General features: G+C 71.0%; 120 protein-coding genes and 1 pseudogene (1 of these 121 running past the window's edge). 71 read left to right on the forward strand and 50 right to left on the reverse strand.

Translation table 11 applies throughout. The features are described 5' to 3' along the window. Positions 1-122: 122 nt before the first annotated feature. The gene (locus AB0A63_RS23080) at positions 123-359 is read right to left on the reverse strand and encodes an acyl-CoA carboxylase subunit epsilon (protein ID WP_360394872.1); all 237 of its coding nucleotides are present in this window, start codon (positions 357-359) and stop codon (positions 123-125) included. Beyond that, the gene (locus tag AB0A63_RS23085) at positions 356-2002 is read right to left on the reverse strand and encodes an acyl-CoA carboxylase subunit beta (RefSeq protein ID WP_360394875.1); all 1647 of its coding nucleotides are present in this window, start codon (positions 2000-2002) and stop codon (positions 356-358) included. Before AB0A63_RS23085 ends, AB0A63_RS23080 begins: the two co-directional genes overlap by 4 nt. Before the next feature lie 117 nt (positions 2003-2119). On the opposite strand from AB0A63_RS23085, the gene AB0A63_RS23090 reads away from it, so the two are divergent. The 3 genes from AB0A63_RS23090 to AB0A63_RS23100 are packed head-to-tail and all read left to right on the forward strand — an operon-like array spanning position 2120 to position 4392. Continuing rightward, positions 2120-2938, forward strand: a complete 819-nt coding sequence (locus tag AB0A63_RS23090; RefSeq protein WP_360394877.1) for a biotin--[acetyl-CoA-carboxylase] ligase — start codon at positions 2120-2122, stop codon at positions 2936-2938. A 13-nt stretch (positions 2939-2951) separates the two neighbouring features. After that, positions 2952-3476 (forward strand): PH domain-containing protein, encoded by a 525-nt coding sequence (locus AB0A63_RS23095; RefSeq protein WP_360394880.1) that lies wholly within the window; start codon positions 2952-2954, stop codon positions 3474-3476. Next, complete coding sequence (locus AB0A63_RS23100) at positions 3463-4392, forward strand: hydroxymethylglutaryl-CoA lyase (RefSeq protein ID WP_360394883.1); 930 nt, start codon at positions 3463-3465, stop codon at positions 4390-4392. The genes AB0A63_RS23095 and AB0A63_RS23100 overlap by 14 nt, the downstream gene beginning before the upstream one ends. A gap of 9 nt (positions 4393-4401) precedes the next feature. On the opposite strand, the gene AB0A63_RS23105 is transcribed toward AB0A63_RS23100, so the two are convergent. After that, positions 4402-4839 (reverse strand): MaoC family dehydratase, encoded by a 438-nt coding sequence (locus tag AB0A63_RS23105; RefSeq protein WP_360394885.1) that lies wholly within the window; start codon positions 4837-4839, stop codon positions 4402-4404. A 98-nt stretch (positions 4840-4937) separates the two neighbouring features. On the opposite strand from AB0A63_RS23105, the gene AB0A63_RS23110 reads away from it, so the two are divergent. Genes AB0A63_RS23110 through AB0A63_RS23125 form a run of 4 tightly spaced genes read left to right on the forward strand, consistent with a single transcriptional unit; the run spans position 4938 to position 8632 of the window. Next, entirely contained in the window at positions 4938-5420 is a 483-nt protein-coding gene (locus AB0A63_RS23110) for a YbaB/EbfC family nucleoid-associated protein (protein ID WP_360394887.1), read from the forward strand. Further along, on the forward strand, positions 5417-5731 hold the full coding sequence (locus tag AB0A63_RS23115; RefSeq protein WP_360394889.1) for a hypothetical protein: 315 nt from the start codon (positions 5417-5419) through the stop codon (positions 5729-5731). The genes AB0A63_RS23110 and AB0A63_RS23115 overlap by 4 nt, the downstream gene beginning before the upstream one ends. Position 5732: 1 nt before the next feature. After that, positions 5733-8384, forward strand: coding sequence for a TNT domain-containing protein (locus AB0A63_RS23120; protein WP_360394892.1), 2652 nt, complete (start codon positions 5733-5735; stop codon positions 8382-8384). Beyond that, positions 8381-8632 (forward strand): hypothetical protein, encoded by a 252-nt coding sequence (locus AB0A63_RS23125; RefSeq protein ID WP_360394894.1) that lies wholly within the window; start codon positions 8381-8383, stop codon positions 8630-8632. The genes AB0A63_RS23120 and AB0A63_RS23125 overlap by 4 nt, the downstream gene beginning before the upstream one ends. On the opposite strand, the gene hisN is transcribed toward AB0A63_RS23125, so the two are convergent. Further along, the gene (hisN, locus tag AB0A63_RS23130; protein WP_360394896.1) at positions 8613-9392 is read right to left on the reverse strand and encodes a histidinol-phosphatase; all 780 of its coding nucleotides are present in this window, start codon (positions 9390-9392) and stop codon (positions 8613-8615) included. The genes AB0A63_RS23125 and hisN overlap by 20 nt on opposite strands. 32 nt (positions 9393-9424) lie before the next feature. Between hisN and AB0A63_RS23135 the strand changes: the two genes are divergently transcribed. After that, positions 9425-10099, forward strand: a complete 675-nt coding sequence (locus AB0A63_RS23135; RefSeq protein WP_360394899.1) for a response regulator transcription factor — start codon at positions 9425-9427, stop codon at positions 10097-10099. After that, positions 10099-11373 (forward strand): ATP-binding protein, encoded by a 1275-nt coding sequence (locus tag AB0A63_RS23140; protein WP_360394902.1) that lies wholly within the window; start codon positions 10099-10101, stop codon positions 11371-11373. Before AB0A63_RS23135 ends, AB0A63_RS23140 begins: the two co-directional genes overlap by 1 nt. Before the next feature lies 1 nt (position 11374). On the opposite strand, the gene AB0A63_RS23145 is transcribed toward AB0A63_RS23140, so the two are convergent. The 3 genes from AB0A63_RS23145 to AB0A63_RS23155 all read right to left on the reverse strand — a co-directional run bounded on the left by AB0A63_RS23145 (position 11375) and on the right by AB0A63_RS23155 (position 14752). Further along, positions 11375-11908 (reverse strand): GtrA family protein, encoded by a 534-nt coding sequence (locus AB0A63_RS23145; RefSeq protein WP_360394904.1) that lies wholly within the window; start codon positions 11906-11908, stop codon positions 11375-11377. After that, a complete protein-coding gene (locus tag AB0A63_RS23150; RefSeq protein ID WP_360395657.1) occupies positions 11838-12437 on the reverse strand; it encodes a GtrA family protein in 600 nt (199 codons plus the stop codon). Before AB0A63_RS23150 ends, AB0A63_RS23145 begins: the two co-directional genes overlap by 71 nt. Before the next feature lie 89 nt (positions 12438-12526). Next, complete coding sequence (locus AB0A63_RS23155; RefSeq protein WP_360394906.1) at positions 12527-14752, reverse strand: sigma-70 family RNA polymerase sigma factor; 2226 nt, start codon at positions 14750-14752, stop codon at positions 12527-12529. A 139-nt stretch (positions 14753-14891) separates the two neighbouring features. On the opposite strand from AB0A63_RS23155, the gene AB0A63_RS23160 reads away from it, so the two are divergent. From AB0A63_RS23160 to AB0A63_RS23190, 7 genes are all read left to right on the forward strand, one after another. After that, positions 14892-15659 (forward strand): GGDEF domain-containing protein, encoded by a 768-nt coding sequence (locus AB0A63_RS23160; RefSeq protein ID WP_360394909.1) that lies wholly within the window; start codon positions 14892-14894, stop codon positions 15657-15659. 185 nt (positions 15660-15844) lie between these two features. Further along, positions 15845-16225 carry a GntR family transcriptional regulator gene (locus tag AB0A63_RS23165; protein ID WP_360394912.1) on the forward strand — a complete coding sequence of 127 codons (381 nt, stop codon included), beginning with the start codon at positions 15845-15847 and terminating at the stop codon, positions 16223-16225. Continuing rightward, positions 16222-17016 carry an ABC transporter ATP-binding protein gene (locus AB0A63_RS23170; RefSeq protein ID WP_360394914.1) on the forward strand — a complete coding sequence of 265 codons (795 nt, stop codon included), beginning with the start codon at positions 16222-16224 and terminating at the stop codon, positions 17014-17016. The genes AB0A63_RS23165 and AB0A63_RS23170 overlap by 4 nt, the downstream gene beginning before the upstream one ends. Next, positions 17013-17933 carry a hypothetical protein gene (locus AB0A63_RS23175; protein ID WP_360394917.1) on the forward strand — a complete coding sequence of 307 codons (921 nt, stop codon included), beginning with the start codon at positions 17013-17015 and terminating at the stop codon, positions 17931-17933. Before AB0A63_RS23170 ends, AB0A63_RS23175 begins: the two co-directional genes overlap by 4 nt. Positions 17934-18032: 99 nt before the next feature. Beyond that, positions 18033-19232, forward strand: a complete 1200-nt coding sequence (locus AB0A63_RS23180; protein ID WP_360394920.1) for a 5-(carboxyamino)imidazole ribonucleotide synthase — start codon at positions 18033-18035, stop codon at positions 19230-19232. Next, positions 19229-19723 carry a 5-(carboxyamino)imidazole ribonucleotide mutase gene (purE, locus tag AB0A63_RS23185; protein ID WP_360394923.1) on the forward strand — a complete coding sequence of 165 codons (495 nt, stop codon included), beginning with the start codon at positions 19229-19231 and terminating at the stop codon, positions 19721-19723. Before AB0A63_RS23180 ends, purE begins: the two co-directional genes overlap by 4 nt. 78 nt (positions 19724-19801) lie before the next feature. Beyond that, the gene (locus AB0A63_RS23190; protein WP_360394926.1) at positions 19802-20965 is read left to right on the forward strand and encodes an acyl-CoA dehydrogenase; all 1164 of its coding nucleotides are present in this window, start codon (positions 19802-19804) and stop codon (positions 20963-20965) included. A gap of 27 nt (positions 20966-20992) precedes the next feature. Here the strand turns inward: AB0A63_RS23190 and AB0A63_RS23195 are convergent, their stop codons facing one another. The 6 genes from AB0A63_RS23195 to AB0A63_RS23220 all read right to left on the reverse strand — a co-directional run bounded on the left by AB0A63_RS23195 (position 20993) and on the right by AB0A63_RS23220 (position 24770). Then, complete coding sequence (locus tag AB0A63_RS23195) at positions 20993-22036, reverse strand: hypothetical protein (protein ID WP_360394929.1); 1044 nt, start codon at positions 22034-22036, stop codon at positions 20993-20995. A gap of 80 nt (positions 22037-22116) precedes the next feature. Further along, complete coding sequence (locus AB0A63_RS23200) at positions 22117-22470, reverse strand: hypothetical protein (protein ID WP_360394931.1); 354 nt, start codon at positions 22468-22470, stop codon at positions 22117-22119. A gap of 69 nt (positions 22471-22539) precedes the next feature. After that, a complete protein-coding gene (locus AB0A63_RS23205; protein ID WP_360394933.1) occupies positions 22540-23079 on the reverse strand; it encodes a hypothetical protein in 540 nt (179 codons plus the stop codon). A 121-nt stretch (positions 23080-23200) separates the two neighbouring features. Further along, positions 23201-23947: a GntR family transcriptional regulator gene (locus AB0A63_RS23210; protein ID WP_360394936.1), complete on the reverse strand. Its 747-nt coding sequence runs from the start codon at positions 23945-23947 to the stop codon at positions 23201-23203. 23 nt (positions 23948-23970) lie between these two features. Next, the gene (locus tag AB0A63_RS23215; RefSeq protein WP_360394939.1) at positions 23971-24447 is read right to left on the reverse strand and encodes an SRPBCC family protein; all 477 of its coding nucleotides are present in this window, start codon (positions 24445-24447) and stop codon (positions 23971-23973) included. Further along, positions 24444-24770 carry a metalloregulator ArsR/SmtB family transcription factor gene (locus AB0A63_RS23220; protein WP_360394942.1) on the reverse strand — a complete coding sequence of 109 codons (327 nt, stop codon included), beginning with the start codon at positions 24768-24770 and terminating at the stop codon, positions 24444-24446. The genes AB0A63_RS23215 and AB0A63_RS23220 overlap by 4 nt, the downstream gene beginning before the upstream one ends. A 104-nt stretch (positions 24771-24874) precedes the next feature. Here AB0A63_RS23220 and AB0A63_RS23225 point away from each other — a divergent pair, with 104 nt between their 5' ends. Together AB0A63_RS23225 and AB0A63_RS23230 are read left to right on the forward strand one after the other, a co-directional pair. Continuing rightward, positions 24875-25612: an META domain-containing protein gene (locus tag AB0A63_RS23225; RefSeq protein ID WP_360394944.1), complete on the forward strand. Its 738-nt coding sequence runs from the start codon at positions 24875-24877 to the stop codon at positions 25610-25612. A 97-nt stretch (positions 25613-25709) separates the two neighbouring features. Continuing rightward, positions 25710-26126, forward strand: a complete 417-nt coding sequence (locus AB0A63_RS23230) for a DoxX family protein (protein WP_360394947.1) — start codon at positions 25710-25712, stop codon at positions 26124-26126. Here AB0A63_RS23230 and AB0A63_RS23235 read toward each other — a convergent pair. The 3 genes from AB0A63_RS23235 to AB0A63_RS23245 form a co-directional block, all read right to left on the reverse strand. Next, positions 26107-26802 carry a TIGR03089 family protein gene (locus AB0A63_RS23235; RefSeq protein WP_360394949.1) on the reverse strand — a complete coding sequence of 232 codons (696 nt, stop codon included), beginning with the start codon at positions 26800-26802 and terminating at the stop codon, positions 26107-26109. The genes AB0A63_RS23230 and AB0A63_RS23235 overlap by 20 nt on opposite strands. Positions 26803-26812: 10 nt before the next feature. Beyond that, the gene (locus AB0A63_RS23240; RefSeq protein WP_360394952.1) at positions 26813-28027 is read right to left on the reverse strand and encodes an LCP family protein; all 1215 of its coding nucleotides are present in this window, start codon (positions 28025-28027) and stop codon (positions 26813-26815) included. A gap of 73 nt (positions 28028-28100) precedes the next feature. After that, positions 28101-29648, reverse strand: coding sequence for an LCP family protein (locus tag AB0A63_RS23245; RefSeq protein ID WP_360394955.1), 1548 nt, complete (start codon positions 29646-29648; stop codon positions 28101-28103). Between the two features lie 128 nt (positions 29649-29776). Between AB0A63_RS23245 and rfbB the strand changes: the two genes are divergently transcribed. Beyond that, the gene (rfbB, locus tag AB0A63_RS23250; RefSeq protein ID WP_360394958.1) at positions 29777-30763 is read left to right on the forward strand and encodes a dTDP-glucose 4,6-dehydratase; all 987 of its coding nucleotides are present in this window, start codon (positions 29777-29779) and stop codon (positions 30761-30763) included. A gap of 6 nt (positions 30764-30769) precedes the next feature. Next, complete coding sequence (rfbD, locus tag AB0A63_RS23255) at positions 30770-31600, forward strand: dTDP-4-dehydrorhamnose reductase (protein ID WP_360394961.1); 831 nt, start codon at positions 30770-30772, stop codon at positions 31598-31600. Positions 31601-31870: 270 nt separating this feature from the next. On the opposite strand, the gene AB0A63_RS23260 is transcribed toward rfbD, so the two are convergent. The 5 genes from AB0A63_RS23260 to AB0A63_RS23280 are packed head-to-tail and all read right to left on the reverse strand — an operon-like array spanning position 31871 to position 37528. Then, a complete protein-coding gene (locus tag AB0A63_RS23260) occupies positions 31871-32956 on the reverse strand; it encodes a glycosyltransferase family 1 protein (protein WP_360394964.1) in 1086 nt (361 codons plus the stop codon). Continuing rightward, positions 32956-35442: a glycosyltransferase gene (locus AB0A63_RS23265; RefSeq protein WP_360394967.1), complete on the reverse strand. Its 2487-nt coding sequence runs from the start codon at positions 35440-35442 to the stop codon at positions 32956-32958. Before AB0A63_RS23265 ends, AB0A63_RS23260 begins: the two co-directional genes overlap by 1 nt. A 3-nt stretch (positions 35443-35445) precedes the next feature. Beyond that, entirely contained in the window at positions 35446-35997 is a 552-nt protein-coding gene (locus AB0A63_RS23270; protein ID WP_360394970.1) for a hypothetical protein, read from the reverse strand. Next, the gene (locus tag AB0A63_RS23275; protein WP_360394973.1) at positions 35994-36626 is read right to left on the reverse strand and encodes a hypothetical protein; all 633 of its coding nucleotides are present in this window, start codon (positions 36624-36626) and stop codon (positions 35994-35996) included. Before AB0A63_RS23275 ends, AB0A63_RS23270 begins: the two co-directional genes overlap by 4 nt. After that, positions 36626-37528, reverse strand: coding sequence for a glycosyltransferase family 2 protein (locus AB0A63_RS23280; protein WP_360394975.1), 903 nt, complete (start codon positions 37526-37528; stop codon positions 36626-36628). Before AB0A63_RS23280 ends, AB0A63_RS23275 begins: the two co-directional genes overlap by 1 nt. A gap of 20 nt (positions 37529-37548) precedes the next feature. Between AB0A63_RS23280 and AB0A63_RS23285 the strand changes: the two genes are divergently transcribed. The 3 genes from AB0A63_RS23285 to AB0A63_RS23295 all read left to right on the forward strand — a co-directional run bounded on the left by AB0A63_RS23285 (position 37549) and on the right by AB0A63_RS23295 (position 40622). Next, positions 37549-38523: a glycosyltransferase family 1 protein gene (locus AB0A63_RS23285; RefSeq protein ID WP_360394978.1), complete on the forward strand. Its 975-nt coding sequence runs from the start codon at positions 37549-37551 to the stop codon at positions 38521-38523. 79 nt (positions 38524-38602) lie between these two features. After that, positions 38603-39730: a glycosyltransferase family 1 protein gene (locus AB0A63_RS23290; RefSeq protein ID WP_360395659.1), complete on the forward strand. Its 1128-nt coding sequence runs from the start codon at positions 38603-38605 to the stop codon at positions 39728-39730. A gap of 46 nt (positions 39731-39776) precedes the next feature. Beyond that, on the forward strand, positions 39777-40622 hold the full coding sequence (locus AB0A63_RS23295) for a glycosyltransferase family 2 protein (protein WP_360394981.1): 846 nt from the start codon (positions 39777-39779) through the stop codon (positions 40620-40622). Positions 40623-40688: 66 nt separating this feature from the next. Here AB0A63_RS23295 and AB0A63_RS23300 read toward each other — a convergent pair whose 3' ends face one another. Beyond that, a complete protein-coding gene (locus tag AB0A63_RS23300; protein ID WP_360394983.1) occupies positions 40689-41099 on the reverse strand; it encodes a hypothetical protein in 411 nt (136 codons plus the stop codon). A 118-nt stretch (positions 41100-41217) separates the two neighbouring features. Here AB0A63_RS23300 and AB0A63_RS23305 point away from each other — a divergent pair, with 118 nt between their 5' ends. Beyond that, on the forward strand, positions 41218-42285 hold the full coding sequence (locus AB0A63_RS23305) for an NDP-sugar synthase (RefSeq protein WP_360394987.1): 1068 nt from the start codon (positions 41218-41220) through the stop codon (positions 42283-42285). After that, positions 42278-43159 carry a DNA-3-methyladenine glycosylase 2 family protein gene (locus AB0A63_RS23310; RefSeq protein ID WP_360394989.1) on the forward strand — a complete coding sequence of 294 codons (882 nt, stop codon included), beginning with the start codon at positions 42278-42280 and terminating at the stop codon, positions 43157-43159. Before AB0A63_RS23305 ends, AB0A63_RS23310 begins: the two co-directional genes overlap by 8 nt. Here AB0A63_RS23310 and AB0A63_RS23315 read toward each other — a convergent pair. Genes AB0A63_RS23315 through AB0A63_RS23330 form a run of 4 tightly spaced genes read right to left on the reverse strand, consistent with a single transcriptional unit; the run spans position 43156 to position 46722 of the window. Further along, positions 43156-43683, reverse strand: coding sequence for an NUDIX domain-containing protein (locus AB0A63_RS23315; protein ID WP_360394992.1), 528 nt, complete (start codon positions 43681-43683; stop codon positions 43156-43158). The two genes, AB0A63_RS23310 and AB0A63_RS23315, sit on opposite strands and share 4 nt — an antisense overlap. Beyond that, positions 43680-45002, reverse strand: coding sequence for a coenzyme F420-0:L-glutamate ligase (locus AB0A63_RS23320; protein WP_360394995.1), 1323 nt, complete (start codon positions 45000-45002; stop codon positions 43680-43682). The genes AB0A63_RS23315 and AB0A63_RS23320 overlap by 4 nt, the downstream gene beginning before the upstream one ends. Continuing rightward, complete coding sequence (gene cofD, locus AB0A63_RS23325) at positions 44995-45948, reverse strand: 2-phospho-L-lactate transferase (RefSeq protein ID WP_360394998.1); 954 nt, start codon at positions 45946-45948, stop codon at positions 44995-44997. The genes AB0A63_RS23320 and cofD overlap by 8 nt, the downstream gene beginning before the upstream one ends. Positions 45949-45987: 39 nt before the next feature. Further along, positions 45988-46722 (reverse strand): site-2 protease family protein, encoded by a 735-nt coding sequence (locus AB0A63_RS23330; protein WP_360395661.1) that lies wholly within the window; start codon positions 46720-46722, stop codon positions 45988-45990. Positions 46723-46982: 260 nt separating this feature from the next. Between AB0A63_RS23330 and AB0A63_RS23335 the strand changes: the two genes are divergently transcribed. Together AB0A63_RS23335 and AB0A63_RS23340 are read left to right on the forward strand one after the other, a co-directional pair. Next, positions 46983-47279 (forward strand): WhiB family transcriptional regulator, encoded by a 297-nt coding sequence (locus AB0A63_RS23335; RefSeq protein WP_045315329.1) that lies wholly within the window; start codon positions 46983-46985, stop codon positions 47277-47279. A 40-nt stretch (positions 47280-47319) separates the two neighbouring features. Continuing rightward, positions 47320-50472 carry a glycosyltransferase gene (locus tag AB0A63_RS23340; RefSeq protein ID WP_360395002.1) on the forward strand — a complete coding sequence of 1051 codons (3153 nt, stop codon included), beginning with the start codon at positions 47320-47322 and terminating at the stop codon, positions 50470-50472. 287 nt (positions 50473-50759) lie between these two features. Here AB0A63_RS23340 and AB0A63_RS23345 read toward each other — a convergent pair whose 3' ends face one another. Further along, positions 50760-51203, reverse strand: coding sequence for a metallopeptidase family protein (locus AB0A63_RS23345; RefSeq protein ID WP_360395004.1), 444 nt, complete (start codon positions 51201-51203; stop codon positions 50760-50762). 93 nt (positions 51204-51296) lie between these two features. Here AB0A63_RS23345 and AB0A63_RS23350 point away from each other — a divergent pair, with 93 nt between their 5' ends. From AB0A63_RS23350 to AB0A63_RS23385, 8 genes are all read left to right on the forward strand, one after another. Continuing rightward, positions 51297-51656 carry a DUF3499 domain-containing protein gene (locus AB0A63_RS23350; protein ID WP_197288925.1) on the forward strand — a complete coding sequence of 120 codons (360 nt, stop codon included), beginning with the start codon at positions 51297-51299 and terminating at the stop codon, positions 51654-51656. Positions 51657-51750: 94 nt separating this feature from the next. Continuing rightward, the gene (locus AB0A63_RS23355; protein ID WP_360395007.1) at positions 51751-53103 is read left to right on the forward strand and encodes a phosphomannomutase/phosphoglucomutase; all 1353 of its coding nucleotides are present in this window, start codon (positions 51751-51753) and stop codon (positions 53101-53103) included. A gap of 13 nt (positions 53104-53116) precedes the next feature. Further along, positions 53117-53317, forward strand: a complete 201-nt coding sequence (locus tag AB0A63_RS23360) for a Trm112 family protein (RefSeq protein ID WP_360395010.1) — start codon at positions 53117-53119, stop codon at positions 53315-53317. Positions 53318-53322: 5 nt separating this feature from the next. Then, positions 53323-54387, forward strand: coding sequence for a hypothetical protein (locus AB0A63_RS23365; RefSeq protein WP_360395013.1), 1065 nt, complete (start codon positions 53323-53325; stop codon positions 54385-54387). Positions 54388-54408: 21 nt separating this feature from the next. Further along, entirely contained in the window at positions 54409-55623 is a 1215-nt protein-coding gene (gene manA / locus AB0A63_RS23370; protein ID WP_360395014.1) for a mannose-6-phosphate isomerase, class I, read from the forward strand. A gap of 58 nt (positions 55624-55681) precedes the next feature. Beyond that, on the forward strand, positions 55682-56605 hold the full coding sequence (locus AB0A63_RS23375; RefSeq protein ID WP_360395017.1) for a cation diffusion facilitator family transporter: 924 nt from the start codon (positions 55682-55684) through the stop codon (positions 56603-56605). 369 nt (positions 56606-56974) lie between these two features. Continuing rightward, a complete protein-coding gene (locus AB0A63_RS23380) occupies positions 56975-58474 on the forward strand; it encodes an amino acid permease (RefSeq protein WP_360395020.1) in 1500 nt (499 codons plus the stop codon). A 10-nt stretch (positions 58475-58484) separates the two neighbouring features. Continuing rightward, positions 58485-58940: a MarR family transcriptional regulator gene (locus tag AB0A63_RS23385; RefSeq protein WP_360395023.1), complete on the forward strand. Its 456-nt coding sequence runs from the start codon at positions 58485-58487 to the stop codon at positions 58938-58940. 90 nt (positions 58941-59030) lie between these two features. Here AB0A63_RS23385 and AB0A63_RS23390 read toward each other — a convergent pair whose 3' ends face one another. Beyond that, positions 59031-59156: a hypothetical protein gene (locus AB0A63_RS23390; protein ID WP_360395025.1), complete on the reverse strand. Its 126-nt coding sequence runs from the start codon at positions 59154-59156 to the stop codon at positions 59031-59033. Between the two features lie 18 nt (positions 59157-59174). Between AB0A63_RS23390 and AB0A63_RS23395 the strand changes: the two genes are divergently transcribed. Continuing rightward, positions 59175-60410, forward strand: coding sequence for a glutamate mutase L (locus AB0A63_RS23395; protein WP_360395027.1), 1236 nt, complete (start codon positions 59175-59177; stop codon positions 60408-60410). Here the strand turns inward: AB0A63_RS23395 and AB0A63_RS23400 are convergent. Both AB0A63_RS23400 and AB0A63_RS23405 read right to left on the reverse strand, forming a co-directional pair. Next, the gene (locus AB0A63_RS23400) at positions 60403-60630 is read right to left on the reverse strand and encodes a helix-turn-helix transcriptional regulator (RefSeq protein ID WP_065916239.1); all 228 of its coding nucleotides are present in this window, start codon (positions 60628-60630) and stop codon (positions 60403-60405) included. The two genes, AB0A63_RS23395 and AB0A63_RS23400, sit on opposite strands and share 8 nt — an antisense overlap. Continuing rightward, a complete protein-coding gene (locus AB0A63_RS23405) occupies positions 60630-61109 on the reverse strand; it encodes a DUF2975 domain-containing protein (protein WP_360395030.1) in 480 nt (159 codons plus the stop codon). The genes AB0A63_RS23400 and AB0A63_RS23405 overlap by 1 nt, the downstream gene beginning before the upstream one ends. Positions 61110-61207: 98 nt before the next feature. Between AB0A63_RS23405 and AB0A63_RS23410 the strand changes: the two genes are divergently transcribed. Further along, entirely contained in the window at positions 61208-61786 is a 579-nt protein-coding gene (locus AB0A63_RS23410; RefSeq protein ID WP_360395033.1) for a TetR/AcrR family transcriptional regulator, read from the forward strand. Here the strand turns inward: AB0A63_RS23410 and AB0A63_RS23415 are convergent. Together AB0A63_RS23415 and AB0A63_RS23420 are read right to left on the reverse strand one after the other, a co-directional pair. Beyond that, on the reverse strand, positions 61779-62303 hold the full coding sequence (locus AB0A63_RS23415; RefSeq protein WP_360395035.1) for a GNAT family protein: 525 nt from the start codon (positions 62301-62303) through the stop codon (positions 61779-61781). The genes AB0A63_RS23410 and AB0A63_RS23415 overlap by 8 nt on opposite strands. Positions 62304-62313: 10 nt before the next feature. Next, positions 62314-64719 (reverse strand): hypothetical protein, encoded by a 2406-nt coding sequence (locus AB0A63_RS23420; RefSeq protein WP_360395038.1) that lies wholly within the window; start codon positions 64717-64719, stop codon positions 62314-62316. A gap of 98 nt (positions 64720-64817) precedes the next feature. On the opposite strand from AB0A63_RS23420, the pseudogene ahcY reads away from it, so the two are divergent. The 4 genes and pseudogenes from ahcY to AB0A63_RS23440 all read left to right on the forward strand — a co-directional run bounded on the left by ahcY (position 64818) and on the right by AB0A63_RS23440 (position 67887). Further along, positions 64818-66280 (forward strand): annotated as a pseudogene (gene ahcY, locus AB0A63_RS23425) (adenosylhomocysteinase). 51 nt (positions 66281-66331) lie between these two features. Then, positions 66332-66775 (forward strand): hypothetical protein, encoded by a 444-nt coding sequence (locus tag AB0A63_RS23430; protein ID WP_360395040.1) that lies wholly within the window; start codon positions 66332-66334, stop codon positions 66773-66775. Between the two features lie 9 nt (positions 66776-66784). After that, positions 66785-67471 carry a DddA-like double-stranded DNA deaminase toxin gene (locus AB0A63_RS23435; protein ID WP_360395043.1) on the forward strand — a complete coding sequence of 229 codons (687 nt, stop codon included), beginning with the start codon at positions 66785-66787 and terminating at the stop codon, positions 67469-67471. Then, positions 67468-67887 carry an Imm1 family immunity protein gene (locus tag AB0A63_RS23440; RefSeq protein WP_360395046.1) on the forward strand — a complete coding sequence of 140 codons (420 nt, stop codon included), beginning with the start codon at positions 67468-67470 and terminating at the stop codon, positions 67885-67887. The genes AB0A63_RS23435 and AB0A63_RS23440 overlap by 4 nt, the downstream gene beginning before the upstream one ends. Here AB0A63_RS23440 and AB0A63_RS23445 read toward each other — a convergent pair. Then, positions 67884-68066: a DUF397 domain-containing protein gene (locus AB0A63_RS23445; protein ID WP_360395048.1), complete on the reverse strand. Its 183-nt coding sequence runs from the start codon at positions 68064-68066 to the stop codon at positions 67884-67886. The genes AB0A63_RS23440 and AB0A63_RS23445 overlap by 4 nt on opposite strands. Next, positions 68041-69000, reverse strand: coding sequence for a helix-turn-helix transcriptional regulator (locus AB0A63_RS23450; RefSeq protein ID WP_360395050.1), 960 nt, complete (start codon positions 68998-69000; stop codon positions 68041-68043). Before AB0A63_RS23450 ends, AB0A63_RS23445 begins: the two co-directional genes overlap by 26 nt. On the opposite strand from AB0A63_RS23450, the gene AB0A63_RS23455 reads away from it, so the two are divergent. Beyond that, positions 68972-71059: a hypothetical protein gene (locus AB0A63_RS23455; RefSeq protein WP_360395053.1), complete on the forward strand. Its 2088-nt coding sequence runs from the start codon at positions 68972-68974 to the stop codon at positions 71057-71059. The genes AB0A63_RS23450 and AB0A63_RS23455 overlap by 29 nt on opposite strands. Before the next feature lie 60 nt (positions 71060-71119). On the opposite strand, the gene AB0A63_RS23460 is transcribed toward AB0A63_RS23455, so the two are convergent. Next, a complete protein-coding gene (locus AB0A63_RS23460) occupies positions 71120-72088 on the reverse strand; it encodes a hypothetical protein (RefSeq protein WP_360395055.1) in 969 nt (322 codons plus the stop codon). Positions 72089-72231: 143 nt separating this feature from the next. Between AB0A63_RS23460 and AB0A63_RS23465 the strand changes: the two genes are divergently transcribed. The 8 genes from AB0A63_RS23465 (at position 72232) to secA (ending at position 83813) form a co-directional block, all read left to right on the forward strand. After that, a complete protein-coding gene (locus tag AB0A63_RS23465) occupies positions 72232-72876 on the forward strand; it encodes a dTMP kinase (protein ID WP_360395058.1) in 645 nt (214 codons plus the stop codon). Between the two features lie 75 nt (positions 72877-72951). Then, a complete protein-coding gene (locus AB0A63_RS23470) occupies positions 72952-73782 on the forward strand; it encodes an SAM-dependent methyltransferase (RefSeq protein WP_360395061.1) in 831 nt (276 codons plus the stop codon). A 185-nt stretch (positions 73783-73967) separates the two neighbouring features. Next, positions 73968-74645, forward strand: coding sequence for an MtrAB system response regulator MtrA (mtrA, locus tag AB0A63_RS23475; RefSeq protein WP_030471262.1), 678 nt, complete (start codon positions 73968-73970; stop codon positions 74643-74645). Between the two features lie 10 nt (positions 74646-74655). Beyond that, positions 74656-76398, forward strand: a complete 1743-nt coding sequence (gene mtrB / locus AB0A63_RS23480; RefSeq protein WP_360395064.1) for an MtrAB system histidine kinase MtrB — start codon at positions 74656-74658, stop codon at positions 76396-76398. After that, positions 76395-78134: an LpqB family beta-propeller domain-containing protein gene (locus AB0A63_RS23485; RefSeq protein WP_360395067.1), complete on the forward strand. Its 1740-nt coding sequence runs from the start codon at positions 76395-76397 to the stop codon at positions 78132-78134. Before mtrB ends, AB0A63_RS23485 begins: the two co-directional genes overlap by 4 nt. Before the next feature lie 158 nt (positions 78135-78292). Continuing rightward, on the forward strand, positions 78293-78898 hold the full coding sequence (locus AB0A63_RS23490; protein ID WP_360395070.1) for a phosphoribosyltransferase: 606 nt from the start codon (positions 78293-78295) through the stop codon (positions 78896-78898). 975 nt (positions 78899-79873) lie between these two features. Then, entirely contained in the window at positions 79874-80554 is a 681-nt protein-coding gene (gene raiA, locus AB0A63_RS23495; RefSeq protein WP_360395073.1) for a ribosome-associated translation inhibitor RaiA, read from the forward strand. Positions 80555-80945: 391 nt separating this feature from the next. Then, entirely contained in the window at positions 80946-83813 is a 2868-nt protein-coding gene (secA, locus tag AB0A63_RS23500; RefSeq protein WP_360395076.1) for a preprotein translocase subunit SecA, read from the forward strand. Positions 83814-84034: 221 nt separating this feature from the next. On the opposite strand, the gene AB0A63_RS23505 is transcribed toward secA, so the two are convergent. Beyond that, positions 84035-84439, reverse strand: a complete 405-nt coding sequence (locus AB0A63_RS23505; RefSeq protein WP_360395079.1) for an Rv3235 family protein — start codon at positions 84437-84439, stop codon at positions 84035-84037. A 72-nt stretch (positions 84440-84511) separates the two neighbouring features. Between AB0A63_RS23505 and AB0A63_RS23510 the strand changes: the two genes are divergently transcribed. Both AB0A63_RS23510 and AB0A63_RS23515 read left to right on the forward strand, forming a co-directional pair. Next, positions 84512-84922, forward strand: coding sequence for an HAD-IA family hydrolase (locus AB0A63_RS23510; protein WP_360395081.1), 411 nt, complete (start codon positions 84512-84514; stop codon positions 84920-84922). An 87-nt stretch (positions 84923-85009) separates the two neighbouring features. Next, a complete protein-coding gene (locus AB0A63_RS23515) occupies positions 85010-85312 on the forward strand; it encodes a hypothetical protein (protein ID WP_360395084.1) in 303 nt (100 codons plus the stop codon). Between the two features lie 4 nt (positions 85313-85316). Here AB0A63_RS23515 and AB0A63_RS23520 read toward each other — a convergent pair whose 3' ends face one another. After that, complete coding sequence (locus AB0A63_RS23520; RefSeq protein WP_360395087.1) at positions 85317-86066, reverse strand: RNA methyltransferase; 750 nt, start codon at positions 86064-86066, stop codon at positions 85317-85319. A 118-nt stretch (positions 86067-86184) separates the two neighbouring features. Between AB0A63_RS23520 and AB0A63_RS23525 the strand changes: the two genes are divergently transcribed. The 4 genes from AB0A63_RS23525 to AB0A63_RS23540 all read left to right on the forward strand — a co-directional run bounded on the left by AB0A63_RS23525 (position 86185) and on the right by AB0A63_RS23540 (position 89320). Further along, on the forward strand, positions 86185-86850 hold the full coding sequence (locus AB0A63_RS23525) for a phosphotransferase (protein ID WP_360395089.1): 666 nt from the start codon (positions 86185-86187) through the stop codon (positions 86848-86850). Positions 86851-86860: 10 nt separating this feature from the next. Then, on the forward strand, positions 86861-88252 hold the full coding sequence (locus AB0A63_RS23530) for a wax ester/triacylglycerol synthase family O-acyltransferase (protein WP_360395091.1): 1392 nt from the start codon (positions 86861-86863) through the stop codon (positions 88250-88252). Further along, positions 88252-88743, forward strand: coding sequence for a hypothetical protein (locus AB0A63_RS23535; protein ID WP_360395094.1), 492 nt, complete (start codon positions 88252-88254; stop codon positions 88741-88743). The genes AB0A63_RS23530 and AB0A63_RS23535 overlap by 1 nt, the downstream gene beginning before the upstream one ends. 82 nt (positions 88744-88825) lie before the next feature. Further along, positions 88826-89320, forward strand: coding sequence for a pyridoxamine 5'-phosphate oxidase family protein (locus tag AB0A63_RS23540; protein ID WP_360395097.1), 495 nt, complete (start codon positions 88826-88828; stop codon positions 89318-89320). Between the two features lie 19 nt (positions 89321-89339). Here AB0A63_RS23540 and AB0A63_RS23545 read toward each other — a convergent pair whose 3' ends face one another. After that, positions 89340-89726 (reverse strand): VOC family protein, encoded by a 387-nt coding sequence (locus AB0A63_RS23545; RefSeq protein ID WP_360395099.1) that lies wholly within the window; start codon positions 89724-89726, stop codon positions 89340-89342. A 36-nt stretch (positions 89727-89762) separates the two neighbouring features. Between AB0A63_RS23545 and pruA the strand changes: the two genes are divergently transcribed. Beyond that, on the forward strand, positions 89763-91391 hold the full coding sequence (gene pruA / locus AB0A63_RS23550) for an L-glutamate gamma-semialdehyde dehydrogenase (protein WP_360395102.1): 1629 nt from the start codon (positions 89763-89765) through the stop codon (positions 91389-91391). Here pruA and AB0A63_RS23555 read toward each other — a convergent pair. From AB0A63_RS23555 to aroA, 4 genes are all read right to left on the reverse strand, one after another. Next, positions 91388-92119, reverse strand: a complete 732-nt coding sequence (locus AB0A63_RS23555; RefSeq protein ID WP_360395105.1) for an NAD-dependent epimerase/dehydratase family protein — start codon at positions 92117-92119, stop codon at positions 91388-91390. The two genes, pruA and AB0A63_RS23555, sit on opposite strands and share 4 nt — an antisense overlap. Positions 92120-92186: 67 nt before the next feature. Beyond that, positions 92187-92621: a hypothetical protein gene (locus AB0A63_RS23560; RefSeq protein ID WP_360395108.1), complete on the reverse strand. Its 435-nt coding sequence runs from the start codon at positions 92619-92621 to the stop codon at positions 92187-92189. Positions 92622-92656: 35 nt separating this feature from the next. Next, positions 92657-93655 carry a ribosome small subunit-dependent GTPase A gene (gene rsgA, locus AB0A63_RS23565; protein WP_360395111.1) on the reverse strand — a complete coding sequence of 333 codons (999 nt, stop codon included), beginning with the start codon at positions 93653-93655 and terminating at the stop codon, positions 92657-92659. Positions 93656-93657: 2 nt separating this feature from the next. Next, positions 93658-94926: a 3-phosphoshikimate 1-carboxyvinyltransferase gene (gene aroA / locus AB0A63_RS23570; RefSeq protein WP_360395114.1), complete on the reverse strand. Its 1269-nt coding sequence runs from the start codon at positions 94924-94926 to the stop codon at positions 93658-93660. 86 nt (positions 94927-95012) lie between these two features. Here aroA and AB0A63_RS23575 point away from each other — a divergent pair, with 86 nt between their 5' ends. From AB0A63_RS23575 to AB0A63_RS23590, 4 genes are all read left to right on the forward strand, one after another. Beyond that, complete coding sequence (locus tag AB0A63_RS23575; protein ID WP_360395117.1) at positions 95013-95741, forward strand: SOS response-associated peptidase; 729 nt, start codon at positions 95013-95015, stop codon at positions 95739-95741. Further along, entirely contained in the window at positions 95738-96349 is a 612-nt protein-coding gene (locus AB0A63_RS23580) for an alpha/beta family hydrolase (protein WP_360395120.1), read from the forward strand. The genes AB0A63_RS23575 and AB0A63_RS23580 overlap by 4 nt, the downstream gene beginning before the upstream one ends. A gap of 42 nt (positions 96350-96391) precedes the next feature. Further along, positions 96392-96937 (forward strand): DinB family protein, encoded by a 546-nt coding sequence (locus tag AB0A63_RS23585; RefSeq protein WP_360395123.1) that lies wholly within the window; start codon positions 96392-96394, stop codon positions 96935-96937. A gap of 66 nt (positions 96938-97003) precedes the next feature. Beyond that, positions 97004-97486: a hypothetical protein gene (locus tag AB0A63_RS23590; RefSeq protein ID WP_360395125.1), complete on the forward strand. Its 483-nt coding sequence runs from the start codon at positions 97004-97006 to the stop codon at positions 97484-97486. A 22-nt stretch (positions 97487-97508) separates the two neighbouring features. On the opposite strand, the gene ybaK is transcribed toward AB0A63_RS23590, so the two are convergent. Beyond that, positions 97509-97985, reverse strand: a complete 477-nt coding sequence (gene ybaK / locus AB0A63_RS23595; RefSeq protein ID WP_360395128.1) for a Cys-tRNA(Pro) deacylase — start codon at positions 97983-97985, stop codon at positions 97509-97511. Here ybaK and AB0A63_RS23600 point away from each other — a divergent pair. The 3 genes from AB0A63_RS23600 (at position 97984) to AB0A63_RS23610 (ending at position 100647) form a co-directional block, all read left to right on the forward strand. After that, a complete protein-coding gene (locus AB0A63_RS23600; RefSeq protein WP_360395130.1) occupies positions 97984-98709 on the forward strand; it encodes a sigma-70 family RNA polymerase sigma factor in 726 nt (241 codons plus the stop codon). The genes ybaK and AB0A63_RS23600 overlap by 2 nt on opposite strands. After that, positions 98706-98966, forward strand: a complete 261-nt coding sequence (gene rsrA, locus AB0A63_RS23605) for a mycothiol system anti-sigma-R factor (RefSeq protein WP_360395132.1) — start codon at positions 98706-98708, stop codon at positions 98964-98966. The genes AB0A63_RS23600 and rsrA overlap by 4 nt, the downstream gene beginning before the upstream one ends. A gap of 202 nt (positions 98967-99168) precedes the next feature. Continuing rightward, on the forward strand, positions 99169-100647 hold the full coding sequence (locus AB0A63_RS23610) for a histidine kinase N-terminal domain-containing protein (RefSeq protein ID WP_360395662.1): 1479 nt from the start codon (positions 99169-99171) through the stop codon (positions 100645-100647). A 141-nt stretch (positions 100648-100788) separates the two neighbouring features. Here AB0A63_RS23610 and AB0A63_RS23615 read toward each other — a convergent pair whose 3' ends face one another. Beyond that, positions 100789-101043, reverse strand: a complete 255-nt coding sequence (locus AB0A63_RS23615; protein WP_015104912.1) for a WhiB family transcriptional regulator — start codon at positions 101041-101043, stop codon at positions 100789-100791. Between the two features lie 252 nt (positions 101044-101295). Further along, a complete protein-coding gene (locus AB0A63_RS23620) occupies positions 101296-102234 on the reverse strand; it encodes a diacylglycerol kinase family protein (protein WP_360395135.1) in 939 nt (312 codons plus the stop codon). Between the two features lie 250 nt (positions 102235-102484). Here AB0A63_RS23620 and AB0A63_RS23625 point away from each other — a divergent pair, with 250 nt between their 5' ends. From AB0A63_RS23625 to AB0A63_RS23635, 3 genes are all read left to right on the forward strand, one after another. After that, on the forward strand, positions 102485-102901 hold the full coding sequence (locus tag AB0A63_RS23625; RefSeq protein ID WP_360395138.1) for a hypothetical protein: 417 nt from the start codon (positions 102485-102487) through the stop codon (positions 102899-102901). Between the two features lie 82 nt (positions 102902-102983). Next, complete coding sequence (locus AB0A63_RS23630) at positions 102984-103700, forward strand: trypsin-like serine protease (RefSeq protein ID WP_360395140.1); 717 nt, start codon at positions 102984-102986, stop codon at positions 103698-103700. 168 nt (positions 103701-103868) lie between these two features. Next, complete coding sequence (locus AB0A63_RS23635) at positions 103869-104687, forward strand: SAM-dependent methyltransferase (RefSeq protein ID WP_360395142.1); 819 nt, start codon at positions 103869-103871, stop codon at positions 104685-104687. Positions 104688-104800: 113 nt separating this feature from the next. Here the strand turns inward: AB0A63_RS23635 and AB0A63_RS23640 are convergent, their stop codons facing one another. The 3 genes from AB0A63_RS23640 to AB0A63_RS23650 all read right to left on the reverse strand — a co-directional run bounded on the left by AB0A63_RS23640 (position 104801) and on the right by AB0A63_RS23650 (position 106366). Next, positions 104801-105181, reverse strand: coding sequence for a DUF5684 domain-containing protein (locus AB0A63_RS23640; protein WP_360395144.1), 381 nt, complete (start codon positions 105179-105181; stop codon positions 104801-104803). 115 nt (positions 105182-105296) lie between these two features. After that, positions 105297-105770: a GNAT family N-acetyltransferase gene (locus AB0A63_RS23645; RefSeq protein ID WP_360395147.1), complete on the reverse strand. Its 474-nt coding sequence runs from the start codon at positions 105768-105770 to the stop codon at positions 105297-105299. After that, the gene (locus AB0A63_RS23650) at positions 105770-106366 is read right to left on the reverse strand and encodes a histidine phosphatase family protein (protein ID WP_360395150.1); all 597 of its coding nucleotides are present in this window, start codon (positions 106364-106366) and stop codon (positions 105770-105772) included. The genes AB0A63_RS23645 and AB0A63_RS23650 overlap by 1 nt, the downstream gene beginning before the upstream one ends. A gap of 68 nt (positions 106367-106434) precedes the next feature. On the opposite strand from AB0A63_RS23650, the gene AB0A63_RS23655 reads away from it, so the two are divergent. After that, a complete protein-coding gene (locus tag AB0A63_RS23655) occupies positions 106435-106596 on the forward strand; it encodes a hypothetical protein (RefSeq protein WP_360395152.1) in 162 nt (53 codons plus the stop codon). Positions 106597-106708: 112 nt separating this feature from the next. Here AB0A63_RS23655 and sodN read toward each other — a convergent pair whose 3' ends face one another. Next, positions 106709-107116 carry a superoxide dismutase, Ni gene (gene sodN, locus AB0A63_RS23660; RefSeq protein WP_065916284.1) on the reverse strand — a complete coding sequence of 136 codons (408 nt, stop codon included), beginning with the start codon at positions 107114-107116 and terminating at the stop codon, positions 106709-106711. A gap of 94 nt (positions 107117-107210) precedes the next feature. Between sodN and AB0A63_RS23665 the strand changes: the two genes are divergently transcribed. Next, entirely contained in the window at positions 107211-107492 is a 282-nt protein-coding gene (locus AB0A63_RS23665) for a S24 family peptidase (RefSeq protein ID WP_360395664.1), read from the forward strand. On the opposite strand, the gene rfbC is transcribed toward AB0A63_RS23665, so the two are convergent. Then, a complete protein-coding gene (gene rfbC, locus AB0A63_RS23670) occupies positions 107482-108081 on the reverse strand; it encodes a dTDP-4-dehydrorhamnose 3,5-epimerase (RefSeq protein ID WP_360395155.1) in 600 nt (199 codons plus the stop codon). The genes AB0A63_RS23665 and rfbC overlap by 11 nt on opposite strands. Before the next feature lie 386 nt (positions 108082-108467). Here rfbC and AB0A63_RS23675 point away from each other — a divergent pair, with 386 nt between their 5' ends. Then, complete coding sequence (locus AB0A63_RS23675; RefSeq protein WP_360395666.1) at positions 108468-109616, forward strand: malic enzyme-like NAD(P)-binding protein; 1149 nt, start codon at positions 108468-108470, stop codon at positions 109614-109616. A gap of 246 nt (positions 109617-109862) precedes the next feature. Next, positions 109863-111419, forward strand: partial view of an EAL domain-containing protein gene (locus tag AB0A63_RS23680; protein WP_360395158.1) — the 5' portion only. 1620 nt of this gene lie beyond the right edge of the window; the window shows 1557 of its 3177 coding nt (coding positions 1-1557); it begins with the start codon at positions 109863-109865; its stop codon lies beyond the right edge, outside the window.

A 111419-nucleotide genomic window follows, 5' to 3' on the forward strand; every position in this document is an offset into this window, starting at 1 on the left:
CGCACCGGTGGGGGGTGGGGGCGGGGGGCCTCGACTACCGGCCCCGCGGCGTACCCGGCTCCCCAGACGGCGTCTGCAAGACCCCCCGAGGGGCTGGGGGGTTGGTACTTGCAGACGCCGGATCAGCCGGGGAGACCCGAGGCGCGCCACGCCCCCGGCCCGTGCTGCAACGGCCTGCGCACCCGCCGGGCGGGGTTGGCCCACTCCGACCGCGGCGCCGGCGCGTCCTCGACCGGCCCACCCGCGGCCAGCCCGGCCACGACGACCGTCAGCGCCGCCAGCTCGTAGTCGTCCGGCGCGCCCTTGACGACCCGCAGCAACGGCCGTTCGGGAGCGGCCTGCTCGTCCGCGGCGCTCACAGCGGGATGTTCCCGTGCTTCTTGGGCGGCAACGTCTCCCGCTTGTCCCGCAGCATCGACAACGCCCGCGCCACGTACCCGCGCGTGTAGGACGGCGGGATCACCGAGTCGACGTACCCGCGCTCGGCGGCCACGTACGGGTTGCACAGCGCGTCCTCGTACTCCTGCTGCAACCGGCCGCGCAACGCGTCGACGTCCTCACCACCGGCTGCCGCAGCGGCCAGCTTCTTGCGGTGCACGATGTTCGCCGCGCCGGACGCACCCATGACGGCGATCTGCGCGGTGGGCCACGCGAGGTTGATGTCGGCGCCGAGGTGCTTGGAGCCCATGACGTCGTACGCGCCGCCGTAAGCCTTGCGGGTGATGACGGTGACGAGCGGGACGGTGGCCTCGGCGTAGGCGTAGATCAGCTTGGCGCCGCGGCGGATGATGCCGTTCCACTCCTGGTCGGTGCCGGGCAGGAAGCCGGGCACGTCCACGAACGTCAGCACCGGGATGTTGAACGCGTCGCAGGTGCGCACGAACCGCGCGGCCTTCTCGGAGGCGTCGATGTCGAGGCAGCCGGCGAACTGGGTGGGCTGGTTCGCGACGACGCCGACGGAGTGGCCGTCCACGCGGCCGAAGCCGACCAGGATGTTCGGCGCGAACAGCGGCTGGACCTCCAGGAAGTCGCCGTCGTCGAGCACGCGGTTGATGACCTCGTGCATGTCGTACGGCTGGTTCGCGGAGTCCGGGATGAGCGTGTCCAGCGCGCGGTCGTCGTCGGTGATCGAGTCGGAGATCGAGCCGGCGGCCAGGGTGGGCTCGAACGCGGGCGCGTCGGACAGGTTGTTCGACGGCAGGTACGAGAGGAGCTCCTTCACGTACGCGATGGCGTCCTCCTCGTCGCTGCCGAGGTAGTGCGCGTTGCCGGACCTGGTGTTGTGCGTGCGGCCGCCGCCCAGCTCCTCGAACGTCACGTCCTCGCCGGTGACCGTCTTGATGACGTCCGGGCCGGTGATGAACATGTGCGAGGTCTGGTCGACCATCACCACGAAGTCGGTCAGCGCGGGGGAGTAGACGTGCCCGCCCGCGTTCGAGCCCATGATCAGCGAGATCTGCGGGATCACGCCGGACGCGCGGACGTTGCGGGTGAAGATCTCGCCGTACAGGCCGAGCGAGACGACGCCCTCCTGGATGCGCGCGCCGCCGCCCTCGTTGATGCCGATGATCGGGCGGCCGGTCTTGATCGCCAGGTCCATGACCTTGACGATCTTCTCGCCGTAGACCTCGCCGAGCGAGCCGCCGAACACCGTGACGTCCTGGGAGAACACGCACACCGGACGGCCGTCGACGGTGCCGTAACCGGTCACCACGCCGTCGCCGTACGGGCGGTTGGTCTCCTGCCCGAAGTTCGTGGAGCGGTGCCGCGCCAGCTCGTCCAGCTCGACGAACGAGCCGGGGTCGAGCAGGAGGTCGATGCGCTCGCGGGCGGTCTTCTTGCCCTTCGCGTGCTGCTTCTCGACCGCGCGCGCCGAGCCGGCGTGGACCGCCTCGTCGTTGCGCCGGTAGAGGTCAACGAGCTTGCCCGCGGTGGTGTGGACGTCGGGAGCGCCTGAAGCGTCGCCGGGGACGCTTCCGATCGGCTCGGTCGCACTGCTCATGGGCTCGCAGCCTAACGAGACCATTGCTGAACTGCCCCGTGCAGTTGTCCAGGTCACGGCAACCTGTTGGTCGTGTTCGATCGCACGTACCCTCTTCCGTTCCAATAGCCTGGCGCGATGGACACCGCACTCGACGCCGAAGCGCTGCGCGCGCGGCTGGTCGCACCCCACGGTCCGTACGCCGCGCTCGACGTCGTGCAGACCACCGCCTCCACGAACGCGGACCTCACCGCCGCCGCCGTCGCGGGCGCGCGGGACCGCTCCGTGCTGATCGCGCTGGAGCAGAGCGCGGGGCAGGGCCGGCGCGGGCGCAGCTGGTCGTCGCCGGAGGGCGGGCTGTACGTCAGCGTGCTGTTCCGGCCGGCGGACGTGCCGGCGCAGCGGCTGCCGTGGCTGAACCTCATCGCCGGGCTGGCGCTCGTGCGGGTGGCCCACTCGACCGGGGTCGAGGCGGCGCTGAAGTGGCCCAACGACCTGCTGCTCGGCGCCAAGGGCGAGAAGGGCGCCGGAATCCTGTCCGAGATCACCGCGGGCGTGGAGCCGGCCGTCGTGGTCGGCATCGGCCTGAACGTCGCGGCCCTGCCGGACGACGTGCAGCCCGCGCCGGGTGGGCTCGCCCCGACGTCGCTGGCCGACGTGGGCGCGAGCGAGCTCGACCGCGGCGAGCTGGCCTTCCGGTTGCTCGTCGAGCTGGCGGGGCTGGAAGGCGTGTGGCGCAAGAACGGCGGCGACGCCGTGGAGTCCGGTGTGCTGGAGGAGTACCAGGAGCACTGCGCGACCGTCGGGCAACGCGTGCGCGTCGAGCTCGCCGGTGGCGTGCAGCTGGAGGGCACGGCCCAGCGGATCGAGCCCGACGGCACCCTCGTCGTGCGCGGCACCGACGGCGTCGACCACGGCGTGTCCGCTGGTGACGTGGTGCATTTGCGCCCTGCGTAGCTAGGGTTGTCCCATGGCCTACCCCGACGACCTGCTGAGTTCCGGCGAGCACGTCGTGATCCACCGGCGCCCGCACTGGAAGGTGCTGGTCCTCCCGGTGTTCTGGCTGCTGGTGGTGGTCGTGCTCGGCACGTACCTGGCCGGGCTCGTCGGTGACCTGTCGTGGGCGGGCATCGCCTGGACCGTGCTGGCGGTCGTCGCGCTGCTGCTGGTCGTCGGGCTGACGCTCGTGCCGCTGGCCCGCTGGCGGACGACCCACCTCGTGATCACCTCGGACCGGGTGATCTACCGCGAGGGCGTGGTCAAGCGCACCGGCCTGGACATCCCGCTGTCGCGGGTGAACAGCGTCCGGTTCGAGCAGAGCCTCGTCGACCGCGTGCTCGGCTGCGGCACCCTGGTCGTCGAGTCGGCGTCGGACGCGCCGATCCCGATCGACGACGTACCGTCCGTGGAGAAGGTGCACACCTTGCTGTACCGCGAGATGAACGACAACCCCGAAGACGACTTCGAGCAGAGGACCATCAATGGGCGCGCGTGAGGTCGGCCTGCCCGACGTGGTCGGCTCCGGTTCGCTGCCGTCGTCGGTGACGATCTGGGAGGTCGGCGCGCGGGACGGCCTGCAGAACGAGTCCGCGGTCGTGCCGGTCGAGGTGAAGATCGAGTTCCTCGACCGCCTGGCGACCGCCGGTCTGTCCGTCCTGGAAGCCACGTCCTTCGTGCACCCGAAGTGGGTGCCGCAGCTGGCCGACGCCGCCGAGCTGCTGGCCGGCCTCGACCGCAGGGCCGGGGTCACCTACCCGGTGCTGGTGCCGAACGAGCGCGGCCTCGACCGCGCACTGGAGGCCGGCGTCACGCACATCGCGATCTTCGCGTCGGCCACCGAGACGTTCGCCTCGCGCAACCTGAACCGGACGCTGGACTCGCAGTTCGAGATGTTCGAGCCGACGGTGACCCGTGCGCTGGCGGCGGGCCTGTCGGTGCGCGGGTACGTGTCGATGTGCTTCGGCGACCCGTGGGAGGGCGCGGTGCCCCGCTCCCAGGTCGTGGCCGTCGGCGAACGGCTGCTGGACCTGGGCTGCTCGCAGCTCTCGCTCGGCGACACGATCGGTGTCGCCACGCCGGGCCAGGTCGAGGCGCTGCTGGGCGAGTTCCGCGACGTCTCCCGGCTCGCCGTGCACTTCCACGACACCTACGGCCAGGCGCTGTCGAACACGCTGGCCGCGTTGCGGTGCGGCGTCACGACCGTGGACTCGTCGGCCGGTGGGCTCGGCGGGTGCCCGTACGCGGAGTCGGCGACCGGGAACCTCGCCACCGAGGACCTGGTGTGGATGCTCGACGGGCTGGGCGTGAAGACCGGCGTGGACCTCGACAAGCTGGTCGAGACGTCGGTGTGGATGGCGGAACGGCTCGGGCGGCCGAGCCCGTCGCGGGTCGTGCGGGCGCTGGCGGGGTAGCGGGTCCGGTCAGCCGCGGGTGCCGAACATCCCCGTCGACTCGAACCGGTAGACCAGCTCGCCGCCGCGCAGGGCCGACCCGCGCATCTCCACGAGCCCGAGTCCCGGCCGGCTCTTCGACAGCCGCGCGCCGAGGACCTCGACCTCGAACGCGAGCCGGTCGCCCGCGAACACCGGCGCGAGCCAGCGCAGCTCCCGCACCCCCGGCGAGCCCTGCCCGGTGGAGTTCGAGAGGACCTTGTCGACGTAGACGCGCATCCAGAGGGACGCTGTGTACCAGCCGGAAGCGGACAACCCACCGAAAATCGAGTCGCGGCCAGCCTCTTCGTCCAGGTGGAACGGCTGCGGGTCGAACTTCCGGGCGAAGTCGACCATCTCGTCCCGGTCGACGACCACCTCGCCGAGCGGGATGATTCGGCCTGCCGGCAGATCCTCGAAAGCGAACACGTCGTTGATCGTACGTAACTGAAGTCGCCGGGAACCGATCTAATGGCAACGGCGTCCAAGCAGCCCGAGCCCAGGGCTATGCGTGTGAGGGGGACTCGGTGGACGACCACCGTGCGCAGGTCGAGGAGCTGATGGCCGACTACCGGCGCAGCCGCGAGCAGCTGGCGTCCGTTCAGCGCGAGCTGGCGACCGTGGCCGGGCGGGCGAGCAGTCCGGACGGGACGGTCACGGCGACGGTGAGCGGCCGCGGCGAGCTCACGGCGCTGGAACTGTCCGAGGTGGCCTACCGGCGGCACCGGCCGGAGCAGCTCGCCGAGCTGGTCGTGCGCACCGTGGCCGCCGCTGCCGCGCAGGCCGCCGAGGGCACCTACCAGGCGTTGAGCGCCGTGCTGCCCGCCGCCACGGACCCCGCGGCGCTGGTCGCGGGCACCGCGGACCTCAAGCCGGACGAGTACGGGCTCGACGACAACCGGGCGGTCCTGGGTCAGCAGCCCGCGCGCCGGCGCGTGGACGACGACGAGGACAACGAGCAGCGCGAGAGCTGGCTCGACTCCGAACTCATCAACAGGAGGGCGCGATGACCGGGTACGACGCCGATCTGGGCCGGCTCGACGCCGGTGCCGGCGAGCTGCGCGGGTTCGCCGCGCAGGCCGGTGAGGTCACGGGTGCGCTCGAGAAGACGCTGTCGGCGCTCGGTGCCTGCTGGGGCGACGACGCGGCCGGGCGCAGCTTCGCCGACTCGCACGTGGGTCCCGCGAACTCCACGGCCGCGGCGCTGACCTCGGTCGCGACCACGTTCGGCGGCGTCGGCGACAAGTTCGCCAAGACCGCGGAGACGTACCGGCACGTCGAGGAGAGCAACGCGACCGCGATGAGAAGGTTGGACGGCTGACATGGGCATCGAGCTTCCCGCCGAACTCGCCGAGGTCGCCGCCAAGGCAGGCGTCTCGTGGCCCAAGGCGGACGAGGACAAGCTGCGCGCCAGTGCCACGGCCTGGCGCGAGGCCGGCGACAAGATCACCCGGCTGGGTGCCTCCGCCGACGGCGCCGCCGGCCGCGCGTTCGAGAGCCTGCACGGCGCGACCGGTGACGCCGCACGCGGTACGTGGACCAAGGTCGTGGCACCCGACGGCGACCTCCAGCGCGCCGCGAAGGGCTGCCACGCCGCCGCCGCGCGCCTCGACCACGCCGCCAAGCAGGTCGGTGCCGCCAAGGTCGAGATCGTCCGCGAGCTCGTGACGCTCGCGAAGAACAACGACGCCGCCAAGGCCGCCGCCGGCACCGGCAACCAGACCGCGCTGCTCGGCCTCGAGACGCTGATCCGCGGCGCCGCGGCCAACGTCGCGAACCTGACCAACACCCTGACCTCCGCCATCCGCCTGGACAACGGGGTCGACATGGGCCAGGCCGGCCAGCCGGTCAACACCGCGCCCGGCTCCCACGGCCCCGGCCTGAACCTCGGTGGTGCTCCCGGCGGTCTGCTCGGCGGCGTCCTCGCGCCCGTCGGCGAGGTCGTCACCGGTGTCACCGCCCCGGTCGCCGAGGTCGTGTCCGGCGTGACCGCGCCCGTGGCCCCCGTGGTCGGCGCGGTGACGGCACCGGTCGCACCCGTGCTCGGCGCGGTCACCGCCCCGGTCGCCCCGGTGGTCGGCGCCGTGACCGACGTCGCCGCACCCGTACTCGACGCCGCGGCCCCGGTCACCGCACCGGCCGCCGCCGTCGTGGCGCCCGTCCTCGACGCGGTCCCCGGTGGCCGCGAGGCCGCCGCACCGGTCCTCGACGCGGTCGACGGACCCGGTGACGGGCACGGCCGCGGTGAGGGTCGCGGTGAGGGCCACGGTCCCGCCCAGGGTGGGGGCCAGGGTCCTGCCGACGGTCCCGGCCGCGGTGGCGAAGGCCCCGGCCGCGGCCAGGGCCCGCAGGTCCTGCCGCAGGTGCTCGGCCCGGTCGCCGACGCCGTCGCCCCGGTCGCGCAGCACGCCGCCGACGCCATCCCGAGCGTCCACGGCAGCCTCGGCCCCGTCGCCGAGGGCACCACGCAGGCCGCGGGTGCCGCGGTCCTCGACCGCCCGTTCACGCCCGATCTGCACAACCAGCCCGCGGCCCCGCAGACCGGTGCCCCGAGCGCTCCGAACGCACCCGCCGGCCCGGCGATGAGCGGCCCGTCCGGCCCGTCCGGCCCGATCGGCGGACCCGCCGGTGGTGTCGGTGGCGCGGTGGGTGGTGCCGCCGGTGCCGTCGGCGCGGCTCCGGCCGCAGCGGCCCACGCGGGCGCCGCGGTCGCCGGTCAGCAGGGCCAGGCCGGTGCGACCGGTCAGGGCCAGCAGGGTCAGGGTCAGCAGGGTGCCAAGGTCGGCGCTCAGCCCGGTGCCCAGGCCGCGGCCCAGGGTGCGGCTCAGCCGGGTGCCCAGTCCGGCCCCGGCGCGCAGTCCGGTCCGGGTGCGCAGTCCGCAGCGGGCAAGGCGGGTGCGCCCGGCGCGGCAGGTGCCGCGGGTGCGGCGGGGCAGGCCTTCGGCAACCAGCCGGGCCAGCTCGGCACCCAGACCGGCCAGAGCGGTCCCGGCCAGATCTCCCAGTCCGGCCAATCCAGCCAGTCCGGCAGCCAGCCCGGTCAGGGCCAGCCCGGTGCCAAGGACGGCCTCACCAAGGACGGCCTCTCCAAGGACCCGGCGAAGGACGCCCTGCTCAAGGACGGCCTGCCCGACCCGGCCGACGACGCGCCCGGCGGTGCCGCGACCGGTGGCTCCACCGCACCGAACCCCGGCGACACCCTCGTCTCGGCCCCGGTGGCCCCCGGCGTGGACCTCGGCCAGCAGTCGAGCCCGATCGCCGACCGCCTGGAGAACCGCGACCAGTCGCAGGCACTGGCCGGTGCGCCCGGCATCGCCTACGACATCGCCCGCCACGCCTACACGGCGGCCGCGGTCGGCAGCTGGTTCATGGCGGTCTTCCTCAGCGCGGGCCAGCCCCCGCGACTGGCCCCGAAGCCCGCACGCCAGCTGCCCGCGCCGAAGCAGGAGGAGACCGAGCCGGTCGCCCGGTTCGCCCCGCAGGACCACCCGCGGGCGGACCTGGTCGACCCGTCCACCCCGCGGCCGTTCGAGCCGACCGGTGGGCTCGGCGCGGACCACCCGGTCGTGCAGGCCCTGCTGGAGGGCTACGACCCGTTGGCGGGCATGCACGAACGCGACTGGGACGCCCTCTTCCTCACCGAGGACGGCGAGCCGAGGTGGCCCGCCGAACGCGAGGGCGGCTACGAGGCCAGCCAGCCGGAGGTGCTCCAGGCGGGCGCGGAGCTCGACCGGTTCGGCACGCCGGAGGGCCGGGTCCTGAGCACCGCGGGCACGCCGTACGCGGAGCGGTCCCTGCCGCCGCACAGCGCCGGACAGGGCTACCGCCGCTACCGGGTCGTCCGCGACCTGCCCGTCCACCGCACGATCAGCGCACCCTGGTTCGGCCAGCCCGGCGGCGGCGCGCGGTACCGCACCACCCACCCGGTCGCCGACCTCGTCGCGCTCGGCTACCTCACGGAGATCACCGCATGAACGTCGAGACGCTGCCCGAGTGGCTGACCAGGATCGGTGTGCCGGACGACGTCGTCAGCATCGGCGAGGAGGCGGACCAGCGCTGGTGCGTCCTCACCGAGGACGGCTACGAGGTGTTCTGGCAGGAGCAGGGCAACCGGTACGACTGGGCCAGGTTCGACGACGAGAGCGTGGCGTGCCACTACCTCTTCGGCCGCCTCGCCTGGGCCCAGGTCGCACGCGGAACCCTCACGGCGCCAACAGCGTGAGAGCGGCCTCGTGCAGGTGGCCGTTCGACGTCAGCACGTTGCCGGCGTCGTAGCGCTCCTCACCCTCCAGTGAGGTGAAGCGGCCACCCGCCTCGGTCACCAGCACCTGGAACGGCGCGATGTCCCACGGGTTCGCGACCGCTTCCGGGGCCAGGTCGATCGCACCCTCGGCGACCAGGCAGTGCTGGTAGAAGTCGCCGAACGCGCGGCTCTCCCAGGTGGCGTCGACCAGCCGCAGGTACGACTCGCGGGTGCGGTACCGCACCCACGTCTTGAGGTCGGTCGTCGAGACGTAGGCGTCCTCCAGCTCTCGCACCCCGGACACGGAGATCGCCCGCTCACCGGCGGCGTCGGAGGCGAACGCGCCCCCGCCCGCGGCGGCCCACCAGCGGCGGCCCAGCGCGGGAGACGACACGACGCCCACGACCGGTACACCGTCGACGACCAGGGCGATCAGCGTTGCCCAGATCGGCACGCCGCGCAGGAAGTTCTTGGTGCCGTCGATCGGGTCGAGCACCCAGACCCGTGCGGCGTCCAGCGTGCCGCCGCGTTCCTCGCCCATGACGACGTCGTCGGGGCGTTCGGCGGTGAGCAGCGCGCGGACGGCGTCCTCGACGGCGATGTCGGCGTCGGTCACGGGGGTGCGGTCCGGTTTGCGCTCGACTGCGAGGTCGTGGGAGCGGAACCGGGTGGCGGTGATCGCGTCGGCGGCGTCGGCGAGGCGCAGGGCGAGTTCGAGATCAGCATCGTGGCGTGACACGCGGCGATCGTTCCACGAATAGTCTGATTGCCGTGAGCGTGGTGTTGCTGGCCGAGGACGACCCGGCCATCGCGGAACCGCTCTCCCGCGCGTTGACGCGGGAGGGCTATTCGGTGCAGGTCGTCGGGGACGGGCCGAGCGCCTTCGACGCCGCGATCACCGGGGGCATCGACCTCCTGGTGCTCGACCTGGGACTGCCCGGCATGGACGGGTTGGAGGTGTGCCGCAGACTCCGGCAGAACGGCAGGGGCATCCCGGTGCTGATGCTCACGGCCCGTGCCGACGAGGTCGACTTCGTGGTCGGCCTGGACGCGGGCGCGGACGACTACGTGGCCAAGCCGTTCCGCTTGGCGGAGCTGATGGCCCGCATCCGCGCCCTGCTGCGCCGCCGCGCGCCCGGCACGCTGGAGGTCAACGGCGTGCGGGTCGACCTGGCCGCGCGCAGGGTGACCGTCGACGGCGGGGAGGTCCAGCTGGCGAACAAGGAGTTCGAGCTGCTCAAGGTGCTGATCCAGCGCGCTGGTCAGGTCGTGAGCCGCGACGAGATCCTCTCCGAGGTCTGGAACGACCCGGACCTCAAGGGCAGCAAGACGCTCGACATGCACATGTCGTGGCTGCGGCGGAAGCTCGGCGACGGCACCCCGAACTCCGCGGAGAAGCGCATCGCGACCGTGCGCGGCCGCGGTTTCCGCTTCAACGCCGACTGATGCGCCGCCGCATCCTGCGGGCGATCCTGCTCGCCGTCGCCGTCACCGGGTTCGTGCTCGGCCTCCCGCTGGGTTACTCGGCGCTGACGCTCGTCGAGGACAGCGCCCGCGGTGACCTCACCGAACGCGCCCAGAGCATCGCGACCAAGCTCGACGACCAGATCGCCGGCCGGCAGGTCCTGGACGTCGAGGCCGTGAAGTTCGCCGTTCCCACCGGTGGCCGCCTCACCGTGGTGTCCGGGGGCGCGACGACCGTGACCGGTCCGTCGCCCGGCGCCGACCCGCTGACCGTCGAGCTGACGATCGCCCAGCAGGGCACCGTGCGGCTGGAGATCCCCTCCGGTCCCATGCACACCACGCAGTACCAGGTGGCGGGCCTGGTGCTGCTGCTGCTCGCGCTCTCCGTCGGCACCGGCACGGTCGTCGCGCTGGTGACGGCGCAGACGTTGTCGCGGCCCCTCATCTACGTCGCGACCCGCGCGTCCCGCCTCGGTGCCGGCGACTTCCGCGAGGACGGCCAGCGCTTCGGCATCCCCGAGCTCGACGCCGTCTCCGAGGCCCTCGACACCTCCGCCACCGCCCTCGCCCGCCTCGTCCAACGCGAACGTGAGCTCGTCGGTGACGTCTCCCACCAGCTCCGCAGCCGCCTGACGGCACTGCAGCTGCGCCTGGAGGCCCTTGCCGAGCACCCGGAACCCGACACGGCCGCCGAGGCCCGTGCCGCCCTCGAACAGGCCGAACGCCTGGCCGCCGTCCTCGACGAGCTCCTCGCAGCCGCCCGCGCCGCCCGTGCCGTGGATGCGGAACCGCTGGAGATGCGCCCCGCCCTGACCGCCATCGCCGAGGAATGGCGTGAACAGGTCAAGAGCCAGGGCCGTGCGTTGCGCGTCCGTGTGCCCGATGGCCTGCTCGCGCGCGCCACGCCCGCCCGTCTGCGCGAGGCCATCGGCGTGCTGCTCGACAACGCCCTGCGCCACGGCGAGGGTTCCGTCGTCGTCTCCGCGCGAGGGGAGGAGGGCACGGTCGTGGTCGAGGTGTCCGACGGCGGCGCCGGTGTGCCGGATGAGCTGGCCGCGCACATCTTCGAGCGTGGCGTGTCCGGCGGTGGCTCCACGGGCGTGGGCCTGGCGCTGGCCCGCGCGCTCGTCGACGCGGACGGCGGGCGGCTGGAGCTGTCGACGGCACGGCCCGCGACGTTCGCGGTGTTCCTGCCGGTCCCGAAGGCCAAGGACGTGGTCGGCATCCCCTGGAAGGCGCCGAACACGCCCCGGTAGCTCAGGAGTGGCCGAGCGCCTGCTCGTCGTCGAGGGGGCGCTGGTTGCGGGCGTTCTCCTCGGGGAACACCCACTTCTTGTACCCGTACCAGCGGAACGCCATCGCGACCAGCGTGCCGACGATCTGCGCGCTGAGGAAGTCCGCCAGCTCCTCCGTCACCCGCGTGACGTGCGGCTCCTGGAGGTCGAACAGGTAGCGCGATACCCACAGCGGCGCCGAGTTCAGCACGATGCCGATCCCGTTGACCAGGAAGAACAACGCGGCCTCGTGGTGCCGTTCACGGCCGCCTCGGGTGCGGAATGACCACTCGCGGTTCAGGACGTACGACACGATCGTGGCGACCAGGGTCGCGATGATCTTCGCCGTCACCGGGTGCGATGGGAGCACCAGGGTCTTGATGCCGAAGAACAGCACCGTGTCGATGATGAAGCAGGTGCCCCCGACCAGGGCGAACTTGACCAGTTCACGATGCTTCAGCGCGATCGACCGGATCGGTTCCGGAAACCGGGAGACCACTGTTTCGGATAGTGACACGAGACGAGTCTACGGAGATCGGGTGAACTCGCCGGTCAGGCCGGGCACCGGCGTCCGGGAACACCCACCGGCGCATGGCCCAGAACTTGAACCCGGTCGCGAGCAGCATGCCGATGATCGAGCCGGACACGAAGTCGGCGATCTCCTCGGTCAGGGCCGGCACGGCTGGCGCCTGCAGGCCGAACAGGTGCCGCGACAGCCACAGCGGCAGGATGTTGATCGCCACGCCCAGGCCGCTGACCAGGAAGAACAGCGCCGCCTCGTGGTGGCGCTCGCGGCCGCCGCGGGTGTGGAACGACCACTCGCGCGACAGCACGTACGAGGCGATGATCGCCACCAGCACGCCGATGACCTTGGCCGTGACGACCTTGTCGGTCAGGATCGTCAGCTTCAGCGCGTACCAGACGCCGTTGTCGATGAGGAACGTCGTGCCGCCGACGACGGCGAACCGGATCAGCTCACGGTGCTTGTTGATGAGGAACCGGAGAGGTTCGGGGAACCAGCTCAGGACCTTGCGAGCGATCGGCAGCACCGCGCCAGCTTACGGATCAAGGTAACGGCCATCGCCCCGGGGTGTTACTTTCCGCAACGTCCGGATTGGTCTGGAATGTCCGGAAATCAGTGTTCAGGCGTCCGGCACGGCCACGGCAGGAGGTCCGGGATCAGCGGCAGCCGCCACACCGGCGGCGGCTCGCACGGCTCCGACGTGGGTGGTGGCGTCGTGGGCGGAGTGGTCGTGGGCGGCACCGGCACCGTGGTCGACGGCGGTGTGGACGGCAGCGGCAGGGTCGGCACCGGGACCTGCGGCACCGTCGGGGTGGTCGGCTCGGCCGGTTCGACCGGCGTGGACGGCTTCGTCGGCTCGGTCGTCCGGCCCGGCTTCGTGGGTTCGGTCGGCTTCGCCGGCTCGGTCGTCGGCACGGGGGCCGGGGCCGGTGGCTCCACCGGGTCGACCGGCCAGTGGTTCGGCCGCCCCTTCACCGGCACGGTCACCGACTTCGTCGCGTTGCCCAGGGTGGCGGTCACGGTGATCGACCCGCCCCGGTGCGGCAGCCCGAACGCCCACGCGGACATCCGGAACTTCGCGCCCTGTTCGAGGTCCGCGACGCAGCGGAGGACGTTCCTGTCCGTGCGCGTGCAGTCGCGGTACGGCGTGAACACCACGACGTCGGACGACGCGGACAGCTCCAGCTTCAGCGTGCCCGGCCGCGGTCCGCGGTTGCGCACCTGGACGTCGACCCGCGGGTCCCAGAACACCTGGTGCCACGTCGAGGCGGTGAGCTCGATGTCGTCGTTGACCGGCGGCACCTCGACGCCGACGCTGACGTTCACGCTGATCGCCGTGCCCGCGCTGACGGCGCCGGTGATGACGCCGGTCACCGCCTCGGGCGTGGCGCGCAGCCGGAAGAGGAACGTCGCCTGCCCGCCGGGGGCGATGCCCTGCGGGGTCGTGCAGGTGATCACGCCGCTGCCGGCCGGGCAGTTCACGGTCTGGTCGGCGGCGCCGTCCGGTTGCAGCAGGCGCGCGGCGAACGACGAGGGCCCGCCGGTCGACAGCACGCCCGGTGGCAGCGTGAGCACCATGCTCGCGGGCGGTGCCGCGGTGCCGCCGGTGTTGCGGACGGTGATCGGCAGGTCCTTGGCCTCCTCGCCGGGCGTGAGCGTGAACCCGGTCGGGACGGTCGGGGTCAGCACGGCGGGCGGCGGCGGAGCGGGCTCCTCGGCCGGTGGCGCCTGCGGCGGCGGGGCGGGGACCGGCGCTTCGGGCGCCGGCTCCTGAGTCGGGACCGGTGCCGGCGGCGGAGGTGGCGGGACGGGCGTCGGCACCTGGACCGCGGGCGGGGGCGGAGGCTGGACGATCGTCTGCGCGGGCGGCGCTTCGGCCTGCACCCGCGCGGGCGCCTGCTCGCCGCCACCGGAGGCGAGCGCGATCGCGACGGCGGCCACCACCGCGACGGCGGAACCACCGACGGTGAGCAGCTGGCGGGGCAGCGCGGCACCGGCCGCGCCCGCGCCACCCGCAGCGGCACCGGCACCGACGGCGACCTTGGTCGCGCCCGCGACCGTGAGGTAGGTGGCGGCACCCGCGCCCAGCACCAGCGGGGCGACGAACCCGCGCAGCGCGCCGTTGACGTCGGCGAGCTCCGCGGCCAGCGAACGGCACCGGTAGCACTCGTCGAGGTGCGCCTCGACCTGCGTCGCCTCGCGCCTGGACAGACCGGCGCGGGTCCACGCGCCGAGCCGGTCGACGGTCGCCTTGCAGCGCTCGGCGTCGGTCTCGGCCAGGTGCATCTGCAGGTACTGCTGCTTGAGGCCCTCGCGGGCGCGGTAGGCGAGCGCGGACACGCCGTTGGCCGTCAACCCGAGCAGCGGGCCGACCTCGGCGGGCGACTGGCCCTCGATCTCGGTGTGCCAGAGCACTGTCTGCCAACGCTCGGGCAACGCGGCGAACGCGCGCGCTGCGAGCGACCGTTCCAGACCGGCGACCGCGGTGTCGCTGAACGCCACGGGCGGCGCGACGTCGGTCATGTCCTCGGTGAGGTCGACCTTCTTGTCGCGGCGGGTCTTGTCGTAGGCGGTGTGCCGCAGCGCGGTCAGCAGGTACGCGCGGAACGCCGAGTCGGGGCCGCGGCCGGCGCGCAGCGTGTCGAGCACCTTCGCGAAGGCCTCCGACACCAGGTCGTCCGCCTCGGCCTGCGAGCGGGCCAACTGGCGGGCGAGGTTGTAGGCCGCCGAGACGTGCCGTTCGTACAACTGGCCGTAGGCGTCGATGGTCCCTCCGCGCACGGACTCGATGAGTTCCGCGTCGCTCGGGCCCTGGACGTCTGCAGGAACGGTCGCCAAGATTCTTTCCCCTCCTCGCGCGCCCAGTGTGACCTACGGCCCGCGGAAGAGTCATCTCAATCCCCCGCGAGGGTTGCGTCACGAGCCGGGCACGGGCGCGTCTCCCACCTGGAATCCACGGAGAAGGGAGACGGACCGGGTGGGAGTCGCACAAGCGGAACGCCTGCTGAAGGCCAGATGGCGGACCGCCACGATGGCCGCGGGCTGGGCGTTCCCCGCAGACTGGCCGCTCGCCGAGGTCGACGAGGTGTGCGCGGCGGTGTCGGAGGGCACCGACCCCTCCGACGCGCTCGTGCGGCTCGGCCGGGCTCGTGCCGAGGCGGGTGCCGGTCTCGGCGAGACGCTGCTCGACCTGGCGGCGCTGCACGCCGTGCTGACCGACGAGTCGCACGTCGTGTCGCCGGACGTCGACGCGCTCCCGTCGCGGATGGTGCGCACGACGGCGCTGGGGTGGGCGGACGTGGTGACGAGGCAGGCGGGCGACTGCGCGGCCGAGGACCCGCTGACCGGGCTGGCCACCACCGCCTACCTGCGGACGCGGCTGGGCGAGGTGTACCGCGAGACGCCGGTCGTGCCGCTCGACTACGCGCTGGTGCTGCTGCGCCTCGACACGCACCGCGCCACGGGCTGGTCCCGCGTGGTCGCGATGACGCTGGCCTCCGACGCCCTGCGCACGGTCTTCGACGGCGGCGAGACCCTGGCGACCCTCGGCCCGAGCGTGGCCGCGGTGCTGGCCCGCCGCGACGAGACCCTCGCGCGCCGCGTTTCCAACCTGCGCGTCCTCAGCGCGGACCGGCTCGCCGACGACCCGCACGTCAGCCCGGCCGGTCCCGCGAAGGTGTGGACCGAACGCCTCCCCGACACCCACTCCCAGGCCTGCGCCCTCCTCACGTCGCTCGGACGCTGACCCCCCTGTCCCGCGCCCGCGCGCTCCCCGTTCCCCACCGTCACGCGGGGACCCCACGTTCCCTTCTGGGGAACGCGGGGCCCCCGCGTGCGCTCCTGGAGTACGAAAGCTCCCCGCGTGCACTTCACAACGGCGCGGGAAGTGTTCTATTGTCTTAGTTCAGTAGCACAATCTGGGGAGCGTGTGTGGTCGAGTTCCACGTCGACCGCGGCAGTGGCCTTCCGGCGTACCTGCAGCTGGGGCAGCAGGTCAGGGAGGCCATGAGGCTCGGCTGGTTGCAGCCGGGCGACCGGTTGCCGACGGTCCGCGACGTCGTCGCGCGCAGCGGGGTGAACGCGAACACCGTGCTGAAGGCCTACCGCGAGCTGGAGCTCGCCGGTCTCGTCGAGGCCCGCCAGGGCTCCGGCACCTTCGTCAAGGCGTCCCTGGGGTCCGCCGCCCCCGAGGACCTGGACCCGCTGCGGGTCACGCTCGCCGGCTGGGTCGCGGGGGCACGCGCCGCCGGGTTGGAGGACGAGGACATCTACGCGCTGCTGCGCGAGGTGCTGAGCAGGGGAGCGCAATGAGCGTGGTCGCGGCCGAAGTCTCGAAGTGGGCCATCCGTGGCGTCTCCTTCGAGCTGCCGCCGGGCAGCGTCACCGCCGTGGTCGGCGCCAACGGTTCCGGCAAGTCGACGCTGCTGAACGTGCTGGCCGGGCACCTGCCCCCGGAGTCGGGGCACACGGCGGTCGCGGGCCGCGTCGCGTACGTGCCGCAGCACAAGCCGATCTACCGCAACTTCAAGGTGGCGGACGTCCTGCAGTTCGGCCGGCGGATGAACGCGGTGTGGCACAACGACCTCGCCGACGCGTGGCTGACCAGGTTCAAGGTGCCGCGACGGCTGCAGATGGGCGACCTCTCCGGCGGCCAGCGCACCCACGTGACGCTGGCGCTGGCGTTGGGCGCGCGCCCGGACGTGCTGCTGCTGGACGAACCACTGTCCGAACTGGACCCGTTGGCGCGCCGCAGGGTCATGAGCGCGTTGCTGACCGAGGTTTCCGACAACGGCATGACGCTCGTCTTCTCGACGCACGTCGTCGCCGAGATCGGTGGCGTCGCCGACCGGTTGCTGCTGATGCACGACGGCCGCGTGCTCGTCGACGGCGACACCGACGAGCTGCTGGAGGAGCACGTCCTCTACACCGGCCCGCACGCCTCGCAGCCACCGGTGGAGGGGCCAGTGGTGCTGGCCAGGCACGGTCAGGCGCAGTCGACGTTCCTGGTGCGCTCCGGCGGTGCACGGGTGGACGAGCCGTGGACCGCCCGGTACGTGACGCTGGAGGAGCTGGTCGTGGCACACCTGGAGCGTGCGGCGTGAACGCGGAGACGATGATCTGGCTGACGTGGCGCCAGCACCGCTGGGCCATCACCACGACCTCGGCCCTCGCCCTGTTCGCGGCGTACGGGCTCGTGTCGGCGGAGCTGCGGCACTTCCAGGTGACGATGACGCTGGCCGCGTTCTACGGCCTGGTGGTGCAGCTCGGGTTCGGCGCTGTCGTCGGGGCGTTCTGGGGTGCCCCGCTGCTGGCCCGCGAGCTGGAGGAACGCACCTACTTCGTCGCCTGGGGGCAGGACGTCACGCCCGCGCGGTGGTTGCGCGGCAAGCTGGTCGTGCTCGGCCTGCTCGCCGCGGTGCTCGCCGCGCTGGTCGGCGTCGGCGACGGCCTGGGCGGCAGCGAGGACCGGTCGTGGCCGATGTTCGAGGCGAACTGGCTGGTGCAGGTCGGGTACGCGCTGCTGGGCCTCGCCATCGGCGTCCTGGCCGGTCTGCTGACCCGGCACACGCTCACCGCCATGGCCGCGACCCTCGTCTGCTACACCGTCGTCCGGACCGTGCTCGCCGTGGTGGCCCGCGACCGCTACCTGCCGGTGCACCGCTCGATCGCGCGCTGGGACCAGAACCCGGCGGTGCCGAACGACGCGTTGAAGATCGGCGACGGCTTCGTCGGCCGCGACCTGGAACCGGTGCCCGTGCCCGACCAGTGCGCGGGCCTGGTCCCCAACGGCTGCATGCGCCGCACCGGCTCCGCCATCGGCACCTACACCGACTACCAGCCGGCGGACCGCATCGACGTCTTCCGCTGGATCGAGTTCGGCGTCTGCGCGGCACTGGCCGCGGCGGCGTTGTGGCTGACGTTCCGCTTGCTGCGCAACGGCGGCGGCTGGCGACCCTCGCGTTCGCACCGCCGTGACGTCTCGACGGCTCCGGTCGCCCCCGCCCCGGCGCAGGGGTAGGCCGGTCCCGCTCGCCTGCTGAACGGCTCCACTGGGGGTGTGGCCGTTCAGCAGGCACCGTTCGGCGGTTGCGGAACGTGCAGGTAGGCTGCCTGAACCGTGGACTCCCGTACCCGTCTCCCCGTCGTCGGAATGATCGGCGGCGGGCAGCTCGCCCGCATGACCCACCAGGCCGCGATCCCGCTCGGACAGTCGCTGCGCGTGCTCGCCGTCTCGGAGAACGACCCCGCCGCCCTCGTGGCGCGCGACGTGGTCCTCGGCACGCACACCGACCTCGACGCGCTGCGCTCGTTCGCGAAGGGCTGCGAGGTGGTCACGTTCGACCACGAGCACGTGCCCGGCGACCACCTGCGCGCGCTCGTCGCCGAGGGCGTGAAGGTGCACCCCGGCCCGGACGCGCTGCAGTACGCGCAGGACAAGCTGAAGATGCGGGTGCGGCTGGCGGAGCTGGGCCTGCCGGTGCCGCCGTTCACCGAGGTGAACGACGTCCGCGACGTGCTGCGGTTCGGCGCCGAACACGGCTGGCCGTGCGTGCTGAAGGCGGTCCGCGGCGGCTACGACGGCCGTGGCGTGTGGATGCTGAACACCCCGTCGGGCGCCGAACGGGTCGTGCCCGAGCTGCTGGAGGCCGGGACACCGCTGATGGTCGAGCAGTGCGTGCCGATGCGCCGCGAGCTGGCCGCCGTGGTGGCGCGCTCGCCGTTCGGCCAGGGCGCCGCGTGGCCGGTCGTCGAGACCGTGCAGTCCGACGGCATCTGCGTCGAGGTCCTCGCCCCCGCCCCCGCGCTGGACGGTGACGAGGCCCAGGAGCTGGCCCTGAAGGTCGCCGACGCGCTGGGCGTCGTGGGCGTGCTGGCCGTGGAGCTGTTCGAGACCGCCTCCGGCGTCGTCGTGAACGAGCTCGCCATGCGCCCCCACAACTCCGGCCACTGGTCCATCGAGGGCGCCCGCACCTCCCAGTTCGAACAGCACCTGCGCGCGGTCCTCGACTACCCCCTCGGCCGCACCGACCTGATGGCCCCGGCCGTGGTGATGGCGAACGTGCTGGGCGCCACCGAACCGCCCGCCATGGGCCCGGACGAGCGCGTGCACCACCTGTTCGCCCGTTTCCCGGACGCGCACGTGCACCTCTACGGCAAGGAGGAACGGCCGGGCCGCAAGGTCGGCCACGTGACGTTCCTCGGCAACGACATGACGACGGTCCGCACGCGCGCACGGCTGGCGGCGGACTGGCTGTCCACCGGCGTCTGGTCGGACGGCTACGACATCCACGGCGAAGAGAAGCGGAGCGCGCAGTGAGTGCGGTTCAGGTTGGCGTGATCATGGGCAGCGACTCGGACTGGCCGGTGATGAAGGCCGCCACCGAGGCACTGGCCGAGTTCGACGTGCCGTTCGAGGTGAGCGTCGTCTCCGCCCACCGCACCCCGCAGCGCATGCTCGACTACGCGTCCTCCGCGGCGTCGCGCGGCCTGCGGGTGATCATCGCCGGCGCGGGCGGCGCCGCCCACCTGCCCGGCATGGTCGCCTCCGCCACGGTGCTGCCGGTCATCGGCGTCCCGGTGCCCCTGAAGTACCTCGACGGCATGGACTCGCTGCTCTCGATCGTGCAGATGCCCGCAGGCGTCCCGGTGGCCACTGTCTCGGTGGGTGGAGCGCGCAACGCGGGCCTGCTGGCCGTGCGGGTGCTGGCTTCGTCCGATGTGGCGTTGCAGGAGCGCATGGCCCGCTTCCAGGCAGAACTCGAGCAGCTCGTACTAGACAAGGACGCGGCTCTGCAGAAGTCCCTCTGAGTGCTCAACGGCACAGCAGCGCCCGATGTGAACGGGCGCTAACATCGTGCCGAGTACTCGCTACCGGGAGGTAACAAGGTGAACCCGAGCTTCGGCACCTACCAGCTCGCCGAGGAGCACGAGGCGCTGCGAGAGGCCGTCCGCTCGCTCGCCGAGAAGGAGATCAAGCCGTACGCGGCCGAGGTCGACGAGAACGAGCGCTTCCCGGTGGAGGCGCACAACGCCCTGGTCAAGGCCGGCTTCGCCGCCGTCCACGTCCCCGAGTCCTACGACGGCCAGGGTGCCGACTCCGTCGCCACCTGCATCGTGATCGAGGAGGTGGCCCGCGTCTGCGCGTCCTCCTCGCTGATCCCGGCGGTGAACAAGCTCGGCACCATGCCGATCCTCCTGTCGGCCTCGGAGGAGCTCAAGCAGCTCGTCATGCCGTCCATCGCCTCCGGTGAGGCGATGGCTTCCTACGCCCTGTCGGAGCGCGAGGCCGGCTCGGACACCGCCTCGATGCGCACGCGTGCTCTGCTGGATGGCGACCACTGGGTGCTCAACGGCACCAAGTGCTGGATCACCAACGCCGGCGAGTCCACCTGGTACACGGTCATGGCGGTGACGGATCCGCAGGCGGCCAAGAAGTCCGCCGGCATCTCTGCTTTCGTGGTGCACAAGGACGACCCCGGCTTCTCCGTCGGCCCGAAGGAGCGCAAGCTCGGCATCAAGGGCTCGCCGACCCGCGAGATCTACTTCGAGAACTGCACGATCCCCGCCGACCGGATCATCGGTGAGCCGGGGACCGGCCTGAAGACGGCTCTCCGCACCCTGGACCACACGCGTCCGACGATCGGTGCGCAGGCCGTGGGCATCGCGCAGGGTGCCCTGGAGGCCGCGGTCGCGTACGTCAAGGACCGCAAGCAGTTCGGGAAGTCCATTTCGGACTTTCAGGGCGTGCAGTTCATGCTCGCCGACATGGCGATGAAGATCGAGGCCGCGCGGCACATGGTGTACGTCGCCGCTGCGAAGGCTGAGCGTGGTGAGCCGAACATCGGCTTCATCACCGCTGCGGCCAAGTGCTTCGCGTCCGACGTGGCCATGCAGGTGACCACCGATGCCGTGCAGCTGTTCGGTGGGGCGGGGTACACGCGGGACTTCCCCGTGGAGCGGATGATGCGGGACGCGAAGATCACGCAGATCTACGAGGGCACGAACCAGATCCAGCGCGTTGTGATGTCGCGCGCGGTTCTGAACGGCTAGATCGTCGGGTGTTGCGGAGCCAGAACCTCACTCCTGGCTCCGCAGCCTCTTGTGGATTACCTCGAACATCCTCCAGCCTGTGCTGTCGCTGTCGGGGAAGATTCGCGTGAACTGTTCTTCTGTCAGACCGTTGAAGGTTGCGATGATGCTTCCCAGGCTGACTTCGATCGCGCGGCCTTCTGACCGAGGGCCGAACACCGACAAAAACGCGGTGAGCACCCGGTGCGCTGAGGTCCCGTCTGGCAGCAACCCGTCGAACTCCCCGATGGTCCTCGCGTCGAGCGCCCCGGCGATCGCCACCAGCACGCTGAGATTGCTCTCCCAGTAGGTGATTCTCAGTTTTCTCGCCACTTCGATGATCGTCGATACCTTGGTGCTGTTGCGCAAGTAGGCTTCGATGGACTGCGCGTCGACGTTCATGTCGAGGATGCCGTGCCTCACGCTGTCGGAGTACTCGCCGGACAGTGTGTCGATGGCGTCCTTGATGGTGGAGAACTGCTCATCCGCCAACTCGAACAACGCGCTCAGCCGGAACAACTTCCGTTGCAACGGCACCGGCACGTCAGCCTCGCGCTTGTAGCCGAGCTTGTGGTGCATCGCGGCCCAGGCGTGCTGCGACATCGTTCTGACCTGGAACTCGACGGAAATGTCGGCGTACTTCGCCCACTCCAACCGTTCGCTCCGACTCCCGATTCGCACGACCAGATGATTCGACGTGTAACCGAACTGGTCGGGCGCCAGTTCGTCCTGCTTGTTCATCGAGTGCTCTTCGCGAACCTCGAACTCCTTGCCCAGGAGCTCGACGATCCGGTCCACGTCCTCGACGTAGTGAGCGATGATCCGCACACCGACCAGGTCCGTCATGTCGGTGAGCGGGTTGTCGTACTTGCCGGACTTCCGTCGGATCTTCTCGTCGAAACTGTCGAGCGTCTTCACCCGGCCCTCGACCTGGAAGACGTCGATGCCGGCGTGATCGAGGATCTCGCACACGAGCTCGCGCAATTTCTTCTCATACGCCTCGTACTTCGAGCGGACCTCGGCGTACTCGGCCTTCCAGTTCGGCGACGTCACTGCGGCTCCTGATCTCGGCGGTGGTGCACGCTGTTGATCGGGAGCCACCCGACGACCATTACAAGCCACGTCACGTGGCATCAAGCAGGCACGCACGTCCCCAGCGCGTCACCGATCGCCGCCTTCGCCCCCACCACGCACTCCGCGTCCGCCGTCACCGACTTGTCCGACTCCTGCTGCGCGAGCGCGATGACGATGTTCATCAACCGCACCGCGTCGTTGCTCCCCGCGGCCTCCTGCACCGCCGCGTTGCGGGCGTCCTCCGTTGTGCAGCTGAGGTCCGTGCCGACCGTGTCCACGCGCGGCAGCCAGAGCGCCTTCTGGCCGGCGGGGCACGGCTCGACCTGCCAGCGACCTGCCGGCTCGGCGTCGGCGTGGGGAGTCAACAGTGCGGTGCTCGCCGAGAGGGCGAGCGCTACGAGGAAACGTCCCATGCGGCGAACATAACGCGCCTGACCTGCCACGACAGGGGGAATCGAGGTCACGGTCGGGTGCTGCGGAAGCTACCCAGCGAGATCAACGGCGACCGTGCAGCCGCGCAGTTCGCGGATCAGTGCGGAGGCCAGCACGCGGTGCACGAAGGGGTCGTCGTAGGCGAAGTCACCGGCGCGGACGGCGACCGGGGCGAGGGTGCCGGGGCGGTACAGCGAGCCGCGCACGCCGGCGATCGGGTGGTGGCGGACGCGCACGGCCACGACGCCCTTGCGCAGGGACGGGCACAGGCGGCGGGAGAGCGGGACGCACGGGCGGCACACCGGTGGTTCCGTCGACGCCATGCCCTCCGGCCAGTTCGGCCAGTCGCCGCGGAAGTCGCGCAGCAGCCAGAGGACGCCGGTCTCGTCCTGGTCGGCGGGGTTGCCGCACACCTGGCACAGCAACCGTTCCATCGCCCGCCGTTGCCGCTGCGGGTGGACGCGGGCGAACTCGGGGCGGCCGTCACCACGGCGCGAAACGGTCTGGGTCCACAGGACGCCGTGCCGGTCGCGGTCGGTGAGGAGTTCGGTCGCGTAGCCGAGGCGGTGGTCGGGGCGGTCCACCAGCACGCACGGGAGGTCGTGTTCCTCGCTCCAAGCGGTTATGTAGGGCGCAATCATCATCCACCTCTGTGCAGAACTCAGTGGCGAGAGTGAACCGTAGTTCTGTGCAGAACCACAAGTGTATTCGTCAGCCCGAAGAGGTGAAGTTGTAGGCCACGACGTAGGCGGCGGAGTCGAGAGTCATCTCGTTGACCTCGACCGGCCGGTTGTCCGAGGTGAAAGCGGTGCGCGCGATCAGGATGACCGGAGTGCCTTGGGCGAGTTCCAAGGCGTCCCGTTCGGACTCGCGGGGCATGCGGGTCCGGAGTTCTTCCAGGAACCGGGTCGGTTCGTGACCCAGTTCCGTCAGCCGCGCGTACGTGCCGCCGGCGCCAGTGTTGATCTCGGTGATCGCCGAACCCGCGACGAGGGCCAAGGGATAGAAGGAGGTGGCGAGCTGGACCGGCTTGCCGTCCACCAGGTAGCGGCGCCGCCGGACCACGACACGGGCGCCGTCGTCGAGGTCGAGTGCCTTGGCGATCGGATCCGGCGGCGTCTCGACGTCGACCGTGATGTTCTCGGTGCGTTGCCGGGTACCCACGTCTGCCTTCCAAATGGACAGACCGGAACTCCAGTTGCGAAGCCGATCAGGCGACGTCCGCCTGATCGGCTTGAACTCGCGCACGAAGGTTCCGGCGCCGCGGCGCGCGACGATCAGGCCCTCGTTCTTCAGCTCGTCCAGCGCGCGCCGGGCGGTCGCCTGCGCCACGCCGAAGCGGGTGATCAGCTCGTTCTCGCCGGGAACTCGGCTGCCGGGTGCCAGCTCGCCCGAGTCGATGCGCTGCCGCAGTTCGTCGGCGATGTCGCGATATCCGACCCGTCCGTTCTCGGCCATGCGGCCAAGTTACCCGCCTGCCGTCAGAACGTCGGCAGCAGCTCGGACAGGCGCTCGTAGCTGCGTCCGGCCCCGTCCGCCATCCCCGTCGCCAGCACCGCGTCCCGCGCCTCCTGCGACCCCAGCTCCATCGTCGACACCATCGTCGTCCGCCCGTCCTCCTCGGTGAACGTCGTGGTCACGGTCGCCGGCGGGTTGTCCTCGAACTGCTCGGTGTGCACGATCCGGGTGTGCGGCTCCAGCTCCACGTACGAGCCGTGGATCTCGAACGCCTCGGAGCCGTCGGGCTGGGCCCAGCCGTAGCGCCACCTGCCGCCGACGGCCAGGTCGATCTCGCAGATCGGCATCTCCCAGCCGTCGGGGCCGAGGAGCCACTGGCGGACCAGCGCGGGGGTGGTGAACGCCTTCCACACCAGCGCGGCCGGCGCGTCGAACGAACGGGTCATGGTGATGGTGCTGGCGGTCGGGGTGGTGACGGCGGTGCCGTAGGTGGTGGTCATTCCTCGTTCTCCTTCATCTCGGTCAACAGCGCGTCCAGGCGGGCGTAGCTCGCGTCCCAGAAGCGGCGGTAGTTCTCGGCCCACACGGCGACCTCCTGCAACGGTGTCGCGTCGAGCTGGCAGGGGCGCCACTGGGCCTCCCTGCCGCGGGTGATCAGGCCTGCCTTCTCCAGCACGCGCAGGTGCTTGGAGATCGCCGGGCCGCTGATGTCGAACGGCTCGGAGAGCTCCTTCACCGTCGCGGGGCCCTCGGTGAGCCGCGCGAGGATCGCGCGGCGCGTCGGGTCCGCCAGTGCGGCGAAGGTGGCGCTCAGCTGGTCCATCTCGTACCTAACCGATTGGTTATCTAACCTCTGGGTTAAGTACGCCAGATCGTCGGCGAGATGTCAAGGGCAACCGCGCCTGCACTCCGTTCCGTCCTGGGGGCATGAGACTTGTGCCGGTTGTCGTCGTCCTGCTCGCGGTCGCCGGGTGCGGTGGGGCGGCGGGGAATGCGGACTCGTTGCGCGGCAAGGTGTTCGTGTCGACGTCGGTCAGTGACCGGCAGCTCGTCGAGGGCACGTCGGTGGAGCTGCGGTTCACCGACGACGGGCGGTTGGTCGCGCGGGCGGGGTGCAACATGATGCAGGGCCCGGTGGACCTCGACGGGGGCGAGCTGGAGGTCGCCGACCTCTCCAGCACGGCGATGGGGTGCCCGAAGCCCGAGCTGCACGAGCAGGACGAGTGGTTGTCGAAGCTGCTCGGCGCCACACCGGACTGGCGGCTCCAGGACGAGAACCTGGTGGTCACCGGCGCGGGCGGCGAGATCGTGCTCGCACCGGAGGCGCCGGCCCGGCTCGAAGGCGGGGAGTGGCGGGTCGACACGCTCGTCTCCGCCGACGCCGCCTCGTCGGTGCCGGGGGCGGTGCCGGCCACGCTCAAGTTCGAGAACGGCCGGGTCGAGGTGTTCACCGGCTGCAACTCAGGTTCGGCGTCCTACCGGGTGGACGGGAGGGCCATCACGTTCGAGGGGCTCGTGCACACCGACAAGGCGTGCGGCCCGGACGAGGCGCTGGTCGAGAAGGCCGTGGTGGGGGCGTTGCAGGGGGAGGTCAACTACGAGGTCGAGCGCAGCTCGCTCTCCCTGACGAACACGCAGGGTGATGGCATCCAACTTAAGAAGTAGCTGTTGGAATCCTGTCGAAATCGTGAGGTTGTTCAAACCTGCACTAGTTTTGGTTCGAAGTTGAACAGCTGAACGACAGGATCGGGGAGCACCAACCATGGTCAAGGACGTCACCGCGCTGGTCGGCCGGATCGGCATCGGCACCGTCTTCATCGCGCACGGCTGGCAGAAGTTCACCCAGTACGGGCTGGACGGCACCGCCGCGAGCTTCGAGAAGATGGGGGTGCCGGCACCCACCCTGTCGGCGTGGTTCGCCGCGATCGTCGAGCTCGTCGGTGGCGTCGCGCTCATCGCCGGTGTCGCGCTGCCGGTCGTCGGGGTCCTGCTGGCGCTCAACATGCTCGGCGCGTGGCTGATCGTCCACCTGCCCAACGGCCTCATCGGCGAGGGCGGTGCCGAGCTCGTGGTCGCCCTGGGTGCGGCGGCGCTCGCGCTCGGCTTCAACGGCGGCGCCTACGCGCTGGACCGCGTGCTGTTCAAGAACAACAGGGTGCTCAACCCCGCGGCAGCGTGACGCTGACCCTCTCGACGTCCCGGCGCGCGGCCAACCGGCCCGCGTCGGGGTTCGTCACCTGCACCAGCGAGCCACCGGCCGCGAGCACGGCGAGAAACCCTTCCAGCACATCGGAAGGCGAGCTCCACTCCAGAGTGGACAGCACGCGCGGCTGGTCGCCCAGCGCCTCGCCGAGCTCGCGCGCCCGCGCCACCAGCTCGTCCACAGTGGACTCATCGAGGGCCGGGGCGGAGCCGTCGACCGCGTCCCACGGCGCGAAGTCGTCGCCGTGCACGCGCACGTCGTCGTTGTAGTCGACCGCCGCGCCCGACCCCAGGCCCATGGGGTGCAACGAGGCCACGGCCACCACGTCGGCCTCGGCAGAACCACCCGGCGGCACCACGGCCACCTTCACGTCCGCGGCGTCCGCGCTCATCACCACGTGCGCCCCGCACCACCAGGCGCCCAGCAGCACGCCCGTGGTCTGCCAGTGCGCGGGCAGCAGCACCGCCACCCGGTCGCCCGGCTCGACGTCGTGCTCGTCGCGCAGCCAGTTCGCCGTCTTCGCCGCCCAGTTCGCCACCGTCGCGCGGGACAGCTCGACCCTGGTGCCCGCCGCGTCGTCGTAGTGCGTGATCAGCGGACGGCCGGAGTCGGCCTTCAGCAGCGGCGTGAAGAGGATCTCGGTCACGCTCACGGGCGCACTCCTAGTCGACGCAGGGCACAGACGGTTGCTGCGCTGTCACGGCACGGGCGCCGTCCAGCGACAGCAGCCTCTCACCGCCGAACCGCGACGGCGTGCTCGGGGTGGTGGACCCGGTGGGGGCGGCGGAGGTCGTCGACGGCACCGGTGCCGTCGTCTCACCGATCAGCTGGCGCACCCACGCCTTCACGGCCTCGCGGTCCACCGTCACGACGCTCTGGCCGCGTTCGTTGCGGAAGTCGATGTTCGTGACCGGGATCGTGGCGAACTCCACGTTGCCCGTCGCGAGGCCCTGCGCCTGCGTCGCCAGCGTCGCGATGTCGAGCTTCTGGTCCACGACCACGGACTTCGAGACGGCGTCGAGCAGGCCGTTCAGCTTGGCCGGGTCGGTGAACGTGCCCGCGGACAGCAGCTGCTTCATCGCCTGCGACATGAACACCTGCTGGCGCGCGATGCGGCCCAGGTCACCGCCGGGCATGTTCCGCTGCCGCACGAACGACAGCGCGTCACCGCCGGAGACCGTCTGCTCGCCCGCGCGGAAGTTCGCACCGGAGTTGGGGTCCGACGTGCCGGCCTTCAGGCACACCCGGACGCCGCCGATGACCTCGGTCAGCAGGTAGAAGCCGTAGAGGTTGATCTCGGCGTAGTGGTCGACGCGCATGCCGGTCAGCTCCTGCACGGCCTGCACCAGCGCCTTGCGCCCTGCCTCGTCCGACCGGCGCTCGCGCTCGGCCTGGTCGCTCACGCCCTCGGCCTGCAACCGTTCCGCCGTCAGGTACTTCACCGCGCCGTACGCCGAGTTGATCTTGTCCTCGCGGTAGCCGGCGATCGGCACGTACGTGTCACGGGGAATCGAGATCGCGCTCGCCTTGCCGCCGTTGCGCGGTACCCGCAGCACGATGACAGTGTCGGTGTTCACGCCGTCGGTGCTCTCGGTGCGCAGCTTGCGCAGCACGTCCGCGGGCAACGGCCGGCCCTGCGCGTCCGTGCGGCTGTCGCTGCCCACGAGCAGGATGTCGACGGCGCCGTCCTCGACCGGCGGCGAGTTCGGGACGTCCTCCAGCACCTCGAGGATCTGCGTGGTGTTGGTGTTCTGCTTGACCAGCCGCAGTGCCGTCCAGAAGTACCCGGAGAACACCAGTGTTGCCACCGCGACCAACGCGACCACCGTGCGTCCGGTGACCAGGAACGCCTTCCTGGCGCGCGATGCAGCGCTCAACACGGGTTCCTTCCAGTACGGGTTTCGAATGCACAGCGTAACCGCCGAGAACCGGTACCGCAGGGATTTCCGGTCAGTTGACGCAGACGAGACCACCCGCGGTGATCGGAGGTGTGCTGCTCGTCGCGGTCGACGGGGTGCCGGAGGCGTTCTGCGCCTCGACGTCCTCGCCGTCCCCCTCGTCACCGTTCGAAGTCACGTAGTCGGTGCCGACGTGCACCTGCACCTGTCCTCTTCGGACCGACTTCTCCTCGGCGACGGTCACGTTCGGCCCGAGCTCGGCGGCGACCTTGCGCGCCGCCCCCTCCTCGCCGGCCGCGTAGTACACGACGGTGGAGTCGCTGGCCGGCCCCGAGAGCGCCTGCCCGCGGGCGAAGCCCTTGGCGACCAACGCGTTCAGCACCTCGCCCGCGAGACCCTGCCTGTTGGTCGCGTTGTACACCTGCACGGTGATCGCGGAGTTCGGCGGCGCGGGCAGCGTGGTCGTGGGCGTCGGCGGGGTGCTCGACGGCTTGTCGCCGGCCAGGCCGGTGATGAACTTCTTCACCTGGGCCGGGTTCACCGGCAGCACGTTGCCATCACCGTAGGTGTCCATCGGGTCGCCGACCGGGATCGTGCGGAACTCGATGTTGCCGCCCACCAGGCCCTGCATCTGCTCGGCGAACGTGGTGATGTCCCAGCCGTCGCTGAGGATCACGGACTTCTGGATGGCGGCGATGAGCGCGGAGAGCTTGCCCGAGTCGGTCAGCGTGCCAGTCGAGAGGACCTTCTTCGCGAGCGCCCCGATGAACACCTGCTGGCGCACGATCCGGTCCAGGTCCCCGCCGGGCAGGTTCTGGCGCTGCCGCACGAACGACAGCGCTGAGCGGCCCTCGATGAGCTGCGGGCCCGCCGCGAAGTCGGCGCCGGAGTCGCGGTCGCTGGTCGGTTCCCTCAGGCACACCTCGACGCCGCCGATGGCCTTCGTGACCTCGTAGAAGCTCGCGAGGTTGACCTCGGCGTACCGGTCGATGCGCACCGAGCCGCCGGTCATGCCCTCGATGGTCTTGATCAACGTCTTGCGGCCGGCGGCCATCGACTCGTCGCGGATCAGCTTCTCGTCGGTGACGCCCTTGTTGCGCAGCTCCTGGTCGACGGTGTTGCGCTGGCGCGCGAACGCCGAGTTGAGCTTGTGCTTGCCGAACCCGTCGGCCATCTCCACGTAGGCGTCGCGCGGGAACGAGATCGCCACCGCACGCGTGCCGTCCACCGGGATGTGCACGAGGATCATGGTGTCGGTGTTCTGCTCGCCGTCCGGGATGCCGCCGTTGAGCAGGGCGAGCGCCTCCTGGGACAGCGGGTTGCCCTGCGCGTCCGTGCGGCTGTCCATGCCGACCAGCAGGATGTCGACGGCGCCGTCGAGCGGCTTGCGCCCGGCGTCCTTCGCGATCTCCTGGTCGATCACGTCCGTCTTGGTGATGCCGTCGTTGGCGCTCTTGTACTGCGCCCAGCCCACCGACGTGACGAGCAGCACACCCGCTGAGACGAGTGCGACGAAGATGCGCCCCGTGACCAGGAACGCGCGGAAAGCGGGCGACGGGCGGGTGACCGTGACCCGTACCGGCAGACCTCTGCCTTCCACTGCTGGTTCCTCCCCCACCACACGGAGTTTAGTCGTTTATAAGACAAACGACGTGACATTGCTGTGGGTTGCACCGATGGACCCCATGACAGACTGCAAGTGGTGGAACACCACGAGAGGAAATGAGCATGCGCGTACTGGTGACAGGTGGGGCCGGGTTCATCGGCTCGCACTACGTGCGGGAGCTGGTGAGCGGCTCGTACCCGGCCTTCGCGGGTGCCGACGTGGTGGTGCTCGACAAGCTCACCTACGCGGGCAGTGAGACCAACCTGGCCCCGGTCGCCGGCCGGTTCGAGTTCGTGCGCGGCGACATCTGCGACCCCGTCGTGGTCGCCGAGCAGATGCGCGGCGTCGACGTGGTCGTCCACTTCGCCGCTGAATCGCACGTGGACCGCTCCATCACCGGCTCGGCGGACTTCGTGCTGACGAACGTCCTCGGCACGCAGACCCTGTTGCAGGCCGCGCTGAACGCGGGCGTGGGCCGGTTCGTGCACGTGTCGACCGACGAGGTCTACGGCTCGATCGAGTCGGGTTCGTGGGACGAGGCGCACGCGCTGGAGCCGAACTCGCCGTACTCGGCCTCGAAGGCCTCCTCCGACCTGCTCGCGCGGGCGTTCCACCGCACCCACGGGCTGCCGGTCAGCATCACCCGGTGTTCGAACAACTACGGCCCGTACCAGTTCCCGGAGAAGGTGATCCCGCTCTTCGTCACCAACCTCATCGACGGCAAGAAGGTGCCGCTGTACGGCGACGGCCTCAACGTGCGCGACTGGCTGCACGTCGACGACCACTGCCGCGGCATCCAGCTCGTCGCCGAGGGCGGCCGGCCGGGCGAGGTCTACAACATCGGCGGCGGCACCGAGCTCACCAACCGCGAGCTCACCGAGCGCCTGCTCGCCGCCACGGGCCGTGACTGGTCGTCCGTCGAGCCGGTGGAGGACCGCAAGGGGCACGACCGGCGCTACTCGGTCGACATCTCGAAGATCGCCGCGGAGCTGGGGTACAAGCCGCAGGTCGACTTCACGACCGGTCTCGCGGAGACCGTCGAGTGGTACCGCGCGCACCGCGAGTGGTGGGAGCCGCTCAAGGAGCGCGCGGCGCTGGCGAAGGGCTGAGCCGGCGTGATCCTCGTTCCCGGAGGTCGTGGTCAGCTCGGCCACGACCTCGCCGCGCTCTCCGCCGACGTCCACGCGGCGTCGTCGGCGGAGCTCGACGTGACCGCGGTGACCGCCGACGACGTCCGCGGGTACTCGGCGGTGATCAACTGCGCCGCCTACACCGCGGTCGACGCGGCCGAGACCGACGAGGACCGCGCGTTCGCGGTGAACGCCGTCGGTCCCGGTCTGCTGGCGCGCGCGTGCGCCACGGCCGGCACCCCGTTGATCCACGTGTCGACGGACTACGTCTTCCCCGGCGACGGCACGCGCCCGTACGAGCCCACGGACGACGTCGGCCCGAAGAGCGCCTACGGCCGCACGAAGCTCGAAGGCGAACGCCGGGTGCTCGAAGAGGGCGGCTGGGTCGTGCGCACCTCGTGGGTGTACGGCGCGAACGGCTCCAACTTCGTGAAGACCATGGCGGCACTGGAGTCCTCGCGCCCGTCGGTGTCCGTTGTGGACGATCAACGCGGTGCGCCGACGTGGTCGCACGACCTCGCCGCCGGTCTCCTCGAACTGGCGGCCGTGCTGCCGTCCACGCGCTTGCTGCACGCGGCCGGCGGCGGCGAGACGACGTGGTTCGGCCTCGCCCAGGCCGTTTTCGAGGAACTGGGTGCCGATCCCGCGCGCGTCACGCCGTGCACCACCGCGGACTTCCCGCGGCCGGCGCCCAGGCCCGCCTACTCGGTGCTGTCGGGTGCGGCGTGGGTAGCAGCGGGACTGCGCCCGTTGCCGCACTGGCGCAGCGCCCTAACGGCTGCATTCCGGGCGGGTGTGGTCGCTCCGCGTGCCTGAGCTGGTCCATTGGGGTGACCGGTCTGGTCTGGCCGTGGGCGATGCGGGAGCCTGTTCGGCATGGTCGATTCCGGGCGCAAACCCCAGCGTCCCGCGACAACGGATTCCGACAGGCAGCGATTCCTGCGCTGCGTTGCCGTGGTGACGGGCTCCCGACAGGCGTCGCAGAGCCAGCTCGACAGGTACGCACCGGGGCCGCATTCCCGGTGACGTGGACGACGTGGTGGGGCGTCAGGACTTCCTGACGCCCTCACGCAACAGCACAGGACGTCAGGCCTTGCTGCGCCGGTACGCGCCCAGCGTCAGCTCCGCGCACCGCCGCCACGTGAACCCCGCCGCGTGCGCCCGCCGTTCCGCCTGGGCCGCCGGGGTCGCCGGTGCCGCAACGGCTTGCGCCAGCCCGGCCGCCAGCGCCTCGACGTCACCGACCGGCACGTGCAACGCGTGTCCGCCGGCCACCTCGCGCAGCGCCGGCACGTCCGAGCACACCACGGGGACGTTGCACGCCAGCGCTTCCAGCACCGGCAGCCCGAAGCCCTCGTCGCGCGACGGCAGCACCAGCGCGGTCGCGCCCGCCACCACCGAACGCAGGTGCACGTCCGACAGGTACCCGGTCCGCAGCACCCGTCCGTCCACACCGGACCGGCCGGGGCCGACGATCACCAGCGGCGGCAGCGACGGGTCGGACGCGTGCGCCTTCGCCAGGTGGTCGAGGCCCTTGCGCGGGCCGTCGGCGCCGACGAACAGCAGGTACTCCGACGGCAGCCCCAGCCGGCCGCGCAGCGTCGTGGTCGGGGGACGGGAGGCGAACCACGCCGGGTCGACGCCCAGCGGGGTCACGACGACCTTGTCCAGCGGCACCGAGAACCGGTCGGCGACGACGTCGGCGACGGCAGCGGTCGGCGTGCAGATCACGTCCGCGCGCTGGGCCGAGAGCCGCACGAGCTCCGGCAGCCGGGCGTCGGAGGCCGGCAGGTCACCGGGGCTGTCCAGGAACGCGAGGTCGTGGATCATGACGACCCCGCGGGCCCTGATCGTGGGCGGCAGCACGAAGTTCGTGGCGTGCATGACGTCGGAGAACCCGGCCAGCAGCTCCACCGGCGGGAACGGCGCGCGCAGCCACAGCTGCCGCAGCGCCCGTGCCGCGACGGGCAGGCCGCGGGCCGTGACGTCGTGCGGCAGCACCGTCCGCAACGCGCGCCAGCCGCGCAGGGTGAACGCCACCGCACGGACGTCGGCCTCGTCCGGCATCGACGCCAGCTCCTCGGCCAGCGCCGCCGTGTAGCGGCCGATGCCGGTCCGGTGTCCGAGCAGGGGAGTGCCGTCGAGCAGCACCGAAAGGGGTTTGCGAGCCATCAGCCACCGCCACGCGCGATCTTGCGCAGACGCCCCGTCGCCCGCTTGGCCAACTCCGTCGGGCCACCCGCGTCCAGGTACTCGCGCACCAGCCGCAGGTCCCGCTTCACCTTGTCCGCCTTGCTCAGCTCCGGCGTGCGCACCAGCGGCGCCGAGCCGGGCAGGCGGTCCGCGGCGGGCCTGGGGTTGCGGCAGAACTCGGCCAGCGGCGCGAGTGCCGTCTCCCAGGTGTACCGCTCGCGGACGACGGCGATGCGTTCACGGCACCCGGCCGCGAACTCCTCGTCGTAGAGCACCGTCTCCAACGCGTCGGCCAGCGCCTCCGGGTTCTCCGGCGGCACCACGACGCCCAGTCCCTCCCGCGCCACCAGGTCCGCGAACGAGTCGCCGGACGTGGTGACGATCGGCAGCCCCGACCACAGGTAGTCGAGCACCCGCGTGCGGAACGCGAACGTGGTCTCCACGTGCTCGTAGTGCGTGGTGACGCCGCAGTCCGCGTCCAGCAGCCAGTTCTGCCGCTCGGTGTAGGGCACCCACCCGTCGTTGAAGAACACGTGCTCGCCGGTCAGCCCCAGCGACGCGGCCAGGCCGCGCGTCTGTCCGGCGATGTCCATGTCCGGCACCTCGGGGTTCGGGTGCTTCATGCCGAGGAAGTACAGCTTGGCGTTCGACCGCCGCTTGCGCAGGTGGTCCATGGCCTCGACGAGCGTCAGCGGGTCGAACCAGCTGTAGACGCCGCCCGCCCAGATCACGACCTTGTCCGCGTCGGTCACGCCCGGCACGACGCCCTTGATCGCCGGTGCGGTGCGCTGCGGCGGCTTGCCCGACAGTCCGAACGGGACGATGCCGAGCAGCGACTGGGTCGTGGGGTCGTTGTCGTACAACGTGGGCGTGAGCCGGCCCAGCGACGCCAGGTGACCCAGCCAGAAGTGCCGCTGGCGTTCCGACGCGCACAGGAAGAAGTCGCCGCGTTCGAGCTGGGTGTTCAGCACGCGCGTGACCGTCTTCAGGTCCAGCGCGCGCTTCTCGTCCGTGTCGTCCTTGCCCTGTTCCAGCAGTTCCAGGTGCATCGGGTCGTACATGTCGCAGACCACGATCTTGGTCGACGACTTGCGCTTGAGCTCCTGCACCATCTCCAGCGCGTGGCCCTGCAACACGACCACGTCCGCCCACGCCACGTGCGGCGGCAGCTCCTTCGGCCGTGCCCGCTCGACGGCGAACGGTGCGTCCGGCGGCGCGCACAGCGGGTTCGTGGTGACCAGCCGCACCTGGTGCTCGCCAGACAGCACGTCCGCCATGTGCCACGCGCGGATCGCCGGACCCGCCATCCGGTCCGAGATCGCGTCACCGGTGATCACCAGGACCTTGCGCGGCTTGCCGAACACGTCGTCCAGGCCCAGTACCTCGACGAGCACGTCGTGGGCCGCCAGGTAGCGCGGCAACGGGTACGCGGGCTCCAGCGCCTTGCGCATCAACGGCACCAGGTCGGTGTCGGAGAGCCGGCGCTTGGCCTGCTCCACCTTCCGCGACTCGGCCAGCGACGGCATCAGCTCGACGAACTGGTCGATCGCGAGGAACCCGGCGAGCGCCTGCCGCGACACCCCGACCGGTTCGCGGTCGAGCGCCGGGTCCGCCGGCCTGCGGGTGATCTCCAGCTGGGTGGGGTCGATCTCGCCGCGCGCGGTCGCCCTGCGCACGCACAGCGCGAGCGCCGCGGGCAGCACCTTCGCGAGCGTCTCGTCGGAGAAGTTCTTGTAGAGCGCCGCCAGGGCGTTGCGCTCCAGCAGGTACAGCTCGCGGCTGTGGTCGATCGAGCTCATCGACGCGTGGTGGCGGTGGAACGTGAGCGACGCGGGCTCGTAGCGCACCCGCCAGCCGCGCAGGTTCATCCGCCAGCCGAGGTCGACGTCCTCGTAGAACATGAAGAACCGCTCGTCGAACCCGCCGAGCTCGCGGTAGACCTCGGCCCGCACGAACAGCGCGGACCCGGTGCCGAACAGCACGTCCCGCGGGCCGTCGTGGCTGCCGTCGTCGGGCTGGCCCGCGTGCCGCTTGTAGCCCATGCCGAACCAGGTCAGCCCGCCGTCGACGAAGTCGATGTTCGCGCCGTCCCAGTCGAGCACCTTGCTCGCGACCGCGCCGACCGCCGGTTCGGAGTGGAAGACCCTGATCGCGGCCTTCACCCAGTTCCTGTCGGCACGCGCGTCGTTGTTCAGGAACGCCAGCACGCTGCCCGTGGCGTGTTCGACGCCGAGGTTGCACCCGCCGGCGAACCCGAGGTTCTGCTGCGAGGTGACGATCCGCGCGCCCGGCAGCTCCCGCGTGAGCCGCTCGGTGTCGTGCGCCTCGTTGTCGACGACGACCACCTGCAGCAACTCGGCCGGGTAGTCGAGCTCGGCGAGACCGCGGACGCAGGTGATGGTGTCGTCCGCGCCCCGGTAGTTGACGACGACCACCGAGACGACGGGCAGAGAGGCTCGATCCACGCGCTAAGCCTGCCTCATCACTCTGCGCGCCCGCAGGCTGGTCGCACAGATCAGCAGGAGCAGGACCGCGACCGGCACGCCGGCCACCCAGCCCACCGACCAGTCGTTGCGGTCGGCGAGCAGCGGCCGCATCCACTCGTGCCGCAGCACGGTCGCCGGTCCCGGCGGCAGCCGCTTGTCGGCGTCGCCCTGCACGACGATCGTGAGCCGCGCACCGTCCGGGCACAGGACGCGGTGCGCGTGGGCGGGGTTGTCCTGGCCGGCGACCTCGTCGACCCGTTCGACGACGCACGTGTCGCGGTGCGCGAACACGTCCATCAACGCGCGGTGACCGTCACCGGCCAGCACCGCCGTGCCCGGCACCAGCACCATCAACGCGGGCAGCACCAGCCACGGGTCGCTCAGCTCGCCGATCCCCCACGCGAACGCGCACGCGAGCAGGCAGCCGGGGACCATCACCGCGAGCCGGTGTTCGTCGGGCACGACGGCACCCAGGACGGCGGCCGCGGCGATGCCGAGCACGCCGGCCACGATCAGCGGGACGGGCCGGCTCATGGCCGTTTCCTGAGGGCCCTGGCCAGTGGCACTAGTGCGATCATCACCAGGGGGACGCTCGTGACCACCCAGAGGTTCCACCCGCCCGGCTCCGCGAACACCGGCCGCGCCGGCGGACCGATCGTGACCTGGGCCTCGTGCCCGCGAAGGCGGTCGGGCCAGTCGCGGCTCAGCTCGACCTCGCCGCTGGGACAGGTCAGCACGTAGTCGACCGACGGGTACTTGGTCCGTGGGTGCTCGACGGCCTCGGTGACCGCGCATTGCTCCGTGTGGCCGATCTCGTCCATCACCACGCTGTGCCCGCCGAACGTGAGGACGAACGGCGCCGCGAGCCCGACGGCGAACGCGGGCAGCGCGACGGCCTTGCGCTCGCCCAGGGCGCTGACGCCGAGCGCGAAGGCGAGCCCGCCGAGCAGGCCGACGAGCAGGAAGCCGACGTCGACGGTGATGCCGAGAGCGGACCCGGCCAGGACGGCCGCGCCGCCACCCGCGACCAGCCACCGGGCGAGGCGCTGCTGCACCGCGTCGAGCGCGCGCCGGTGCGCCGGTTCCTCGGGGTCGTGGACGGCGCGTGGCTCGCGGCTCGGGCCGTTCCTCGTGCGGACCGGTCTGCGCTTGCGCCGGGACATCACCGGCCGGCCCATTCCCGCCAGACGCGCCGGCGGCCGGCCGTCGTCGTGATCCGCGCCCGCTGCCACAGCGACGCCGGCAGCCGCACCACCACCTCCGCGAGCACCCGGACGCGCAACCCGACCCGGAAGTTGGCCGCGTCCGGCACGTTCTCCCGCAACGGCAGCAGCGCCGTGATCGCGGCGAACCGCCCGAGCTGGGAGAGCGCGACCGGCAGGGGTGCGCAGCGCAGCAGCATCAGCAGGCGGTTGCGCTCGTTCCAGCGGTGGAACAGCACCGAGCCGGGCCTGGTCGACGCGCCGTGCCGGTGCCGCACCCGCGCCGGCCCGACCGAGATCACCCGGTGCCCGGCCAGCCGCAGCCGCCAGGCCGTGTCGGTGTCCTCGTAGTAGCAGAAGAAGCTCGCCGGCACCCCGCCCACGGCCCGCAGCACGCCGGTCCGCAGCAGCGCCGCCCCTCCGCAGAACCCGAACACCTCGCGCCCGGCCAGCACCACGTCCCGGCCGTACCCGTCGGCGGTCAGCGCGACGCCCACCGACTGCGTCGAGCCGTCGGTCAGCTGGATCGACGAGGTGGCCGCGGCGGCGCCGGGGTCACCCTTCAACGCCCGCTCCAGCTCGGCCAGCCACGACGGGTCGGGCACGGCGTCGTCGTTCAGCCAGGCGACGTACGGCGTCTCGACCATGGCCAGCACCGCGGCGAGACCACCGGCGTAGCCGCGGTTCGACGACAGGCGCACGACCTCGTGCCCGCTGATCAGCGCTGCCGTGCCGTCGTCGGAGGCGTTGTCGACGACGATCGTCCTGTGTGGACTCTTCTGGGCGGAGAGGGCGTCCAGGCAGGCCGTGACGTGGTCACGGCCGCGCCACGTCACGACCACCACGGTGCTGAGCGGCGACACGGCGTGAGACGGTACGCGACGTGCCCGAGCTGGTAGTGCTGACCGAGCAACTCAACGCGCCCGTCCCCGGCGGGACCGGCCGGTACACCGCGGAGCTGCTCCGCGCCCTCCGCGCGACCGCGCCCGGCGGGTGGGGCGTGACCACCGCCGCCACGGCCGGCGCCGACCGGAACCTGCGGGTGCCGCGGCGGGTGCTGGTGGCGCTGTGGGAGCGCGGTCTTCCCCCGCACCTCGGGCCGCACGTGCATGCGCCGACACCGCTCGCACCGCGCGCGGGGGCCGTCGTGACGGTGCACGACGTCGTGCCGTGGACGCACCCCGAGACGCTCACGCCGCGCGGGGTCGCCTGGCACCGCAAGGTGATCACGCGCGCGGCCAGGGAGGCCAAGGCGCTGGTCGTGCCGACGAGGGCGGTCGCCGACCAGCTCGCCGAGCACGTCCCGGTCGAGGTCCCGGTCCACGTCGTCCCGAACGGCGTCACGAACCTCCAGGCGACCGGCAGGCCGGCGGACCTCCCCGAGACCTACGTGCTCGCGATCGGCACGATCGAGCCGCGCAAGGGGTTCGACCTCCTCGTGCGGGCCACCGAACGGCTGCGCGTGCCGCTCGTGGTCGTCGGGCCGCAGGGCTGGGGCGGTGTCGACCTGCGCGCGCCGCACGTCCGGCTGCTCGGCGGCGTCAGCGACGAACGGCTGGCATCGGTGCTGGCCGGGGCCACCGCGCTGGCCGCGCCGAGCCTCGCGGAGGGGTTCGGACTGCCGGTGCTGGAGGCCATGGCGGCGGGCGTGCCGGTGGTCCACTCCGACGACCCGGCGCTCGTGGAGGTGGCGGGCGGAGCGGGCACCGCGGTGCGGCGCGGCGACCTCGCGTCGCTGACGGAGGGACTGCGGGCGGTGCTGGCCGACCCGGACCACACCAAAGAGGCCGGGATCACTCGCGCGAGTGAGTTCACCTGGGAAAAGACTGCGCGCGGTGTCTGGGCAACCCACATGTAACCACGTAGTTGATGCATTCGGTGTAAGTGGGTTTCGCGATGACCGTACGCTGCTGACCGTGCCGATCGTCGAACCCAGCGTGCTGATCGACGCCACCGCCGTGCCCGCGGACCGAGGCGGCGTCGGGCGTTACGTGGATTCGCTCGTCGCGGCGCTCGACGCGGACGGCGCCAAGCTCTCCGTCGTCTGCCAGCCGCGTGACGAGGACCTCTTCACCAAGATCGCCCCGAACGCCCGCGTGCTCCGCGCCGCCGACGCCGTCGCGACCAGGACGGCCCGCCTGACCTGGGAACAGACGACGCTGCCGCGGCTGGTGCGCACACTGGGCGTCGACGTGCTGCACTCGCCGCACTACACGCTGCCGATCGCGAGCAAGGCCGCGTCGGTCGTGACGCTGCACGACGCGACGTTCTTCACCGACCCCGTGCTGCACTCGTCGGTCAAAGCGCGCTTCTTCCGCGCGTGGACCCGTGCGTCGCTCAAGCGCGCCGACCTGTGCGTGGTGCCCTCGCAGGCCACCGCGGACGAGCTGGTGCGCGTCGCCGGCGCCGACCGCAGGGCGTTGCACATCGCCCAGCACGGCGTCGACACCGAGCGCTTCCACCCGCCGTCGCCCGACGAGGTCCTGAACGTGCGGACCGCGCTGTCGCTGGGGGAGACGCCCTACGTGGCGTTCCTCGGCGCACTCGAACCCCGCAAGAACGTGCCGGCGCTGATCCGCGGCTTCGCCCAGGCCGTCGCCGGCCGCCCGAACCCGCCCGCGCTGGTGCTCGCCGGCCAGCCCGGCTGGGACAGCCAGGTCGAACGCGCGCTCGACTCGGTCCCGCACCGCATCCGCGTGATCCGCGCCGGCTACCTGCCGTTCGAACAGCTCGCCGGCTTCCTCGGCGGCGCGCAGCTCGTCGCCTACCCGTCGCTCGGCGAGGGCTTCGGCCTGCCGGTGCTCGAAGCGATGGCGTGCGGCGCCTGCGTGCTCACCACCCGAAGACTGTCGCTCCCGGAGGTGGGTGGCGAGGCGGTCGCGTACTGCGGTGTCGGAGCGGGTGACATCGCGGCGGCGATCGCCGAGTTGTTGGACGACCCGGCCCGCCGATCATCGCTGGCCACGTCCGGTCAGCAGCGCGCGAAGGACTTCTCGTGGGCCGTCAGCGCCGAACGCCACCGGCTCGCCTACGAGCGCGCATCGCTCATCCGCCACCGCCGCTGACGGTGCACGCGTTTTCGCGCAACACCGAACCACTATCGTGTCGCGCGTGAACTACGGCGACGGACTAGGTGTCGTGACGGTCACGTACTCGCCGGGCGAGACGCTGGCACCGTTCGTGGACACCCTCGCGAAGGCGACAACGCGCGACATCAGGGTGATCCTCGCCGACAACGGCTCCACCGACGGCGTGCCCCAGCAGGTGGCCGCCGAACGCGAGCACGTCACCTTCGTGCCCACCGGGGGCAACCTCGGCTACGGCGGCGGAGCGAACCGCGGCGTCGCGGCACTGCCCGCCGACGTCGGCTGGATCCTGATCTCCAACCCCGACATCGAGTTCTCCCCCGGCAGCGTCGACACGCTGATCGACGCGGCGGCCCGCTGGCCCCGCGGCGGCATGTTCGGCCCCCTGATCCGCGAACCCAGCGGTGAGGTCTACCCGTCCGCGCGGCTCCTGCCGTCCGTCGGGCGGGGCATCGGCCACGCCCTGTTCGCGGTGGTGTGGCCGGGCAACCCGTGGACGCGCGCCTACCGGCAGGAACAGGAACCCGTCGAACGCGTCGCCGAATGGCTGTCCGGGTCGTGCTTCCTGATGCGCAGGGAGGCGTTCGACGCGGTCGGCGGGTTCGACGAGAGGTACTTCATGTACTTCGAGGACGTCGACCTCGGCGACCGGGTGGCGCGGGCCGGGTGGGTCAACGTGTACGTGCCCGACGCGGAGGTCGTGCACATCGGCGGCCACTCGACGGCGCGGGCGTCGGACCGGATGCTGGCCGAGCACCACCGGTCTGCCTACCGGTACCTGGCGGACCGGCACCGCGGGGTGCTGTGGGCGCCGTTCCGGTGGGCGGTGCGGGCGGGGCTGGGGGTGCGGGTCCGGATGCTCACCCGGTGACGTTCGCGGACTGACCGCGGGTGATCCCGCTCACCCCGGAACCGGGCTCACGCGCGGGCGCGCAGGTCACATGTCGCCGCTCAACCGCTGCGAGAGCGAGGAGCGGGTCGTCTGGTGGTGGGAGACGGTCGGGATCATGCCCGGTTGCACGACCTGCGTGATCTCCGCGTCGTCGGCCGCGGCGGCGGGGGACGGCAGCGGCTGGGCCGGCACCGGGTGCTGCTGCGGGCGGTGCTGCTGCGGGCGGTGGGCCTGACCGGGGCGGGGCACGGCCGCCTGGCCCGCTGCCTGGGCGGCCGAGAGGACCATCGTCGAGTCCGGGTCGAGGCGCGGGTCCACCGCGTTGACCAGGCTGCGCGGGATCTGCAGGGTGGCCGAGGAGTCCATGGGGGACGTCATGTTGTCCGGCGTCACGATGTTCCGCCCACGTGCGCGGGCGCGGGCGAGCAAGGCGTCGGCCCGGTCGCGGGGGTCCATGTCGGATTCAGCTCCTTGCCGGGACCAGATCCCTGGCGGGACCAGACTCCATCTGACGATCTGCTTCGTGTCAGAGTATTCCGTCGAACGGCTTGCTGTAACGCGGAGGAGGAAAAAGGTGCACGGCGTTGAAGCTGTGGTGCTGGTCGGGGGTAAAGGCACCCGTCTTCGCCCGCTTACCCTGTCCGCTCCCAAGCCCATGCTCCCGACCGCGGGGGTGCCGTTCCTGACGCACCTGCTGTCGCGGATCAAGGAGGTCGGGATCACCCACGTGGTGCTCGGCACCTCCTACAAGGCCGAGGTCTTCGAGGAGTACTTCGGGGACGGGTCGAGGCTCGGGCTGGAACTGGAGTACGTGGTCGAGGAGGTGCCGCTGGACACGGCGGGCGCCATCAGGAACGTGGCCGACAAGCTGCGCGAGCCCGACGTGATGGTCTTCAACGGCGACATCCTGTCCGGCGTCGACCTGGCCGGGATCGTGGACACGCACCGGCAGCACGCGGCGGACGTCACGCTGCACCTGGTGAAGGTGGCTGACCCGCGGGCGTTCGGGTGCGTGCCCACCGACGAGCAGGGGCGCGTCCAGGCGTTCCTGGAGAAGACCGAGAACCCGCCGACCGACCAGATCAACGCGGGTTGCTACGTGTTCAAGCGCGAGGTCATCGACGCCATCCCGGCGGGCCGGCCGGTGTCGGTGGAGCGGGAGACGTTCCCGGGGCTGCTGGAGGCCGGCCGGCGGCTGCAGGGGCACGTGGACGCCACCTACTGGCTGGACCTGGGCAAGCCGGAGGCGTTCGTGCAGGGGTCGGCCGACCTCGTGCGCGGTGTCGCGCCGTCGGCCGCGGTCGCCCAGGCCGGTGACTTCCTCGTGCTCGACGGGGCGAACGTGCACGGGGGTGCGACGGTCCGCGGCGGCAGCACGGTCGGTGCGAACTGCACGGTGGCCGAGGGCGCGGTGCTCGACGGCGCGATCCTGTTCGACGGGGCCGTGGTCGGCGAGGGCGCGGTGGTCGAGCGGTCGATCGTCGGCGCCGGTGCGCTGGTGCAGGCCGGTGCGGTGCTGCGGGACGCGGTCGTGGGCGACTCGGCGGTGATCGGGGCGCGGTGCGAGCTGATCGGTGGGGCGCGCGTGTGGCCCGGCGTGGTGTTGCCGGAGGCCGGTGTGCGCTTTTCGACGGATGCCTGAGAGGAGCTGGACACCACCGTTCCCACTGGACCTGGGAGCGGTGCTCGGGCCGTTGCGCCGCGGGCCGGGTGACCCGTCCTTCAGCACGGAGGGCGGCATCTGGTTCGCGGCGAACACCCCGTGCGGGCCCGGCACCCTGCACGTCACCAGGGTCGGCGACGAGGTGCGCGCGCGGGCGTGGGGTGACGGCGGGCTGTGGCTGCTCGACGGCCTGCCCGCCCTGCTCGGCGCGGACGACCCGGTGGACGAGTTCGTCGCGCACCACGACGTCGTCGCCGAGGCGCGCCGGCGGCGGCCGGGACTGCGGCTGGGCAGCACGGGCCGGGTGTGGGACCTGCTGTTCGCCTCGATCCTGGAGCAGAAGGTCACGGGCACGGAGGCGTTCCGGACGTGGCGCGAGCTCGGCCGCCGGTTCGGCGAACCCGCGCCGGGACCGTTGCCGCTCAAGGTCCCGCCGACGCCGCAGCGGTTGCTGGGCCTGCGGGACTGGGAGTGGCACCAGTGCGGCCTCGACGGCGCGCGGCGGCGCACGCTGGTCAACGCCGCCCAGGTCGCGCACCGGCTGGAGAAGGCGGCGGAGATGCGCAGCCGTGAGCTGCTGGAGAAGGTGCCCGGCATCGGCGTGTGGACCTCCGCCGAGGTGGCGCAGCGGTCCTGGGGCGACCCGGACGCCGTGAGCGTCGGCGACTTCCACGTCGCCAAGAACGTCACGTGGGCGTTGACCGGCACGCCGGGCGACGACGACGGAATGATGGAACTCCTCGCGCCCTACACGCCACAACGGCACCGCGCGGTCTGCTACCTCCAGGCCGCGGGCCTGCACCGCCCACGGCGAGCCCCGCGGTTCTCACCGCGCGACTACCGCAAGTTCTAGCGCAGGCGGGCCAGGGCCGACTCGATCAACGGGTGCAGGTCGTCCACGTCGGCCGGCAGCGAGTCCAGCGGCCACCACTGCAGGTCCACCGACTCGGCCGAGCGCACCGGCTGCGCACCGACCGGGGCGCGCACCAGGAACCGCACGTCGAAGTGCCGGGTCGGCACGCCCAGCGAGCACGTGATCGGGTGCACGTCGAGGTGGATCGGGGTCGGTTCGATCCGCAGCCCGCGCATTCCGGACTCCTCGGTGGCCTCGCGCAACGCGGCCGCGGCCAGGGAGACGTCCTCCGGCTCGCAGTGACCGCCGAGCTGCAGCCACCGGCCGACGCGCGGGTGCAGCGTCAGCAGCACGTGCTCGGCCGTCGCGTCCAGCACCAGTGCCGAGGCCGTGAGGTGCCCCGGCTCGCACGACCGCTGACAGGCGTCCTCGCGTGCGGCCAGGAAGCCCAGGTAGGCCTCCTTCAACGCGTCCTGCCCCGAGAACGCCCGCAGGGTCGCGACGGCGTCGGCGTGCAGTGTCACAGCTCGATCAGTCCTTCCAGCGGTGCGCGGGGGACCAGCGGCTCCAGCGGGTGGCCCACGGCCACCGCGCCCAGCGGCTCCCAGTCCCGCGGCACGTCCAGCACGGAACGCACGACGTCCGCGCAGAAGATCGTCGACGACACCCAGCACGAACCGAGGCCCTCGGCGGCCAGCGCCACCAGCAGCCCCTGCACGGCGGCGCCGCCGGCGATCGTGAACATCGTCTTCTCGGCGTCGGCCCGCCGCGCGTCGGGGTAGGTGTGCGCGCCTTCGCGGACGAGGAACGGCACCACCACCTCCGGCGCCTCCACCAGCAGGTCGCCCCGGCGCACCCGGCGCGCGACCTGCTCGTCGGTGAACCCGTCGCCGCGCAGGTCGCGTTCCCACTGCTCGCGCATCGCCGCCAGCAGCGCGGCCCGCTTCTCCCGCACCAGCACGAACCGCACCGGCCCCGTGTGGTGCGGAGCGGGTGCGGTCAGCGCCGCCCCGACCGCGCGCCGCAGCACCGCGAGGTCCACCGGCTCGTCCGAGTAGAACCGCACGGACCTGCGCAGCAGCACGGCCTCCGCGCGGCCCTGGGCCAGCGCCTCCTCCGTGCCGAGGCGGAACAGGTCGAACTCGGTCGGCCGGGTCAGCTCCCGCGCGCTCGACCCGTCGTCGACCACCTCGTACCCGCGCAGCACCGCCACCGGCACCGCGCCGAGCTTGCCCTTGACCAGGTCGGCCGCCGCCGCGATCTCGTCGGCCACCGCGACCTGAGTGACGAACAGCTCGTTGCCGTGCCGGTCGACCGAGCCCGCGTAGTCGTGCAGCACGCGCAGACCGGACGCACCGATCGCGGCATCGGTCTGACCGACTCGCCACGCACGGCCCATCGTGTCGGTGACGACCACGGCCACGTCCACGCCGAGCAGGGACTTCACCGAGGCGCGCAACGCCGCCGCCGACCCGTCCGGGTCCAGCGGCAGCAGCGCGATCTCGTCACCGGCGACGTTCGAGGCGTCGACACCGGACGCGGCCTGCACGATGCCCAGCCGGTTCTCGGTGATCAGCGTCCTGCCCTTGCGGGCCAGCACCCGCACCGACTCCGCGGTCACGTGCTCGCGGCGGGCGCGGTCGCGCTCCTCGGGGTCGGCGGGCACGGTGACCAGCCTGCCCTCCACTTTGGACAGCACCTTGGAGGTCACGACGAGCACGTCGCCGTCGCGCAGCCAGGGCGCGGCGGTCGTGATCGCGCGGGCCAGGTCGTCGCCAGGCCGGAACTCCGGCAGGCCGGGCACCGGCAGCAGCTCCAGCGCGGCCGCGGCGTGGTCAGCCAACGTCGACCCCGGCGAGGTCGAGCGCGGCGCGCGCCATCTGCGCCGTCGCGTCCACATCGGACATCACCAGCGGCACCGCGCGCACCGCGACCCCCGGCACGTCGGCGCGGTCACCGGTGTTGACCAGCCACGCGTCCAGGATGCCGTCCTCGGAGCACTTGCGGGAACCGTAGAGCCGCCCGACCCCCTCGGCGGAGGTCTCGACACCGATCGCGTCCAAACAAGCGTCCGCCATGCCGCGCAACGGTTTGCCGCCGATGATCGGCGACAGGCCCACGACACCGGCGTCCGTCTTGCGCAGCGCGTCCCGCACACCCGGCACGTTCAGGATCGTGCCGATGCTCACGACGGGGTTCGACGGGGCCAGCACCACGGCGTCGGCCTCGGCGATCGCGTCGAGCACCCCGGGACCGGCGGTGGCGGTCTCGGCACCGACGAACGCGAACGACTTCGCGGGCACGGCCGCGCGGTGCTTGACCCACCACTCCTGGAAGTGGATGGCCTTCGTCTCGCCGTCGAGCTCGACGACGACGTGCGTCTCCACCCGGTCGTCCGACATCGGCAGCAGCTTCACGCCCGGCTGCCAGCGGGTGCACAGCGCCTCGGTGACCGCGGACAGCGGGTAGCCGGCGCGCTGCATCCGGGTGCGGACGAGGTGCGTGGCGATGTCCCGGTCGCCGAGCCCGAACCAGCTGGGCTCGGCGCCGTAGGCCATCAGCTCTTCCTTGACGGTCCACGACTCGTCCGCACGGCCCCAGCCGCGCTCGGAGTCGATGCCGCCGCCCAGCGTGTACATGCAGGTGTCGAGGTCGGGGCAGATGCGCAGTCCGTGCATCCACACGTCATCGCCGGTGTTGACCACCGCGGTGACGTCGGCTCCCAGGTGCTTGAGCCCTTGCAGGAACCTCGCGCCGCCGACCCCGCCGACCAGTGCTACGACCTTCACGCCGGGCCATGCTTCCACAGCGCCCCGAGGCGCCCGGAGTCAGCGCCAGAACATGAAGTTGGCGTAGCCGTAGAACGCGCCGACGGAGTTGCCGCCGATGAGCTCGAACACCCACGTCGAGACCTGGAACAGCAGCCGGCTGACCTCGGAGAAGGTGAACAGGACGGCGAACAGCACCAGCGGCGCCCACGGCCGGACCTTGGCGCCGAAGCGCTGGGCCTCGTACGACATGAACGGCTCCCACACGCCCCAGCCGTCCAGGCCGGGGATGGGCAGGATGTTCAGCACGAAGGCGAGCACCTGCAACAGAGCCAGGTACGAAATGGCCGCCGTGAGCGCTCCCGGCGGGTCGAACAGCGCCACGACCGCGACCAACAGGGCACCGACCGCCAGGTTGGTGGCCGGGCCCGCCAGCGAGACCATCGACTCGACCTTCTTGGAGCGCAGCGCGTGGTGGTTGATCCACACGGCACCACCCGGAAGGGGGATCCCGCCGAGCGCGAGCAGGACGAGCGGCAGGACGATGCTGAGCACCGGGTCGGTGTAGCGGCGGATGTCGAGGGTCAGGTATCCCTTGTCGCGCACCGAGAAGTCGCCACCCCGGTAGGCGACGGCCGCGTGCCCGAACTCGTGCAGGCACAACGTCACCGCCCAGCCGGCGAGCACGAACAGGACGGTGCCGGCGATGACGGCCACATCGCCTTCGAACAGGGTGAGGACGGCTCCGGCGGCGGTCGCCGCGAGCAGACCGAGGAACAGTGGACTGGGGCGCACCGCTGATCGCTTCACCCCACCAGTGTGGCGTGTCGGCTGGCGCGGTGGGCCGTTCGGGGACGGGTTGCGGTACGTGGATCACCGTCTGTGCTGCACGTCAAGGTTTCAACGGCCATCTGCGCGAATATCCCCCGACGTGTGGACTCGGCTTGACCCCCCGCTGTGACGCAGGTGTAATCACATCGGTGTCATTCGTCGTTGTGGGAACGGCGTCTGGCGTCCGCCAACCGGGGAGAGCGGAAGGCGAGGAGGCGGACGAAATGCAGGAATTCGAAGAAGATCACGTCGCGCAGCCGGTCGTACAGGGCGAACTGTCGTACCTGTTCGACCCAGCCGACGAGCAGGACTGGCAGGAACGCGCCCTGTGCGCGCAGACGGATCCCGAGGCGTTCTTCCCCGAAAAGGGTGGTTCGACGCGGGAGGCCAAGCGCATCTGTCTGGGTTGCGAGGTGCGTTCGGAGTGCCTTGAGTACGCGCTCCAGCACGACGAACGCTTCGGCATCTGGGGCGGTCTCTCGGAGAGAGAACGCCGCAAGCTGAAGAAGCGAGCCGTCTGAGACGTCTGGAAGTGTGATCTTTTTGCCTTAACTTGAGGGAGTGACAAGCCCTCACCCGAGGCTCCGGACCGCGCCGGTGCTGTGCGTCCTGGTCTGCCACGACGGCGACCAGTGGCTCAGCACGGCGCTGTCCGCTTTGCGGCGTCAGCGAATTCGTCCCCGCCACGTGATCGCGGTCGACACCGGATCCCACGATCGCACCGCGAAAGTACTGGCGGAGGCCGAAGATCTGCTCGACGGCGTGCTGTCGCTGCCGCGCGGTACCGGTTTCGGCACCGCGCTGCGGCTGGCGGTCGAGCACGCCGTCGACCGCTGGGGAGACCCCGGCAAGTGGCTGTGGCTGCTGCACGACGACAGCGCACCCGAACCGGACTGCCTGGCCGCACTGCTGACCGCGGCCGAGGTCTCGCCCTCCGCCGCGGTGCTCGGCCCGCTCTGCCTCGACTGGGAGGCCCCCCGGCTCGTCGTGGAGGCGGGTCTCTCGACCGACGCCTCCGGCCACCGGCAGACCGGGCTCTCGTCCACCGAGCACAGCGCGCTGTTCCAGCAGAGCGCCGAGGTGCTCGCGGTGTCGTCGGCGGGGTCGCTCATCCGCCGCGAGGTCTGGCACGCGCTCGGCGGGTACGACGAGGCGATGCCGTTGCTGCGCGACGACGTCGACTTCGGCTGGCGGGTCAACCGCGCGGGCCACCTGGTGCTCTGCGTCCCGGTCGCCCGGATGCGGCACGCCCGTGCGGCGACGAAGGGCCTGCGCCTGCTGGACGCGGCCGTCGCACGACCCGGTCCGTCGGTCCGCGGCGTCGACCGCGCGCACGGGATGCGCACGTTCCTGGTCAACACCTCGGGTCCCTCGTTCCTCATCGGACTCCCGCGCCTGCTGTTGTTGTCCCTGCTGCGGGCGCTGGGCTTCCTGCTGCTCCGACGTCTCGCCGACGCGCACGCGGAGGTGGGTGCCGCCCGGTACCTGCTGACCCGCGGCCGGTTGCTGGAGGGACGCAGGGCGCGGCGCGGTTCCGCGGTCGTGCCCGGCCTCTTCACGAGCAGGCTGACCCGGTTCCGCAACGCCCTGCGCGCCGGGGCCGCGTTCCTGATCCGCCGCCGCGTCGAGGCCGACGCCGCACTGGGTCGTTTGCCCGCAACCGATTCCGGGTCCGCGTGGCTGGAGCCGTCCGAAGTGGACTCGCCGCGGCCGGTCGGACCGTCCGCGCTGCCGGCCGGCGCACGGGGCCGGCCGCGGGTCGCGAGCCTGCGCCGCCCGCCCGTCGTGGTCACGGTCGACGCGGCGCTGCCGGGTGCGCTGCGGCCGTCGCCCAAGCCGCGGCCGTCACCGGGACCGCGCCGCGACATGGTGTTCGTCGAGGTCGACCAGGGCCGGGTGCTGCGGTCGCTGGTGCTGGCACCACCGGTGTTGCTGCTGCTGGGGCTGTCGGCGCTGGCGGTGGTGGCGAACTGGTCGCGGCTCGGCCTGGACCTCGCGGGCGGCCGGCTGCTGCCGGTCGGGTCGCTCGGCGAGGTGTGGTCGGCGTACCTGGCGTCGTGGCACCCGGTGGCCGGCGGAACAGCGGCCCCGGCTCCTGCGGCGCTGGCGTTCCTCGGCCTGGTGCCGGGCGGGCCCCGGTTCGCGGTCGCGCTGTTGCTCCTGGGTGACATCCCGTTGGCGGCCTTGTCGGCGTACATCGCTTCCCGTGGCATGCGCGTACGGCGTTCCGTGCGCGCGGTGGTCGCCGCGTTCTACGGCTTGCTGCCCGTGTCGACGACCGCCGTTGCCGAAGGGCGCCTGGACGTCGTCGTCGTGCACATCGTCACGCCGTTGGTGTTCGCCGGCGTGTACGCGGTCTTGCGCGCGTCATCCACGCACGCATGGCTCGCCATGGCCTCGGGAACGGCCGTCGGCGTCGCGGTGCTCGGCGCGTTCTCGCCGCTGAGCCACGTGGTGGCGCTGGTGGGGGCCCTGGTCGGCTTCGTGGCGGTGTCGGGCGGTGCCCGCCGGATCGCCGCGCTGTTCGCGATCGTCCTGCTGCCGATGGCGCTGCTGCTGCCGTGGCCCGCCGTCCTGCTGCAACACCCCGAGATGGTCCTGAACGGCCTCGGCGCCGCCTACTCCTCACCGCCGCCGAACCTGATCGTGTGCTCGGTCTTCGCGGCCGCCGCGTTCGCCGCCGCGGTCCTGCGCCCGAACGCGGCGATGCTGCCCGGCCTGTTCGTGGTCGTGCTGGCGATCGGCGCGCTGGCCGCGGTCACCGCCTTCCACGCCTGGCCGGGAACACCGCTGGTGATCCTCGCCTGGGGCCTCGTCTGGGTGGTGCTGGCCGGGTGCCGGCGCGGTGTCACGCCGGGTGTCGCCGGTCGGCTGCGGGTGCGGCGCGCGGTGTACGCCGTGGGCGTGGTGACGCTGGCCAGCCTGGGTGTCGCGGGGGTGCTCGACCTGCGGACCGGTCCGCTGCGCGCCGACGGTGGCGAGCAGCTGAGCGCGTCGCTGACAGCCGAGCTGGACCGCTCGGGCCGGTCGGTGCTGGTCCTCGGCACCCCGACCCGCCAGGTGGCCGGCCGCATGCCCGCCTTCGGCGACGATGACCTCGTGCCGACCACGTCCTCACCCGCACGCCTGCGCCGGTGGACCACGTCCCTGCTCGACGGGTCGTCCTCCGCCGTGGGGGTGGCGCTGGCCCAAGCGGCGTCGTCCGGCGTGTCGTTCGTGGTGCTGCCCACTGCCGCGGACGCCGATCGCGTGCGTGCCGCGGCGGGGGAGCTGGTGTCGGTGGCGGCACCGACGACCGCGGGCCGTCCCGTGCTGCGCATCCGGCTGGTGTCCGACACCGGCGTGCTGCTGCCGCCGGAACTGGCCCGCCGCGCGCGCACCGGCGGCGACCCGCCCGCGGAACCGGCAGCGGAGGTGGCGCCGGTGAACGTGACGCTGCCGGACGTGGCGGTGCGGGTCTCGCCGGGCTCCGACGGGCGGGTGCTGGTGCTCGCGGCCGAGGACGAACCGGGCTGGGAGGTGTTCGTGGACGGTCAGCAGGTGCCGGTCGTGCGGTCCTGGGGCCACCTCGTCGGCGTGCCGCTGCCGGGGGCGGGGGCCGAGGTGAGGGTGACGATGAGCACAACGCTGCGGGACCTGCTGCTGCTCGCGCAGGCCGCGGTGGCGTTGTTCACGGTGCTGACGGCGATCCCCACGCGGCGGCGCCAGACGTGAGCAGGCCGCCGTGGGTGTCGTGGGTGTGCGGGCCGCCGTGGGTGTCGTGCGTGGGCGGGCCGCCGTGGGTGTCGTGCGGGTGCGGGCTGCCACAGGTGCCGTGCGTGAGCGGGCCGCCGTGGGTGTCGTGCGGGTGCGGGCTGCCACAGGTGCCGTGCGTAAGCGGGCCGCTGTAGGTGCCGTGAGTGAGCGGGCCGCCATAGGTGCCGTGCGTGTTTCCACACACACGACGGCGCCGGGATCCCCCGATTTTGATTCTAGTCGCGGGGTCCGACAGTCGGCGGGGGTCAGCCCTCGTCGATCACGTCCGGGTCCAGCCCGAGGTAGTTCGCCACCTGCTCCACCAGCACCTCGTGCACCAGGTCCGCGAGGTCCGCGCCGTCCTTCGCGCGGGCCTCCAGCGGCCGGCGGTACAGCACGATGCGGGCGCGCTGGTCCGAACCTGCGGGCAGCAGGCGCGCGAGCGGCACGTTGCCGTCCTCGACGACCCCGTCCTCGCCCTCCACCTGCACGTCGGGCACGTCGTCGACGGCCACGTCGAGCTGGGTGAGCTCGGTGCGCCAGCGGGCCTCGATGGGCTCCAGCGCCTCGATCACCAGAGCGTCGAAGCGCTCCGCCCGTGAGCGGGCCGCGGGCAGGGTGGCCGGGTAGAGCGGACCGCGCAGGCCCCTGCCGTGCCGGTCGCGACTGCGCCGACGCGGCGAATCCTGCCGCCGTGAACCCCGTGCCATCACCACAACCCAGCAGCCTAGTTGCTGTCCCGCGGGAGCAAACACAGCGTGCCTCACACACAGCCCCGCGTGGACGCGCTATCGTCCCGGATCGTGCGGAGCGTGAGACGGTGCTCGCGAACCGGGTGTGCTAACCCGGCTGTCGCCACGCTCACCTACGCCTATGCGGACTCCACCGCAGTCGTCGGACCGCTCGCCACGTACTCCGAACCGCACAGCTACGACCTGTGCGAGGAGCACGCGATGCGGCTCACGGCGCCGCGCGGCTGGGAGGTCGTGAGGCATCAGGGTGAGTTCGCGGCCCCCGAGCCGAGCGTGGACGACCTGACGGCGCTTGCCGAGGCCGTGCGCGAGGCCGGACGAGCAGATGTGACCCCGAAGCTGCCCGAGGTCCCGGCGGGGACCCAGCGGCGCGGTCACCTGCGCGTTCTTCCGGATCCGCACGAGGACTGAGCCACTCAACCCACGACCACACGCGTCGCTGATCTGCTCGCCGGTAGGCTGCCCTGGCAGTGGCCGTCAAGAGCGAGTTTCGGGAGTGTGCGGCGTGCGTGACCTGTCCGGCATCGTCAAGGCGTACGACATCCGCGGGGTGGTCGGCGAACAGCTGGACGCCGGTGTGGTTCGCGACTTCGGGGCGGCCTTCGCCCGCCTGGTCGGCGGACCCGCGATCGTGATCGGGCACGACATGCGCGACTCCTCGCCCGAGCTGTCCAGGGCGTTCGCCGAGGGCGCGCAGGCGCAGGGCGTCAACGTGATCAGCATCGGTCTCGCCAGCACCGACATGCTGTACTTCGCCTCCGGCAAGCTCGACCTGCCCGGCGCGATGTTCACCGCGAGCCACAACCCGGCGCAGTACAACGGCATCAAGCTCTGCCGCGCGGGCGCGAGCCCGGTCGGCCAGGACACCGGTCTCGCGCAGATCCGCCAGGACGCGGAGAACCAGGTGCCCGACGCCGAGGGCGTCGAGCCGGGCACGTTCGAGGAGCGGAACATGCTCGTCGAGTACGCGGCCTACCTGAACCAGCTGGTCGACCTGAAGACCATCCGCCCGCTCAAGATCGTCGTGGACGCGGGCAACGGCATGGGCGGCTACACGGTGCCGCAGGTGTTCGAGGGCCTGCCCGTCGAGGTCGTCCCCATGTACTTCGAGCTCGACGGCAGCTTCCCCAACCACGAGGCGAACCCGCTCGACCCGAAGAACATCGTCGACCTCCAGGAACGCACCAAGGCCGAGGGCGCGGACGCCGGTGTGGCGTTCGACGGCGACGCCGACCGCTGCTTCGTCGTCGACGAGAACGGCGACCCGGTCAGCCCGTCCGCGATCACCGCGCTCGTGGCCGTGCGCGAGCTGGCCAAGGACCCCGGCGGCACGGTCATCCACAACCTGATCACCTCGCACGCCGTCCCGGAGATCGTCACCGAGCACGGCGGCAAGCCCGTGCGCACGCGCGTCGGCCACTCGTTCATCAAGGAGGAGATGGCCAAGACCGGTGCCATCTTCGGTGGCGAGCACTCCGCGCACTACTACTTCCGCGACTTCTGGCGTGCCGACACCGGCATGCTGGCCGCGCTGCACGTGCTGGCCGCGCTGGGCGAGCAGGACGGCCCCCTCTCCGCGCTGACCAGCGCGTACGAGCGCTACTCCGCTTCCGGTGAGATCAACTCCACGGTCACCGACCAGGCCGGTCGCATCGCCGCCATCAAGGAGGCGTTCGGCTCGCGGGACGGCGTCGCGCTGGACGAGCTCGACGGTCTCACCGTGCAGCTGCCGGACGGCGCGTGGTTCAACCTGCGGGCCTCGAACACCGAGCCGCTGCTGCGCCTGAACGTCGAAGCCGCCAACGCCGAGGCCGTCGCCGCACTGCGCGACGAGGTCCTGGCGATCGTGCGGGGCTGAGGAGAGAACAGAAGTGGCCGTCAAGCTCGAAGAGCAGTTGCTGGACATCCTGGCCTGCCCGTGCCCCGAGCACGCCCCGTTGCGGCTCGGGACGCCGGACGACCCGGAGGCGGACTTCCTCACGTGCACCGCGTGCGGCCGTTCGTTCCCGGTGCGCGACGGCATCCCGGTCCTGCTGCTCGACGAGGCGGTCGAGCCGCCGTCGGCTGGGTGACGTAGGTGCTCGACGACACGCTGCTCGACGACTCGAGCCGCCTCGCCGACGCCGACACGGGCGGCTGGCTGCGTGCCGCCGCACGGGCCGGCGCCCAGGTGCGCGCCACCGCGGAGGCCGCGGCCGAGGCGGGGGTGGACCGGGTCTTCGCCGAACGCCCCCGCGCGGTCGTCCTGGTCACCCGGCCCGGTCACGCCGTCGCGGTGGCGGGCGTCGTCGTGGCGTTGCTCGGTCCGGGGTGCTCGGTGCCGGTCGTGGTGTCCGACGAGGTGCCGCCGTGGGTCGGCGCGCTCGACGTCGTGCTCGCGCACACCGAGGACCCCGGTGACCGGGTGCTCGCCGAGTCGATCGACCGCGCCGCCCGCAGGGGCGCGCGGACCCTGGTGACCGCGCCGGACTCCGGCCCGGTCGCCGCCGCGGCCGCGGGCAGGGCGGTGCTGCTGCCGCCGCGCGTGGACGTGCCGCCGGGCTTCAGCTTCCACCGCGCGCTCACCGCGTGGCTCACGGTGCTGGGCTCGCTCGGCCTGCTGAAGGTCGACGTCGACCTGATCGCCGACGAGCTCGACCGCGAGGCCGAGCGCAACCACCCGGTGCACGAGTCGTTCGTGAACCCGGCGAAGTCGCTGGCCCTGCGCGTGGCCGACCGCACGCCGCTGCTGTGGGGCCTCGACGACGTCGCCACGTCCGTCGGGGTGCACGGCGCGGGCGTGCTGGCCGCGTTCGCCGGGGTTGCCTCTGACGTCGCCGGGTATCCGCAGGCACTGACCCGCCCGGTGCTGCACCGGCGGGCCGTGCAGGGAACTTCCGGCGCGGACCTGTTCGCCGACCCGGACGACGAGACCGGTGGACTCGTCCGCGTGCTGTTGCTGGCCGTGCGCCAGGGCCCCGTGGCCGAGGCGCTGCGGCGCGCCGCCGAGGACGCGCTGCCCGGTGCCGACGTGCTCGAACCGGCGGTCGAGGTGGTGGCGGGAGGCGACGCGGTCAGCGCCGCGCTGCTCGCGCTCCGCTTCGAGCTCGCCGCGTTGTACCTCGGGCTGGCCGCCGGAACGCTCGGCGGCAACCCGTACTGAGTTTGGGGAGCTGAACGAGAAGTGGACCTGCTGCACAACGCGGTGAGGCCGTACGCGTGGGGATCACGCACGGCCATCGCAGAGCTGCTCGGGAAGGAGGTGCCCGCACCTCATCCCGAAGCCGAGCTGTGGATGGGCGCCCACCCCGGCGACCCGTCCCGCGTGGTCGGCGCCGACGGCACCGAGCACTCGCTGCTCGACCTGCTGACAGCGGACCCCGACGCCCAGCTCGGACGGCGCCTGACCGACCGGTGGGGCAGCCGGCTGCCGTTCCTGCTCAAGGTGCTCGCCGCCGAGGAGGCGCTGAGCCTGCAGGCGCACCCGTCCGCCGCGCAGGCCGCCGAGGGCTTCGCCGCCGAGGAGGCCGCGGGCGTGCCGCGCGACGCCGCGGTGCGCAACTACAAGGACCCGGCCGCGAAGCCGGAGCTGATCTGCGCGCTGACCGAGTTCCACGCCCTCGCGGGTTTCCGGGCGCCCGACCGCACGGCGGCGCTGCTGCGGTCGCTCGACGCACCCGACCTCGCGCCGTACACCGAGATGCTCGTCGCCCAGCCCGACTCGTCGGGCCTGCGCGCGTTGTTCACGATGCTGATCACGCTGCCGCAGACGTCGCTCTCGTCGCTGCTGCCGCAGGTGCTCGACGCGTGCGTGCTGCACGTGAAGGAGCGCGGCGAGTTCGACCTGGAGTGCCGCACGATCCTGGAGCTGGGCGAGTCCTACCCCGGTGACGCGGGGGTGCTGGCCGCGCTGCTGCTGAACCGCATCGTGCTGCAGCCGGGCGAGGCGATCCACCTGCCCGCCGGCAACCTGCACGCCTACCTGCGCGGCACCGCCATCGAGATCCTGGCCAACTCGGACAACGTGCTGCGCTGCGGTCTCACGCCGAAGCACGTCGACGTGCCGGAGCTGCTGCGCGTGCTCGACTTCGCCTGCGGCGACATGCCCGTGTCGACCGGCGAGGAGGTCGCGCCCGGCGTGCGGGTCTACCGGACGCCCGCGCCGGAGTTCGAGCTGTCCCGCCTGGACCTCACCGGCGAGACCCGGCTCGACCACGACGGCCCGCAGATCATGATCTGCACGGACGGCGCCGCGGTGCTGTCCAACTCCCGCGGCGAGGAGCTGACCCTGACCCGCGGCCAGTCCGTGTGGCTGCCCGCGTCGGACCCGGCGGTGCTCGTTCGACCGGATGGTGTTGAATCCGCTCAACTTTTCCGCGCCACGGCGGGAACGGACTAAGGTTCACGACCGGACAAAGCGGACCGGCTCCGGCCGGGACAGGTGCGAGGAGACAGGCGTGTCAGCAGGGGGCGGAACCAAGGCCATCGTCGCAGCGCTACTGGCGAACGCCGGTATCGCGGTGGCCAAGTTCACCGGATTCTTGATCACCGGCTCGTCGTCGATGCTCGCCGAGTCGGTGCACTCGCTCGCGGACACGTCGAACCAGGGCCTGCTGCTGCTCGGGCAGAAGACGGCCCAGCGCAGGGCCACGAGGCTGCACCCGTTCGGCTACGGCCGCGACCGGTACTTCTGGTCGTTCGTGGTGGCGCTGATGCTCTTCACCCTCGGCTCGGTCTTCGCGCTGTACGAGGGCATCCACAAGCTGCAGCACCCGGAGGGCCTCACCAGCCCGCTCGTGGCGGTCGGCATCCTCGTCGTCGCGATCGGCCTGGAGTCCTACAGCTTCGTCACCGCGATCAACGAGTCGAAGAAGATCAAGGGCGACGCCTCCTGGTGGGGCTTCATCCGCAACTCCCGCACCCCGGAGCTCCCGGTCGTGCTGCTGGAGGACCTCGGCGCACTCATCGGCCTGGTGCTGGCACTGCTCGGCGTCGGGCTCACCATGGTCACCGGCAACCCGGTCTTCGACGCGCTCGGCACCATCGCGATCGGCGTGCTGCTCGGCATCATCGCCGTGATCCTCATCATCGAGATGAAGTCGCTGCTGATCGGCGAGGGCGCCTCCGACTCCGACCTCGACGTGATCTGCGACGAGCTCGCCGCGGGCAAGGTGCAGCGCGTCATCCACATCAAGACCCAGTACATCGGCCCCGAGGAGCTGCTGGTCGCGGCGAAGATCGCGCTGGAGCCGCAGCTCCCGCTCGACGAGGTCGCGCAGGCCATCAACGACGCGGAACAGCGGGTGCGGGGCAAGGTGCCGCACGCGCGGCTCATCTACCTGGAGCCGGACCTGGACCGGACGACGGTCACCAGCGCCTGACGGTTGTGCAGTCGAAGCCCGTCCCGGTCTCGGCCGGGGCGGGCTTCGCCGTGAGCGGGCCTTGTGCGGTCGCACTGCGAACCAGGCCGGAGAAGGGGAGCCAACCGGGCAAGAAGCGTGCCTGGGTGACTCCCCTTCTCCGCCCAGGCAGACGATCGCGGCGTTCGGCGGGGAAGCTGCTCACCGCGGAACCGCCCGAGAAAACCTCGAACACCTCCGGAACCCGTCTCGCTTCGCCGCGGCGGGTTTCGCCGCGTTCGGGATCGGGAAGCACGGAAGTCCTGACAACGTCCGAACACAGCTGCGGGCATCTCACCTGGTGATACCTCTAGGGTGGGCCGAACGCGTTCCATTGAGGAGGTATCGATCGTGCCGGGCAACGGGTTGTGGCGCACGAAGTCCATCGAGCAGTCGATCGCGGACACGGACGAGCCGGACACCAAGCTCCGCAAGGAGCTCACCGCCTGGGACCTGACCGTCTTCGGTGTCGCGGTCGTGATCGGTGCCGGCATCTTCACGCTCACCGCGAGCACCGCGGGCAACCTGGCGGGGCCGTCGGTGTCGCTGGCGTTCGTGCTGGCGGCGATCGCGTGTGCGCTGGCGGCGTTGTGTTACGCGGAGTTCGCGTCCACGGTGCCGGTGGCGGGGAGCGCGTACACGTTCTCGTACGCCACGTTCGGCGAGTTCGCGGCGTGGATCATCGGCTGGGACCTGGTGCTGGAGTTCGCGCTCGGGTCCGCCGCGGTGGCCAAGGGCTGGTCGATCTACCTGCAGACGGTGCTGGCGCAGCTCGGTGTCCAGGTCAAGACGACGGTCGCGCTCGGGCCGCTGCAGTTCGACTGGGGCGCGGTGGTGCTGATCGGTGCGCTGTCGGCGTTGCTGGTGGTGGGCACGAAGCTCAGCTCGCGGGTCAGCACCGTCATCACGACGGTCAAGGTGGCCGTGGTGCTGCTGGTGATCATCCTGGGCGTCCAGTACATCAAGGCGGAGAACTACACGCCGTTCATCCCTCCCGCGGAGACCGGTGGCGGTGCGCACAGCGGGGTCGACCAGTCGCTGCTGAGCGCGATCACCGGCTTCGGCGGCAGCTCGTACGGCACGCTGGGACTGCTCGCGGCCGCGAGTCTCGTGTTCTTCGCGTTCATCGGGTTCGACGTCGTGGCGACCACGGCGGAGGAGACCAAGAACCCGCAGAAGGCCGTGCCGCGCGGCATCCTCGGCTCGCTCGCCATCGTCACCGTGCTGTACGTGGCGGTGTCGCTGGTGATCACGGGCATGGTGCCCTACGAGAAGCTCAAGACCCAGGCCGACGGGTCGCGTGCGACGCTCGCCAGTGCGTTCGCCGAGAACGGGGTCACGTGGGCGGCGACCGTCATCTCGGTCGGTGCGCTCGCGGGTCTGACCACCGTCGTGATGGTGCTGATGCTCGGCCAGAGCCGGGTGCTGTTCGCGATGTCGCGCGACGGGCTGCTGCCGCGCGGGCTCGCGAAGACCGGCAAGCACGGCACGCCGACGCGGATCACGGTCATCATCGGGATCGTCGTCGCCATCGCGGCCGGCTTCACCTCGATCGGCACGCTCGAAGAGATGGTCAACGTGGGCACGCTGTTCGCGTTCATCCTCGTGTCCGCCGGTGTGCTGGTGCTCCGCAAGACCCGGCCGGACCTGCCGCGCGGGTTCAAGGTGCCGCTCGTGCCGCTGGTGCCGATCCTCGCGATCCTCGCCTGCCTGTGGCTGATGCTGAACCTGACCGTGTTCACCTGGATCCGGTTCCTCGTGTGGATGGCGCTCGGTGTCGGTGCCTACTTCATCTACAGCCGGCGGAACTCGCTGCTCGCCAAGGGCAACCAGAAGACGCCCACCAACTAATCTGCGAGCCATGGCGAACCTGCGGTGGCTGTCCGAGGAGGAGACGTACGCCTGGCACCACTTCGTCCAGGCGTACCACCTCCTCGAACGGCAGATCGAACAGCAGTTGCAGCGCGACGCGGGGCTCTCGCACGCGCAGTACAACGTGCTGGTCGTGCTGTCCGAGCAGCCCGGCAACCGCATGCGGATGACCGAGCTGGCCCGGCGGGTGGTCGTGTCGAAGAGCTCGCTGACCTACCAGATCGGCAAGCTGGAGAAGAGCGGGCTCGTGCGGCGCGAACCGCACGAGTCCGACGAGCGCGGCATCGTCGCCGTCCTCACCGAGGCCGGGCGGGAGCTGCTCACGACCACCGCGCCCGGTCACGTGGAGACCGTGCGCGAGTACCTCGTCGACCTCTTCACGCCGGACCAGCTCGCGCAGCTCGGCGAGCTCATGGAGGTCGTGCACGAGAAGGCCGACAACTGAGCACGTCGCCAGACGTTGTGCCTTCGACGCCCCAAGCCTGGAAGGCCGTTGTGGACAGGTGGAACCGGTCGACGATCCACGAGCAGCAGCTCAGCGGTGAGTGGTAGCGGTACTTCCGGTGACCGACGAGGCGGGGTGTTCGTTGAGCGCGTCGGCCGGGTCTGTCTTGCCCGTCAGACGGGTGCCTTCGAGGATCGCCTTGGGCGCGAGCTTCATGGTGCGTTAGCTTGCCTCGTGATCCTGTGCCTCGACGTCGGTTCCACCTGGACCAAGGCCGCTCTCGTCACCGAGGAGGGCGAGCTAGTCCGCACGGGACAGCACCCGACCACCCCGCCCGAGGTGCTGCGGGGTGTTGACGCACTGCGCGAGAGCGTGGGCGACGGCGAGGTCCTGGCGTGCTCGTCGGCCGGTGGCGGGCTGCGGCTGGCGGTCGTCGGCCAGGAACGCGTGGTCAGCGCCGAGGCCGGATACCGGGTGGCGCTGAGCGCGGGCGCCAAGGTCGTGCACGTCAGCGCGGGGCTGGTGGACGTGAAGGCGTTGCGTGCGAGTGCACCCGACCTGGTGCTGCTGGTCGGCGGCACGGACGGCGGCGACCAGTCGGTGTTGCTGCACAACGCGGGCAAGCTCGCCCGCGTGGCCGTGCCGATCGTGCTGGCCGGCAACGTCGAGGCGCAGCCGGAAGCGGTGCGGCTGCTGCACAACCGGACCGTCGTCGCCTGCCCGAACGTGCTGCCCGACGTCGGCAGGCTCGCCCCGGAACCCGCCCGCAGGGCGATCCGGGAGGCGTTCCTGCAGCACGTCATCGGCGGCAAGGGCCTGTCGAGGGGCCCGCGGTTCCGGCGGCTGGTGCGGGCCGTCACCCCCGACGCGGTGCTGGGAGGCGTGTCCCGGCTGGCCGCGCAGGACCGCGAGGGAGCGGTGCTCGTGGTCGACGTCGGCGGTGCCACGACGGACGTCTACTCCGCGGTGTCCACAGCGGACAGCGAGGGCGTGGAGCGGACCGTCGCCCTGCCACCGGACCGCCGCACCGTCGAGGGCGACCTCGGCATGCGCTGGTCCGCTCCGGGAGTGGTCAAGGAGGCGCACGCGGAACGCCTCACCACCGAGGACCTGACCGCGGAGGCGCAGCGGCGGGCCGAGGACGTCGGCTGGCTGCCGGAGGACCCGGCCGTGGACACGAAGCTCGCGTCGTTCGCCGCGATCCTGGCCGTCCGCAGGCACCTGCGGCAGGTCGACGGCCAGCTCGGCCCGCACGGCGCGGGCCTGCTCGTGCTGTCCGGCGGTGTGTTCCGGCACATGGCCGACATCGCGCCGGTCGAGGAGGCGTTGCGCGGCGACCCGGTGCTGCGGCCCGTGCTGCGGACCGCGGAGATCACCGTGGACCGCGACTACGTGCTGGCACCGGTGGGCCTGCTCGCCGAGTCGGGGCGGCACGAGGCCGCCGACCGACTGGCGAAGCGGCTCAGCTGAGGAGCTCCTCGGCGTCCTCGTCCACGAACTCCAGGAGGTCGCCGGGCTGGCACTCCAGCACCCGGCACATGGCTTCGAGCGTGCTGAACCGCACGGCCTTGGCGCGGCCGTTCTTCAGCACCGCGACGTTGGCCGGTGTCAGCCCGACCTTCTCCGCGAACTCGCCGACGCTCATCTTGCGCTTGGCCAGCTCGACGTCGATGCGCACGACGATGGCCATCAGATCACCGCTTCCATGTCGGTGCGCAACGTCGTCGCCCGCCGCAGCAGTGCCCGCATCACGACCATCACGAGCCCCACCACCGTGACGCCGGTCGTCAGCAGGAACAGCAACATCGGCAGGCCGGGGTCGTCGGCGTTGAAACCGACCCACAGGAACACCGACACCAGCACCACCCAGCCCGCCGTGATCGCCCAGATCATCACGTCGACCCACTTGAGCGCGGCCTCCGTGAAGATCAGATCTTTGCGCACCAGCGTGAGCAGTTTCCACGTGGCGACCACCACGACCTGCACGCACACCACCCAGAACACCGTGATGATCGTCGCGGGCCACCTCAGGTGCGCGTCGTTCGGACTCGTCTCCGCCATGTGCCGGAACTGGCCCGGCAACGACATCGTCTCGAACACGACCAGGATCCCGAACAGGACCACGAGGAAGACCCGCAGGGCGGTCACCGCCCAACGCTCAGCAATCATGCATCGAGTATCGGTAGCCATCTATCGAAAGTCAATCGGTAGTGATCGTGTTGCAACAGGTGTCCCCGGTGTCCCGGCAGGTCTCTACAGTGATCGCCGTGGGACTGCGTGAGCGCAAGAAGACCGAGACCCGAGCGGCGCTGGCGGCCGCCGCACTGCGCCTGGCCCTGGACAAGGGCGTCGACAACGTGCGGGTCGACGAGATCGCCGAGGCGGCGAACGTCTCACCGCGCACCTACAACAACTACTTCCCGAGCCGCGACCACGCGATCGTCGCGGGCATCACGGCGACGCGCGCGTTGCAGGTCATCGCGGCCCTGCGGGAACGGCCCGCCGACGAACCGCTGGTCGACTCGATCGTCGCCGCGTTCGCCGCCCAGTACCGGGAGCCGCCGTCGGAGGCGCTCGCGCTGGTCACCTCGACGCCGTCGCTGCGCGAGGCCTACCTGGACTCGGTCACCGCGGTGGAACCGCCGATCGCCGAGGTGATCGAGCAGCGGCTGGGCAAGGACCCGCTCGGGGCGGCCGTGCTGGCGGCCGCGGTGTCGGCGGCGGCCAGGCTGGCGGTGCGGCGGTGGGTGGACGTGCGGCCGTCCGGCCTGGTCGTGGTGCCGGCGGCGACCGTGGAGGAGCACCTGCGCGAGGCGATCGGCCACCTCGCGCCCGCCCTCACGTGAGCTCGTCGCGCAGCACGCACATCAGCAACGAGTCGTGCCACTCGCCGTCGCGGTAGAACGACTGCCGCAACCGCCCGTCGACCTGGAAGCCGACCTTCTTGTAGGACTTGACGGCACGCTCGTTCGCCTCGACCACGCCGAGCTCGATCGAGTGCAGCCGCATGGTGTCGAACCCGTACCGGCAGATCGCGCGCAGCGCGTCCGTGCCGTAGCCACCGCCCCAGTACTCCTTCTCGCCGATGTAGATGTCGACCTCGGCCCGCGCGTTGACCGGGTCCGCGTCGCGCAGCGCGACCACGCCGATGAGCCGGCCCTCGTCGAGCGTCTCGATGCACAGGGTGACCTTGTCGTGCCGGTTCTCCTGGCGGTCGGCGAAGCGCTTGCGGATGGCCGCCAGCGACTCGTGGAAGTAGCTCTGCAACCAGCGCATGACGTCCTCGTCGTTGTGCCAGCGGTAGAACGCGTCGGCGTCCTCCGGCTCGACGGGACGCAGGCGCACGAGATCCCCGGTCAGCATGACCGCGACACTAGGAGCCGCCGAGGGTGTCCCGCGACCCGATATTCGGCTTGCGCGCGAAGGGCAGCGACGGCGCCTCCGGCGTGTCCACCCGCATCAGCCCCGCCGCGATGGCCACGGCCCGGTCCCACTCCGGGTCCGAGGTGTAGTCGGAGTGCGCCGACACGCCCGACCGCCAGCGCCGGCCGGGGAACGGCCCCCGCTGCGGGTCCGGCAGCCAGTGGTCGCCGCCCAGCACCAGCGCTCCCGTCGGCCCGCGCAACGCCGGTGCCAGCGCGCCCTCCGACCCGTCCTCGCGGTAGCCGGCGCCGAGCAGCATGCCGTCGAACACCTGCCGCCGCCACGTCGTCACCGCACCGCCCAGCGGGTCCGTGCCCCGGCACAACGCGCGCCAGCGGCCGTCGAGCCCACCGGCCAGCCGCGCCAGCGACGCGTGCGGCACCACCGCCGGGAACGCCCGCGGGTAGGCCCACTGCAGCTGCGAACCCGCGGTGACGAGCCCGATCCGCTCCCGGTCCTGCGGCGGCAGCGACTCCAGCAGCCGCGCGGCCGCGACGGCGACGAGCAGCGAGCCCTGCGAGTGTCCACAGAGGACCACCCGCGTGCCGGGGTCGCGCAGGTGGTCCTCGACCCGCGACACCAGCTCCGGCACGACCTTCAGCGCGTAGCAGGGCGGCACGATCGGGTGCGCCTCCCGCGGCCAGAACTGCGCGATGTCCGCGATGATCCCGAGCCGCCGCCCGGACTCCGGCTGCCGCGCGGCCAGGTAGACCGCCCGCAGCAGCGACACGGCGAGCAGGCCGAGCACGCCCACGCCGAACGCCGAGAACGGCCGCGTCCACGCCGCCAGCGGCACGTCCCGCACCCGCAGGACGGTCGCGATCACGGCACCGGTGACCAGCACGAACGCCACGATCATCATCAGGTGGTGGCCGTGGTTGCGCTCCCAGCGCGCCCACCACCACGCCCGCGTCGCGGCCCGCAGGTCGCGCATCCGGCCGGAGTGCAGCAACGACGCCTCACGCGCCCACAGCTTGCCCTTGCGGAACGCCCGCCAGCGCACCGCGCCGGTGAACGACGCCACCGCGAACGTGCTCAGCAACGCCAACGCGCCCGCCACACCCCACAGCAGCGTGATGTAGCCGTACCCGACCGGCAGGTGCAGCTCCTCGCCGAGCGCCTTGCGCACCGGCAGCGCGATCCCGGCACCGAACCCGCCACCCAGCAGCCCCGCGACCGCGAGCACCGGCGCGGCGAACCAGCCACCGGCCCACGGCCGCAGCTCGCGCGGCAGGTCCTTCCACGTCCCGCGGGCCAGCACCGCCGCGGGCACCAGCACCAGCCCGAACAGCACGAGCACGAACGCCATCAGCAGCGCGATCACCTGCACGGTCACGTCGGCGCCCGGCACCCGGTCCGGCAGCTGTTCCTGCAAACCCAGCGTGACCAGCACCAGCACCGCCGCCAGCGCGAGGAACACCCGGCGCGGCCTGCGCGACAACGCGGCCCGCAGCCACCGCCCACCGCGGTGGGGTGCGCCGCCCGTCGGGTCGTCCAGCAGCAACGCGCTGACCAGGCACAACCCGATGAACACCAGCGACGCGACCCACGCCGCGGTGATCGCCACCCCCATCGGCCCCGAGGCCGTGAGCTGCTGCAACGGCCCACCCAGCGCGATCAGCGCGGCCGTCGCCAGGCCCATCACGACGTGCAGCGAGCGCAGCGCCGGCGTGTCCGGGTCGGTCGCCACGTGCGCGCCGGGCAGGCCGGAGGACGGCTGCCGCTCCTCCTTCTCCGCCTCGGCGATCTCGCGGCGCTCGATCCGCCACTCGACGTGCGAGATCCGGCGCATGACGACCAGCAACGCGATGATTGGGAAAAGTCCTAGGAACGCCCGGAACCAGGGGAAGGTGCGCGCCTCGGCCGGAATGCTGGTCAGGCAGCCGGTGCCGGGACGCAGGCACTGCGCGGCGAGCAGGTCGAGGCTCACCACCGAGACCTGCGCGATCAGCAGTGCCGTGAGCAGCAGCGCGAACACCCGCAGCAACGACCGCAGACCGAGCCCCAGCAGGTGCGCCGGCAGGTTCTGATCGGGAACGGGGGGCAGCATCCAGTGGGCGACGTTGGCGATGCTGAACGGGAAGAGCAGCGCCCACGTGGCCTTGGCCACACCACCGGACGTCATCCCGCCCCACAGGTAGCCCTCGACGACGCGGGGCACGGACCGGCTCTCCGTCTGGAGCACGGGACCGGGCGCGGGCCTGCGGAGTCTGTCGGCGGGGCGCACGATGCGCCCCAGCCCGTCTCCGGCGACGTCCACGGCCGCTACGGCGTCGACCAGCGTCTGCGGCGTCGTCCCCTGCACACCGTGCACCCGCAGTTCGACCACCCGTGTGTCGGGGCCCGCAATGAACACCCCAGACCTCCCTCACCCGACGTGAGGTCATAGTGGTGCATCGTGAGGGCGGTATGGTCGCACGACACCCTCTCTGAAGTGCCTTGGAGGACTTCGCAATGACCGCGGACCGCTTGCAGACCCGCAACGGCATCGACTTCGCTGTGGCCGACCTGTCACTCCACGAGTTCGGCCGCAAGGAAATCCGTCTGGCGGAGCACGAGATGCCCGGCCTCATGGCGCTCCGTCGCGAGTACTCCGGTGCACACCCCCTCAAGGGCGCCCGCATCTCGGGCTCCCTGCACATGACCATCCAGACGGCCGTGCTCATCGAGACGCTGGTCGACCTGGGCGCCGAGGTCCGCTGGGCCTCCTGCAACATCTTCTCGACCCAGGACCACGCGGCCGCGGCCGTCGTCGTCGGCCCGCACGGCACCGAGGAGGAGCCCAAGGGCGTCTCCTGCTTCGCCTGGAAGGGCGAGACGCTGCCGGAGTACTGGTGGACCTGCGAGCAGATGCTCACCTGGCCCGATGGCAAGGGCCCGAACATGATCCTGGACGACGGCGGCGACGCGACGCTGCTGGTCCACAAGGGTGTGCAGTACGAGGCGGCCGGTGTCGTCCCGTCGGCCTCGGAGGACGACTCCGAGGAGTGGGGCATCGTCCTGGACACGCTGCGCGCGTCGCTGGAGCGCGACGGCAAGAAGTGGACGAACATCGCCGAGGGCATCCGCGGCGTCACCGAGGAGACCACGACGGGCGTCATGCGCCTGTACCAGCTGGCCGCCGCCGGTGACCTGCTGTTCCCCGCGATCAACGTCAACGACGCGGTCACCAAGTCGAAGTTCGACAACCGCTACGGCATCCGCCACTCGCTGGTCGACGGCCTCAACCGCGGCACCGACGTCCTGATCGGCGGCAAGGTCGCGGTCGTCTGCGGCTACGGCGACGTCGGCAAGGGCTCCGCGGAATCGCTGCGCGCCCAGGGCGCCCGCGTCATCGTCACCGAGATCGACCCGATCTGCGCCCTGCAGGCGCCATGGACGGCTACCAGGTCGCGCGCCTGGAGACGGTCCTGCCGATCGCCGACATCGTGATCACGACGACCGGCAACAAGGACGTCGTCACCGTCGAGCACATGGCCCAGATGAAGCACCAGGCGATCCTGGGCAACGTCGGCCACTTCGACAACGAGCTCGACATGGCCGGCCTGCAGCGCTACCCCGGCATCCGCAAGACCAACATCAAGCCCCAGGTCGACGAGTGGACCTTCCCGTCGGGCCGCACGATCATCGTGCTGTCCGAGGGCCGCCTGATGAACCTGGGCAACGCCACCGGCCACCCCTCGTTCGTCATGTCGAACTCCTTCTCCAACCAGGTGATCGCGCAGATCGAGCTGTTCACCAAGTTCAAGGAGTACGACAACGAGGTCTACCGCCTCCCGAAGGTGCTCGACGAGAAGGTCGCGCGCATCCACCTGGAGGCGCTCGGCGGAGAGCTGACCAAGCTCACCAAGGAGCAGGCCGAGTACATCGACGTGGACGTCGAGGGCCCGTTCAAGCCGGAGCACTACCGCTACTGATCTGCCCTGACAGGGGCCTCCCGCGCAGGGTCGCGGGAGGCCCCTGTTTTCATGTCCGTCGTGGGATTCTTCGGCACCTATGCCTACGAGAACGGCTCCTGGACCACGTTGTCCGAGGGCGAACTGCCGCCGCTGACCGAGCCGTGGCTGTGGATCGACATCCACGACAGCGACATCACCTCGGTCGTCTACGCGCCCGCCGGGCCTGGCACCGGCGTCGCCTACCTGGGCCTGACGCCGCGCACGTACTTCGAGAACCCCGGCGCGTCCGATCCCACGGATGTCTCGCGCGAGGCTGCCGGACTGGCCGCGTGGGCTGGGCACGTTTCGGCCGAGGAGATCCGCGGGTTCCTGGCCGAGGACGAGGACCCGGACTCCTTCTCGTGGGACGAGGAGGACGTGGACGCGTTCGACGGCGCCGAGGTGTTCGTCGAGGTCAAGACGGCGCGGTTCCTGGCGGCGATGGGGTTGCCGGTGCCGTACGAGCTCAGCTGACGAACGTGCATGGCAACGCTCGGAGACGTCATCGCCGCGTTGCGCGCAAGCCTGGAACGGCTGCCCTTCGCCGAACTCGCCAACGCACTTGACGCCGCCGAGGAAGCGCACGTTCTCATCGAACGGGCGGCAGCCGGAAGCGGCCAAGCCGACATCCACCAGGTGCTCGACACGTTCGCGCAGGTGATCGCAGGCATCGACGCGTTGCAGCGCAGGTTGACCACCATCCACGCTGGTGTGACGGCTGTGGCGAACAGGCTGGAGGGCAGCGGTCGAGCCGACGAACCGTTGCCAGCAGCACCTGTTCCTGCGCCCGGCGCGACGTTGCTCGCCAAGCTCCCCGCTCGGGAGAACGGCAAGACGTCGGGGATCTGGGTCGGTGAGGACGGTGTGGAGCGTCCGCTCGTCAGCGGCGAGCACGACTGGCAGCAGGCACGCGGCGTGCTGGCGGAGCTGGGGATCGGCCCGGCCAGGGGCACCCTGTGGGTCGCTTCGCACGTCGAGGTCAAGCTCGCCGCGGCCCTCCGCGCCCTGTCGTCCATGCGCGTTACGCTCGCCGTCAACAACGCGCCGTGTGACGAGGGCCGGTGGTCCTGCGACCGCCTCTTGCCGAGAATCCTCAAGCCGGGTCAGACCGTGACAATCCACTGGCCAGGTGGTCAGCGGACCTACCGGGGGAAGGAAGCCCAGGGATGAGCTATGTCTTGGAGGCTTCGTACAAGCACGGTGCCGGCGTGCGCTTCCTGCGCGGCGACGGTGACATCGACGGCTTCCTCACCGAACTGCTGAACGCCGGACCGGACTACCGGTCGGCGACGGTCTACGCCGTGGACGAGGCCGCCGACGAGGACCCCGCACACGAGCTGGTGGTCGGCGTGGACGAGGCCACCGGGCTCGGTGCCGTCCGCTACGCCGGCGACGACGGCGAGTGGTTCAGCAAAGGCGGGAAGGTCAATCCCGACGGTGTGCGCTTCCTGTACTACGGCACCGCGCACGAGTACCCCGCCGACTCGGAGGTGCCGCTCGACCTGGTGCGTCAGGCCTTGCGGGAGCTGTTGGCGAACGAGGGCAAGCGGCCCAAGTGCGTGACGTGGCAGGCGGCTGGCGACTAGCGTTCGTCGCCGCTGACGAACGCTCGCCAGGCTTTGGCGCTGAACTTCAGCTGGGGACCTGTGGTGTTCTTGGAGTCACGCACGCGGACGACCTCGGCGAACGCCACCTCGACGCACTCTTGACCACCGTTGCTGCCGCCGCTGTAGCTGCTCTTACGCCAGGTGCAGTTTCCGGCCACTGAGGTCCTCCCGCGATCGGCTGGCGAGGTCCGCCACCATCGTTCGCGATTGTTCCTCACTGAGGGCCAGCCCATCCAGACGCTTGAAGAGGGACTTGCACTGCTTGACTCCGGCAAGGTCCTGCACGAAGACCATGGCGAGGTCGGACTCGGTGTAAGCGACGCTGCTCCGTTTTTCGTACTCCCACAGCACGTAAGGGGCCATGAGGATGCCGGCCATCCCCATCGCTGCGGGCACGATCCGGATCGAGTGGGTGTGGAAGAGCAATCTCATGAGCTGGTCTTCCATGACCTCGGCGCTGCCGACCGTGATCCGCAGCGCGTTCTCGTGGATGTAGAAGGTGCACGGCGGTCGGTTCGGTCGCCGAAGGATGGCCTGTCGGTCCATCCGGAAACGGACGAACGCTTTGATCTCGTCCGGGGTGGCGTTCCCGCAGATCTCGAAGAGCGCGGTTGCGTACTCCTCTGTCTGGAGCAAACCCGGGATCGCCGTCAAGTTGTAGCTCGTGATCTTGTCGGCGCTCGACTCCGCCATCGACAGCGTGCGCAGGTTCGTCGGCACCTGCACGAAGTACTGGTCGAAGGCCCGGCGGTACCGGTCCAGAAACCCCTCGATGAACTCCAGCGACCGCCCACACCGCCCCAGGTACTGCACGATGTCGATCTCGCTCGCCCGCACCTTCCCGTGCTCGATGTTCGACACCTTCGCGGGGTCCCACCCGAGCATCCGCGCGATCCTGCGCCCGCGGAACGTCGTGCACTGCTCGCGGATCTGGCGCAGCTCGTCACCGAGGTCACGGCTGTACGGGGTGGACGGGTCACCGTTCATGGAACTCGAAGGTAGGCGTTGTGCGAAGAACAACATCGGCCCCGAACGGGTGCACTTACTCGGTTGACGTGCGAGGTTGACTGAGCGGGTGCTCATGACCCTCATCGGCCGGACCTTGCGCGTGCCCACCTCGACCGGGGCCGCCGGTGACGGCCGGGCCGAAGCCAGGCGGTTGGACGCGGCGCTGGTGCAGGTGGGGTTCAAGGCGTCGAAGGAGCTGATCGAGCACGTGGCGGGTCTCCAGAACCCGGCCGCGTACACCCGGACGGTCGTGGACGCCGTCCGCAGGCTCGTCGGGGACGACGTGCGGCACAACCCCTACTTCAAGGACTTCCCGCACGGCGTGCCGGACACCGTCGAGTTCTGGGCGCACTGCCTGCGCGACGCGCTCCTCAAGAACGTGCCTGCCGACGAGCTCGCGGCGAACGGCGTGCTCAACCTGCTCGCGTTGCCGGAGTACGGCACCCACCGGCACACCTACGAGGAGCTCCTCCAGGCGCACGACGCGCTGATCCCGTCCGTCAAGGACCGCGTCACCGTCCTGCACCTCGGCGGGACCGAGGCGGAGGAGACCCGCCGCCTCTACCTGGAGCTGGCCGGCAGCCCGACGCCGCTGGGCGAGGCCGACCTGCACCTGCTCGCCGAGCTGGCCGAGCAGACCGACGAGCTGCCGGAGGCCGTGCCGGTCAGGGAGAACCGCGCGGTGGTCAACGCCGCCCGGCTGGCCCGTGGTGCCGTGCCGTCCGTCGACACCGTCACGGACGTGCTGCGGCTGGCGTGCCAGGCGTCGGGCGGGGACGTGACACTGCGGACGCCCACCCGGTTCCGGTCGTTCCGGCGGCCGGAGCGCCGGGTCCTGCTGGCGGCGCTGGACGAGACCGTGCGGAGCAACCCCGGCAAGCTCGGTGACGTGCCGCGGCACCGTGAAGCGTGGAAGCGGCTCGGGGAACGGCTGCACCCGCACGAGTACGAGCTGCTGCCGTGCGCGCAGGACGTGTTCGCGGTGGCACGCAGGGAGAAGGTCGTCAGGTCGTTCGCAGGACGGGTGGAGCTGGCGTTCCAGGAGGGCGACCTCCGCACGGCCGTCGGTGTCCTCGGCGCGGCACCGGGGATGCTGCTGCGCCAGCTCGACCGGCTGCTGCGGTACGGCGCGGACCAGGACCTGGTCGTGGACGCCGTGCGCGCCGCCGCGCCCGAGGTGTCCGGCCGCGTGCTCTGCTCGGTGCTCGAACACCTCCAGAACCGCGAGAAGCCGGACGCCGCGAGGGTCTTCGCCAACCGGAACGGCCGGGCGTGGGTCACGGACGACGTCCGGCCGCCGCTCGCGAGCCCCGTCGTCGGTGCCCTGGTCGACGTGCTGGAGGACGAGCTCGTCCGCAGGCTGCCCGGTGTCTCGGAGCTGCGCGTGGCGCCCGAGGCGCTCGACGTCGTGCTCCCGTTGTCCGGCAAGGCCTCCGAAGAGGGGTTCAACGTGCTGCCGCGCGGGTCGAAGGCGTGGCTGGAGGGCGACCTCCTGCGGTTCTTCGCGTACTGGCGGCAGAAGGGGCAGCGCACCGACTACGACCTGTCCGCGGTGCTGCTCAACGCCGCCTTCGACTTCAAGGGGCAGGTGTCGTGGACCAGCCACCACGGCGACGGCGCCTACTACTCGGGTGATCTCACCGAGGCGCCGGACGGTGCCACGGAGTTCATCGACGTGCCCCACTCCGCCATCACCGCGAAGTACGTGGTGCCGCAGGTGAACATCTACGACGGCGAGGGCTTCAACGAGGTCGCCGAGTCGATGTTCGGGTTCATGACCCGGGAGCCCGGCCAGCGCGGCAAGCCGTTCGAGCCGAGCACCGTGCGGGCGCGCAGTGTCATGCGCGGCAACGGCCGGGTCGCGCTGCCGGTCGTCTTCGAGCGCTGCGAGGGCGGCTGGCTCGCCACGTGGCTGCACCTGTACCTGCGCGGCGCCTCGTGGGGGAACCGGGTCGAGGGCAACCGCGGCATCGTGCGCGAGACCGTGGCGGCTGTACTGGGGCGCAAGCACTTCACCGTCTGGCACCTGGCCGACGTGGTGCGCCGCAAGTCCACTCCGGACGGAAGTCCGCTCACCGCGACCGTCGAGCAGCTGGACAAAGTCCTGGACAGGACTGCTAGCGTGGACGACGCGAGGCCATGAGAGGGCTTCCTTCTCACACTCCTGTAAAGATAGCCCTCTCGCTTTCCTCGCCCTCGCTTCTCAGCTCCACTCGACCGCGATGCCCGCGATCCCCGGCCCGACGTCGCTGAAGTAGGCGCTCACCACGCCGCCGAGCCCGCACACCAGCTCCTCGACGTCGACCGGGGTGGCCTCGGCCGACGCGCGGAACTGCTTCGTGCACCGCGCCGGCATCGCCCGCCGGTGGAACGACAGCTGCACCAGGTAGGAGCCGCAGACGTCGCGGAACGTGCGGTGGTTGCCGGGTGTCGCGCCGCCGGTGTCGTCGACGACGGTGTAGCTGAAGACGTGCTCCTCACCGGCCGAGAGCCTGCGGTCGAAGAGCATCTCCACGGCCAGGTTCCGGGAAGCGCCCTCCCTGCGCAGCCGCCCCTGCCGGCAGCCCTCACCCGCGCGCACGAGCGCGTTGTCGATCACCGCGCCGTCGTCGCCCTGGTGGACGGCGAGGTAGCGGTCCGGGCCCTGGCGCACCGCGCGCACGACCAGCCGTGTGGTGATGGAGCGCTGCTCGCGGTGCATGCCGATCTGCACGGTGTCGTGCACGGAGAGCACTTCGAGGTCGGCGTTGCTGCGCGCGGCCTCGGGCACCGAGTCGAACGAGGCGAGCAACGGCGCCGAGTCCGGGCACGTCGGCACCGGGCGCGGCAGGTAGGTGTTGGCGGTGCGTGGACCGATGAGGTCCAGCAGGGACGATGGCGGCAACCGCAGGACGGACTCCAACGCGCGCACGGTGCTGATCGCACGCGGGACCTCCGGGTGGCGCAGGCCGCGTTGCCAGTACGAGAGCGTCGACTGGCCCACCTGGACACCGAGTTGTTCGAGGTGGGCGCGCAGCCGTGCGAGCGAGAGGCCCCGGTGGGCGATCGCCTCGCGCAGAGCGCGGTGGAACGGCCCGTAGCGCAGCGTCTCGGCGAGCGGGGTCGGCAGACCCCCGGTCGGGTTACCGATCGGTTCGTCGACCGACTCGGCGTGCCCGGATTCCGCGGCCACCGCGGCACCTACCCTTCACACACGCGCCGTGTGACTGTTCACCGTAGTCACTCGATCTGGTGATCGAAAGATCGGATTTCGCCCGTGTGGGGGACGGGTTGCGGCCGTGTGAGTGGCCGGTACCGGTCCCGTAGGGTGCTGGCGTGGGAAAGCTCGTAGTGATCGAGGGCCTCGACGGGGCCGGCAAGCGCACCTTGGCCAACGGTCTGATCGCCGCTCTTGAAGCCGAGGGCAGGACCGTGACCAGCCACGCTTTCCCCCGCTACGGGATCAGCGTGCACGCGGACCTGGTCCGCGACGCCCTCTACGGCAACATCGGCGACCTCAGCGACTCCGTCTACGGCATGGCCGTGCTGTACGCGCTGGACCGGCGCGGCGCCGCCGACGAGATCCGCGCGGACCTCGAACGGCACGACGTCGTGCTGCTCGACCGGTACGTCGCCTCCAGCGCCGCCTACAGCGCCGCGCGGCTGCACCAGGACGAGCACGGGGAGTTCGTGCGGTGGGTCCGCGAGCTGGAGGTCGAGCGGTTCGGGCTGCCCGTTCCGGACCTGCACCTGCTGCTGCGCGTGCCCGTCGAGGTCGCCGCGGAACGTGCCGCGAAACGGGAGCGGGAAGACGGGTCTCGTGCGCGAGACATTTATGAATCCGATGGCGGCCTGCAAGCCCGTTGCGGTGCTGTTTACGACGGATTGGCGAACATCGACTGGCTCGCGCCGTGGCAATTGGTCGACGGCCGGTCAAACGTGAACTTCCGTTCGCTTTTGGGACCGCTCTTCACTCCTTGAGTGGTCGCTCACGTGCGTACCCGTTGACACGATCGAGTGTCGGTACGTCACTGTGAGTTAATAGGAGTGCCCAATTTGAAGCGCGTATTGCAGCGCACCCCGGTCGGGGTCGCCCGGACGGCGGTCCTGATCGCCGCCGCCCGTGCCACCGAGCAACGCCAACTCGACCGCCTCTTCGACGACCCGCTGGCCGAGGGGCTGGTGACGGCCGCAGGCTCCGCGAGCGACCTCAACGGCGTGCGCAACCTCGCCGGTGACCACTTCGTCCTGCGCACCCGCTACTTCGACGACCAGCTCCTCGACGCGGCGCGACCCCAGGTCGTGCTGATGGCGGCCGGGCTCGACACAAGAGCGTTCCGGTTGAACTGGCCGCCGGGCACGACCGTGTTCGAGCTCGACTTACCGGAGCTGCTCGACTTCAAGGAGCAGGCCCTCGGCGACCTGGGGGCACGCCCGTCCTGCGACCGGGTCGTCGTCCCCTGCGACCTGCGCGACGACTGGGCGACCTCGCTGATCCACGCGGGGTACGACCCGAGGAGGCCCACGGCGTGGTTGCTGGAGGGCCTCTTCATGTTCCTGCCCCCCGAGGCCGGCGAGCGGATCATGCACTGGGTCGGCGCGCTGTCGGCCCGCGGCAGCACGCTCGCGCTCGAACACGTCAACCGCGCGTTCCGGGAGCTGCCGCAGATGAGGGCGGTGCAGCAGCGGTTCGACTCGATGGACGCCGGCTGGTGCTCCGACGTGGAGGACCCGGTGGCGTGGCTGGCAGGGCACGGCTGGCGCGGCACCGTGACGCACCAGGTCGACCTGGCCGCGCGGCACGAACGTCCGGTGCCCGCCATCACCGACCCGCGGAAGGTGGGTGACGCGCGCATCTGGCTGGCCTCGGCCGTCCGCACGGCCTGACACCACCGGGTAACGAATGGTGACCGTCGCACGACGATGCACGCGACGATCAGGCCGAATCAGGCGAGGTGGGGCACGTGGAACGAGGGTTCCGGCCGGTTACCGAACGAGCGCGCTCCGCCACCAGCGGCGATGGAACATGGGTGGTGCGCGAACGCGCGACCGGCAGTGCAACGATGTTGGGCATGAAGGCACGCGTGCTCGTCGTCGATGACGACCCCGCCCTGGCGGAGATGCTGACGATCGTGTTGCGCGGGGAGGGCTTCGACACCGCGGTGGTCGCCGACGGTGCCCGTGCCCTGCCCGCGCTGCGCGAGCTCAAGCCCGACCTCGTGCTGCTCGACCTGATGCTGCCCGGCATGAACGGCATCGACGTCTGCAAGGCGATCAGGTCCGAGTCGGGCGTGCCGATCGTGATGCTCACCGCGAAGAGCGACACGGTCGACGTGGTGCTGGGCCTCGAGTCCGGTGCCGACGACTACGTCGTCAAGCCGTTCAAGCCGAAGGAGCTGGTCGCCCGCATCCGGGCGCGCCTGCGGCGCACCGAGGCCGAGCCGTCCGAGGTGCTGCAGATCGGCGACCTGACGATCGACGTGCCCGGTCACGAGGTGCTGCGCGAGGGCCGTCCGATCCAGCTGACGCCGCTGGAGTTCGACCTGCTGGTCGCGCTCGCCCGCAAGCCGCGCCAGGTGTTCACCCGCGAGGTGCTGCTCGAACAGGTGTGGGGCTACCGGCACGCCGCCGACACCCGCCTGGTGAACGTCCACGTGCAGCGGCTGCGGTCCAAGGTGGAACGGGACCCGGAGCATCCCGAGGTGGTGTTGACCGTTCGCGGTGTCGGGTACAAGGCCGGCCCTCCGTGACAGGTGGCGTATGAAGTTCGTTCGGCCGCTCGCCGCGAAGGCGCAGTTCCTCGTCGAGGAGGCGCGCAAGCGGTGGGCCGCGTTCGGTGATCTGTGGCGGCGTTCGCTGCAGCTGCGGGTCGTGGTGTCCACGCTCGCGCTGTCGTCCGCCGTGGTCTTCGTGCTGGGCATGGTCCTGCAGATGCAGATCACCAACCAGCTGCTGGCCACCAAGGAGGAGGCGGCGGTCCGCCAGGCGAAGGCCTCGCAGACGCTGATCCAGTCCGACCTCGTGGGCCTCAACCCCGGTCCGGACAGCGTGCAGACGCGGTTCACCAGCGCGATCAACAAGCTCGCGGTGGGCAGCGCCGGCACCGACGCCACGGCGGCCGGCGCCGGCGCGTTCGAACCCGTGCTGGCCGACGGGCTCGCGTCCAACAGCGCCCGCGTGCCGTCCGTCGGGCCGCTCGACGACGTGCCGCCCGGCCTGCGCGAGATGGTCGAGAACGGCGGCGAGGGCACCCAGATCCACACCGTGCAGCGCGGCGGGCAACCGACCACGCTGTACGTCGTCGGCCTGCCGATGAGCACCACGGCCCGGTCGATGCAGCTCTACCTGATCTTCCCGCTGGCCTCCGAGCAGCGCACCGCCGAGGTCGTGCAGTCGACGCTCGTGGTCGGCGGCGTCGTGCTGCTGATGCTGCTCGCGCTGATCGCGAACCTGGTGACCCGGCAGGTCGTGCGGCCGGTGCGGCAGGCGGCCGAGGTCGCGGAGCGGTTCGCGGACGGCGTGCTGCACGAACGCATGCACGTCGTCGGCGAGGACGACGTGGCGCGGCTGGCCGAGTCGTTCAACGAGATGGCCGAGTCCATCCAGGCCCAGTTCAAGCAGCTGGAGGAGTTCGGCCAGCTGCAGCGCCGGTTCACCTCGGACGTCTCGCACGAGCTGCGCACGCCGCTGACGACCGTGCGCATGGCCGCGGACGTCCTGCACGCCTCGCGCGAGCAGTTCCCCGCCGGGCTCGCCCGCTCCACCGAGCTGCTGGTCGACGAGCTCGACCGGTTCGAGTCGCTGCTGGGCGACCTGCTGGAGATCTCCCGCCTGGACGCCGGTGTCGAGGAGCTGACCGCCGAACAGGTGGACATCCGCGTGCTGGCCCGCCGGGCGCACGACTCGGTGCGCGCGCTGTCGACGACGGCGAACTCCCCGGTGGTGCTGGACCTCCCGGACGAGGAGCTCACCGCCGAGCTGGACTCCCGCCGCGTGGAGCGCATCCTGCGCAACCTGCTGGCGAACGCGATCGACCACGGCGAGGGCCAGCCGGTCGAGCTGACCATGCGCGGCAACGCCGACGCGGTCGCGATCACCGTGCGGGACCACGGCGTCGGGCTGCGGCCGGGCGAGGCGGACCTGGTGTTCAGCCGGTTCTGGCGCGCCGACCCGTCGCGCAACCGGCGCACCGGCGGCACCGGCCTCGGCCTGTCGATCTCGCTGGAGGACGCGCGGCTGCACGGCGGCTGGCTGGAGGCATGGGGAGAACCGGGCCACGGCGCGGTGTTCCGCCTGACGCTGCCGCGCACGCACGGCGAGGAGCTGCGCGAGAGCCCGTTGCCGCTGGCGCCCGCCATCGCGGCCGGCGCGGTCGCCGCCGTCGCGGAGACGCCGGTGGCGGAGGAACCGGAGGAGGTCGAGCTGACCCCCGAGGAGATCACCTGGCAGCCGGCCGAACCGGTCGACGGCGTGCCCGACGAGGTTTCGGAGGAAGTGCGGTGAAGCGGCTGACCCTGGTGCTCCTCGTGCTCGTGACGATCACGGGCTGTGCTGCGATCCCGACGAACACCCAGCCGAAACCCATCGGCACCAAGGACAACAAGGCCTCGAACACGAACCAGGCGCCCGAGCCGAGGCGCGACCTCGACCCGTTCGAGCTGGTTCGCGACTTCATCGGCGCGACGTCCAACCCGGACCACAACTACGCGGCGGCGCGGGCGTACCTGACGCCGGAGGCCGACAAGAAGTGGGACACCAAGAGCCCCACGATCATCGAGACGTCGTTCTCGACCGTGCCGACCTCGCAGGCGCAGGCCGAGAAGACGCAGACCGTGTTGCTGCAGGGCAAGAACGTCGGCCGCCTGGGCGCCAACGACAACGCGTTCGTGCCGCAGCTCGGCGACTTCTCGACGCCGGTGAAGCTGGAGCGCAACAACGAGAACCAGTGGCGCATCTCCGAGCCGCCGCTGGGCGTCTACATGCCGCAGAACGTGTTCAACAACAGCTACCGCCGCGTCGTGCTCTGGTTCTACAACCCGGAGTTCAGCGTGCTGGTGCCGGACCCGCGGTTCGTGGTCGTGCCGCCCGCCACCGACATCCCGACCCGCGTGACCGAGCTGCTGATCAAGGGCCCCAGTGACGCGCTGCGCGACACGCTGGTCTCCGCGCTGGGCCCGGACACCGACAAGTTCTCGAACACCAAGGAAGCCGACGACGGCGCGCTCGAGGTCAACCTCACCAAGGTCGGCAACGACCGCACGCCGGAGAAGAACAAGCAGATCGTCGCGCAGGTCGTGAAGTCGTTCCAGGGCGTCACGTCCTCGCGCATCCGCGTCCTCGTCGACGGCCAGCAGATCCTGGCCGAGCAACGCGACTACCGCCCGTCCGACGTGTCGGCGACCGCGGGTGAGGCGTTGCTGGCCTCGAACGTGAACCTGCCCGGCATGCTGGTCGTGGACGGCCGCCTGCGCTCGCTGAACGACGGCGTCGCCGTCAAGGGCCCGGCCGGCGACGGCACCTACACCGTGGCGAGCGCGGCCCAGTCGCTGGACGGCTCGCGCCTGGCGGTGGTGACCCGCGACGGCGCGGCGATGCGCCTGCGGGTGGGGGAGAACGAGCAGCCGCTGTCCGAGGTGGACCTGCCGGCCACCTCGCTGACCAGACCGACGTGGCTGCTGTCGAGCGGTCCGAAGGAGCCGAGCAAGGAGGTCTGGACCGTCGCCGACGGGAGCTCGGTCACGCGCGTCACCCGTGCGGACAACGGCAACTGGACCGCGAAGAGCGTCAACACCACCGACCTGGCCGCGTTCGGCGGCATCACCGAGCTCCGCCTCTCCCGTGACGGCACGCGTGCTGCCCTGGTCATCGCCGGGAAGCTCTACGTGGCCTCCGTGGTCCGCAACCAGCAGGACGTGGCGCTGCGCTCCCCGCGGGCCGTTCAGCCGTCCCTGCTGGGCTCCTCGGTGCTGTCGGTGGACTGGCTGTCGCAGGACATCGTGGTCGTGTCGTCGTCCGTGGCCGCGCTGCCGGTCAGCAAGGTCTACATCGACGGGGCCAAGCTCGACCGGTACAGCCAGTCGAACCTCACCGGGCTCGTCGGGTCGGTGGCCGCGGGACCGTCGCGGTCGGTGCAGGTGATCGACAGCTCCGGGCTGTGGATCGCCACGGACATCACCGACGTGTGGCGTCCGAGCCCGATCCGCACGTCAACCGGTTCACAGGTCTTCTACCCGGGCTGACCCCCTGCTCCTACCGGCGTCTGCAAGTACTGCCAACTCAAGATCAGCGAGCACTTTTCCGCTGCCAACCGCCCTTCCGGCCGCCTGCGCACCCATCGCTGGTTCGGCGGTGTGCGGGACCGCGGAAAATGTCAGACCCCGTCGTCACCCTGGTCCACATGCCCCTTGAGCTGATCGTGCCCGTCCGCTGCTCCGGCTGCGGGCGGCCCGGCCCCGCCTGCTGCTCGTCCTGCCTCGGTGCGTTCGGGCCGCCGGCTCGCCTGTCCGTGCCCGGGGTCGGGCCGCCGGTGTGGGCGCTGGCGGCGTACGACGGCGTGGTGCGGGAGCTCGTGCTCGCGTTCAAGGAACGGGGTGCGCGGGCGTTGGCGGCGTGGTTCGGCGCCGTGGTGGCCGCGGCGCTCGTGTCGGTCGGGCCCGCGCCGTGGGTGCTGGTGCCGGCGCCGTCACGGGCAGGGGCGGCCAAGGAACGCGGGGGCGACCACATGGTGAGAATCGCGCGGGCCGTGGAGATCGCCGCCGTGGCACCGGTCCTGTCGTTCACGGCGGGCGTGGCCGACTCCGTGGGGCTGGGTCCGGGAGCGCGCAGGAGGAACGTGGACGGGCGCGTGCGCGTTTGCGGCAGACCCCCACCGGGAACAGTTGTGCTGCTGGACGACGTGGTCACGACGGGTGCGACGGCTGGTGAATGTGCCCGCGCGTTGCGATCGTCCGGTGTTCGCGCGCAGGCCGTGCTGGCGCTTTCGTCAGCGCGTTCGTGGGGTTGACGGTTCGACCGGGACTTTCGGCACCGCCCACAAGGGTGAAGTTGGTGTCGGCCAGTGGATCACCGGTTCGTCCCGGTTGGACGGGAATCCCCAGGTCGTCGTCGCGAGCCCCGTCCTGTCCGAAGATCCGGAACTGCGGAGTGGCACGTTTGGACCCGACGTTGGACAGACCCGTGTTTCGTCGCCGTGTCGTGCGCCGCCGCAGAGCGCTGCCCCTGGGCGTGGAGCGCTAGGGCTGGTCGCGCGGCCCTGTGCGGTGACCCCCGCAGGCGGTGCGTTTGGCACCGCCCGATGTCGGCTGTCTGCTCGGTGCTCCGGTTAACGCCTATTCACTTGTAGAGCTGACCAGCGGTTATCAGAGGAATCGCATGGTTCGCCGGACAGTGGTGGAGATCGCCGGGCTCGTACGCGAATGGGCGAAAACCGCTGGCGTGCCGGGCGTGACACGCTCGTGATCGGTCAGCGAAACGGAACGGTTCAGTTGGAGAAAGCGCGGTTCCGTCGCATCTAGACCGGAGTCGGAGGCATCGGAATCGATCTCTTCGAAGTTTCGGGAACATGACGCGGTGGTCACCCGTTGGCTGGGTATGAGGCCGCGCTGGGAACCGTTCGACGCAGTGGTGCTGCGGTCGAGTAGTGGCCGCGCGCTGAGCCTTACGGGTGAGCGAGATGCCGGAGAGCGGTGCTCGTGCCACGCTGGGAACACGTGCTGTGGCAGGGAGTTGTCGCGCTGCGTAGTCGCCGAAAAATCTGCCGGTTCGCCCGGCAAGGGGGCTTACGCGACGGTGAATCCCAAGCTAACGTGCACCGCTATCAGCGTTCCCGGCCCGCGGGGAGGAGGCGAACAGCCCATGACCCAGGCGCCGTGAGACCTGCCGAGGACGACCCTCTGCGACACATCTGCGATCCAAGATCGCCACGGCGCTCGATAAATCAGTCCAGCCAAAGCTCGCAGCAAAGCGAGGGAGGTCGTGTATGGACATCGTCGTCAAGGGCCGCAACGTCGAGGTGCCCGATCACTACAGGGTGCACGTCGCCGAAAAGCTGGCCCGGCTTGAGCGTTACGACCGCAAGGTCATCCGCTTCGACGTGGAACTCTTCCACGAGCCGAACCGCCGCCAGTCGAAGAACTGCCAGCGGGTCGAAATCACCGGCAAGGGACGTGGACCGGTGGTCCGTTCCGAAGCCTGCGCGGGTGACTTCTACGCCGCGTTGGACGCTGCGGTCGCGAAGCTCGAGAACCGCCTGCGCCGGTCGCACGACCGCAGGCGCGTCCACCACGGGGCCCGCGCCCCGATCTCGGTGGCGGAAGCGACAAGCGGGCTGGGGGACACCTCCCCCGCTGCTGACCAGAACGGTCAGGTCATGACGTCGCGCCGCGCGAAGACCGCGGTGCTCGACGCACCTGAGGCCGACTACGAGGGCATGGCGGAAGTGCCCGCGCAGCGGTGGGACGACGGCCTCGAGGACAAGTTGCCCGGACGCGTGGTGCGCGAGAAGGAGCACGCCGCCAAACCCATGACGGTCGACCAGGCCCTCTACGAGATGGAACTGGTCGGACACGACTTCTACCTGTTCGCCGACTCCGACAGCGGTCGCCCGAGCGTCGTCTACCGCCGGAAGGGATTCGACTACGGCGTGATCAGGCTGGCCTGATCCGGTAAACCACACACCTTCGACCACCGCCGCCCTTCGCGCCCCTCGCGCGTGAGGGCGGCGGTGTGCGTTCACCGGCCACCCGCCGACGGCGCAAACGGGACCAAACGGGCTTGTCAACCGCGGTTCGTTCACCGTCAAGGTGAACTTCGCGCCGCCAGGAACCTTCACACGGGCCTCATGCGTTCTCCACACCAGTAGCCGAGATGGGGGCACCGGCGGCAGGTGGTCTGCGGAAGATCGCAGAACGGCCTGCCTGACCTGCCAATACCAGGTCAGGCGCGGCAATCCGCCTGTGTCTGTGCACACATCTTGGCGACTTGCCTACGATGGGCAGGGGAAAGGCGTCCGACGTGGGCGCGCCGCGATACAGGTGATGAGGTCTATCCAGATGGTGCTGTCCCGACTGCTCCGCGCCGGCGAGGGCAAGATGCTCAAGCGCCTCCGCAACATCGCAGCACACATCAACCACCTCGAAGACGACGTGGTCGACCTTTCCGACGCCGAGCTGCGTGCGAAGACGGAGGAGTTCAAGAAGCGCCACGCCGAGGGCGAGTCGCTCGACGAACTGCTGCCGGAGGCGTTCGCCGTGGCCCGCGAGGCCGCGAAGCGCACCCTCGGCCAGCGCCCGTACGACGTGCAGCTCATGGGCGGCGCGGCGCTGCACCTCGGGCAGATCTCCGAGATGCGCACCGGTGAGGGCAAGACGCTGACCTCCGTCATGCCGGTCTACCTCAACGCGCTGGCCGGCCGCGGCGTGCACGTCATCACCACGAACGACTACCTCGCCAAGCGCGACGCGGACTGGATGGGCCGTGTCCACCGGTTCCTCGGGCTCACGGTCGGGGCGATCCTGTCCGAGATGACGCCGGAGCAGCGGCGTGCGGCGTACAACGCGGACATCACCTACGGCACGAACAACGAGTTCGGCTTCGACTACCTGCGCGACAACATGGCGTGGAGCCTGGACGAGTGCGTGCAGCGCGGGCACTACTACGCGATCGTCGACGAGGTCGACTCGATCCTGATCGACGAGGCGCGCACGCCGTTGATCATCAGTGGTCCCGCGGAGCAGAGCGCCCGGTGGTACGTCGAGTTCGCGCGGCTGAGCCCGCTGATGAAGCGCGACACGCACTACGAGGTCGACGAGCGCAAGCGCACGGTCGGCGTGTCCGAGCAGGGCGTCTCGTTCATCGAGGACCAGCTGGGCATCGAGAACCTGTACGAGGCGGCGAACACCCCGCTGGTGGGCTACCTGAACAACGCCCTCAAGGCGAAGGAGCTCTACACCAAGGACAAGGACTACATCGTCCGCAACGGCGAGGTCATGATCGTCGACGAGTTCACGGGTCGTGTGCTCGCCGGGCGGCGCTACAACGAGGGCATGCACCAGGCCATCGAGGCCAAGGAAGGTGTGGAGATCAAGGCGGAGAACCAGACGCTCGCCACGATCACCCTCCAGAACTACTTCCGCCTCTACGAGAAGCTCGGCGGCATGACCGGTACCGCGGAGACCGAGGCGGCCGAGTTCCACCAGACCTACAAGCTGGGCGTCGTGCCGATCCCGACGAACCGCCCGCCGCAGCGCAAGGACCAGCCCGACCTCGTCTACAAGAGCGAGGAGGCGAAGTTCGAGGCGGTCGCGGAGGACATCGCGGAGAAGCACGCCAAGGGCCAGCCGGTCCTGATCGGCACGACGAGCGTCGAGCGCTCCGAGTACCTGTCGAAGCTGTTGGTGCGCAAGGGCATCCCGCACGAGGTGCTGAACGCGAAGCACCACGACCGCGAGGCGCTGATCATCGCGAAGGCCGGCCGCAAGGGCGCCGTCACGGTCGCGACGAACATGGCCGGTCGCGGTACGGACATCGTGCTGGGCGGCAACCCGGACATCATCGCCGACCACGAGCTGCGCGACCGCGGCCTCGACCCGGTGACCACGCCGGAGGAGTACGAGGCCGAGTGGGCCAAGGTCGTCGAGGAGCTCACGACCCAGGGCAAGGCCGAGGCCGACGAGGTGCGCGAGGCCGGTGGTCTCTACGTGCTGGGCACCGAGCGCCACGAGTCGCGCCGCATCGACAACCAGCTCCGCGGCCGCACCGGCCGTCAGGGCGACCCCGGTGAGTCGCGGTTCTACCTGTCGCTGCAGGACGAGCTGATGCGCCGGTTCAACGCGTCCATGGTCGAGATGGTCATGACGCGCCTGAACGTGCCGGACGACGTGCCGATCGAGCACAAGATGGTCACCCGCGCCATCCGCAGCGCGCAGACCCAGGTCGAGCAGCAGAACTTCGAGATCCGCAAGAACGTCCTGAAGTACGACGAGGTCATGAACCGCCAGCGCACGGTGATCTACGCCGAGCGCCGCCGCGTCCTCGAGGGTGAAGACCTGAAGGACCAGGTCGAGCACATGATCGAGAGCGTGGTCGAGGAGTACGTCAACGGCGCGACCGCCGACGGCTACGCCGAGGACTGGGACTTCGACAAGCTGTGGACGGCGCTCAAGACGCTGTACCCGGTGAGCGTCGATCCGGACAAGCTGCTGGAGTCCGACGAGGACGTCAGCCGCGAGTACCTGCGCGAGGTGCTCGTCGAGGACGCGCTGAAGGCCTACCGCGAGCGCGAGGCCGAGATCGACGGCCGCGTCGGCGAGGGCGCCATGCGCGAGCTGGAGCGCCGCGTGCTGCTGTCGGTCCTCGACCGCAAGTGGCGCGAGCACCTCTACGAGATGGACTACTTGAAGGAGGGCATCGGTCTGCGCGCCATGGCGCAGCGCGACCCCCTCATCGAGTACCAGCGCGAGGGCTTCGACATGTTCAACGCGATGCTCGACGCGTTGAAGGAGGAGATCGTCGGCTTCCTGTTCAACCTGCAGGTCGAGGCCGCGGAGCCGGAGCCCCAGCCGGAGCCGGAGGTCCCGGTCCTGCTGAGCCAGGCCCCGCAGCCGCTGCCCGCGACGGGGGCCCGTGCCCGCGCCCGTGCCGCGGCGGCCGCCCAGCAGCAGGCGCAGCAGCAGCCGGCGGCCCCGGCGGGTCCGGCGATGGCGCAGCTCGCCACCGGCAACGCGATCCCGCCCGCCCTGCGCGGCAAGGGTCTCGGTGGCCCCGGTGAGCAGCACCTGAGCTACAGCGGCCCGGCCGAGGACGGCGGCGTCGAGCAGCACAGCGACGAGAACAACGGCGGTGGCGCCCAGAGCGGCACCCGCAAGGAGCGGCGTGAGGCGGCCCGCCAGGCCGCGAAGGGCAACCGCCGCAAGCGCTAGCAGCAACCGGCCACACAGGGGCCCCGCGCTTCCCCCAGGGGAACGCGGGGCCCCTGCGTGTACCTGGAAGGGCACGCGGGGTCCCCGCGTGCCCTCTGGAGGGAACGCGGGGCGCCCGCGTGACTTCCGGCATGCGGAATTGGGGGAGCGCACGCGGGGAGCTTTCGTACTGCAGGAGAGTACGAAAGGTCCCCGCGTGCCCTCCGCGGAAGCGGGGAGGGTTACTCCAGCACTGTGAACGTGGTCAGCAGCCAGCGGCCGTCGTGGTGCTCGGCGCGTGCGGCCACGGCGAGCACGCGCTCGTCGCGGCGCACAGTGGCGGCGATCTCGGCGGCGAACCGGGTTGGGTGGCAGACACGAGGAGGCCGCAGCAGGCGGGTGGTCCGCACGCGCACCGACCGGACCAGGCGGGCGGCCAGCGCGGGCAGGGTGAGCTGTTGCAGCAAACGACCGGGGCGACGGCCGTCCACCACCTCCAGGACGGCTGTGAGCAGCCGGGCCGCGTCGAGCGGCGGCGGCGGTGGCTCCGGTGCGGGCAGCCACGACCCGCGTGCGCGGGGGCGTGGCACGAAAGTCGCCCCGGCGGGCGGCTCGTAGGTGGGCAGGCGGCGAACGACTGGGGGCATGCCGAAACCGGCGGCGCAGCGCGCCGATCAGGACACCCATCACTCGAAGGAGTGGGTAGTACGGTCCTGACCATGCTGAAGGCCCTCGTGCTGGACTACGGCGGCGTCCTGACCGACCCCGGTGAGGACAACCCGCCGGAACCGCCGCTGCTCACCGCGGTGCGCAAGGCGCGGCAGCAGGGGTTCAAGACCGCGCTGCTGTCCAACGCGGACGGGTGGTGGCAGCCGCCGGCGCACTGGCACGGGCTGTTCGACGCGGCGGTCATCTCCGGCGAGGTCGGGCTGGCGAAGCCGGACGCCGGCATCTATCTGCTCACGGCCGCGAAGCTCGGTCTCGAACCGGGCGAGTGCGTGTTCGTCGACGACCTCGCGGTGAACGTCCGCGGCGCCGCCGAGGCGGGCATGGTCGGCGTCCACCATCGGTCGACGCGGACCACCCTCGAGGAACTGGAGATCCTGCTAGCGACAGCGCTGCGCGGTTGAGGGTTCACCCCGAGGCGTAATTGCCGGTCATTCCGCTCCCCGGATAACTTCGACGCGGCCTGGTTCCGCTGATCCTCAGGAGAGCGAATGCGAAGAATTGCCGCTTGTGCCGCGATCGTCATCGCCGTCGGTTCGGCGGTCGCGGCTCCTGCGCGGGCGCAGGAGCGCGGCTGCCGCGAGGAGTTCCCGCGGGACGGGCGCAGCGTCGAGGTCTTCTGCGACGACGGCTGGCCGGGCAACTTCCGCGCCGTCGCCCACTGCCGGACCACGCTGTCGAGCTGGGACGAGCACGGCACGATCGGGCACGTGCGCGCGAGGTCGTCGATCGCCGGGTGCGACGGCCTGGTCGGCCCGGTGTGGGTCGAGGGCTACCACGTCGACTGGCTGTAGGCGGTCAGCCCTGGGCGCGCCGCACGAGCTCGAAGCAGAGCACGGCCGCCGCTGAGGCGACGTTGAGCGATTCCACGCCCGCCGCCATCGGGATCGAAAGCCACGAGGTGATGTGCGGGCGCACGTCCTCGGTGATCCCGAACGTCTCACTGCCGAGCACGAATGCCGACCGTTCCGCGAATTCAGCGGAATAGATCGTGTCGGACGCGTGGGAATCGAGCGCGTGGAGCGGATATCCGGACGCGCGCAGGAGAGCGGAGGCCTCCGCCGCGGTGCCGCAGCGCAGGACGGGCGCGCGGAAAGCCACCCCGGCGGAGGCCTTCACCACGAGCGGGTCGATCGAGGCGACGCCGCGGCGCGGCACCACGATGCCGTCGATGCCCGCGGCCGTCGCGGTCCGCAGGATCATGCCGACGTTCGCCGGCGTGGTGATGCCGTCCAGCACCAGCACGGACCGCAGGTCGTCCTCCTCCAGCGCGAGCGCCAGCGGCTTCATCCGCGGCGCCACGACGTCGGCGAGCACGCCCTGGTCCTGCTTGCCGTTGCCCGCCAGCACCTTCACCCGCTGCGCGGTCGCCCGCTGCACCTGCACGCCCCGCGACCGGGCCGCGTCCAGGATCTCGCGCGCCGCCGGGCCGCGTGCGGTGTCGGCGAGCACCACCTTGTCCACCGACAGCGCCGGGTCGTCCAGCGCCTCCAGCACGGGCTTGCGGCCGTAGACGGTGACGAAGCGGTCCTTGGGCGAGATCTCCACGCCGAAGAGGGTGCCAGACGGCCCGGCACGCCCCCGCACGCCCGGCTCGAACGGGTGAAGAGCACGAGTAGAGCCGTTCGGCCCTTGTGCTTTGGATCATATGCATGATGATCGTCACATGACGTCAGGTGTGCGCAGCGTCGCGCAACGTCAACACCTCGCGAGCGGCCAGGACTCGGACGTGTTCATCCGGTCCGACGGGCTGCTCGTCAAACGCACGCGCACAGGCCGTGACCTGCGGCGCGAGGCCGAGATGATGCTGTACCTGAGCGGTCACGGCATCCCCGTGCCGCGGGTGCACGACGCGACGGCGGACGAGCTCGTCATGCAGTACGTGCCCGGCCCGCGGATGTCCGAGGAGATCGGCCGCAAGCCGTGGCTCGCCGGTCAGCTCGGCCGCGAGCTCGCCGACCTGCACCACCGCCTGGACGCGGTGCGGGCCCCCGACTTCCTCACCGGCGACGGCGACCTGCTGCACCTCGACCTGCACCCCGGCAACGTCGTGCTCGGCCCGGAGGGACCGGTCGTGCTCGACTGGGCCTGCGCGATGAGGGGCGACCGGCGGCTCGACGTAGCGCTGTCCTGGGTGTCGCTGGCGGTCGCGCGGCTGACGACGGCCCGCCGGTTGACGCGGTGGAACTTCCTCAGGTCGTTCATGGCCAACGTGGACCCGCGGGCGCGGGAGGCGATTCCGGAGGCCGCGCGCATCCGGCTGGAGCGGCACGACCGCGATCCGCGGGAACGGGCGGCGCTGGAAAAGCTCATGGACGCGAAACGGCACTAGTCTGGCGGGCATGCCGGACCGACTGTCAGCGCTGGACGCCTCGTTCCTGTACCTGGAGGGCTCCACGACGCCGATGCACGTCGGTGGCGTGGCGGTGTTCCGCAGGCCCAAGGCGGGGTTCGACTACGACAAGCTCGTCGACCTCATCGAGCAGCGGCTGAGCCTCGTGCCGCGCTACCGGCAGAAGGTCGTGCACGTCCCCGGCCGCATCGCGCGGCCCGTGTGGGTGGACGACCCTGACTTCGACGTCACCTACCACGTGCGGCGCTCCGCCCTGCCCAAGCCGGGCAACGAGAAGCAGCTGCACGACCTGGTGGCGCGGCTGATGTCGCGGCCGCTCGACCACTCGCGGCCGCTGTGGGAGAGCTACCTCGTGGAGGGGCTGGCGAAGAACCAGCTCGCCGTGATCACCAAGACCCACCAGGCCATGGTCGACGGCATCGCGTCGCTGGAGATCGGCCAGGTCATGCTGGACGTGTCGCCGTCGCCGCGCACGAACGTCGAGAACCTCTGGATGCCGCAGCCGGAGCCCAGCTCGTTGCAGCTGGTGAGCGACGCCGTCACGGACATCGTGCACCGGCCGGGCGAGCTAGTGGAGAACGTGCGCAGCGCCGCGATGGACACCGTCGCCACGGTCGGCAAGGTCGTCAACGCCGTGGGTGCGGTCGCCGCCGCCATCCACACCGCCGCGAGCCCGGCGCCCGGCAGCCCGCTGAACGTCCGGATCACCTCGCCGCAGCGCCGGTTCGCCGTGGCGCGCGCCCAGCTCGACGACCTGCGCGCCATCCGCAAGGCCCACGGCGGCACGGTGAACGACGTGGTGCTGGCGGCGCTGGCCGGTGCGATCCGCAACTGGTTGCTCAGCCGCGGTGAGAACGTCACCGGCAGCACCACGATCCGCGCGATGACGCCGATGTCGGTGCGCGACACCGACCCCGACTCGGGCAACAACGTCTCCGCCTACCTGGTGGACCTGCCGGTCGGCGAGCCGAACCCGGTGGTGCGGCTGCACCACGTGAGCCACGCGACCCGCGCCCACCTGGAGTCCGGCCAGTCGGTGGCCGCCGACGCGCTGGTCAAGGTCTCCGGCTTCGCGCCGCCGACCCTGCACGCGCTGGGCGCGCGGGCGGCCAGCTCGTTCAGCCGCCGGCTGTTCAACGTGATCGTCACCAACGTGCCCGGCCCGCAGGTGCCGCTGTACGCGGCGGGCGCGAGAATGACCGAGATCTTCCCGGTCGTGCCGCTCGCCAAGAACCAGGCGCTGGCGATCGGGGTGACGTCGTACGACGGCGGTGTGTACTTCGGGCTGAACGGCGACCGCGACGCCATGTCCGATGTGGACGTTCTCGCGAGCATGGTCGAGGAGTCGGTGGAGGAACTGATGGGGACGGCGAGCGCGTGATGAGGGTCTACATCCCGGCCACGGTGGCCATGCTGCGCAGCTTCGTCGACAGCGGCGAGCTCACACCGGTGGGCGGCACGGCGTTCGCGCTGACGCCGGCGCTGCGCGAGTCCTACGCCGCCGGCGACACCGAGGAGCTGGAGTACGCCGCGATGCTCGACGCGGCCCGCGCGTCGCTGCGGCTGCTGGCCGGTGACGAGAAGTCGGAACCGCGCCGCGCGGTCGTCGCGGTGGACGCGGACGACGTGACGTTGCGCCCGGACCTGGACTTCTCGGTGGTGAAGGTCGTGGGCCCGTTCACGTTGAAGGACGTCGCGTCCGTGCACCTGGACACGGCCGAGGCCGAGGACGACGTGCGCGCCGCCGCCGAGGTCGTGGACGCGGCGGACCTGGGCGACCCGGATGCCGAGTTCGCGCTGGGCAGCGCCGAGGACCACGAGCTGGCCTGGTACGCGGCGCAGGAGCTGGCGTTCGTGCTGGAGCTGATGTGACTCAGGTCACGTCGAACTGAGGTAGAGGTGCCGTGAGCGGCTCCGTCCCCGAGGTGTCCGACACCGGAGAGACGGAGCCGCCATGAACCAGCACGACGTCGACGAGGTCCTGAACCGCCCGCTGAGCCAGGAGCTGCTCGGCCGCGACATCGCCCGGCTGGCGTTCGTCGCGCAGGACGGCACGCCCCGCAACCTCCCGGTCGGGTTCTGCTGGAACGGCAGCGAGATCGTCATCTGCACGTCGAAGAACGCCCGCAAGCTCGCGATGCTGGCCGCGAACCCGGCCGTCGCGCTGACGATCGACACCGAGGCGTTCCCGCCGCGGATCCTGTCCGTGCGCGGCAGGGCCGAGCTCGCCCCCGTGGACGACATCCCGGCCGAGTACCTCCAGGTGACCAAGTCCATGACGCCGGAGCAGCGCGCCGAGTGGGAGGCCGACGTCCGTTCGCTCTACACCGACGGCATGGTCCGGATCGTCATCCGGCCGGCCTGGGCGAAGCTGACCGACTTCGAGACCACGTTGCCGGACAACGTCGCCGAGCTCGTGCGGCGCCAAGCCGCGGCGCGGCAGGCCTGAGCACGGCGGAAACCGCCACTCACATGCCCTCGGCGGGCTCCCACAGCTCGATCCGGTTGCCCTCGGGGTCGACGCACCAGCCGAACCGGCCGAACTCCGAGTCCTCGGTTTCCGGCAGCACCTCGACGCCGCGGCCGCGCAGCTTCACCATCAACGACTCCAGGTCGTCGACCCGCAGGTTCAGCATGGTGCGCTGGTGCGGTTCGCCGATGTACTCGGTGTCCTGCGCGAACAACGCCATCGTCGTCGTGCCGGGGCGGTCCGACGTCGCGGTGTCGAGCCAGTGGAAGGTGACGGTGCCGCGTTCGCTCATCGGCACACCGAGGTTCTCGCGGTACCAGGCCGCCAGCCGCACGGGATCCCGGGAACGCAGGAAGACCCCGCCGATGCCAGTCACCCGCGCCACCCGACGGACCCTACTACCGCGTGCCACGATGGGGGAATGGACGCCGTGACGGCTGCACCCGAACCGGTCAACGAACCCGTGCGCACCTACGCTTCCGGCAGCGCGGAACGCGCCTCCCTGCAGGCCCGCATCGCGGAGCTGGAGGGCACCACCCACGAGCTGACGATGACGATCGGCGGCGAACAGCGGATGGGCGGCGGTGACCGCGTCGACGTGGTCCAGCCGCACGACCACCGGCACGTGCTCGGGGTGACCGCGCAGGCCACCGGCTCCGACGTCGCGGCGGCGATGAGGGCCGCGCAGCACGCCGCACCGGGGTGGCAGGAGCTGCCGTACGACGAACGGGCCGCGGTGCTGCTGCGAGCGGCGGACCTGCTGTCCGGCCCGTGGCGGGACACGCTGAACGCCGCCACGGTCCTCGGGCAGTCGAAGTCGGTGCAGCAGGCCGAGATCGACGCCGCCTGCGAGCTGATCGACTTCCTGCGGTTCAACGTCCACTTCGGCCGCCGGGTCCTGGAGGAGCAGCCGGCGTCCAGCCCCGGCGTGTGGAACCGGATGGACCACCGGCCGCTCGACGGGTTCGTCGTCGCGATCACGCCGTTCAACTTCACCGCCATCGCCGGCAACCTGCCGCTGGCACCGGCGCTGATGGGCAACACGGTGGTGTGGAAGCCGTCGCCGACGCAGCAGCTCGCCGCGCACTGCACCATGCGGCTGCTGGAGGAGGCCGGCCTGCCGCCGGGCGTGGTCAACCTCGTCACCGGCGACGGCAAGGCGCTGGGTGAGGTGGCGCTGCGGGACCGGTTCTTCGCCGGACTGCACTTCACCGGGTCCACCCGCACGTTCAAGGCGCTGTGGCAGACCATGGCGAGCAACCTCGACCACTACCGCGCCTACCCGCGGGTGGTCGGTGAGACCGGCGGCAAGGACTTCGTGCTGGCCCACGCCTCCGCCGACCCCGACGCCCTCGTCACCGGTCTGGTGCGCGGTGCTTTCGAGTACCAGGGCCAGAAGTGCTCGGCCGCGTCCCGCGCGTACATTCCGCGGTCGTTGTGGGACAACGGTGTGCGCGACCAGCTCGTCGACGTCACGAAGTCGTTGGCGTACGGCGACGTCAGGGACCTGTCGGTGTTCGGCGGCGCCGTGATCGACCACCGCGCGTTCGCCAAGCACAAAGACGCACTGCTGATGGCGTCCGCGTCCACCTCCGTCGACGTGCTGGCCGGCGGCACCTGCGACGGCTCGGTCGGCTACTTCGTGGACCCGACGGTGCTGCTGGGCACCGACCCGCACCACGACATCTTCACCTCGGAGTACTTCGGCCCGATCCTCGCCGTGCACGTCTACGACGACGCGGACTACGAGGACATCATGGGCGTCATCGACACCTCCACGCCGTACGCGCTCACCGGTGCCGTGTTCGCGCGTGACCGCGTTGCGGTGGAACAGGCCCACCGCGCGTTGCGGTTCGCGGCGGGCAACTTCTACGTCAACGACAAGCCGACCGGTGCGGTCGTGGGACAGCAGCCGTTCGGCGGGTCGCGCGGGTCCGGCACGAACGACAAGGCGGGGTCGATCTACAACCTGCAGCGGTGGACGTCACCGCGTGCCATCAAGGAGACGCTGGTGCCGCCCATGCACCACGGCTACCCGCACATGGGTTAGCGGGCCCGCGGTACCCAGCCCGTCGCCGCGGTGAGCTTGGTGCTCACGACTCGTTGCGAGCGCCCGAACACCGCCAACGACGCCGCGAGCCCCCCGAACGCGCGCGGCAGCCGCGTGATCCCCAGGTCCCGCTTCAGGACCGGCGTGCCGACGTTGTAGACGCCCGCGGGCGCGCCGAGCACGGCGACGGCGGCGGCCGCCGCGTCGCCGGGGTGCACGACCGACGTCCAGCCGTCGCCGACTAGCACGGGCGGCGACTGGGCAGCGCCGCCCATCAGCATCCCGAAGCGCAGGAAGACGCCGCCGGGGTGGCGCAGGACGTTGTGCTGCGCCGTCACCGAGCTGGCGATGTGACCGACGGGCTCGATGGGAGCGTTCTCGTCCAGCTCCCGCTCACCGCTGTCGGCGTACACGAACGAGATGCCCTCCTGCACCACGCGGCCCACGCCCGCCCGCAACGCCGCCTCGGCCACCGCCGCGCTGCCCTCCGTGCGGATGCGGTCGTTCTCGGCCCAGGCACCGGGCAGCACGGCCCTGGCGCTCAACGGGATGCGGGTGGCGAGGTTGAGGACGGCGTCGTAGCCGCTCAGCGCGGCCGTCAGCCGGCCGGCGTCGAACATCGAGGTGGTGTGCCGGTCGAGCACCCCGACCTCGTGGCCCGCCTCCCGCAGCCGCGGCAGAGCTTCCCGCCCGAGCACACCCGTCGCACCGATCACGAAGACCTTCATGACCGGTGGACGGGACAGGCTGCCGATTCGTGACAGCCCGGTTCATGACAGCTCAGCCCGTGGCAGCTCAGCCCGTGGCAGGCAGCCGTTCCAACGCCTTCAGCGCCAGTCCCTGCGTGGTCTGCCCGAGCACGTTGTCGTCCTCGCCCTGCTTGGTCACGGTCAGCCCGAGCAGCTCACCCTCGCGGACCTGCACCACGGCCTCGCACGCCGACGACGCGCACCGGCGGGTCATCGGCCGGTCCTCGACCACCGCGCCGTAGCCGCCGTTCGCCTGCAGCCGCGCCGACTCCTGCTCGAACTTCGCCTCCAGCAGCTTCAGCGTCACCGTTGCCGAGCCGAACGAGAACGTGCACTCGCGCTCACCCTTCGCGGTACCGGACAACGAGCCCAGGTCACCGTCCCGCAGCAGCGTGCACGGGTCGGTGTCGGTGAACTTCGGGGGAGCGGGGTCGCCACCGCAGGCGCTCAGCAGCAGCACCAGGGCCAGAACTCGCTTCATCCACTTCCTCTGCAGTCGGTCACGGGGGTCGGAGCTCAGTCCGTGTGGTCGTCCAGCCCGGCCCGGGAGGCGAGCAGGCGGCGCAACGACGTCAACCGGCCCGGCGCGTCCGGCACGAGCTCGTCGAGCATGCAGCCGGGGTCCTCGGGGGCACCCAGGTGGCCGCAGCCGGGCGGGCACTCCTCGGCGGCCTCCGCGAAGTCGGGGAAGGCCTTCACGATGTCGTCCGGCGTGATGTGCGCGAGGCCGAACGAGCGGATGCCGGGGGTGTCGACCACCCAGCCGCCGCCGGGCAGCCGCAGCGCGACGGCCTGGGTCGAGGTGTGCCTGCCCTTGCCGACGCCGGAGACGACGCCGACCGCGCGGTTCGCGTCCGGGACGAGCTTGTTGACCAGGGTGGACTTGCCGACACCTGAGTGGCCGATCAGGCAGGACACCGTGTCCCGCAGGCGTTCGCGCAGCTCGGCCGGTTCCTCGTCGGACCGGGTCACGAGCACCGGCACGTCCAGCTCGGTGTAGAGCGCGAGCAGGTCGTCGGCCGACGCGAGGTCGGACTTCGTCAGGCACAGCACCGGTTCCAGGCCACCGGCGTACGCGGCGACCAGGCACCGGTCGATGAAACCGGTGCGCGGCGGAGGATCGGCCAGCGCGACGACCATGATGAGCTGGGAGGCGTTCGCGACGACGACGCGTTCGAACGGGTCCGTGTCGTCGGCGGTCCTGCGCAGCACCGAGGTCCGCTCCTCGACGCGCACGATGCGGGCCAGCGTGTCCGGCTGGCCGGAGGTGTCACCGACGATGCCGACCTGGTCGCCGACCACCACGGGCGTGCGGCCGAGCTCACGCGCACGCATCGCCGTGACGACCACACCGGACTCCAACGCGCACGTCCAGCGGCCGCGGTCGACGCCGATCACCATCGCGATCTCGGCGTCGGCGTGTTCCGGCCTGATCTTGCTGCGCGGCCGCGTCCCCTTGCCGGGGCGCACCCGCACGTCCGACTCGTCGAGCTTGCGCCAGTCCCGCTTGCCCACTGCTACGCGCCTCCGCCGAGCATCGCGTCCCACATCCCCGGGAAGTCGGGGATCGTCTTGGTCGTCGACCCGATGTCGTCGACCGAGACGCCCGGCACCACCAGCCCGATGATCGCGCCCGCGGTGGCCATCCGGTGGTCGGCATAGGCCTTCCACACCCCGCCGTGCAGCGGTGCCGGCTCGATCACGAGCCCGTCCTCGGTCTCGGAGGCGTTGCCGCCCAGCGCGTTGATCTCGTTCACCAGCGCGGCGATGCGGTCCGTCTCGTGGCCGCGGATGTGCGCGACACCGCGGATCTGCGTGCGGCCGCGTGCCACCGTCGCGAGCGCCGCCACCGTCGGCGTCAGCTCGCTCTCGTCGCGCAGGTCGATGTCCACTCCGGACAGCTCAGCCGGTCCGCGCACGGTGAGCCCCTCCTCCGACACCTCGACCGCACAGCCCATGCGTTCCAGGATGCCGCGCACCGCGTCACCGGGCTGGGTGGTCCGCGCGGGCCAGTGCGGGATCGTGACCTGGCCCCCGGTCACCGCGGCGGCCGCGAGGAACACCGTCGCGTTCGACAGGTCCGGCTCCACGTGCCACGTCCGCGCCGCGATCGGGCCCGGCTCGACGTGCCACGCGCTGGTGCCGTCGGTCTCCACCGCGACCCCGACCGAGCGCAGCGTCTGCACCGTCATGTCGATGTGCGGCAACGAGGGCACCGGCCGGCCCGAGTGCCGCACCGTCACGCCCTTGTCGTAGCGCGCCGCCGACAGCAGCAGCCCGGACACGAACTGCGACGAGCCCGACGCGTCGATCGTGACCTCGCCACCGGCCAGCGAACCGCTGCCGCGCAACGTGAACGGCAGCGCGTCACCCTCGACGTCCGCACCGAGCGCGCGCAACGCGTCCAGCACCGTGCTCATCGGGCGCACCCGCGCGTGCGGGTCGCCGTCGAACCTGATCTCGCCCTCGGCCAGCGCGGCGGCCGGCGGCAGGAACCGCATGACCGTGCCCGCGAGCCCGCAGTCGACGTCGGCCGGTCCGCGCAACGCGCCCGGCGTGACGTCCCAGCCGCCGTCCTCCCGGTCGATGATCCCGACGCCCAGCGACGTGAGCGCCTTCACCATCAACACGGTGTCGCGGCTGCGCAACGGCGCGTGCACCGCGGACGGCCCGTCGGCCAGTGCCGCGAGCACCAGGACGCGGTTCGTGATCGACTTCGAGCCGGGCACCGGCACCGTGGAGTGGACTGGGCCGGACGCGCTGGGGGCTGACCAGTGCTGAGTCATGCCCGGAATGATCCCGCACGGCGTCGAGGGCGGCTCGCACAGGTGTTCCCGACGTGCGACGATTGCGACTTCGGAGGTGATCGGTTTTGTGTGGTAGGTACGCCTCCACCAAGGACCCGGCGCTGCTCGCGGCCGAGTTCGAAGCGGTGGACGCCACCGGCGACGAGGCGCCGGGGGCGGACTACAACATCGCTCCCACCAAGCACGTCATGGCGGTGGTCGAGCGCAAGCCGGAGGACGAGGACCTGGAGCGCAGCATCCGCGTGATGCGCTGGGGCCTCGTCCCGCACTGGGCCAAGGACCTCTCCGGCGCGGCGAAGATGATCAACGCCCGCGCGGAGACCGTGCTGTCCAAGCCCGCGTACAAGCAGTCGGCGATGAAGCGCCGGTGCATCATCCCGGCCACCGGCTGGTACGAGTGGCAGCCGGGCGAGGGCCGCAAGCAGCCGTACTTCATGACGCTCGGGGACGACTCGTCCCTCGCGCTGGCGGGCATCTGGTCCGTGTGGTGGAAGGACGACGTCCCGACCGTGACGTGCGCGGTGCTGACGACGGACGCCATCGGCGCGCTGACCGAGGTGCACCACCGGATGCCGTTGCTGCTGCCGCCCGACCGCTGGTCGGCGTGGCTCGACCCGTCCTCGCTCGACCCGAGCGGGCTGCTCGCGCCGGACCCGTCGATCGTCGACGCGCTGGAGCTGCGCCCGGTCTCCACCGCGGTGAACAGCGTGAAGAACAACAACCCGTCGTTGCTGGACCGCGTCTCGCTCACCGAGGACGGGACGCCCGCACCCACCGCGGTCGAGCTGTCGTGACGACGCTGTCGGTGGACACGCCGCACGGCCCCGCACGGGCCTCCCTGCACTGCGCCCACGAACCGCGGGCCGCGCTGCTGCTCGGCCACGGCGCCGGCGGCGGCGTCGAGGCACCCGACCTGGTGGCCGCGTGCCACGCCGCGAACTCCGTCGGCGTGCACGTGGCCCTGGTCGAACAGCCCTACCGCGTGGCCGGCCGCCGTGCCCCCGCGCCGGCGGGCCAGCTCGACACGGCGTGGCTCGCGGTGGTCGACGACCTGGGCGAACGCTGGTTCGACGGCCTGCCGCTGGTGTTCGGCGGCCGGTCGTCGGGCGCCCGCGTGGCGTGCCGGACGAGCGTCGAGGGCCAGGCCGTGGCGGTGCTGTGCCTGGCGTTCCCGGTGCACCCGCCGGGCAAGCCGGAGAAGTCCCGGATGGCCGAGCTGGACGGCGTCGAGGTCGCCACCCTGGTCGTGCAGGGCGAGAACGACCCGTTCGGCCGCCCGGTGCGCGCCCCGCACCGCGAGGTCGTGCTGCTGAACGGCGACCACTCGCTGAAGGCCTCCATCGCGGACGTGGGCCGGTGCGTGGGCGAGTGGCTTGACCGCGTGCTGCGGCCGCTCGACTGAATCACCTGCTGGGACGGGGTCGCGCCGTTACTGTCCCGCCCCATGACCGTTCTCGACGAGCAGGGCAGACCAGAACCTCCGACCGACGGCGACGAGCTCGCCACCCTGACCGGGTTCCTCGACTTCCAGCGCGCCACCCTCGCGTGGAAGACCGAGGGCCTCACCGCCCAGCAGCTGGCCATGACCACCGCCAAGTCCGAGATGACCCTCGGCGGCCTGGTCAAGCACCTCGCGTACGTCGAGCAGCAGTGGTTCCACGTCGTGCTGCACGACCGCGAGCCGCTGGAGCCGTGGAAGAGCGTGGACTGGAAGGCCGACCACGACTGGGACTGGCACTCGGCCGCCGACCACGCGCCGGAGGAGCTCCTCGCGCTGTGGCAGGACGAGGTCGGCCGTTCCCGCGAGGCCGTCGAGGAGGCGCTGGCGACCGGCGACCTCGGCCAGGCGGCCAAGCGCAAGCCGTGGCGCGGCGACGACCGCACGGTGAGCCTGCGCTGGATCCTCACGCACATGGTCGAGGAGTACAGCCGCCACAACGGCCACGCCGACCTGTTGCGCGAGGCGGTCGACGGCCGAACGGGCGAATGACAACCGATCGGGGCTCTGCGGCGTTCACCTGGAAGTAGACGAACGCCACATGATCGGGGAGAACTCGTGAACAAGATCCGTCCGACCGCCGTCGCACTGGCCGGTGCCGCCCTCCTGGCCGCCGCGGGCACTCCCGCGCAGGCCGAGACGCCGTGGTGCACCGGCGACGACCTGGTGATCACCGCCCACGACATGCGTCCGACGACGAGCCCGAACAAGGGGCACGTCATCAGGTTCGCGGCCGTCGAGGGCGTCACCTGCACGATCGGCGGCAGCCTGAGCAACGTGCGGTTCCTCGACGCCGAGGGCCGGGACCTCGACGTCCCGCTGACCGGCGGCCAGGGCCCGTACACCGAGGCGACGGTCCACGGGATCTTCAGCGCCGTGGCCTACGTCGGCTCGCCGAAGAAGAGCGACACCGTGACCCCGGCGTTCATCCGGTTCGACCTGCCGGGCAAGGGCAGCCTCGGTGCCAGGGTCACCACGGCGTGGCCGTCGTGGATCGGCACGCCCGTGCAGTTCACGAACATCGGCTGGCCGGTCAGCTGACCGTTGCCGAGACCGGAACGTGCTAGGCGCTGATCGAGGCCACCACGGCGCCCGTGAGCCGCACCAGCTCGGCCGGCGCGATCTCCACCTCGAGCCCGCGCCGGCCCGCGCTGCAGAACACCGTCTCGAACTCCAGCGCGGAGGCGTCCACCACGACCGGGAGGCGCTTCTTCTGCCCGAGCGGCGAGATCCCGCCCGCGACGTACCCGGTGGCGCGCTCGGCGTCGGTGACCACGGCCATCTTCGCCTTCTTGCCCTTCAACGCCGCCGCCAGCGCCTTGAGGTCGAGCTGCACCGTCACCGGCACGACGCCGACCGCGAGCTTGCCGTCGACCTCGGCGACCAGGGTCTTGAGCACACGGCCCGGCACCAGGCCGAGCGCCTCCGCGGCCTCCAGCCCGTACGACTCGTGGCGGGGGTCGTGCTCGTACGAGTGCAAGGTGTGCGCCACCCGCTGCTTGTCCAGCAGCGCTGTGGCGGGGGTCCCACGTCCGGCCATGCGGAATTACTACCAGCACGTCCGTGTTGGTCAGGACGTGGCTACGAACACGCTCGAGCGGCCCCGCGTAGAGTCAGCACCGACCCAGGACCTGTGGGAAGGGAGCGCGGTGCCCGCCACCGGCACGACGGAGACGACGGCGGAGCGCGCCGCGCGTTTCGAGCGCGATGCAATGCCGATGCTCGACCAGCTGTACTCGGCGGCGTTGCGCATGACCCGCAACCCGGCGGATGCCGAGGACCTCGTCCAGGAGACCTACCTCAAGGCCTACTCGGCGTTCGCGTCCTTCTCGGAGGGCACGAACCTCAAGGCCTGGTTGTACCGGATTCTGACGAACACCTACATCAACGGCTACCGCAAGAAGCAGCGCCAGCCGATCCAGCAGCCGACCGAGGAGATCACGGACTGGCAGCTGGCGCAGGCGGAGAGCCACACCTCGGCCGGGCTGCGCAGCGCGGAGGTCGAGGCACTCGACAACCTGCCTGACAGCGACGTGAAGGAAGCATTGCAGCGGTTGCCGGAGGAGTTCCGGATCGCGGTCTACCTCGCCGATGTCGAAGGCTTCGCGTACAAGGAGATCGCAGACATCATGGGCACCCCGATCGGCACGGTGATGTCCCGGTTGCACCGGGGCCGTCGCCAGCTCCGCGACCTGCTCGCGGACACCGCACGCGAGCGCGGCTTCCTCCGCGGTGGCAACGGTGGCAACGGAGACGCGTCATGAACTGCGGCGAACCCCACGAGACCGACTGCTCCGAGGTCCTGTCCGAGGTCTGGCTGTTCCTCGACCAGGAGTGCGACCAGGGTCGTCGCGCGGCACTGCAGACCCACCTCGACGAGTGCCACCCGTGCCTGGAGCAGTTCGGGCTGGAGGAGCACCTCAAGGCGCTGCTCGCGCGCAAGTGTGGCGGCGATTACGCCCCCGCCGACCTGAAGGCGCGCATCCGGGCCACGATCGTGGAGATCCGCACCGAGGACTGAGCGCCTCGAACACCGCCCCAGAACAACGAAAAGGCCTGGTCACCGTCGTGGTGGCCAGGCCTTTTCGCAGCACTCAGGCGTTGGGGCGCTTGCCTCGGTTGGCGCCGCCCTTTTTGCGGTCGCGGCGCTTGCGAGCACGCTTCGACATGGGTGTCTCCTAGGATCAGAACTGCTTCACCGACCAGTTTCTCATGGAGGAGTTCTGTCTACTCTCACGGACCTGCTGGCCGAGCACACCAAGCTCTCCGGCGCCGCCGCCGACCACCTCCAGCTGGTGGTGGCGGAGTGGCAGCTCCTCTCCGACCTCTCGTTCGCGGACTTCCTGCTGTGGGTGCCGCTGGACGACGACGTCTTCCTGTGCGTGGCCCAGGCCCGGCCCACGACGGCGCCCACCGCCCACCCCGAGGACGTGGTCGGCAGCGAGGTGCGCTCGGACGAGCACCCGCAGCTGCGCCGGGCGATGGACGAGTCGCGGATCTGCCGCGAGGAGGACCCCCGCTGGCACCTGGGCGTGCCGGTGCGGCGCGAGACCATCCCGGTGCGGCTGGGCACGCAGGTCATCGCGGTGCTGAGCCGCAGCACGAACCTGGCCGTGCCGCGGGTGCCGTCGCCGTTGGAGATCTCCTACCTGGGCAGCGCGGCCGACCTGTGCCAGATGATCGCGGACGGCACGTTCCCCGCGCCCGAACCGTCGCCGGACGTGCACACCAGCCCGCGCGTCGGTGACGGCCTGATCCGGCTCGACCCGTCCGGTGCGGTGGTGTTCGCCTCGCCGAACGCGCTGTCGGCCTACCACCGCATGGGGCACGCGTCCGACCTGGTCGGCGTGCACCTGGCGCCGCTGACCCGCAGCCTGATCGGTGACCCGTTCGACGCGACCGAGGTCGCCCAGCGCATCCGGCAGGCGCTCGACGGGCAGCCGTCGATGCGCATGGAGGCCGAGTCGCGCCGCGGTGCCGCGGTCCTCTTCCGGTCGTTGCCCCTTCGGCCACGGGGTCAGGCGGCGGGCGCGATCGTGCTGTGCCGCGACGTCACCGAGGTCCGCCGCCGCGACCGCGCGCTGATGTCGAAGGACGCGACGATCCGCGAGATCCACCACCGGGTCAAGAACAACCTGCAGACCGTGGCGGCGCTGCTGCGGCTGCAGTCGCGCCGGCTGTCGAACCCGGAGGCCAAGGAGGCGCTCGCCGAGTCGGTGCGCCGGGTCACCTCGATCGCGCTCGTGCACGAGACGCTGTCGATGTCCGTCGACGAACGCGTCGACCTCGACGACGTCATCGACAAGGTCATCCCGATGATGGGCGACGTCGCCGTCACCGAGACCCAGGTGAAGGTGCGCCGCGAGGGCGGGTTCGGCATCGTCTCCTCGGAGATCGCGACCCCGCTCGTCATGGTGCTGACCGAGCTCGTGCAGAACGCGTTCGAGCACGCCTACGCCCCTGGCCAGCGCGGGGAGGTCGTCGTGCACAGCGAGCGCTCGGCGAAGTGGCTCGACGTGACGATCTCCGACGACGGCAAGGGCCTGCCGCCCGGTTTCTCCCTGGAACGCACGGATCGTCTCGGTCTGCAGATCGTGCGGACCCTCGTCGACTCCGAACTGAGGGGCTCGTTGAGCTTGCGACGGAGGCCCCGAGGCGGTACAGAGGCGGTCCTGCGCGTGCCGCTGCGGGGGCGGCGCTAAACTGGCCTCGTGCACACGTGACGACCAGCCTCAGCGGTCTCACGTGGTCATGCGGGAGGGTGTGCAAACAAGAAAAGAACCCGACACCTGGCACGGTGTCGGGTTCTTCTCTATGTGTGCTTGTCGCGGCGAACAGCCTGCTCAGGCGTTGCTGCGGGCGCGCGTGCGAGCGTTGCGGCGCTTGAGAGCGCGACGCTCGTCTTCGCTCATCCCGCCCCAGACGCCGGCGTCCTGGCCGCTCTCCAGTGCCCACGCGAGGCAGTCGGAGACGACGGGGCAACGGCGGCAGACGGTCTTCGCCTCGGCGATCTGAAGCAGCGCGGGACCACTGTTCCCAACGGGGAAGAACAGCTCGGGGTCCTCGTCGCGGCAGATCGCGCGGTGGCGCCAGTCCATTGGAACTACTCCTCAGCCTTGGCGCGCACAAAGGCACGCCGGTTGTCAGCGGTCGTTTTGGGGTGCTTGTGAATGCTTTCACGAACGGCTGGGATGTCAAGGGGTTGGCACCAACCCGGTGAGTGAACTCACCCAAAAGATCGACAGCGTTCACCTGGGGTTTCACGCTCTGCTGTCACTCGATTGCTCTACATCCCGGATGGGTAGCGAGACGGTTACAGAACGATCACGGACCGTCGAGTTCGCCCTGCGTCACACAGCTACGGTCAACGCCTGGGGAACCGCTCGGAACTCCACCTGGGTCGTCGTGCCGAGGAAGTCGCCGTCCACCTGCAGGTTGGCGGGTTCCTCGCTCTTCACTTTGACATATTCGACGTCATCGCGCCGCACGAGTTTCGGACTCTTCGGGTTCCCGGTGGCCAGCACCTGTGTGATGTAGCGCGCAACGGTCGGCGGTCGCAATGTCGTGAGCGCCGACAGGCCCAGCCCGTTGTCGAACGAGGTGCTCGGGTTCAGGTGGATGTCGTTGTCCCCGAAGTACGTCCACGGGTCCGTGTTGGACACGAACACCATGCCGACGTCGAACTGCGGCTCGTCCGGCACCTCGACGGTGAAGCGCTCCGGCGTGCGCACGAGCCTCGCGTACGCCTTGAGCGCCACCGCCAGGTAGAGCGCCGGGCTCGCGTTGCGGCCGCGGGCGCGCTTGGCCTCGACACCGGCCACGACGTCGGCGTCCAGGCCGATGCCCGCGTTGAAGGTGAACCAGCGGCCCTCGTCACGTCCGATGACGTCGGAGAAGACCTGGCCGAGGCCGATGCGGCGGGTCGTGCCGTTCTCGATGGCCTGCAGCAGGACGTGCGTGGCCTCGACGGGGTCGCGCGGGATGCCCAGCGCGCCCGCGAAGACGTTCGCGGAACCGCCGGGGACGACGCCCAGCATCGGGGTGTCGGGGCGGGGGCCGTGCAGCAGGATGCCGTTGACGACCTCGTTGACCGTTCCGTCGCCGCCGTGGGCGATGACCAGGTCGAACCCGTCCTTGACCGCCTGGGCGGCCGCGTCGAGCGCGTGGCCGCGGTAGGAGGTCTGGACGATCTCCAGCTTCACGTCGGAGGCGAGTGCGTGCGCCAGCACGTCGCGACCCGCCGGCGTCGTTGTAGTCGCCTGGGGGTTCACCACGAGAAGAGCGCGCACCACTTGAGGGTAGGACAATGCGTGACCGCTCGCGGTTCGCATGTCCTCCCTCGGAGCGACTCCAGCCTCACGAAAGTGGCGTAGATCTCCCTCCGCTCGCACCGCGCCGAGCCCGCAGGCGAGTGCACCCCGGACGACCGCCGGCTCGCTGAAGGCCCCTTGATCTTCCCCCTCCCGGCGGGCTCGCAGAGCCCTCCAACCGGGTGGCCTACGATCCGTGACCAGTACAGAACGTGAGGAAAGGTCGCCTGTGACTACCGGTACCCCGGCCCCGCCGCGCGCGGTGCGGACCGCCGCCGCACTCACCTTCGTCCAGGGGCTCGGCGGCATCGCGCTGGCCGGCGCGCTCGTCCTGCGGGTGCTGCAGGGCGCTCCCTCCGCAGGTCCGGTGCTCGGAGCCGCCGGTGTGCTCGTGCTGTGGTTCGGCGGGGTGATCTTCGCCTGCGTGATGCTGTTCCGCGGCCGGCACGGCGCCCGCACGCCCGTGATCGTCACGCAGCTGCTGCTCCTGGGCTGCGCCTGGTACGCCTACGGCCCGTCCGAACAGCCGCTCATCGGATCTCTGGGCGGCATCTACTGCGTCGTGGTGCTCGTCCTGCTCTTCACCCGCGACGGCCGGGAGTGGGCGCTCGGTTTGCCGAGCGTCGAAGAAGACAAAGCCGACTAACGGAGGGTGGTCACGGTCACGCAGTCGGGTGAAGCTGTCGGTGGTTGCTTAACCACTCCCTGCACTCACGAGGTGACCAACCATGCGTTTCAAGACCGCGATCGCGAGCGCTTTCCTGGCGGCGCTTTCCCTCGCACCCATGACGGCGACGGCCACGGCCGCGCCGGAAGAGCCGAGCATGTCGCCGATGATCATCGGCGGCAGCTACGCGCAGAACTTCCCGTACGCCGCCCGCCTGTTCTTCAACGGGCGGGAGAACTGCTCCGCCACGAAGATCGCACCTCAGTGGATCCTGACCGCTGAGCACTGCGTCTCGGGCAGCGGCACGTACACGTTCCGCGCGGGCAGCCTGGACCAGACGTCCGGTGGCCAGCTGGTCACCGCGACCCAGATCATCAAGCACCCGTCGGCCGACCTCGCGCTCGCGCGGGTCGGCACGTCGATGTCGGCGCCGTTCGCGCCGCTCGGCACGACGTCGGACGTGGCCAACGGCAACACCGTGCAGCTCTACGGCTGGGGTGCCACCTGCACCAACCAGCCGGAGATCAACTGCCAGTCGCGCTACCTCAAGGTCGCGAACACCCGCGTGACGTCGGTCAACGGTCGTGACTACCGCGGTGGCACCGCGGTGGCCGTGACCCGCGTCGACGGCATCGCCGCCGGCGGTGACTCGGGTGGCCCGATGTTCTCCAACGGCAAGCAGGTCGGTGTCGCCTCGACGTCGGACCGCTCGACGCGGTCCAACTACACCCACGTCGGCGTGTACCGCTCCTGGATCCGCCAGTACGCGGGCGTCTGATCCCGAAGTAACGCGGGGGCCCCGCGTTCCTCTCAGGGGAACGCGGGGCTCCCGCGTGTCACGTGGAAGCACGTGCGTATGTCACCGAGCGTGTTCACGAATGGTGGATGGACACGAACGGAGTAGCCAGCTACCGTGCTGCCAGCGTTCGCGCCGCTCGGGAGCAGGGTGAGGTGCGCAGTGCAGGACGGCCCGCAGCGGGTGACGACAGGCAGCAGTTCCGAACGACCCAACGAGGCGCGCCTCTTCGACTACTACCTCGGCGGCGCCCACAACTTCGCGGTTGACCGGGCTCTCGCCGAGGAGACGATCAAGCAGTTCCCCATCGCCGAGATGGCCCGCACGATCAGGTCGTTCTCCCGCCGGGTGGTGCGCTTCTGCGCCGAGGACCTCGGCATCCGCCAGTTCCTCGACCTCGGCAGCGGCATCCCGACCGTCGGCAACGTCCACGAGGTGGCCCAGGCCGTCGACCCCTCGTGCCACGTCGTGTACGTGGACCGCGACCCGGTCGCCGTCGCCCACTCCCGCACGATGCTGCGCGAGAACCTCAACGCCGCCATCGTCCAGGCCGACATCTGCGACGTCGGCGCCGTGCTGCGCGACCGGGAGACCCGCCGCCTGCTCGACTTCGAGAAGCCGGTGGCCGTCCTGATGATCGGCATCCTCCCGTACGTCCACGAGGACCCCACCGGTGTCGTCGCGCGCTACCGGGCCGCGGTGAGCGGGGGGAGCGTGCTGGCGCTGACCCACCTGACCCGCGACGTGGAACCCGAGCTCGTCGACAAGCTCGTGACCCTGGCGGACGGCCTGCAGACGCCCCTCGTGCCGCGCACGAAGCAGGACGTCGAGGAGTTCGTCTGCGGCCTGGAGCTGCTCGAACCGGGCCTCGTGCTCGCCGCGCACTGGCGGGCCGACGGTGAGCTGCCCGGCGGTTCGGCGGCGGCCGACGCGTCGACCTACGGTGCCGTCGCGCTCATCCGGGACTGACGAGCAGGTAGCGCTCGACCCAGAAGCCCGTCACGGCGCGCGGCTCCTCCTCCGGCGGGAACGGCGAAGGCCGGGCCCCAGGGGTGGGCCCGGCCTGGTCGTTTGCTGCCGCGTCAGCCCCGGTAGGCGCCGCCGGCCGCGGCCGGGCCCTGGTACTGCGCGCTGCCGAAGCCGAGCATCGGGTAGCCGATGAAGCCGAACAGCCACAGCCCGAAGAACCCGAACACGCCGCTCTTGCCGAACGACTTCGCGATGTCGAGCGACACGATGATCGAGATCACGAGGTTGACGAGCGGGATGATCATCAGGATCAGCCACCAGCCCGGACGGCCGGCGACCTTCAGCCAGACGTAGATGTTGTAGATCGGGATGATGGCGGCCCAGCCGGGCTTGCCGGCCTTGCTGAACGTCGCCCACATGCCGGCGATGACGAGCACCGCGAACACGAGGCTGAAGATCAGGGAGCCGGTGCTCGAGCCGGAGTCTTCGTACACGGTAGGTCCTTCCAGGATTTGCCGGGGATCGGCGACGCGGGACGCTGCCAGCACCGAGCACCGGTCCTCAGTGGAATTCCCGTTTCGTGAGCCTTTCGAGACCTTCCGTCAACCTTCAGCGTGCAGCGCCGAGCTCCCGCAGCGCGTGATCGGCCACCCGCATCACCGTCCACTCGTCCATCGGGACGGCACCCAGCGACTTGTAGAACCCGATCGACGGCTCGTTCCAGTTGAGCACCCACCACTGCAGCCGGGTGTACCCGCGCTCGACGCACTCCCGCGCGAGCACCTCCAGCAGCTGCTTGCCGAGGCCCTTGCCGCGCTGCTCCGGCGTGACGTAGAGGTCTTCGAGGTAGATGCCGTGCACGCCGTCCCACGTCGAGAAGTTGAGGAACCACAACGCCATGCCGACGACCTGACCGTCCACTTCGGCCACGTGCCCGAACAGCGCGGGGTGCTCGCCGAACAGCGCCGTCCGCAGCTGCTCGGCCGTGAGGTGGCACTGCTCCGGCGCCCGTTCGTAGAGCGCGAGCTCGTGCACCAGCCGCACGACCGCGTCGACGTCGCGCGCTTCCACCCTGCGGATCATCACACCTCCCAGGCAGGCACGTTGAGCCTGCGCACCTGCGGGTCGCCCCGCTCGTCGCCCAGCTGGCAGGTGCCGGCCGGGTCCAGTCCGAAGTGGACGCCCTGGTCGGGCGCCAGCCCCAGCCACGCGGCGATCAGCACGCGGCTGAAGTGGCCGTGGCCGACCAGCACCACGTCACCACCGGGCAGGACGCGGCGCACCTCGGCGAGCACCTTGCGGGCCCGCTCCTGCACCTCCGCGTGCGTCTCGCCGCCGGGCATCGGGTGCGTCCACACGGTCCAGCCCGGCACGCGCTCGCGGATCTGCGGCGTGGTGATGCCCTCGTAGTCGCCGTAGTCCCACTCAGCCAGGTCCTCGGTCGTCGCCGTGATCTCCAGTCCGGCCAGCTCCGCCGTCCTGGTGGCGCGCTGCCGCGGGCTCGTCAGCACGAGCGCGGGCGCTTGGTCCGTCGCTCTGAGCCGGGCGAGCGTGGCGCCCGCCCTGCGTGCCTGCTGCTCGCCCTCGGGCGTCAGCTCGATGTCGGTGCGTCCCGTGTGCCTGCCGCTCTCGGACCACTCGGTCTGGCCGTGGCGCAGCAGGTAGAGGTGGGTGCTCACCTGTTCGATCCTAAGGAGTGGCCGCGACCACGTTTGGGGGAGTCTCCGTTCGAGGTACCCCGCTCGCCATGACCTCCGAGCCCCACGACCACGGCGAGCCCGACGAGGTGGATGCCCGGGAGATCCGCGAGGCCTTCGGGGTGCGCGTCGCGCGCATCCGGGCCGAGCTCACGTCGACGTGGAACAAGCTGCGGCAGAACGAACGCGACGCCGACAACAGGGGAGAATGACCTCCTGGCGCTCGACTCTGGGGCGCATAGGTCGTCGAACAACCCGCAGACGCAAAACGACGCTGGCCCGCGAACGAATTCGCAGGCCAGCGTCGTTCACAAGGCTCCGGACTCAGCCCTGCTTGGTCTCCCAGAAGATCTTGTCGATCTGCGCGATCAGGTCCAGCAGCTGCTGCCCCGTCGCCGGGTCCATCGAGCCCTTGGTGCCCGACGCACCCGCCGCCTTGGTGGCGCGGTTGAAGAGGTCGTGCAGCTCGGGGTACTTCTCGAAGTGCGGCGGCTTGAAGTAGTCCGTCCACAGCACCCACAGGTGGTGCTTGACGAGCTCGCTGCGCTGCTCCTTGATCAGGACGGCGCGCTCCCGGAACTCCGGGTCCTCGTTGGCCTGGTACTTCTCCTGGACCGCCTTGACGGACTCGGCCTCGATGCGGGCCTGCGCGGGGTCGTAGACGCCGCAGGGCAGGTCGCAGTGCGCGGTGGCTTCGACGCGCGGGCGGAGAATGCGCGACACGAGTCGCATCGTTCCTCCCAGAGTGAAAACAGTGGATGCTCCGACAAGTAGGACCCTACTCCGGCTGACCGAAGGGTGATCGTTGAGACCGCGCCTTTCCACCGTGCTCGTCCGCGGACCGTCGATGGCACCAGCGCTGCGCAGTGAGGACGTCGTGCTGGTCAGCTGGGGTGCGCGCCCCAGGGCCGGTGACGTCGTGCTGGTCAGGTGGGCGCAGCGGCCTGATCAGCTGTCGGTCAAGCGCGCCTCCCACCTGGTGGACGGCGGGTGGCACGTGGTGGGGGACAACCCGTTCGCCAGCACGGACTCCGGGCAGCTCGGGCCGGCCGAGGTGCTCGGGGTCGTCAGGGCGCGGTTGTGGCCGCGGCCGCGGTTCAGGCTTTGAGGGACGCGTACAGGGCCACGCAGTCCTCGTAGCGGGGGAGGACGCCGGCCTCGTAGGCCTCGGCCAGGGTCGGGGCGGCGGTGTCCTTCTCCGAGAGCAGGAACTCGATCTCGCGCGGCCACGGCAGGTCGAGGGCCGGGTCGAGCGGGGTGAGGCCGTGTTCGCCGGAGGGGTTGTACGGGGTGGAGCACAGGTAGTTCATGGTCGTGTCGTCCTCCAGCGCGATCATCGCGTGGCCGAGGCCCTCCGCCAGGTAGACGGCGTTGCACTTCTGCGCCGTCACCAGCACCGCGTCGAACTGGGCGAACGTCGGCGAGCCCACCCGGATGTCGACGACCACGTCGATGAACGAGCCGCGCGGGCAGAACACGTACTTCGCCTGGGAGGGCGGGACGTCCGCGTAGTGGATGCCGCGGATCGTCCCGGCGCGCGAGACGCTGTGGTTGGTCTGGGCGACCCGCAGCGGGTGGCCGACCGCCTCGACGAACGCCGCCTCCTGGTACGGCGAGACGAACACGCCGCGGTCGTCGGGGAAGGTCCGGGGCGTGAACTCGAAAGCGCCGTCGATTTTCAGCGAACTCGCCTGCATGCCGTCACTCTAAGGCGTCATGTTTTCTTGACCGATCGGGTGCTTCCTGCCTGCATAAACCGACCGGTCGGTGCAGAAAACCGGACGGACGTCTTGCTACATGCCCTCTGACCTGCGGAAAAAGTGTGATCCCCGCCGCAGACAGGTCGGTCCGGTCCTGCCACACTTCGCTCCACCCGCAGCACTCGGACTGTTCCCGGACGCAACTCGTCGGAGGACGTCGACCGAGTTTCCAGGCCCCGTGTACCCGGTGTGACAACGCTGGGCCGGTGCGCCGTTTGGTGATGAGCCCACAGCTAGATGGGCCACTACGCCGCCCGCACCGCAGGAGGGACGCCGTGACAGCAGTGAACGAAGCCCGTACCGAGAACTCCGATCCGACGCAGCTGACGGACGAGGAGATCTTCACCGCGCACCTGGGCGGGAAGCTCGAGGTGGGCGCGACCGCCTCGCTCGCTGACCCCAAAGCGCTGTCCATCGCGTACACCCCCGGTGTCGCTCGGGTGAGCAGGGCGATCGCGCAGGACGCGAGCCTCGCCGCCCGGTACACCTGGGCGCACCGACTGGTCGTCGTCGTGAGCGACGGCACCGCCGTGCTCGGCCTCGGCGACATCGGCCCCAGCGCGTCGCTGCCCGTCATGGAGGGCAAGTCGGCGCTGTTCAAGACCTTCGGCGGCCTCGACTCCATCCCGCTCGTGCTCAACACGACCGACGTGGACGAGATCGTCGAGACGCTCGTGCGACTGCGCCCGTCGTTCGGCGCGGTCAACCTGGAGGACGTCTCCGCACCGCGCTGCTTCGAGCTGGAGCGGAAGCTGGTCGAGGCGCTCGACTGCCCGGTCATGCACGACGACCAGCACGGCACCGCCGTGGTGTCGCTGGCCGCGCTCAACGGCGCGAACGAGGTCCTCGGCAAGGGCATCGGCGACCAGCGGGTGGTCATCTCCGGTGCGGGTGCCGCCGGCATCGCCATCGCCAAGATCCTCATCGCCGCCGGCGCCGGTGACATCACGCTGCTCGACTCGCGCGGCATCGTCCGCACGGGCAGGGCCGGTCTCAACCCCGTCAAGGAGGAGATCGCGGCGCTCACCAACACCTCCGGCCTCGACGGCGGCATCGACGTGGCCCTGCGCGGCGCGGACGTCTTCATCGGCGTCTCGTCGTCGAAGGTGCCGGAGGACCTGATCGCGAGCATGGCGAGCGGCTCGATCGTGTTCGCGCTCTCCAACCCGGACCCCGAGGTGCACCCGGAGGTCGCCGCACGGCACGCCGCGATCGTCGCGACCGGCCGCAGCGACTTCCCCAACCAGATCAACAACGTGCTCGCGTTCCCCGGCATCTTCCGCGGCGCATTGGACGCGGGCGCGCGCCGGATCACCGAGGGCATGAAACTCGCCGCGGCCGACGCCATTCTGGCGGTCGCGAAAGATGATTTGGGCCCAGACCGAATTGTTCCGTCCGCGCTCGACCCGCGGGTCGGTCCCGAGGTCGCCGCGGCCGTCGCGGTGGCCGCGAAGGCCGACGGCGTGGTCTGATCTCGGCGAACACCACCGCGGAGCGGCGCGCGTATTTGCCACCTTTGTGCATCACGCGGTTGAGCGGAACCACGAACGTGGCTTTTCGTTAACCCGTGCAGGGGTGGGCGATGACGCTCCGAAGCGCTACCGTCCCTCTCCTCGGGTGTTCACCCGGGGAGAGGGTTCGTGTTTGCCGCCGTTCGGGTGCCGTTGTCGTGCCCACCCGAATTGCCGCGGGCGGCTAATGCGGGAGAGGGTGGGCCGGTGCCCAAGTGGGTGGGACGCGCGACGGTGGTGAACGGCCGTGCCAGATCGGCGGCTGCTCAGGAGGCGGAGAAGCCGCCCGTGACGCTGGACGGGCTGACCCTGCCCGACGCGCCGTCGTTGCTGGTCGACACCAAGGGCGTCGTCATGCGGGCGAACCCGGCCGCCGTCGGGCTGGCCGGCGCGCAGGGGGCCGACGACCTCGTCGGGCACCCGCTGGGCGAGCTGCTGCTGGGCAACTCCTCCGACCTCCGGCTGTCCCGCGCGGACGGCACGCTGCTGCCCGTGCGGGTGGCCCGGCACGCGGTTCCCGGCACCGGGCTGCAGGCCGTCCTCCTGATCGACGTGTCCGACCTCTCCGCGGCGGCGGACGCGCTGCGTGACGAACAGCGGCGGCTGCGCAAGGTCCAGCGGGTCGCCCAGCTCGGGTCGTGGGAGTACGACCCCGAGACCGGTCTGACGGTGTGGTCGGACACCCACTACGAGCTGCTCGGCATCACCCGCGGCAAGGTCGTCCCCGGCGCGCAGGCCGTGCTCGACGTCGTGCACCCCGACGACTACGACATGGTCGAGTCGTACTGGCACGGCCGCGAGATCACCGGCGACCCGATAGACATCGAGTACCGGATCGTCCGCCCGGACGGCCAGCTGAGGTGGATCCGCGGCGTGGCCGAGGCGCGGCTCACCGACGGCAGGCTCGACAAGATCACCGGCTACATCCGCGACATCACCGAGTCGAAGCGCGCGGCCACCGATCTCGCCCAGGAACGCGCACGGCTGCTGGAGGCCCAGCGCATCGCCAGGATCGGCAGCTGGGCCTACGAGACCGGCACCCGCGCCGTGCACCGCAGCGAGGTGCTGCTGGAGATGTACGCCGAGCTGGGCATGACACCGGACGACGACCTGCTCTGCGGCGTGCACCCGGACGACCGCCAGGCCGTCACCGACCTGCGCCACCGGCTGCTGCACGCGCAGGACAACGACCCGGTGGAGGTCGAGGTCCGCAGCGAGTCCGGCGACCGCGTCTACATCTGCCGCGCCCGCGCGGAGATCTCCTCGTTCGGTCGGATCGAGCGCTTCCACGGCACCATCCAGGACGTCACCGAGGCCCGCGCGCTGGAACGCCAGCTGCGCGACGACCGCCGAAGATTGGCCGATGCCCAGCAGGCGGCACGGCTGGGCACGTGGGAGTGGAACCCGGCCACCGACGAGACGGTGTGGTCGGACATGCTGCGCGAGCTCTACGGCCTGCCGGAGGACGCCAGCAGCCGCTACGAGACCTACCTCGACCTGATCCACCCGGAGGACCGCGGCTGGGTGGACGACCTGTGGCGCCAGCTCGCCCGCGACGAGGTGCCCGTCCAGTGCGAGCACCGGCTCGTGCGCCACGACGGCCAGACCCGCGTCTTCCGCTGCCACGGCATGATCGTCCGCGACAACCACGGCCAGCAGCTCGCCGTCGGCACCGCCCAGGACGTCACCGAGCAGCGTGCCGCCGAGGCGCGCATGAAGCGTTCCTCGCAGCGCTTCACCGACCTCGTGTCCGTGACGCCGGTG

It is taken from the genome of Lentzea sp. NPDC042327 (genome assembly GCF_040647275.1).
Classification (GTDB): domain Bacteria; phylum Actinomycetota; class Actinomycetes; order Mycobacteriales; family Pseudonocardiaceae; genus Lentzea.

Excerpts from the sequence above, each read along its gene's own strand:
- AB0A63_RS23085 (WP_360394875.1), bottom strand. The coding sequence starts at position 2,002 with ATGAGCAGTGCGACCGAGCCGATCGGAAGCGTCCCCGGCGACGCTTCA.
- AB0A63_RS23090 (WP_360394877.1), top strand. The coding sequence starts at position 2,120 with ATGGACACCGCACTCGACGCCGAAGCGCTGCGCGCGCGGCTGGTCGCA.
- AB0A63_RS23095 (WP_360394880.1), top strand. The coding sequence starts at position 2,952 with ATGGCCTACCCCGACGACCTGCTGAGTTCCGGCGAGCACGTCGTGATC.
- AB0A63_RS23100 (WP_360394883.1), top strand. The coding sequence starts at position 3,463 with ATGGGCGCGCGTGAGGTCGGCCTGCCCGACGTGGTCGGCTCCGGTTCG.
- AB0A63_RS23115 (WP_360394889.1), top strand. The coding sequence starts at position 5,417 with ATGACCGGGTACGACGCCGATCTGGGCCGGCTCGACGCCGGTGCCGGC.
- AB0A63_RS23120 (WP_360394892.1), top strand. The coding sequence starts at position 5,733 with ATGGGCATCGAGCTTCCCGCCGAACTCGCCGAGGTCGCCGCCAAGGCA.
- AB0A63_RS23125 (WP_360394894.1), top strand. The coding sequence starts at position 8,381 with ATGAACGTCGAGACGCTGCCCGAGTGGCTGACCAGGATCGGTGTGCCG.
- AB0A63_RS23140 (WP_360394902.1), top strand. The coding sequence starts at position 10,099 with ATGCGCCGCCGCATCCTGCGGGCGATCCTGCTCGCCGTCGCCGTCACC.
- AB0A63_RS23170 (WP_360394914.1), top strand. The coding sequence starts at position 16,222 with ATGAGCGTGGTCGCGGCCGAAGTCTCGAAGTGGGCCATCCGTGGCGTC.
- AB0A63_RS23200 (WP_360394931.1), bottom strand. The coding sequence starts at position 22,470 with ATGGGACGTTTCCTCGTAGCGCTCGCCCTCTCGGCGAGCACCGCACTG.
- AB0A63_RS23210 (WP_360394936.1), bottom strand. The coding sequence starts at position 23,947 with ATGGCCGAGAACGGACGGGTCGGATATCGCGACATCGCCGACGAACTG.
- AB0A63_RS23215 (WP_360394939.1), bottom strand. The coding sequence starts at position 24,447 with ATGACCACCACCTACGGCACCGCCGTCACCACCCCGACCGCCAGCACC.
- AB0A63_RS23220 (WP_360394942.1), bottom strand. The coding sequence starts at position 24,770 with ATGGACCAGCTGAGCGCCACCTTCGCCGCACTGGCGGACCCGACGCGC.
- AB0A63_RS23225 (WP_360394944.1), top strand. The coding sequence starts at position 24,875 with ATGAGACTTGTGCCGGTTGTCGTCGTCCTGCTCGCGGTCGCCGGGTGC.
- AB0A63_RS23230 (WP_360394947.1), top strand. The coding sequence starts at position 25,710 with ATGGTCAAGGACGTCACCGCGCTGGTCGGCCGGATCGGCATCGGCACC.
- rfbB (WP_360394958.1), top strand. The coding sequence starts at position 29,777 with ATGCGCGTACTGGTGACAGGTGGGGCCGGGTTCATCGGCTCGCACTAC.
- AB0A63_RS23260 (WP_360394964.1), bottom strand. The coding sequence starts at position 32,956 with ATGGCTCGCAAACCCCTTTCGGTGCTGCTCGACGGCACTCCCCTGCTC.
- AB0A63_RS23270 (WP_360394970.1), bottom strand. The coding sequence starts at position 35,997 with ATGAGCCGGCCCGTCCCGCTGATCGTGGCCGGCGTGCTCGGCATCGCC.
- AB0A63_RS23275 (WP_360394973.1), bottom strand. The coding sequence starts at position 36,626 with ATGTCCCGGCGCAAGCGCAGACCGGTCCGCACGAGGAACGGCCCGAGC.
- AB0A63_RS23300 (WP_360394983.1), bottom strand. The coding sequence starts at position 41,099 with ATGGACCCCCGCGACCGGGCCGACGCCTTGCTCGCCCGCGCCCGCGCA.
- AB0A63_RS23310 (WP_360394989.1), top strand. The coding sequence starts at position 42,278 with ATGCCTGAGAGGAGCTGGACACCACCGTTCCCACTGGACCTGGGAGCG.
- AB0A63_RS23335 (WP_045315329.1), top strand. The coding sequence starts at position 46,983 with ATGCAGGAATTCGAAGAAGATCACGTCGCGCAGCCGGTCGTACAGGGC.
- AB0A63_RS23345 (WP_360395004.1), bottom strand. The coding sequence starts at position 51,203 with ATGGCACGGGGTTCACGGCGGCAGGATTCGCCGCGTCGGCGCAGTCGC.
- AB0A63_RS23385 (WP_360395023.1), top strand. The coding sequence starts at position 58,485 with ATGGCGAACCTGCGGTGGCTGTCCGAGGAGGAGACGTACGCCTGGCAC.
- AB0A63_RS23390 (WP_360395025.1), bottom strand. The coding sequence starts at position 59,156 with ATGAAGCTCGCGCCCAAGGCGATCCTCGAAGGCACCCGTCTGACGGGC.
- AB0A63_RS23400 (WP_065916239.1), bottom strand. The coding sequence starts at position 60,630 with ATGGCCATCGTCGTGCGCATCGACGTCGAGCTGGCCAAGCGCAAGATG.
- AB0A63_RS23405 (WP_360395030.1), bottom strand. The coding sequence starts at position 61,109 with ATGATTGCTGAGCGTTGGGCGGTGACCGCCCTGCGGGTCTTCCTCGTG.
- AB0A63_RS23415 (WP_360395035.1), bottom strand. The coding sequence starts at position 62,303 with ATGCTGACCGGGGATCTCGTGCGCCTGCGTCCCGTCGAGCCGGAGGAC.
- AB0A63_RS23430 (WP_360395040.1), top strand. The coding sequence starts at position 66,332 with ATGTCCGTCGTGGGATTCTTCGGCACCTATGCCTACGAGAACGGCTCC.
- AB0A63_RS23435 (WP_360395043.1), top strand. The coding sequence starts at position 66,785 with ATGGCAACGCTCGGAGACGTCATCGCCGCGTTGCGCGCAAGCCTGGAA.
- AB0A63_RS23440 (WP_360395046.1), top strand. The coding sequence starts at position 67,468 with ATGAGCTATGTCTTGGAGGCTTCGTACAAGCACGGTGCCGGCGTGCGC.
- AB0A63_RS23450 (WP_360395050.1), bottom strand. The coding sequence starts at position 69,000 with ATGAGGGTCATGAGCACCCGCTCAGTCAACCTCGCACGTCAACCGAGT.
- mtrA (WP_030471262.1), top strand. The coding sequence starts at position 73,968 with ATGAAGGCACGCGTGCTCGTCGTCGATGACGACCCCGCCCTGGCGGAG.
- mtrB (WP_360395064.1), top strand. The coding sequence starts at position 74,656 with ATGAAGTTCGTTCGGCCGCTCGCCGCGAAGGCGCAGTTCCTCGTCGAG.
- AB0A63_RS23490 (WP_360395070.1), top strand. The coding sequence starts at position 78,293 with ATGCCCCTTGAGCTGATCGTGCCCGTCCGCTGCTCCGGCTGCGGGCGG.
- raiA (WP_360395073.1), top strand. The coding sequence starts at position 79,874 with ATGGACATCGTCGTCAAGGGCCGCAACGTCGAGGTGCCCGATCACTAC.
- secA (WP_360395076.1), top strand. The coding sequence starts at position 80,946 with ATGGTGCTGTCCCGACTGCTCCGCGCCGGCGAGGGCAAGATGCTCAAG.
- AB0A63_RS23505 (WP_360395079.1), bottom strand. The coding sequence starts at position 84,439 with ATGCCCCCAGTCGTTCGCCGCCTGCCCACCTACGAGCCGCCCGCCGGG.
- AB0A63_RS23510 (WP_360395081.1), top strand. The coding sequence starts at position 84,512 with ATGCTGAAGGCCCTCGTGCTGGACTACGGCGGCGTCCTGACCGACCCC.
- AB0A63_RS23515 (WP_360395084.1), top strand. The coding sequence starts at position 85,010 with ATGCGAAGAATTGCCGCTTGTGCCGCGATCGTCATCGCCGTCGGTTCG.
- AB0A63_RS23525 (WP_360395089.1), top strand. The coding sequence starts at position 86,185 with ATGACGTCAGGTGTGCGCAGCGTCGCGCAACGTCAACACCTCGCGAGC.
- AB0A63_RS23530 (WP_360395091.1), top strand. The coding sequence starts at position 86,861 with ATGCCGGACCGACTGTCAGCGCTGGACGCCTCGTTCCTGTACCTGGAG.
- AB0A63_RS23535 (WP_360395094.1), top strand. The coding sequence starts at position 88,252 with ATGAGGGTCTACATCCCGGCCACGGTGGCCATGCTGCGCAGCTTCGTC.
- AB0A63_RS23540 (WP_360395097.1), top strand. The coding sequence starts at position 88,826 with ATGAACCAGCACGACGTCGACGAGGTCCTGAACCGCCCGCTGAGCCAG.
- pruA (WP_360395102.1), top strand. The coding sequence starts at position 89,763 with ATGGACGCCGTGACGGCTGCACCCGAACCGGTCAACGAACCCGTGCGC.
- AB0A63_RS23555 (WP_360395105.1), bottom strand. The coding sequence starts at position 92,119 with ATGAAGGTCTTCGTGATCGGTGCGACGGGTGTGCTCGGGCGGGAAGCT.
- AB0A63_RS23560 (WP_360395108.1), bottom strand. The coding sequence starts at position 92,621 with ATGAAGCGAGTTCTGGCCCTGGTGCTGCTGCTGAGCGCCTGCGGTGGC.
- aroA (WP_360395114.1), bottom strand. The coding sequence starts at position 94,926 with ATGACTCAGCACTGGTCAGCCCCCAGCGCGTCCGGCCCAGTCCACTCC.
- AB0A63_RS23585 (WP_360395123.1), top strand. The coding sequence starts at position 96,392 with ATGACCGTTCTCGACGAGCAGGGCAGACCAGAACCTCCGACCGACGGC.
- AB0A63_RS23600 (WP_360395130.1), top strand. The coding sequence starts at position 97,984 with ATGCGGAATTACTACCAGCACGTCCGTGTTGGTCAGGACGTGGCTACG.
- ybaK (WP_360395128.1), bottom strand. The coding sequence starts at position 97,985 with ATGGCCGGACGTGGGACCCCCGCCACAGCGCTGCTGGACAAGCAGCGG.
- rsrA (WP_360395132.1), top strand. The coding sequence starts at position 98,706 with ATGAACTGCGGCGAACCCCACGAGACCGACTGCTCCGAGGTCCTGTCC.
- AB0A63_RS23615 (WP_015104912.1), bottom strand. The coding sequence starts at position 101,043 with ATGGACTGGCGCCACCGCGCGATCTGCCGCGACGAGGACCCCGAGCTG.
- AB0A63_RS23630 (WP_360395140.1), top strand. The coding sequence starts at position 102,984 with ATGCGTTTCAAGACCGCGATCGCGAGCGCTTTCCTGGCGGCGCTTTCC.
- AB0A63_RS23645 (WP_360395147.1), bottom strand. The coding sequence starts at position 105,770 with ATGATCCGCAGGGTGGAAGCGCGCGACGTCGACGCGGTCGTGCGGCTG.
- AB0A63_RS23655 (WP_360395152.1), top strand. The coding sequence starts at position 106,435 with ATGACCTCCGAGCCCCACGACCACGGCGAGCCCGACGAGGTGGATGCC.
- sodN (WP_065916284.1), bottom strand. The coding sequence starts at position 107,116 with ATGCGACTCGTGTCGCGCATTCTCCGCCCGCGCGTCGAAGCCACCGCG.
- rfbC (WP_360395155.1), bottom strand. The coding sequence starts at position 108,081 with ATGCAGGCGAGTTCGCTGAAAATCGACGGCGCTTTCGAGTTCACGCCC.